General features: G+C 69.8%; 95 protein-coding genes, 3 tRNA genes and 1 pseudogene (2 of these 99 running past the window's edge). 54 read left to right on the top strand and 45 right to left on the bottom strand.

The window, feature by feature from the left end; translation table 11 throughout:
- Window positions 1-3535, top strand: partial view of a calcium-binding protein gene (locus ACQPZZ_RS36095; RefSeq protein WP_432926509.1) — the end only. 5894 nt of this gene lie to the left of the window's left edge; 3535 of the gene's 9429 nt are visible here — the last part of the coding sequence; its start codon lies off the left edge, out of view; its stop codon occupies window positions 3533-3535.
- A 13-nt stretch (window positions 3536-3548) separates the two neighbouring features.
- On the top strand, window positions 3549-5798 hold the full coding sequence (locus ACQPZZ_RS36090) for a hypothetical protein (protein WP_432926507.1): 2250 nt from the start codon (window positions 3549-3551) through the stop codon (window positions 5796-5798).
- Between the two features lie 82 nt (window positions 5799-5880).
- On the opposite strand, the gene ACQPZZ_RS36085 is transcribed toward ACQPZZ_RS36090, so the two are convergent.
- The 4 genes from ACQPZZ_RS36085 to ACQPZZ_RS36070 all read right to left on the bottom strand — a co-directional run bounded on the left by ACQPZZ_RS36085 (window position 5881) and on the right by ACQPZZ_RS36070 (window position 12612).
- Window positions 5881-6891, bottom strand: coding sequence for a hypothetical protein (locus ACQPZZ_RS36085; RefSeq protein WP_432926505.1), 1011 nt, complete (start codon window positions 6889-6891; stop codon window positions 5881-5883).
- A gap of 292 nt (window positions 6892-7183) precedes the next feature.
- Window positions 7184-8218: a hypothetical protein gene (locus ACQPZZ_RS36080; protein ID WP_432926503.1), complete on the bottom strand. Its 1035-nt coding sequence runs from the start codon at window positions 8216-8218 to the stop codon at window positions 7184-7186.
- A gap of 591 nt (window positions 8219-8809) precedes the next feature.
- Window positions 8810-10312, bottom strand: coding sequence for an endo-1,4-beta-xylanase (locus ACQPZZ_RS36075; protein WP_432926501.1), 1503 nt, complete (start codon window positions 10310-10312; stop codon window positions 8810-8812).
- A gap of 899 nt (window positions 10313-11211) precedes the next feature.
- Window positions 11212-12612 (bottom strand): cellulase family glycosylhydrolase, encoded by a 1401-nt coding sequence (locus ACQPZZ_RS36070; RefSeq protein WP_432926499.1) that lies wholly within the window; start codon window positions 12610-12612, stop codon window positions 11212-11214.
- 352 nt (window positions 12613-12964) lie between these two features.
- Between ACQPZZ_RS36070 and ACQPZZ_RS36065 the strand changes: the two genes are divergently transcribed.
- The 4 genes from ACQPZZ_RS36065 to ACQPZZ_RS36050 all read left to right on the top strand — a co-directional run bounded on the left by ACQPZZ_RS36065 (window position 12965) and on the right by ACQPZZ_RS36050 (window position 16423).
- Window positions 12965-13402, top strand: coding sequence for a hypothetical protein (locus ACQPZZ_RS36065; protein WP_432926497.1), 438 nt, complete (start codon window positions 12965-12967; stop codon window positions 13400-13402).
- Window positions 13399-13554 (top strand): hypothetical protein, encoded by a 156-nt coding sequence (locus ACQPZZ_RS36060; protein WP_432926495.1) that lies wholly within the window; start codon window positions 13399-13401, stop codon window positions 13552-13554. Before ACQPZZ_RS36065 ends, ACQPZZ_RS36060 begins: the two co-directional genes overlap by 4 nt.
- 576 nt (window positions 13555-14130) lie before the next feature.
- Complete coding sequence (locus tag ACQPZZ_RS36055) at window positions 14131-15612, top strand: non-reducing end alpha-L-arabinofuranosidase family hydrolase (RefSeq protein WP_432926493.1); 1482 nt, start codon at window positions 14131-14133, stop codon at window positions 15610-15612.
- A gap of 343 nt (window positions 15613-15955) precedes the next feature.
- Window positions 15956-16423, top strand: a complete 468-nt coding sequence (locus tag ACQPZZ_RS36050; RefSeq protein ID WP_432926491.1) for a hypothetical protein — start codon at window positions 15956-15958, stop codon at window positions 16421-16423.
- Window positions 16424-17427: 1004 nt separating this feature from the next.
- Here the strand turns inward: ACQPZZ_RS36050 and ACQPZZ_RS36045 are convergent.
- Both ACQPZZ_RS36045 and ACQPZZ_RS36040 read right to left on the bottom strand, forming a co-directional pair.
- Window positions 17428-19188 carry an ATP-binding protein gene (locus tag ACQPZZ_RS36045; protein ID WP_432926489.1) on the bottom strand — a complete coding sequence of 587 codons (1761 nt, stop codon included), beginning with the start codon at window positions 19186-19188 and terminating at the stop codon, window positions 17428-17430.
- A 202-nt stretch (window positions 19189-19390) separates the two neighbouring features.
- Window positions 19391-19463, bottom strand: a tRNA-Arg gene (locus ACQPZZ_RS36040).
- Window positions 19464-20364: 901 nt separating this feature from the next.
- On the opposite strand from ACQPZZ_RS36040, the gene ACQPZZ_RS36035 reads away from it, so the two are divergent.
- Window positions 20365-21495, top strand: a complete 1131-nt coding sequence (locus ACQPZZ_RS36035; protein WP_432926487.1) for a D-alanyl-D-alanine carboxypeptidase family protein — start codon at window positions 20365-20367, stop codon at window positions 21493-21495.
- A gap of 109 nt (window positions 21496-21604) precedes the next feature.
- Here the strand turns inward: ACQPZZ_RS36035 and ACQPZZ_RS36030 are convergent, their stop codons facing one another.
- Entirely contained in the window at window positions 21605-21955 is a 351-nt protein-coding gene (locus ACQPZZ_RS36030; RefSeq protein WP_432926485.1) for a DUF1801 domain-containing protein, read from the bottom strand.
- A 14-nt stretch (window positions 21956-21969) separates the two neighbouring features.
- Window positions 21970-22362: a VOC family protein gene (locus ACQPZZ_RS36025; RefSeq protein WP_432926483.1), complete on the bottom strand. Its 393-nt coding sequence runs from the start codon at window positions 22360-22362 to the stop codon at window positions 21970-21972.
- A gap of 101 nt (window positions 22363-22463) precedes the next feature.
- On the opposite strand from ACQPZZ_RS36025, the gene ACQPZZ_RS36020 reads away from it, so the two are divergent.
- Entirely contained in the window at window positions 22464-22916 is a 453-nt protein-coding gene (locus tag ACQPZZ_RS36020) for a MarR family winged helix-turn-helix transcriptional regulator (RefSeq protein WP_432926481.1), read from the top strand.
- Window positions 22917-23052: 136 nt separating this feature from the next.
- Here the strand turns inward: ACQPZZ_RS36020 and ACQPZZ_RS36015 are convergent, their stop codons facing one another.
- Both ACQPZZ_RS36015 and ACQPZZ_RS36010 read right to left on the bottom strand, forming a co-directional pair.
- On the bottom strand, window positions 23053-23736 hold the full coding sequence (locus ACQPZZ_RS36015; protein ID WP_432926479.1) for an SAF domain-containing protein: 684 nt from the start codon (window positions 23734-23736) through the stop codon (window positions 23053-23055).
- Window positions 23737-23782: 46 nt separating this feature from the next.
- Complete coding sequence (locus tag ACQPZZ_RS36010) at window positions 23783-24589, bottom strand: S-methyl-5'-thioadenosine phosphorylase (protein WP_432926477.1); 807 nt, start codon at window positions 24587-24589, stop codon at window positions 23783-23785.
- Window positions 24590-24664: 75 nt separating this feature from the next.
- Between ACQPZZ_RS36010 and ACQPZZ_RS36005 the strand changes: the two genes are divergently transcribed.
- The gene (locus ACQPZZ_RS36005; protein ID WP_432934707.1) at window positions 24665-24820 is read left to right on the top strand and encodes a hypothetical protein; all 156 of its coding nucleotides are present in this window, start codon (window positions 24665-24667) and stop codon (window positions 24818-24820) included.
- A 62-nt stretch (window positions 24821-24882) separates the two neighbouring features.
- Here ACQPZZ_RS36005 and ACQPZZ_RS36000 read toward each other — a convergent pair.
- From ACQPZZ_RS36000 to ACQPZZ_RS35990, 3 genes and pseudogenes are all read right to left on the bottom strand, one after another.
- Window positions 24883-24975, bottom strand: a pseudogene (locus ACQPZZ_RS36000) (FmdB family zinc ribbon protein); the annotation flags it as partial.
- Between the two features lie 217 nt (window positions 24976-25192).
- The gene (locus ACQPZZ_RS35995; protein WP_432926475.1) at window positions 25193-26689 is read right to left on the bottom strand and encodes a potassium/proton antiporter; all 1497 of its coding nucleotides are present in this window, start codon (window positions 26687-26689) and stop codon (window positions 25193-25195) included.
- Window positions 26690-26721: 32 nt separating this feature from the next.
- The gene (locus tag ACQPZZ_RS35990) at window positions 26722-27288 is read right to left on the bottom strand and encodes a 5-formyltetrahydrofolate cyclo-ligase (RefSeq protein WP_432934660.1); all 567 of its coding nucleotides are present in this window, start codon (window positions 27286-27288) and stop codon (window positions 26722-26724) included.
- A 33-nt stretch (window positions 27289-27321) separates the two neighbouring features.
- On the opposite strand from ACQPZZ_RS35990, the gene galU reads away from it, so the two are divergent.
- The 13 genes from galU (at window position 27322) to ACQPZZ_RS35925 (ending at window position 39563) form a co-directional block, all read left to right on the top strand.
- On the top strand, window positions 27322-28227 hold the full coding sequence (gene galU / locus ACQPZZ_RS35985; protein WP_432926473.1) for a UTP--glucose-1-phosphate uridylyltransferase GalU: 906 nt from the start codon (window positions 27322-27324) through the stop codon (window positions 28225-28227).
- Window positions 28228-28231: 4 nt separating this feature from the next.
- Entirely contained in the window at window positions 28232-29416 is a 1185-nt protein-coding gene (gene glp / locus ACQPZZ_RS35980; protein WP_432926471.1) for a molybdotransferase-like divisome protein Glp, read from the top strand.
- Window positions 29413-29889 (top strand): cyclic pyranopterin monophosphate synthase MoaC, encoded by a 477-nt coding sequence (gene moaC, locus ACQPZZ_RS35975; RefSeq protein WP_432926469.1) that lies wholly within the window; start codon window positions 29413-29415, stop codon window positions 29887-29889. The genes glp and moaC overlap by 4 nt, the downstream gene beginning before the upstream one ends.
- Before the next feature lie 3 nt (window positions 29890-29892).
- Window positions 29893-30369 carry a MogA/MoaB family molybdenum cofactor biosynthesis protein gene (locus tag ACQPZZ_RS35970; RefSeq protein WP_432926467.1) on the top strand — a complete coding sequence of 159 codons (477 nt, stop codon included), beginning with the start codon at window positions 29893-29895 and terminating at the stop codon, window positions 30367-30369.
- Between the two features lie 76 nt (window positions 30370-30445).
- Window positions 30446-31087, top strand: coding sequence for a GNAT family N-acetyltransferase (locus ACQPZZ_RS35965; protein ID WP_363643725.1), 642 nt, complete (start codon window positions 30446-30448; stop codon window positions 31085-31087).
- A 204-nt stretch (window positions 31088-31291) separates the two neighbouring features.
- A complete protein-coding gene (locus ACQPZZ_RS35960) occupies window positions 31292-31861 on the top strand; it encodes a hypothetical protein (RefSeq protein ID WP_432926464.1) in 570 nt (189 codons plus the stop codon).
- 168 nt (window positions 31862-32029) lie between these two features.
- Entirely contained in the window at window positions 32030-32599 is a 570-nt protein-coding gene (locus ACQPZZ_RS35955; RefSeq protein ID WP_432926462.1) for a hypothetical protein, read from the top strand.
- A gap of 351 nt (window positions 32600-32950) precedes the next feature.
- Window positions 32951-33670 carry a divisome protein SepX/GlpR gene (sepX, locus tag ACQPZZ_RS35950; RefSeq protein ID WP_363643731.1) on the top strand — a complete coding sequence of 240 codons (720 nt, stop codon included), beginning with the start codon at window positions 32951-32953 and terminating at the stop codon, window positions 33668-33670.
- Window positions 33671-33720: 50 nt separating this feature from the next.
- Window positions 33721-33797: transfer RNA gene (locus ACQPZZ_RS35945), tRNA-Ala, on the top strand.
- Window positions 33798-34248: 451 nt separating this feature from the next.
- Entirely contained in the window at window positions 34249-36702 is a 2454-nt protein-coding gene (locus ACQPZZ_RS35940) for a tetratricopeptide repeat protein (protein ID WP_432926459.1), read from the top strand.
- Window positions 36703-37022: 320 nt separating this feature from the next.
- Window positions 37023-38309, top strand: a complete 1287-nt coding sequence (gene aspS, locus ACQPZZ_RS35935; protein WP_432926457.1) for an aspartate--tRNA(Asn) ligase — start codon at window positions 37023-37025, stop codon at window positions 38307-38309.
- A 244-nt stretch (window positions 38310-38553) separates the two neighbouring features.
- Window positions 38554-39192: a TetR/AcrR family transcriptional regulator gene (locus tag ACQPZZ_RS35930; RefSeq protein ID WP_432926455.1), complete on the top strand. Its 639-nt coding sequence runs from the start codon at window positions 38554-38556 to the stop codon at window positions 39190-39192.
- Window positions 39189-39563, top strand: a complete 375-nt coding sequence (locus tag ACQPZZ_RS35925) for a VOC family protein (RefSeq protein ID WP_363643741.1) — start codon at window positions 39189-39191, stop codon at window positions 39561-39563. Before ACQPZZ_RS35930 ends, ACQPZZ_RS35925 begins: the two co-directional genes overlap by 4 nt.
- On the opposite strand, the gene ACQPZZ_RS35920 is transcribed toward ACQPZZ_RS35925, so the two are convergent.
- Window positions 39539-40285, bottom strand: a complete 747-nt coding sequence (locus tag ACQPZZ_RS35920; protein ID WP_432926452.1) for a class I SAM-dependent methyltransferase — start codon at window positions 40283-40285, stop codon at window positions 39539-39541. The genes ACQPZZ_RS35925 and ACQPZZ_RS35920 overlap by 25 nt on opposite strands.
- A 129-nt stretch (window positions 40286-40414) precedes the next feature.
- The gene (locus ACQPZZ_RS35915) at window positions 40415-41377 is read right to left on the bottom strand and encodes a helix-turn-helix transcriptional regulator (RefSeq protein WP_432926450.1); all 963 of its coding nucleotides are present in this window, start codon (window positions 41375-41377) and stop codon (window positions 40415-40417) included.
- 93 nt (window positions 41378-41470) lie between these two features.
- On the opposite strand from ACQPZZ_RS35915, the gene ACQPZZ_RS35910 reads away from it, so the two are divergent.
- Window positions 41471-41881 (top strand): VOC family protein, encoded by a 411-nt coding sequence (locus ACQPZZ_RS35910; RefSeq protein WP_432926448.1) that lies wholly within the window; start codon window positions 41471-41473, stop codon window positions 41879-41881.
- A 63-nt stretch (window positions 41882-41944) separates the two neighbouring features.
- Here ACQPZZ_RS35910 and ACQPZZ_RS35905 read toward each other — a convergent pair whose 3' ends face one another.
- Both ACQPZZ_RS35905 and ACQPZZ_RS35900 read right to left on the bottom strand, forming a co-directional pair.
- A complete protein-coding gene (locus ACQPZZ_RS35905; RefSeq protein ID WP_432926446.1) occupies window positions 41945-43351 on the bottom strand; it encodes a hypothetical protein in 1407 nt (468 codons plus the stop codon).
- Window positions 43352-43535: 184 nt separating this feature from the next.
- Entirely contained in the window at window positions 43536-45143 is a 1608-nt protein-coding gene (locus tag ACQPZZ_RS35900) for a dolichyl-phosphate-mannose--protein mannosyltransferase (protein WP_432926445.1), read from the bottom strand.
- Window positions 45144-45249: 106 nt separating this feature from the next.
- Between ACQPZZ_RS35900 and rsmI the strand changes: the two genes are divergently transcribed.
- The gene (gene rsmI / locus ACQPZZ_RS35895; RefSeq protein ID WP_432926443.1) at window positions 45250-46080 is read left to right on the top strand and encodes a 16S rRNA (cytidine(1402)-2'-O)-methyltransferase; all 831 of its coding nucleotides are present in this window, start codon (window positions 45250-45252) and stop codon (window positions 46078-46080) included.
- A 37-nt stretch (window positions 46081-46117) separates the two neighbouring features.
- On the opposite strand, the gene ACQPZZ_RS35890 is transcribed toward rsmI, so the two are convergent.
- Entirely contained in the window at window positions 46118-47554 is a 1437-nt protein-coding gene (locus ACQPZZ_RS35890) for a hypothetical protein (protein WP_432926441.1), read from the bottom strand.
- A gap of 384 nt (window positions 47555-47938) precedes the next feature.
- Between ACQPZZ_RS35890 and ACQPZZ_RS35885 the strand changes: the two genes are divergently transcribed.
- Genes ACQPZZ_RS35885 through rsmA form a run of 4 tightly spaced genes read left to right on the top strand, consistent with a single transcriptional unit; the run spans window position 47939 to window position 52533 of the window.
- Window positions 47939-49156 carry a glycosyltransferase family 2 protein gene (locus tag ACQPZZ_RS35885; protein ID WP_363643755.1) on the top strand — a complete coding sequence of 406 codons (1218 nt, stop codon included), beginning with the start codon at window positions 47939-47941 and terminating at the stop codon, window positions 49154-49156.
- Window positions 49157-49212: 56 nt separating this feature from the next.
- Complete coding sequence (gene metG, locus ACQPZZ_RS35880) at window positions 49213-50799, top strand: methionine--tRNA ligase (RefSeq protein WP_432926438.1); 1587 nt, start codon at window positions 49213-49215, stop codon at window positions 50797-50799.
- A gap of 2 nt (window positions 50800-50801) precedes the next feature.
- Window positions 50802-51659 carry a TatD family hydrolase gene (locus tag ACQPZZ_RS35875; RefSeq protein WP_363643759.1) on the top strand — a complete coding sequence of 286 codons (858 nt, stop codon included), beginning with the start codon at window positions 50802-50804 and terminating at the stop codon, window positions 51657-51659.
- A gap of 19 nt (window positions 51660-51678) precedes the next feature.
- Window positions 51679-52533, top strand: coding sequence for a 16S rRNA (adenine(1518)-N(6)/adenine(1519)-N(6))-dimethyltransferase RsmA (gene rsmA, locus ACQPZZ_RS35870; protein ID WP_432926436.1), 855 nt, complete (start codon window positions 51679-51681; stop codon window positions 52531-52533).
- A gap of 126 nt (window positions 52534-52659) precedes the next feature.
- On the opposite strand, the gene ACQPZZ_RS35865 is transcribed toward rsmA, so the two are convergent.
- Entirely contained in the window at window positions 52660-53259 is a 600-nt protein-coding gene (locus tag ACQPZZ_RS35865; RefSeq protein WP_432926434.1) for a TIGR03086 family metal-binding protein, read from the bottom strand.
- A gap of 94 nt (window positions 53260-53353) precedes the next feature.
- On the opposite strand from ACQPZZ_RS35865, the gene ACQPZZ_RS35860 reads away from it, so the two are divergent.
- The 4 genes from ACQPZZ_RS35860 to ACQPZZ_RS35845 all read left to right on the top strand — a co-directional run bounded on the left by ACQPZZ_RS35860 (window position 53354) and on the right by ACQPZZ_RS35845 (window position 58806).
- A complete protein-coding gene (locus ACQPZZ_RS35860) occupies window positions 53354-54007 on the top strand; it encodes a TetR/AcrR family transcriptional regulator (RefSeq protein ID WP_432926432.1) in 654 nt (217 codons plus the stop codon).
- 344 nt (window positions 54008-54351) lie between these two features.
- On the top strand, window positions 54352-55809 hold the full coding sequence (locus ACQPZZ_RS35855; protein WP_432926430.1) for a trypsin-like serine peptidase: 1458 nt from the start codon (window positions 54352-54354) through the stop codon (window positions 55807-55809).
- Window positions 55810-56007: 198 nt separating this feature from the next.
- The gene (locus ACQPZZ_RS35850) at window positions 56008-56946 is read left to right on the top strand and encodes a 4-(cytidine 5'-diphospho)-2-C-methyl-D-erythritol kinase (protein ID WP_363643794.1); all 939 of its coding nucleotides are present in this window, start codon (window positions 56008-56010) and stop codon (window positions 56944-56946) included.
- Window positions 56947-56958: 12 nt separating this feature from the next.
- Window positions 56959-58806, top strand: a complete 1848-nt coding sequence (locus tag ACQPZZ_RS35845) for an ABC-F family ATP-binding cassette domain-containing protein (RefSeq protein ID WP_432926428.1) — start codon at window positions 56959-56961, stop codon at window positions 58804-58806.
- 97 nt (window positions 58807-58903) lie between these two features.
- Here ACQPZZ_RS35845 and ACQPZZ_RS35840 read toward each other — a convergent pair whose 3' ends face one another.
- The 6 genes from ACQPZZ_RS35840 to ACQPZZ_RS35815 all read right to left on the bottom strand — a co-directional run bounded on the left by ACQPZZ_RS35840 (window position 58904) and on the right by ACQPZZ_RS35815 (window position 70752).
- Window positions 58904-60358 (bottom strand): trypsin-like serine peptidase, encoded by a 1455-nt coding sequence (locus tag ACQPZZ_RS35840; RefSeq protein ID WP_432926425.1) that lies wholly within the window; start codon window positions 60356-60358, stop codon window positions 58904-58906.
- Window positions 60359-60921: 563 nt separating this feature from the next.
- Window positions 60922-62412: a trypsin-like serine peptidase gene (locus tag ACQPZZ_RS35835; RefSeq protein ID WP_432926423.1), complete on the bottom strand. Its 1491-nt coding sequence runs from the start codon at window positions 62410-62412 to the stop codon at window positions 60922-60924.
- A gap of 495 nt (window positions 62413-62907) precedes the next feature.
- Window positions 62908-64263, bottom strand: coding sequence for a trypsin-like serine peptidase (locus ACQPZZ_RS35830; RefSeq protein WP_432926421.1), 1356 nt, complete (start codon window positions 64261-64263; stop codon window positions 62908-62910).
- A gap of 617 nt (window positions 64264-64880) precedes the next feature.
- The gene (locus ACQPZZ_RS35825; RefSeq protein WP_432926419.1) at window positions 64881-66506 is read right to left on the bottom strand and encodes a hypothetical protein; all 1626 of its coding nucleotides are present in this window, start codon (window positions 66504-66506) and stop codon (window positions 64881-64883) included.
- Between the two features lie 511 nt (window positions 66507-67017).
- Window positions 67018-68403, bottom strand: coding sequence for a trypsin-like serine peptidase (locus tag ACQPZZ_RS35820; protein ID WP_432926417.1), 1386 nt, complete (start codon window positions 68401-68403; stop codon window positions 67018-67020).
- A gap of 747 nt (window positions 68404-69150) precedes the next feature.
- Complete coding sequence (locus ACQPZZ_RS35815) at window positions 69151-70752, bottom strand: trypsin-like serine peptidase (RefSeq protein ID WP_432926415.1); 1602 nt, start codon at window positions 70750-70752, stop codon at window positions 69151-69153.
- 1553 nt (window positions 70753-72305) lie between these two features.
- Here ACQPZZ_RS35815 and ACQPZZ_RS35810 point away from each other — a divergent pair.
- A complete protein-coding gene (locus tag ACQPZZ_RS35810) occupies window positions 72306-73937 on the top strand; it encodes an ISL3 family transposase (RefSeq protein ID WP_432926413.1) in 1632 nt (543 codons plus the stop codon).
- A 311-nt stretch (window positions 73938-74248) separates the two neighbouring features.
- Here ACQPZZ_RS35810 and ACQPZZ_RS35805 read toward each other — a convergent pair whose 3' ends face one another.
- Window positions 74249-76033, bottom strand: a complete 1785-nt coding sequence (locus ACQPZZ_RS35805; protein ID WP_432926411.1) for a trypsin-like serine peptidase — start codon at window positions 76031-76033, stop codon at window positions 74249-74251.
- Window positions 76034-76512: 479 nt separating this feature from the next.
- On the bottom strand, window positions 76513-77037 hold the full coding sequence (locus ACQPZZ_RS35800) for a MarR family winged helix-turn-helix transcriptional regulator (protein ID WP_363644924.1): 525 nt from the start codon (window positions 77035-77037) through the stop codon (window positions 76513-76515).
- Window positions 77038-77119: 82 nt separating this feature from the next.
- Here ACQPZZ_RS35800 and ACQPZZ_RS35795 point away from each other — a divergent pair, with 82 nt between their 5' ends.
- Together ACQPZZ_RS35795 and ACQPZZ_RS35790 are read left to right on the top strand one after the other, a co-directional pair.
- On the top strand, window positions 77120-77878 hold the full coding sequence (locus ACQPZZ_RS35795; RefSeq protein ID WP_432926408.1) for a trans-aconitate 2-methyltransferase: 759 nt from the start codon (window positions 77120-77122) through the stop codon (window positions 77876-77878).
- 57 nt (window positions 77879-77935) lie between these two features.
- Window positions 77936-79408, top strand: coding sequence for a CHAD domain-containing protein (locus tag ACQPZZ_RS35790; RefSeq protein WP_432926406.1), 1473 nt, complete (start codon window positions 77936-77938; stop codon window positions 79406-79408).
- 34 nt (window positions 79409-79442) lie between these two features.
- Here the strand turns inward: ACQPZZ_RS35790 and ACQPZZ_RS35785 are convergent, their stop codons facing one another.
- From ACQPZZ_RS35785 to ACQPZZ_RS35765, 5 genes are all read right to left on the bottom strand, one after another.
- Window positions 79443-80345, bottom strand: coding sequence for an NUDIX hydrolase (locus ACQPZZ_RS35785; protein ID WP_432926404.1), 903 nt, complete (start codon window positions 80343-80345; stop codon window positions 79443-79445).
- The gene (locus ACQPZZ_RS35780) at window positions 80345-82441 is read right to left on the bottom strand and encodes an RNA degradosome polyphosphate kinase (RefSeq protein ID WP_432926402.1); all 2097 of its coding nucleotides are present in this window, start codon (window positions 82439-82441) and stop codon (window positions 80345-80347) included. The genes ACQPZZ_RS35785 and ACQPZZ_RS35780 overlap by 1 nt, the downstream gene beginning before the upstream one ends.
- Before the next feature lie 35 nt (window positions 82442-82476).
- Window positions 82477-82680: a hypothetical protein gene (locus ACQPZZ_RS35775; protein ID WP_432926400.1), complete on the bottom strand. Its 204-nt coding sequence runs from the start codon at window positions 82678-82680 to the stop codon at window positions 82477-82479.
- A gap of 18 nt (window positions 82681-82698) precedes the next feature.
- Window positions 82699-83715 carry a TetR family transcriptional regulator gene (locus ACQPZZ_RS35770; RefSeq protein ID WP_432934658.1) on the bottom strand — a complete coding sequence of 339 codons (1017 nt, stop codon included), beginning with the start codon at window positions 83713-83715 and terminating at the stop codon, window positions 82699-82701.
- A gap of 277 nt (window positions 83716-83992) precedes the next feature.
- Complete coding sequence (locus ACQPZZ_RS35765; protein WP_432926398.1) at window positions 83993-84931, bottom strand: acyl-CoA desaturase; 939 nt, start codon at window positions 84929-84931, stop codon at window positions 83993-83995.
- 736 nt (window positions 84932-85667) lie between these two features.
- Between ACQPZZ_RS35765 and ACQPZZ_RS35760 the strand changes: the two genes are divergently transcribed.
- The 3 genes from ACQPZZ_RS35760 to ACQPZZ_RS35750 all read left to right on the top strand — a co-directional run bounded on the left by ACQPZZ_RS35760 (window position 85668) and on the right by ACQPZZ_RS35750 (window position 88633).
- A tRNA-Gln gene (locus ACQPZZ_RS35760) sits at window positions 85668-85738 on the top strand.
- A gap of 178 nt (window positions 85739-85916) precedes the next feature.
- On the top strand, window positions 85917-87386 hold the full coding sequence (gene glmU / locus ACQPZZ_RS35755; RefSeq protein WP_432926396.1) for a bifunctional UDP-N-acetylglucosamine diphosphorylase/glucosamine-1-phosphate N-acetyltransferase GlmU: 1470 nt from the start codon (window positions 85917-85919) through the stop codon (window positions 87384-87386).
- 269 nt (window positions 87387-87655) lie between these two features.
- Window positions 87656-88633, top strand: a complete 978-nt coding sequence (locus ACQPZZ_RS35750) for a ribose-phosphate diphosphokinase (protein WP_363644904.1) — start codon at window positions 87656-87658, stop codon at window positions 88631-88633.
- A 47-nt stretch (window positions 88634-88680) separates the two neighbouring features.
- Here ACQPZZ_RS35750 and trpS read toward each other — a convergent pair whose 3' ends face one another.
- Window positions 88681-89772, bottom strand: coding sequence for a tryptophan--tRNA ligase (gene trpS, locus ACQPZZ_RS35745; RefSeq protein WP_432926394.1), 1092 nt, complete (start codon window positions 89770-89772; stop codon window positions 88681-88683).
- Between the two features lie 397 nt (window positions 89773-90169).
- Here trpS and ACQPZZ_RS35740 point away from each other — a divergent pair, with 397 nt between their 5' ends.
- The gene (locus ACQPZZ_RS35740; protein ID WP_432926392.1) at window positions 90170-90766 is read left to right on the top strand and encodes a 50S ribosomal protein L25/general stress protein Ctc; all 597 of its coding nucleotides are present in this window, start codon (window positions 90170-90172) and stop codon (window positions 90764-90766) included.
- Window positions 90767-90842: 76 nt separating this feature from the next.
- Entirely contained in the window at window positions 90843-91454 is a 612-nt protein-coding gene (pth, locus tag ACQPZZ_RS35735; RefSeq protein WP_432926390.1) for an aminoacyl-tRNA hydrolase, read from the top strand.
- Here the strand turns inward: pth and ACQPZZ_RS35730 are convergent.
- Both ACQPZZ_RS35730 and ACQPZZ_RS35725 read right to left on the bottom strand, forming a co-directional pair.
- Entirely contained in the window at window positions 91429-92124 is a 696-nt protein-coding gene (locus tag ACQPZZ_RS35730; protein WP_432926388.1) for an exonuclease, read from the bottom strand. The two genes, pth and ACQPZZ_RS35730, sit on opposite strands and share 26 nt — an antisense overlap.
- Window positions 92125-92462: 338 nt before the next feature.
- Window positions 92463-94013: an Ig-like domain-containing protein gene (locus ACQPZZ_RS35725; RefSeq protein WP_432926386.1), complete on the bottom strand. Its 1551-nt coding sequence runs from the start codon at window positions 94011-94013 to the stop codon at window positions 92463-92465.
- Window positions 94014-94346: 333 nt separating this feature from the next.
- Here ACQPZZ_RS35725 and ACQPZZ_RS35720 point away from each other — a divergent pair, with 333 nt between their 5' ends.
- From ACQPZZ_RS35720 to cysN, 4 genes are read left to right on the top strand one after another with little or no spacing between them, the layout of a single operon-like run.
- Window positions 94347-95744 (top strand): sugar transferase, encoded by a 1398-nt coding sequence (locus ACQPZZ_RS35720; RefSeq protein ID WP_432934656.1) that lies wholly within the window; start codon window positions 94347-94349, stop codon window positions 95742-95744.
- Window positions 95745-95747: 3 nt separating this feature from the next.
- The gene (locus ACQPZZ_RS35715; protein WP_432926384.1) at window positions 95748-96521 is read left to right on the top strand and encodes a 3'(2'),5'-bisphosphate nucleotidase CysQ; all 774 of its coding nucleotides are present in this window, start codon (window positions 95748-95750) and stop codon (window positions 96519-96521) included.
- Window positions 96522-96532: 11 nt separating this feature from the next.
- Window positions 96533-97447 (top strand): sulfate adenylyltransferase subunit CysD, encoded by a 915-nt coding sequence (gene cysD, locus ACQPZZ_RS35710; protein ID WP_432926383.1) that lies wholly within the window; start codon window positions 96533-96535, stop codon window positions 97445-97447.
- Window positions 97447-98709 carry a sulfate adenylyltransferase subunit CysN gene (gene cysN, locus ACQPZZ_RS35705; protein ID WP_432926380.1) on the top strand — a complete coding sequence of 421 codons (1263 nt, stop codon included), beginning with the start codon at window positions 97447-97449 and terminating at the stop codon, window positions 98707-98709. Before cysD ends, cysN begins: the two co-directional genes overlap by 1 nt.
- A 134-nt stretch (window positions 98710-98843) precedes the next feature.
- Here cysN and ACQPZZ_RS35700 read toward each other — a convergent pair whose 3' ends face one another.
- From ACQPZZ_RS35700 to ACQPZZ_RS35685, 4 genes are read right to left on the bottom strand one after another with little or no spacing between them, the layout of a single operon-like run.
- Window positions 98844-100061: an NAD(P)/FAD-dependent oxidoreductase gene (locus ACQPZZ_RS35700; protein ID WP_432926378.1), complete on the bottom strand. Its 1218-nt coding sequence runs from the start codon at window positions 100059-100061 to the stop codon at window positions 98844-98846.
- Between the two features lie 32 nt (window positions 100062-100093).
- Entirely contained in the window at window positions 100094-100693 is a 600-nt protein-coding gene (gene folE, locus ACQPZZ_RS35695) for a GTP cyclohydrolase I FolE (RefSeq protein ID WP_363644884.1), read from the bottom strand.
- 1 nt (window position 100694) lies between these two features.
- On the bottom strand, window positions 100695-101123 hold the full coding sequence (locus ACQPZZ_RS35690; protein ID WP_432926376.1) for a hypothetical protein: 429 nt from the start codon (window positions 101121-101123) through the stop codon (window positions 100695-100697).
- 33 nt (window positions 101124-101156) lie between these two features.
- Complete coding sequence (locus ACQPZZ_RS35685; protein WP_363644880.1) at window positions 101157-101666, bottom strand: DUF2231 domain-containing protein; 510 nt, start codon at window positions 101664-101666, stop codon at window positions 101157-101159.
- 127 nt (window positions 101667-101793) lie between these two features.
- Here ACQPZZ_RS35685 and ACQPZZ_RS35680 point away from each other — a divergent pair, with 127 nt between their 5' ends.
- The 4 genes from ACQPZZ_RS35680 (at window position 101794) to ACQPZZ_RS35665 (ending at window position 105408) form a co-directional block, all read left to right on the top strand.
- Window positions 101794-102483, top strand: coding sequence for a helix-turn-helix transcriptional regulator (locus tag ACQPZZ_RS35680; protein ID WP_432926375.1), 690 nt, complete (start codon window positions 101794-101796; stop codon window positions 102481-102483).
- Window positions 102484-102635: 152 nt separating this feature from the next.
- Entirely contained in the window at window positions 102636-103559 is a 924-nt protein-coding gene (locus tag ACQPZZ_RS35675) for a sulfotransferase family protein (protein ID WP_432926374.1), read from the top strand.
- Window positions 103556-104551 (top strand): glycosyltransferase family 2 protein, encoded by a 996-nt coding sequence (locus tag ACQPZZ_RS35670; RefSeq protein WP_432926372.1) that lies wholly within the window; start codon window positions 103556-103558, stop codon window positions 104549-104551. The genes ACQPZZ_RS35675 and ACQPZZ_RS35670 overlap by 4 nt, the downstream gene beginning before the upstream one ends.
- Window positions 104552-104658: 107 nt before the next feature.
- Window positions 104659-105408 carry a WecB/TagA/CpsF family glycosyltransferase gene (locus ACQPZZ_RS35665; RefSeq protein ID WP_432926370.1) on the top strand — a complete coding sequence of 250 codons (750 nt, stop codon included), beginning with the start codon at window positions 104659-104661 and terminating at the stop codon, window positions 105406-105408.
- Here the strand turns inward: ACQPZZ_RS35665 and ACQPZZ_RS35660 are convergent.
- Complete coding sequence (locus ACQPZZ_RS35660; protein WP_432926368.1) at window positions 105405-105779, bottom strand: DoxX family protein; 375 nt, start codon at window positions 105777-105779, stop codon at window positions 105405-105407. The genes ACQPZZ_RS35665 and ACQPZZ_RS35660 overlap by 4 nt on opposite strands.
- 188 nt (window positions 105780-105967) lie before the next feature.
- Between ACQPZZ_RS35660 and ACQPZZ_RS35655 the strand changes: the two genes are divergently transcribed.
- From ACQPZZ_RS35655 to ACQPZZ_RS35640, 4 genes are all read left to right on the top strand, one after another.
- Complete coding sequence (locus ACQPZZ_RS35655) at window positions 105968-106348, top strand: hypothetical protein (RefSeq protein WP_432926366.1); 381 nt, start codon at window positions 105968-105970, stop codon at window positions 106346-106348.
- A 22-nt stretch (window positions 106349-106370) separates the two neighbouring features.
- Entirely contained in the window at window positions 106371-106694 is a 324-nt protein-coding gene (locus ACQPZZ_RS35650; RefSeq protein WP_363644866.1) for a YciI family protein, read from the top strand.
- A complete protein-coding gene (locus ACQPZZ_RS35645; protein ID WP_432926364.1) occupies window positions 106691-107929 on the top strand; it encodes an RNA polymerase sigma factor in 1239 nt (412 codons plus the stop codon). Before ACQPZZ_RS35650 ends, ACQPZZ_RS35645 begins: the two co-directional genes overlap by 4 nt.
- A 96-nt stretch (window positions 107930-108025) precedes the next feature.
- Window positions 108026-108376 (top strand): hypothetical protein, encoded by a 351-nt coding sequence (locus ACQPZZ_RS35640; protein ID WP_432926362.1) that lies wholly within the window; start codon window positions 108026-108028, stop codon window positions 108374-108376.
- Between the two features lie 34 nt (window positions 108377-108410).
- Here ACQPZZ_RS35640 and ACQPZZ_RS35635 read toward each other — a convergent pair whose 3' ends face one another.
- From ACQPZZ_RS35635 to ACQPZZ_RS35625, 3 genes are all read right to left on the bottom strand, one after another.
- Window positions 108411-109256 (bottom strand): bifunctional 5,10-methylenetetrahydrofolate dehydrogenase/5,10-methenyltetrahydrofolate cyclohydrolase, encoded by an 846-nt coding sequence (locus ACQPZZ_RS35635; RefSeq protein ID WP_432926360.1) that lies wholly within the window; start codon window positions 109254-109256, stop codon window positions 108411-108413.
- Window positions 109253-109873 (bottom strand): cyclodeaminase/cyclohydrolase family protein, encoded by a 621-nt coding sequence (locus ACQPZZ_RS35630; RefSeq protein WP_432926358.1) that lies wholly within the window; start codon window positions 109871-109873, stop codon window positions 109253-109255. Before ACQPZZ_RS35630 ends, ACQPZZ_RS35635 begins: the two co-directional genes overlap by 4 nt.
- A gap of 114 nt (window positions 109874-109987) precedes the next feature.
- Complete coding sequence (locus tag ACQPZZ_RS35625; RefSeq protein WP_363644853.1) at window positions 109988-110929, bottom strand: EamA family transporter; 942 nt, start codon at window positions 110927-110929, stop codon at window positions 109988-109990.
- Window positions 110930-111026: 97 nt separating this feature from the next.
- Between ACQPZZ_RS35625 and ACQPZZ_RS35620 the strand changes: the two genes are divergently transcribed.
- Window positions 111027-111527: a MarR family winged helix-turn-helix transcriptional regulator gene (locus tag ACQPZZ_RS35620; RefSeq protein ID WP_432926355.1), complete on the top strand. Its 501-nt coding sequence runs from the start codon at window positions 111027-111029 to the stop codon at window positions 111525-111527.
- A 294-nt stretch (window positions 111528-111821) separates the two neighbouring features.
- Window positions 111822-113039: an alpha/beta hydrolase gene (locus ACQPZZ_RS35615; protein ID WP_432926353.1), complete on the top strand. Its 1218-nt coding sequence runs from the start codon at window positions 111822-111824 to the stop codon at window positions 113037-113039.
- A 204-nt stretch (window positions 113040-113243) separates the two neighbouring features.
- Here the strand turns inward: ACQPZZ_RS35615 and ACQPZZ_RS35610 are convergent, their stop codons facing one another.
- Complete coding sequence (locus tag ACQPZZ_RS35610) at window positions 113244-113861, bottom strand: hypothetical protein (RefSeq protein WP_432926351.1); 618 nt, start codon at window positions 113859-113861, stop codon at window positions 113244-113246.
- 197 nt (window positions 113862-114058) lie between these two features.
- Window positions 114059-114855, bottom strand: the 3' portion of a protein-coding gene (locus ACQPZZ_RS35605) for a sulfotransferase (RefSeq protein ID WP_432926349.1). Its footprint extends 181 nt past the window's final position; only the last 797 of its 978 coding nucleotides appear in the window; the start codon falls outside the window, past its right edge; the stop codon is at window positions 114059-114061.

The following is a 114855-nucleotide window of genomic DNA, read 5'->3' as shown; positions in this document are numbered from 1 at the left end:
GATCGGCGGCGCGGGCGGCTGGGTGGCCGGTGACGGCCACCTCACCCCCGCCACCCGGAAGGTCGGCACGGCCGAGGTGGCCGACTGGACGGCCGACGGTCTGCCCGGAGCGCCGGCCGACGGGCCGGACGACGGCGACGACCGGATCACCGCCGGGCTCGGCGAGAACCGGCTGTACGGCAACGGGGGGAACGACACCATCGGCGTCGCCTCCGACAGTCCCCTCGCCGCGACCGACCCGTCGCCCCGTTACCGCGCCCAGCCGAGCCTGCTGGTCGGCGGGCCCGGCGCCGACACCCTCACCGGGGGATCGGCCGCCGACGAGATCCACACCGGTCCGCGGGAGGAGTTCGGGCCCGACGCGTCGGGCCCGGCCGACTCGGGGCCGAACTACGTCGACACCGGCGCGGGCGCCGACAGGGTGTACGGCGGTCAGGCCGTCGACCTGGTCGCCGGGCACTCCCGCCCAGGAGAGACCGCACGGATCCTCGGCGGCGGCGGTGAGGACGTCCTCGCGGGCGGCCACGGCAAGGACGAGATCTTCGGCGGCCCCGGCGACGACTGGGTGATCGCCGAGCCGTCCGACGTGAGCGAGGCCGAGGGCCGCGACGACTACGGCCCGGCCAGGCGGGTGAGGCACCTGCCGCTGCCCGCGGGCGTGCAGCCCTCGGCCAAGCTGCTGGTCGGCGGCGACGGCGACGACCACATCGTGGGCGGCGACGGCGGCGCCACGATCTTCGGCGACAAACTGCGCGACGAGCCCTGCGCGGATGCCGGCGCGGACGGCGACGGCCGTGACCTCGTCCTCGGCGGCGCCGGCACGGAGACCGTCTCGGCCGGCGGGAAAGCCGACCGGGTCGAGGCGGGCGGCGGCAAGGACCGCGTCTGCGGCGAGAAGGGCGACGACGTCCTGTACGGCGGCGCGGGCGACGACGACGTCAGCGGCGGTTCCGGCGACGACATCGCCTACGGCGACGACGGAGCCGACGAGGTGACCGGCGGGCCGGGCGACGACACCCTGTACGGCGGGGCCCAGGACGACGTGGTCGTCGGCGAGGCCGGCGAGGACACCGCGTTCGGCGGCGACGGCGACGACCTGCTCGTCGGCGGCAGCCGTACGGCGGGCGGCGACGACGCGGGCGACACGCTCTACGGCGACACCGGGGCCGACCGCCTCGTGGGTGACAACGGAGATGCCGACGGCTCCTTCGACCTGGACGGGACGCCGGAGGAGGCCGGCGGGCCCGACGTGATCCACGGCGGCGACGGCGTCGACACCGCCTTCGGCGGCATCGGGGCCGACGAGGTGCACGGCGACGCCGGTGACGACCACCTGGAGGGCGGCAACGGCGCCGACCGGGTCTTCGGCGAGGCCGGGGAGGACGAGCTCGTCGGCGGCGGCTCCGGGCCGCACCCCGACGCGGGCGACACCCTGCTCGGCGGGGACGGACCGGACGTGATCGCCGGTGACAACGCCGTGCTGAGCACGACCGGCACGGCCACCCCCGTCGCCGTACGGCCCGGCCAGGCGCACACCCACCGGGTGGAGCCGCTCGCGGGCGGCTCCGGCGCGGACGTCGCCGACGGCGGCACGGGCAACGACGCGATCTTCGGCCAGGGCGGCGCCGACCGGCTCCGCGGCCAGGAGGGGAACGACTACGCCGAGGGCGGCGCGGGCGTCGACTGGGTCGAGGGCGACCAGGGCGACGACGACATCGTGGGCGGCTCGCACGTCGCGGCGGACGACGCCGCCGACGCGTTGTTCGGCGGCCCCGGCGACGACGTCGTCGCGGGCGACAACGCCGTGGTGACACTGGCGGGCACGCCCACGCGGGCCACGGTCCGCCTCGGTTCGGCCGGTGCGCCGATGACCCCGCGGGCGGTCGAGCTCCTCGGCGAAGGCTCGGGCGACGACCGCGTCTCCGGCGGTTCGGGCGTCGACGTGCTGTGGGGACAGGACGGCGACGACTACATCTCCGGCGGCGGCCAGGGCGACTACGCCGAGGGCGGCGGCGGCGCGGACCAGATCCGCGGCGACCTCCCGCTGTCGGCCGAGTCCACCCAGACCGAGAGCAAGCCGCTCGCCGACCCCGGCTGGAAGGGCGTCGCCAGCACGCCCGCCGAACTGGAGGGCGACGACGCCACTCCCGGCCAGGACGACCTGATCGGCGGGTCGGCAAAGCCGGGCGCGGCCGACAAGGGCGACGCCATCGAGGGCGGCGGCGCGGCCGACGTGCTGCTCGGCGACAACGGCTCGCTCGTCCGCACGCTGACCGGGAACGCCGAGCGCGTCTACACCGAGCGCTACCCGGCGGGCCAGGCGCCCGCGGACGCGACGCGCAGCCGTGCGCACGACCCGGCCCTGCCCGGCGACTCCACCCGGTTCTGCACGCAGGCCCAGCCGACGTGCGAGCCTGAGGGCTCATTCGGCGCCGATCGCCTGTACGGCGACGCGGGCGACGACGGGCTGTGGGGACAGGACGGCGACGACCGTCTGTACGGCGGCGCGGGCGACGACGACATGTTCGGCGAGCTCGGCGACGACGAGATGGACGGCGGCGCGGGCGAGGACGCCATGCTGGGCGACCGGGGTGGCGTGGTGAACGAGCGCATCGACGCGGGCGACGCCCAGCGGCTCGGCTTCACCGTCAGCCTCAACGCCCCGCCGAAGGAGACCTACCGGGGCTTCCCGGCCGGCTCCTACGACCGCCGTACCGACCTGCTGCACGACGCGGACGGCGACACCTGGGTCACCTCGGCGATGGCGCACGACGGTTTCGCCAAGGGCGGCGACGACCGCATGCGCGGCGGGCCGGGCCGCGACAGCATGCACGGCGGCGCGGGCGACGACCTGATCAACGGCGACAGCGGCGGCGACGAGGTATTCGGCGACGACGGCGCGGACGTCATCTGGGGCGGCAAGGGCTGCGACCCCGTCCTGGACGCGGCGACCGCCGACTGCCTCGGCGGCGGCGCGTTCGACCCGGCCGCCCGGGGCACCGGTGACCGCTTCGTCGACCACGTCTTCGGCGGCGCCGGAGCGGACCTGCTCGACTACAACCCGCGTGGTTCCTACCCCGGCGACTGTGCCCCCGGCCGCATGCCCGAGGGCACGCTCACCACCGTCGTCGACCCGTGCCTGTGGTTCCGGATGACGGACAAGGACAACGCGTCCGCCGCCGACGACCAGCACCACCAGGGCGTCGACTGGCAGTACGGCGGTGCGGACCGCGACGTACTGCAGGGCGACCGCACCGCGAACGGGCCCAACCCGGGCGACAAGATGATCGACTGGAACGGCTCGTTCAACCTCTACACCCACTGCGGTCCGGCCAACGGCGGGCACAACATCGTCCGCCAGCACTCGCCCGCGATGCTCGACTTCCTGGCCAAGGTGGCCTGGGGCGCCGGCGCGGGCCGCGCGCTGAACGACCCCTCGGCCCAGCGCGAGCTGGCGATCCCCACCGGCGACAGCGGCTCGCCCTACCCCACCTCACCCGGACACTTCGACTCGCCCGTCGCCTGCGCGGGCTGATCAGGAGAAATGGATGTTACGCCGACTGGCGGCGGCCGCCCTGGCCGCCGCAGGACTGGCCGCGGCGGGACTCGCCGCGGCCCCGGCCCACGCGGCCCCCGCGAAGCCGCCCTCGTGCGATCCGGGGTACTGCTTCACCGTCGACGTGAAGCTCGACCGCGCCCCGGCCGTGGGACAGACCGCGACGCTCACGGTGGAGGTCACCGCGAAGGAGGACCTGCCGGACGCCACGACGATCATCGAGTTGCCGGAGACGCTGCGCTGGGTGCGCCCGCCCGCCGGGCTTTCCCACGCCGCGGCGGCGATCGGCCGCAGTCCCGTGGACCGCGCGAGCCGTACGGAACGTGCCCGGCGCGGCAGGCCGGTCCGGTACGAGGGCGTGGTCACCGCGGTCGCCCCCGGGCCCGCCTCGATCCGCGTCCAGGCGCGGGACGGACGGCCCGGCCCGGGCAGTGAGGGGCTCGCCTACCTCACGATCGGGGAGCGGTCGTCCGTGTTCGGCCGGACGCGCGACGACCGGCAGCCGCTCCCGCGGCCGCAGGCGCCCCTGACCGCCCTCGCCGGCGACACCTGCGTGCACGGGCGCGTCACGCACGTCAAGGCGGAGGACGGCGCCGTCAGGGGCGTGCCCAAAGTCACCGTGGAGGCGTGGGACAAGGACTCCGAAAGGAGCAACCTGCTCGGGCAGGTCCTGACCGACGACGCGGGGGACTACAAGGTGTGCTTCCCCGGGACCGACGAAGACGGCGGCGCGCAGGACGTCTATCTCCAGGTGCACACCGTCAGCCCGCTGTGGAAGGTGGTGGAGCCGGGCGCCGGCGACGATCTGTTCTACTTCGACTACAGCACCGTGGTGAACGACGTGCCCAAGGGCACCGACACCACGACCATCGACTACGCGGCCAAGCCCGGCGACGAGATGGAGGGCGCGTTACGGATCCTCACCGCCGCCTACGACACGTGGAAGGCGTACACCCGATGGCTGAACCAGCCGGGTGACGACTGCTGGAAGCCGGGCGAGGCCGCCTGCCGGCAGGTGGTCGTGAAGTGGGCCCCCGACCAGGTCCTCGCGCACTCGTACTACTGCCCGGCCGTCATCACCGGTGATTGCGACGCCCGTTTCCAGATCCACCTGAGCGCCTCGGCCCACCTGCAGAAGATGACGGTCGCCCACGAGCTCGGGCACTTCATCATGGACTACACCCACGGCCGCATGCCGCCCTACGGCTCCTCCTGCAACGACCACTACCTCAAGACCTCGGAGACCCCGGCCTGCGCCTGGTCCGAGGGGTGGGCCGACTGGGTCGCCGTTCAGACGTACGACGACACGCACTACCGGTGGGGCCCTACCGACACCCCGGTCGACGTCGAGAGCCCGACCTGGTTCACCGCGGGCTGGGACAACGGGTCCGACGTCGAGGGACGTGTGGCCGGCGCCCTCCTCGACCTGGCCGACTCCGGCACCCGAGACGAGAAGTACTGGGACGTCGCGGGGATCGGCCCCGCGGGGGTCGTGGCCGCCTTCAGGAAGGCGCCCGCCGACGACATCGACCAGTTCCTGAAGGGGCTGAGCCCCCAGGACCAGGCTCTCGCGGAGCCCGTGCTGTTCCAGAACACCATCCGCGACAAGCGCTACGAGGACGTCTTCGACCGGAAGACGGCGCACTTCCCCGCCAACGTCCCGCTGGTGCCGGTCTTCCCCGCCACGACCGGCAAGTGGTCCGTGGTGGCGGCCGTCTCCGCCGCGGGCGGCGCGAACGTCGACCTCGACGTCTATCCCGTCGGCGGCGGCGGCCAGGCCGTCTCCAGTTCGGACGCGACCGCGGCGAACCCGGACTTCGTCGTCGTGCAGGCCGCCTCGTACGACGACGCCTACGTGGCGAGCGTCCCCTCGGACGTCGACTCCCAGGAGTACGCGCTGGAGGTGGCCGAGGCGCCCGACGGCGACCTCGTGAAGGGCACTCCCCAGGAAATCACGATGGCCGCCGACCGGCTGGCCGAGATCCGTACGGCCCGGATCGAGCAGGGCGCGCCCGCGACGTTCACCGTCACGCCCCGCAACGGGCAGGACGTCGACCTGTTCGTGCTGACGCCGAACTCCGGCGCGTGGGGCCTTTCGCGTGCGAAGGCCGCCCGTTCCATCGGCGGAGGGCCGGGCAAGGCGGAACGTGTGACCATCGCGGACCCGAAGGTCTCCGGCGTCTACGCGGTCGTCGTCGTCAGGAAGAGCGGCGCGGGAAACCTCACCCTCGCCCGCACCTGACCGGCCGCACACCCGCGGCGGCGGCCTTCCCGGTATGGTCCGGGAAGGCCGCCGAGACGTCGTACACGTGCCCGTGCGGCCGTCACAGAGGCGAGAGCCGATCGAGCAGTTCCTCGACGCGGTCCCAGCCGGCGACGGCATCGCGCGCCGGAACGCTCGGATAGGCCGTGGTGAGAGTCTTCGGGGTGAGGGCCCGCAGGGACGCGAGGCAGGACGCGGCCAGCGACTCGTGACCCCGATGCCGCATGGGGTCGAGGTTGAAGCAGAGGACCGCGTCCAACGGGTAGAGCTGCACTATCCGCAGGCCGCTCTGGCTCAGGACACGGACACCGCTCGGTGCGTTCTGCAGCGTACGTCCCTGCTGCCGCGCCCACTGTTCGAGCCGTTCCCACAGCGCGCGGACATGGTCGTCGGCGTTCTGCCGCATTTCCTGAAGGTTGGGCCGCTGCGGGGTGGTCTTCACGGATGCGGCGGCGGTGCGTCCGTAAACGACCGGAACAAGCGTCTTTCCCGGGTAGCCCTCCGCGAGGTACTGCTTGACCTCCACCGCGAGTACCTCCGCGGGATTCATCTGCTCGTTGAGGAATTCCACGATCCGGCGAAGCTCGTCGGGGATGACGTCGGCGACGAAAACCATGCGTATCCGGCCGGTGCGCAGATTCTCCGCGACCTTGGTGAAGAACTCCTCCACAGTGATCATCGCGTCGCCGCAGAGCCGGCTGATGGCGTCCTGCGGGTCCTGGCCGACGTCGCGCTGCGTCTGCTCGAAGTGCACGCGTAGGTCCTGCAAGGGCCAGTACCGCACTCCGTTGGCGGCGTAGTCGAGCATCTGGCCGACGACTTCACGGCGCACCCGGGTGTCGCTCGACCGCTTCACCTCGACCAGAGTGGGAACGCCGTCCTGGTCGACGAAAAGATGGTCCACACTCCAGCGGCCGGCGCCGCCGTCGCGGTCGGGAACGCCGAACTCGCGCCGTACCAGCAGCCAGCGGCGAGGAACATCGGGTGTCATCTGCCCACCGGCGAGCAGGTCGGGGTGGGTGGCGAGTAACTCCTGCAGCACATCTTCGGCTTCGTACGGCGCTACGCGCATCGCAACAAGGCCGTTCTTCTCGTCGATTTGGAAAAGCCCGTCGCTACTGATTTCCCTCTCCCGTCAGAGATTTCCGTCGCATCGCTGACCATGCTAGGGACCGCCGGTGACGGCTCGACGGATTCGCGGGTGATTCGTACGGCCGCAGCGGGACGGCGAACCGATCAGCGGACGCCCCGGGACCGCACCGGGCACGCCGCCGCCGGACGTGACGAAGCGGGCCGTGTGACCGTCCGTTCGGGAACAGCGACAGGCCGGCCCTCGCCGAGAGGTGAGGGCCGGCCGGGGCGGATCAGGAATTGGGAGCCGGGGTCGGTGTGTCCGTGGGCGTCGGCGACGGCTCGGGAACGGGAGCCGTGGTCTCGGTCGGGGGCGTGGTCTCGGTGGGGGGCGTGGTCGGAACGGATGTCTCGGCCGGCGGCTCGGTGGGGGTGAGCGTCGGCGTCGGACAGGGCTCGGGGGTGCGCCAGGCGGGCTTGCCCGAGCGCCACTTCAGGGTGTGCGGAGCGCTCTTGCCGAAGTACCACAGCCGCTTGCTCGGCCGCGAGAGGTCGAAGACGTAGGCGGCCGTCGCCGTCTCCCCCTGAGGGGCGGCGGGCGTCGTCTCCTCGGTCTGCGGCAGGCCGGAGTTCGTTCCGCCCGGCGACGCGGGGGCCGTCGAGGCCTCGCCGGGAACAGGGGTGCCTTCGGGAGTCGTGGGTGTGCTTTCGGTGGGCGTGCCCTCGGGTGTGCCCGAGGAAGGAGCCGGAACGCCTGTGGGCGTCGGCGTGGTTTCGGGAGTCGTGCCGGTCGGGAGCGGGGCGGGGATCTGCGGCGTGGGGCTCTGCGGGACGGGACTCTCCGGGCTCTGCGGGGTGGGGGTCGCCGTGCCGGGCTGAGCGGCCGCGATCACCGAGACCCAGGCGTCCTGCCGGACCTCGCCACCGCGACGGGCGGTGAACACCTTGGAGTCGCCGATCGCGTACGACCGCTCGAAGCCGTCCTGGCTGCGGACGGTGATCGAGCCCTCCGCCACGGCGACGGCCTGCCCGGTCTGGGTGAACACCGTGACGGTGCCGCACCCGTCCTTGGCCGGCACGACCACTTCGCCGTGCAGCGCGCCGAGGAACGGACCCACCAGGGGCACCTCCTCGGCGGCGGGAGCGGAGGTGGGCGTCGGCGTGGGGAAGCCGGTGGCGGTCTCCGCCGGGCCGGCCGTCGGCGTGATCGTCACCGTGGCCGTCACGACAGGGTCCGAAGTCTCGGCCGGCGGGGTGACGGGGGTGGCGGCGGAGGCCGCCGTCGCTCCGGCACCGCCGGTGAGCACGAACGCGGTCGCGAGGATCATGGGATGGGAGATGCGCCGGCGTGGCCCACCCGCTCCGGACGACAGTCCTTTCCGCGGGCGGTGGGGGTTGGTCGGCATCACCGTTCCTCCGTATCGTTCGGTCCTATGGTCTCCGCCGAACACGGCGGCGGTCGTACCGGAGCGGTCTGCCCCGGTGCCCGGCTGAAGCGACTGGCCAATTTGTTGCCAAACCGTGTCACTTCCGAGGGATTGTGGAGACCTTCCCCATATAGGCCGAGTCCATGCGTAGCGAATCTGCCGCCGCGTCCGATCCGGCCGCCTTTCGGCAGGTCGCAAGGGATGAACTGATTTCAGATTCGGTGACCATCTGAGGCGTCGGCCCGGTGGGCGCCGTGGGGCCCCTGACGGCCGACGCGGGCCGGACACCAGGATCGACGCGGAGTCTCGGCAGGCGGTGGCGCTGAGGGAGTCGGACGGCGGGACGCGCAGACGGCGACGGCCTCCGGTGTGGCGGATCGCGCCACACCGGAGGCCGGTGAGAATCAGAGCGTGAGGTTGATCCGGAGCGGTGGGGTCATCCGCCGCTCCGGCGGGACCGGCGCCGGGTGAGGGGCGCCGGCCGGGACCGGGTTACCTCGACCAGGTCCACTTCTGGTTGTTGCCGCCGTGGCAGGAGTAGAGCTGGAGCTGGGTGCCGTTGCCGGTGCCCTGTCCGACGGCGTCGAGGCACAGCCCCGACTGGACGCCCTGGATGCTGCCGTCGGAGTTGACGCGCCACTTCTGGTTGTCGCCGCCCCAGCAGGAGTAGATCTGGATCTTGGCGCCGTTGCCGGTGCCGGCCGCGTCGAGGCACTTGTTGCCGTACACGCGGATCTCGCCGGCAGAGGTGGAGCTCCAGGTCTGGTTGCTCTGGCCGTTGCAGTCATAGAGCTGGATCGCGGTGCCGTCCGCGGTGCTCGCGTTGGGCACGTCCAGGCACCGCCCGGAGCCGACACCCTTGATGGGCCCGCTACCGTTCCCACCACCGGGGGAGGGGGAGGTGCCCGGGCTGGGCGAGGTGCCGGGGCTGGGCGAGGTGCCGGGGCTGGGCGAGGTGTTCGGCGTGGCGGAGTTGAGGGCGTTCAGCACCGAGTTGTAAGCGGCCTTCTTGTTGCCGTTGCTGTCGAACAGCAGCGGGGTGGTGTTCGCACCGAGCCAGGAGTCGCTGTCGCGCACGCCCCACACGGTGATGCCGATGCAGCGGGGGACGGCCAGGCAGTCGTTGACCACGTTGGCGTAGGTCTGGGCCGAGCCGCCCTGGATGTCCAGCTCGGTGATGGCGACGTCCACGCCGAGGGCGGCGAACTGGGAGATGGTGGTGCGGTAGTTGCTGTTGTACGCGCTCTGGCTGTTGAAGTGCGACTGCAGGCCGACGCAGTCGATCGGCACGCCACGGGCCTTGAAGTCCTTGACCATGTTGTAGACGCCCTGCGTCTTGGCCCAGGTCCAGTTGTCGATGTTGTAGTCGTTGTAGCACAGCTTGGCGGACGGGTCGGCCGCGCGCGCGGTGCGGAAGGCGACCTCGATCCAGTCGTTGCCGGTGGCCTGGAGGTTGGACTGGCGGCGTCCGCCGTTGTTGTCGTCGTAGGCCTCGTTGACCACGTCCCAGTAGGGGATCTTGCCCTTGTAGTGGGACAGAACGCCGTTGATGTGGTTGATCATCGCCTGGCGCAGCGCGCTGCCGGACAGGTTCCGCATCCAGTTGGGCTGCTGGTTGTGCCAGGCCAGGGTGTGGCCGCGCATCCTCTTGCCGTTCTGCGTCGCCCAGTTGTAGATGCGGTCACCGGAGCTGAAGTTGAACTGGTTCTGGTTCGGCTCGGTGGCGTCGATCTTCATTTCGTTCTCGGCCGTGATCATGTCGAACTCACGGTTCGCGATGCCGGTGTAGGTCCCGTCACCAAGCTTGCCGCTCGCGATGGCGGTGCCGAAGTAGCGGCCGCTCTGCTGGGCCGCGGCGGCCAAGGTGCTGCCCGCGGCGTCGGCGGGGATCGACACCGCCACCAGCGCCGAGGCCGCGCCGAGTACGCCGAGGGCGCCGGCGACCAGGGCCCGGCGCAGCCGGGTTCCGGACGGGGGTAAGGCGTTTGCGCCCATGCCTGAGCCTCCATAAAGGAACGTACGGAAAGGGGGGAAGACACGGGGAAATCCCGTGGAACCGACGCCGCGCCCCATGTTGGGAACGCACACCACGAAGGCGTCGTAAACGGCGGCCCCTGCAAGTGCACCACCACCGGGCAGGGGACCGCCTTGGGGACTCAGTGTGGGAACCACGCCGAAATGTGTCAAGAGTGTTTTGAAAAGTTTCGGCTTCCCTGGGTCCCGAGCTCGTCTCACGCATGGTGTCGTAGCTCGAAACATTGCGGTGATGACGTTGGGCGATAGCGTGACGAGGGTTGTGGCGACGCCGAATGAGGCGGCAGATGATGAAAATTTCACGCAATGTGCCGGGTGTCGAGGTGCGCCGGCCTGAACGGCCCAGATGGCGCGCTTCGCCTCACGTGGGCCGGCCCGGCGGGCAACGCGGCCATTGACAGCGTGTCCCGGCCTCGTGTTTGCTCCGCCCACCACCACCTCCACCTGGCGATGGAGAGGCGATAGTGATCGGCAGTGCACTTGTGAGCGTTAACAACCGCGGCCCGACTCGTGTGCCGTCGGCGACCGGGGTGCCGTACGGCCAGGGGACAGACACCGCGTCCGCATGGTCCCGCCCACTCGGTCGCCGATCTCTCGACGGGTGATCCTCTGGACGTGAGTGCGCCGGGTCCCATCCGTGTGCACGGTCGTCGCCGTGCCGGGCTGCGGGGCAGGATTCGCGATCAGGCATCCGGTCGCAGATCCTGCCGGTGCCGTCCGGGCCATGCTGCCGGTCATGACGATGGGCGGTACCTGCCGGGCATGCCCGGCAGGTACCGCCCGCACACGGTGATCGCGGTTGTCAGCTCAGATCTGATGGCGGCGACGAGCTGGTCGGCGCCTTACTTCACGTCGGCGCCTTACTTCATGTTGGCGACGACGAACGGTGCGTGGCCGTGCAGGTAGTTGTTCCAACCGCCGGTGACCGGCGCGCCGGGGGAGAGGATGTTGGTGGAGTCGGTGCCTACGTCGAGCTTCCAGGCGGCCCAGGAGATGCCGTTCGCCTTCATCCAGTTGATCCAGGTCTGAGCCTCGTCGAGGCATACCCTGCCGTCGAGGCCGCCGTCGGCGTTGCTCGCGCCCCACTCGGTGACGAACAGCGGCAGCCCGGCCCTGATCGCGGCGTCGCCCTTGGCGCGCAGGGAGGCGCCGTGCGTGCACGAGTAGAAGTGCAGCGTGTACATCAGGTTTGTGCCGGAGACGGGGCTGGACGCGGCGGAGTCCACGTCCTGCGACCAGGTCGGGGTGCCCAGCACGATGATGTTGTCCGGGTCGTTGGCGCGGATCGCGGACACGACGGCCTGGTGGTACGGCTTCAGCACGCCGGTCCAGCTGAGCTGCAGCGGCTCGTTCCAGTCCTCCCAGATGACGTTGGGCAGGTGACCGTAGCGCTTGGCCAGGTCGGAGAAGAACGCCACCGCCTGCGACTGCTCCTTGTAGGCCTCATGCGCGTGGAAGTCGACGATCACATACACCCCGGCGGCGACGGCGTTGTTGATGATCGTTTCCACCTGTGAGCGCGCCTTGTTCGGGTCGCTCAGATAGGCGCCGGCCGGTTCCACGCCCATCGCGGCCCGGATCACCTGCAGGTTCCAGTTGTCCCGCATCCACTTCAGCGCGGACAGGTTCTCGGCGTACGGCGCGGTCTCCCAGTTGAGCCACATGCTGCTCACGCCGCGCAACTGGACCTTCGCGTTGTTCTTGTCGCACATCGTGGTGCCGCAGACGTGCAGCTGACCGTGCCGTTCGACCGGGGTGCCGGTGCTCGGGGTGGTGCTGGGGCTCGGCGATGGCGAAGGGGAGGAAGCCGGGCTGGGGGACGCGGAGGTCACGCCGCCGGTGCAGGTCACGCCGTTCAGGGCGAAACTGGACGGCACCGGGTTGGAGCCGTTCCAGCTGCCGTTGAACCCGAAGCTCGTGCTGCCGCCGCTGGGGATGCCGGCGTTGTAGGAGGCGTCGGTCACCGTGACCTGGGAGCCGGACTGGGTGTGGGTGCCGTTCCACAGCTGGGTGATGGTCTGCCCGGCGGGGAACGACCAGGTCAGCTTCCAGCCGTTGATCGGGTCACCGAGGTTGCGGATGCTGACGTCCGCGCCGAAGCCGCCTTGCCACTGGTTGGTGACGCGATAACTGACCTGGCACCCGGCCGTGGCCGCCGAGGCGGCGTGCGTACCGGCCACGGCGGTGCCTGCGGTCAGCAGCGCGGCGACCGCGGCGGCCGGCAGCCTCAACCGCCGGCGCACAGAGTCGACATGTCGCATAGAAATTTTCCACTCTCCGAGATGTGACGTTTCCAGGGCGACGAACAACGCCCTGGTAAGAAACCGTTCGAGGATTTGGCGATGGCGCGACGTGGTGTCGTTGTGCCGACGTTTCGGGACGCCGATGTCCACGGACGGTGCTCTGCCGCGGCGAGCCAATCCCGGCGAGGACGGGTGAGTCAACGAGGTGAGGCTCCCGCTGTTCTCACCTCCGCCACGTGGAATCCCTTTCGAACAGGCGCTTCGCGAGTGCATGGGGAAGACCGGCCGTCCGGACGGCGGTGAATGTTTCACGCCATCTGCTCGTCAGGCCGCCTTGACGTCAGGCTGACCTGACGTGATACTCGGTCGTATGGGCAATCCTGACGATCTTGAGCGTCGGTTCACGCTGCTGACCGCGGCTGCGCGCTATGACACGCTGCGCACTCGTGAGGCCCTCGCCCCACCGGAGGAGGAGGACGAGGCCGGATCCCCGTCGATCGACCAGGACGCGAAGCCTCTGACCCGGGAGGAGGCACTGGAACTTCTCGCGCTGGGTGAGGTGATCGCACGGAAGGCGAGCTACGGCCGTCAGCTCACGGTGCGATCGGCCCGCAGGGCCGGAGCTTCGTGGTCGCAGATCGGTGCCGCGCTGGGAACCACCAAGCAGGCCGCCTGGGAAGCGCACCAGCGGTGGATCGACGAACAGGCCCGGCATCAGAGCGAAGGCCACTGGGGTTGGGACGGCGACGAGGTCACGGCCGCACGCGCACTCGCCGGCGAGCCCGAAGAGCGGGAAGCCGTCGAGTGAGCGGACGCGGCGAGGGGGACATCCCGCGCGGCCCGGCCCACCCTGTCCGGCGGCTCACCCAGCGGGCCACCACCATCGTCCACGGGTTGAAGTTCGATCGAGACGGACATCTCGCCGTGATGGAGGAACCGGTGAGCGCGCACGATCGATGAAGCGCGCGGGTGATCGGCGTCGACGGGTGCGCGTCGTACGGTCGGCGGTCCTGCTGCTTGGTTGAAAGTTTCATCACGAGCCGTCTCGCACGTGGTGCAGGACGGGGTCGGTAATGCCAGGTGGGCGCGTTCCCGGAGGGCGAAGCGCTACCGAGCTCTTGATCTTTCCCTTGACGCAACCCGGCGAGTCCTAGTTTGCTCCGGCTTCAACACCGGTATCGAGGCCGGTGGGCGCGACTTCTCGCGCTACGGACGAAATGTTAGCGCTAACACGTCACGATCCCGGGAAGGAGGTTTCCATGATCGGCAGCGGCTCCCGGCTGCGCGCCACTGTGGAGACGTCCCGGGCGTGGCCGGCATCGGGAGGGGGCGTCCTGAGCGCCCCGGGCCCGGGACCGGCCGTAGGACACCGGAGCCTAAGGGCCGGCGCGTCGCCGGTCACCCGCACCGAGGATCTCCAGGCGGCGACGAGTGGTTCGCCCGCTGCATCGAGCACCTCGGAAGGGTAGCGAGTGGCTCAGCCGGACCCACCAGCTCCTGTCGTATGACCCACGTACCCACCCCCCAGGAGTAGACATGCATTCACCACCCCCCATCCGTTCGCTCGCCGGCCGGTGGCGTTCGCCCATCACCGTGGCGGTGCGTCTGACCGCCGCGCTGGTGACGGTGCTGGCGGCGGCGCTGGTATCGGCGGCGCCCGCGTCGGCGGCGGCGGCGCCGCTGGTGGGCACCGGGTCGGGCCGCTGCCTCGACGTGGCGGGCAACACCGACGCGCTGGGCACGGCGCTGCAGATCTGGGACTGCAGTGGTGGGGCCAACCAGGCGTTCGAGTTCACCTCGGCCGGTGAGCTGCGGACCTTCAACGGCACCCGGTGCGTGGACGCCTACAACATGGGCACCACGAACGGCACCAAGGTCGTCATCTGGTCCTGCAACGGCCAGACCAACCAGAAGTGGCAGCAGAACGCCGACGGCTCCATCAAGGGAGTGCAGTCGGGCCTGTGCCTGGACGTGACCGGAATGGGCACGGCCAACGGGACCGCCATCCAGCTGTACACCTGCAACGGCCAGACCAACCAGAAGTGGAGCATCCGCGGCGGCGGCGGCCCGAGCACGACGCCGTCCCCGACGGTGACGCCGACCGGCGGCACGTGCGATCTCCCGTCGTCGTACCGCTGGACGTCGACCGGTTCGCTGGCGAACCCGAAGTCGGGCTGGGTCTCGCTCAAGGACTTCACCAACGTCGTCTACAACGGCAAGCACCTCGTCTACGCGACGACGCACAACACGGGATCGAGCTGGGGGTCGATGAACTTCGGCCTCTTCACGAACTGGTCCGACATGGCCTCGGCCAGCCAGAACACGATGAACTTCTCCGCTGTCGCGCCCACGCTGTTCTACTTCGCGCCGAAGAACATCTGGGTGCTGGCCTACCAGTGGGGCGGGACCGCCTTCTCCTACCGGACCTCCAGCGACCCCACCAACCCGAACGGCTGGTCGGCGCAGCAGACTCTGTCCACCGCGAGCATCTCCGGCTCCGGCACCGGTCCCATCGACCAGACGCTGATCGGTGACGGCCAGAACATGTACCTGTTCTTCGCCGGCGACAACGGCAAGATCTACCGGCAGAGCATGCCCATCGGCAACTTCCCCAGCAGCTTCGGCTCCAACTACACGCAGATCATGAGCGACTCGACCAACAACCTGTTCGAGGCGGTCGAGGTCTACAAGCTCCAGGGCCTGAACAAGTACCTCATGCTCGTCGAGTCGATCGGCTCCCAGGGCCGCTACTTCCGCTCCTACACGGCCACCAGCCTGAGCGGTTCGTGGACCCCGCAGGCCACCAGCGAGAGCGCCCCGTTCGCCGGCAAGGCCAACAGCGGCGCGACCTGGACCAACGACATCAGCCACGGCGACCTGGTGCGCAACAACCCCGACCAGACCAAGACCGTCGACGCCTGCAACCTGCAGCTGCTCTACCAGGGCCGCAGCCCCAGCTCCGGCGGCGACTACGGTCTCCTGCCCTACCGGCCGGGCGTGCTGACCCTGCAGCGCTGACGGTGTGACACGGTCCGGCTCGGATGTCCCCGGCGTTCACGGTGACGGCGTACGCCGAAGCGGGTGAGCGTCGACACGGAACGCGATCAGGGCCGGGTGGAGTGTGAAACGGCGGGCTCGGCGTAAGGCCGGGCCCGCCGCGGTCGTGTGGAAAGCGCAAGCGGTGCGCGTATGTTCCCCTACACGCGCTCTGGCGACTGCGCCGGCGCCTTCCCGGAGGGCCTCGGGCTATCTCCCGAGGCCCTTCCGCTTTCTGCGGCGGCCGCTGAACGCTCTGCTGGGGTTGTCGTACCCGCCTGCTTGCATGCCGTGAGAAAGGCTCCGAGCGTGAGATGGGTATGGCGTGGCCGAATGCCTGGGGAGTCTCGTATATGAGCTCAACGACCTCTACGGAAACATCAACATCGTCGACGGGGACAGCGGCGCTCCCCTGGCCGCGTCGCTCGGGACAGGAGCTGCGGAGGATCACTGGTGGATCGAGACCGATGAGGAATTCCTGCTTCGCGGCTCAGACAGGGAAATCAGCGCCTACGTGCGGTTCGAATTGTGGAGCGGCCCGCCCCCGGTCGCCGACTCCTCCTGGGGACGCTCGTGGAGCGGCCGGCTGCACGTGCCCTCGGGCAAGGTGCAGGCGCGCGAGAACTTCGACAGCGAAGATCAGAAGTCGTTCGACCTGGGATGCGCTGATGTCGAATGGTCGATGCAGGTGCACGCGAAGACGCTGAGGAACTCTTCGGACCTGGACTTCCCGTCAGACATCTTCCGCGTAGACCTGTTCAAGCTGCGCTTCTGGCGGTTCGACCACCGATGAGGGCCATGTCGTTGTCTGCTGACCGGGTGCGAGCACGCTCTCGCATAGGCCGATCAATCAGGGGATCCTGATTCTGAGCGCGACCGTGATCTCCTCCACGAGCACATCAAGGCGTACGGCGTCGCCAAGGACGGCCGGCTGTTCCGCACCCTACGGGCGGCTCCTACTCCGGCTCGGCCTACTCCTATGTCTTGGCAGGAGGCCCGCAAATCGGGCGGGTATTACTCCCTCAGGGGCAGTCGCAGTCGACCCATTTGTCGCCACAGATACTGCATGTGATCTCGGCCGTCCTCGGGCATACAACATGCTGGTACCGTTCGTACCGCCCCGAGCTGTAGGTCTCAATCTGTTGGCCGGGCTCGATCGGGTCATCGCAGCGGGCGCAGTTGCCACCGTACTTCGCCTCGAAACTCACTTCGACGTCCTTTCGCGGCGTCCGGAGGAACGATCTCGCCCTCGATAGTGCGCACGAGCTGTCGACCTTCGACGCTGTCATCCTCCCGCGTAGCATAAAGGGACGCGACAAAGTCGCGTGTTCATGCAGCGTGAAGCAGCTTTGGGTTCCGCTGTTGCTCCCCGCTTCCTTGAAGATGCCCTTCGCTTCTCCGAGTTGCGCCCTATCCTCTGGTCGGATGGCTTGGGCCCAAATCTACGAGAGCGGCTCTCTTAATCTCTTCGGCGGCATCTGCCTGTGCTCTACGTGTGCCCGCGGGAGCACTCTCAGGTTCATCCCGCACATAGCCCGTAACCGCTGACGCACGTCCGCCCACGACGACACCCGGCTACACATGATCGCTGAGAGGGGTCACGCTAAAGGCCCCAGATGAGGGGCCGTGTTGGCTGATCAAAAAGTGCCCCCGGCCAGGCACGCCGCGGATCTTCAGCGCTGCCATCTGCGGCTTCCCGCAGTCGCCTTGTCGTGGAGGTGCGAATTGTGGAAGCCAGTGAACGATTCGGACGCCGATCGAGCGCATGATCACGCCATGGACCGGTGCCGACTCTCACTACTGAGGATCGGCCGGCGGAAAAAGAGAGCCCTGACGCGTCTGGCGGTACCGGGCGGTTGAGCTGCGGGGAGAACTACCGACCAGTTCCACCGTGCCTTCCTCCCGCATGATCGAGAGCCAGCGGCGTACCGTCTGATCCGTGAGCCCGGTGCGTCGGGCCAGCTCGGCTCTTGAGAGAGTCTCGTCGCCGAGCGTGTCCAGCAACTGCGGACGCCGGTCGGCCCGCGTGGAAGCCGAGGTCCCAGCAGAGGTACGGCCGCGCAGCCGTTGGGACAGTTCATAACGGGCCCACCGCCGGGTTCCTGTCTGAAGCACGAGCTCGCGCGCCACGAGATCCTGCAGCTCGGCCGTGGCGACCCGCGAGTCCACACCGGCTGTGCTGCGGTAGGAGCGGTTGTCCAGGATTTCCCCGTCCCGAAGCATCGCCAGTGCGATGCACTGGCTGTCGGTGAGTCCCCTCTCTCCGAGGCTCTCGATCCATCTCACGATCTTCTCGCTCAGCAACGCGTGGTTGGGGATGGTGACGGTGAACGAGGAGATCCGGTCATCGAACTGCGGCGGGCTCATCCCGGCTGCTCGGAGCGCGGCGACCATGGTGCGGATTCCGGAACCCCGGTTCTCGCAGACCGTTCGTGTCTCACCCGGGATGGGAACGTCTTCGAGGATTCTCATCAAGGTCGCGTTGCGCGTGGAAGAGATCCCCTCGTCGGCGAGGTTGTCGATGGTGACCGGGCCGAACAGGCCGCCCGGGCTCCGGACGGTCAGCTTGTCGGGGTACATCTCGATCTGGATCTGCGTGCCACGGGCAGCGCTGGAGAGGTCCCTGTGTACGAGCGCGTTGGCTACAGCCTCTCGGATAGCGGTTTCGGGGTATTCCCACACGTCCTGTCGGCCGGCTCCTCCGATGACGGCCCTTCTGGACATGTTCCGCCGGACGGCCGCCAGCGCGTCGCGGACCATGACAGGGATGGGGCCCTCGATGGTGACATTGTCCAGGAAGCGCGTCCCCGCCGCCGATGCGTCGCCGGTGGGCGGCGGATAGTGGACGAAGCTGATCATCAGCTGCGGGAAGTGCTCCTGAGGATAGGAACCGAGCGCGATCAGTGCCGCAAGGGAGAGACTGTCCGCGCCGTCATCCCCGGGCACCAGTATCCTGGCCCGTCTGAGCAGCGCATCGTGGTCAAGATCTTTGAAGGCGTACGGCCTACTGGTGCGGACCCGCGCGACGAACGCCTCCAGCATGACCGGATCGAGGAGATCAAGGCCGGTCCCCGGGACGCTCTGCTCGTCCTCGCGAGGCTGACCTCGTGAAGACAGCATGATCTGGACTTCGTAACTCGACAGACGCCGGTCACCGTCACCGACGCGGACGAAACTGCCCTTGGTCATCCCGGCGCCTCGGTAGAAGCACGGCCGCTGGGCCGGCTCGAGTTCAGGAATCTCCGCGACGACGAGCTTCGCGCCTTCGAAATCATGGACATGGATCAGTGGTCGCAAGGCGGGCTCCATGTCGGTGGAGCAGAGCGAGGCCAGATCGTTGGAGAGCTTCAGGGCATCGTGCACGCCGGTCGCCGCGAACCCCCTGGTCTCGTCCAGACCGAGGATGAGCACCCCACCGCCGGTGTTGGCGAAGGCCGAGAGGGTCTCCCGGACGGTCTTCGGCAACTCGCGCTGGGATTTTTTCACCTCCACATCGGAGACGTCTCCGCCCAGCGATCGAAGGTTCCCGATGATCTCGGCTAGCTCCTCGTCCTGCATCGTTCTCTCCCCGCCAGCCGGTACGGACGGCACATGCTAACCGGCATGCTAACGAGCATGCTAACGAGCATGCTGTGTCGATATGGAGGACGCAGCCACTGGAGATCAACCGGAAGATCAGAGGTAGACGGCCGACGATCGAGCCTGATCGATGTATTGCAGGGCGAGGAGAGGTGGCATGTCCACCTTTAGTGGCGGTAAGTGCCCCCGGCAGGATTCGAACCTGCGGCACCCGCTTTAGGAGAGCGGTGCTCTATCCCCTGAGCTACGGAGGCGTGATGTGCACCAGTAAGCCTAGCGAAAGGTTGGCCCCGCTCGCGCCTCCACTGGGGGTGTCGTTTCGGGCTCGCCGGTCACCGGCGGGCTGACCTGCGGTAAAGGCAGGGCAAGTCGCCGTACCTCGTGGTGGCGAGGCTGGTTACCGTCGCTGACCGTGACCGTAACGCGACGTGGCTCCGCACGGGGGCTGCGATCGGTGGTGCTCGTCGCCGCGCTGATCGCACCGGTGATCCTGGCCTCGGGCATGCTCATGGCCGATTTCATCGGCTACGGGGATCGGGCGCGGGGTGTTCTCTCCCGAGGCGCGGCCGTACGCGCGGAATCGGGCGGCGGACGCGCCGCAGTGCCCCCCGGACCCGTCGGCGGGACCGGGGACGGCGGGGCCGCCGCCGGGACGTCCGGCACGCGGCCGGCCGTGCCGCCGGCGGGGAGCACCCCGGGTGTGGCTGCGAATGGCCGGCAGGCCGTGCGAATCGCCGTGGTCCCGATGGCGGGAGCGGTGAGGGAGCCCCTGCTGAATCCGACGCCGGTGCCCGAGCCGTCCGGTCCAGCGCGTCTCTACGAGGGGCTCGTACGGGTTCTTCCAATCGTCCGATCCGTCCGGAATGTCGTCCCCGGGGACGCCCCGAAGGAGGTGCGGCGGCCGGCGGACGAAAAGCCGGAACCTCACGAGGAGACGACCTTCACGTGTGCGCCGGAGTGGCGGGACACGTGGCTGTGGGAGCTCTGCCGCGAACGTGAGAGTCGGTCCGACGGCGAGTGATTGAGCTGGAAACGCGCAAATGCGACGTGACCGGTCGATAGCGCTTGCGCGAACCGGGGCTCGGGCACACAGGACGCTGTAGTAACGTGCCTCCCTGACCCAGGTCACGAGTTCGCAAAACGGGGGAGTCGATCGTGCCATCTCCTCGATCAGCCACGCTGATCGCGGTCGTCACGGCAATGACTTCGCTGGCCGTTTCCGCGCCGTACGGCACGGCCGCGGCGGCCTCGGCCGACGTCACGACCGCGGAGGCTCGCACGGAAGCCGCAGGGGGAAGCGCCCGGACCGGCGAGCTCGGCAAGGAGCCTGCCACGCTGACGGAGCTGCGGCGGGAGGCCCAGAAGGCCTACAAGTCCATCGAGGACGCGAACAGAGCGCTGGTGGCGCGCCAGAAGAAGTTCGGCGCCGTGGAAAAGGAGCTGGCGACCAAGCTCGAAGGTCTCCAGAAGGCCACGGCGGAGCTCAACGAACTGCGCAAACCGCTGTCCGACCTCGTCTCATCCACATACCAGGACCCTTCGCTCGACGGGCTCAGCCCGTTCTTCAGGGCGGGAGGCGGCACGAGCACCCTCCGGAGGATCGCCGACCTCGACCACCTGGTCGCCGGACGTAACAACGTGCTCGGCGGTGCGATCAAGCTGCTGGAGCGGCAGCAGCAGCTCGCCCAGGAGGCTCAGGAGCTCCGCGCGGCGAGCCTCCTGCAGGAGGCGCAGCTGAGCGCCCAGGTCACCGCTTTGCGCAAGCGCTCATCCACGCTGGTCCGGTCGCTGACCAGGGCGCTGATCAAGCTCGGCGTGAAGATCGGCGAAGGGACGCAGGGGGCGGGGGGCTGCGACCCCACCAGGATCACCCAGGCGGAGGAGTACCCGAACGGCCTGCTGCCCAAGAACATCCTGTGCCCCCTGCCGCAGGCCGGAGAGACACTGCGGGCGGACGCGGCCATCGCCTTCGCCGATCTCAACATCGCCTACAAGAAGCGGTTCGGCACCTCGATGTGCATCTCCGACAGCTACCGCAACCTCAGCGAGCAGCAGTCCATCTACTACCGGCGGCCCGGCTTCGCGGCCACTCCCGGCAAGAGCAACCACGGGCTGGGACTCGCCGTCGACCTGTGCGGTGGTGTGCAGAACTTCCGCTCCGTCCAGTTCAACTGGCTTGAGGCCAACAGCAAGCGGTACGGCTGGATGCACCCGGACTGGGCCTATCACAGCCCCTTCGAGCCCTGGCACTGGGAGTACGACCCCAAGCTCGGCTCACTCCTGTGACGGGCCTGCCCATGGAGCCGGTGGGGGCCCGTCCAGGAGTGGCTCGCGACTGTCCCTGAGCGAGGGACACATCGCAGGGTCCCGCATGCGACGCGTCGTTCTGACGGAGTCAGCCGGCGTCGAGACGGACGGCCTGGTCGATGTAGTCGCGTAGTGCGGCCTCGTTCATCCCGTCCAGCGTCTTGATCTTGACGTGGCGGGTCTTCTTGCCGACTCCTTCGAGGAGGCCGTGCGGGTCGGACATCTCCGCGCCCCGCTCGAAGGCGAAGGTGAGATGAGTTTTGCTCTGGCTGATGACGGCGAGGATCTTGTTGCCCCGCCAGGCCGGCGAGCCGTACGTGAGGCATTCGACGGCCCCGGGGGCCTGTTCGGCCACGAGGGCGCGCAGGGCCGCGACGATCTCGCGGTACTTCGGGTCGAGCTTGGTCTCGACGTAGGTGTCGACCTCGCTGGTGGTCATCGTCGTGGCTCTCCTCACTGGGCCGCGGTGAAGTCCATGTGCGTGGCCTCCCAGAGGTGGCCGTCGGGGTCGGTGAACGCCCGGGTGTAGGCGAAGCCGAGGTCCTTCGTCTCGCCGGACAGAGCGCCGCCGTTGGCCGCGGCGGCCTCGGCGAGCTCGTCGACGCGCTGCCGGCTCTCCACGCCTAAGGCGAAGATGGCCTCCGTCACCTCGCCGGTGTCGGCGATCTTCTTGTCGGTGTAGGTCGCGAAGTATTCCTCGGTCAGCAACATTGCGAAGGTGTCCGGACCGATGATCATCGCCTCCATCTTCTCGTCGGCGAACTGGTCGTTGAAGGCGAATCCGAGCGCGGTGAAGAACCGCCGGGAGGTCGCGAGGTCCTTGACCGGCAAATTGATGAACAGCATTTGATCTCCTGGGGTGGTGTGGTGCGTGTTCTGGTGCCAGCGTATAATCAAGCTCGTTGACAGTCAATGATCGTGACTAAATTGCGGAAAGACGGTGGACTGTGAGGGTCCCTGACATCGGCGTGCTGGCCGGCCAGTTGATGCGTGCTCTTCAGGACGAGCTGTTCGAGACTCTCGCCGAGCAGGGGCATCCCGACGTGCGCCCGCGGCACGGGACGGTTCTGGCGTTCCTCGATGGAAAGGGTGTGCGCGCGACGGACCTCGCGGCGCGGTCCGGCCAGCACAAGCAGATCGTCGGCACGATCCTCGACGAACTCGTCAAGCTCGGCTATGTCACCCGCGAACCCGATCCCGCCGATCGCCGGGCCAAGCTCGTCGTCCCCACCGAGCGCGGCATCGACGAGATCACCAAAGCGCGCGCCATCCTCGCCGCCATCGAGGAGCGGCACGAACGGATTCTCGGTGCCGAGCGCTACGCCGGGTTCAAGGAGATGCTCCAGCGGGTCACGCGTGACCAGCGGGCCTGGCGGCAGGCCGGCACGGGCACCGACTGACCACCGTTCCCTCGCCTCTGCGGATGGCTTGGTACGGGTACCGCCTGACCACCCCCTCGTCCCTCCGGTCGGGTCGGCTCCGGCACCGACTGACCACTGCCCGCCTCACCCGCCCATGGTTTGCGGGTGTGGCTCGTCAGTGAGGGTGGATGGTCACGGAGAGCCTGCCCTGTGCCTGGGCCTGGGCGAGCTGGGCGGCCTGCCCGGGAGTCGTGGCGAGCACGAGCAGCGCGCCGCCGTCCGTACGGCTCGGTGGCCGGGCGATCACCCGCACCTCCTCGGCGACGGTCCGGGCCTGGAAAGGGCCCTCGGCGAAGGCCGCCATGACGTCGATGACGTCCCCCGGGGACAGCAGGCGGGCGGCGTCGGGGTCGGCGATCCGGACCGGCGTCGCGACCGTCCCCATCCCCGTCCCCGTCCCCATCCCCGTCCCCGTCTCCGTCGCCTGGTCTCCCGTTGCCCGAGGACTCGCCACCTGCCCGCCGGGTCCCTGCCCCTCAAGAGCCTGGCGGAACAGGCCCGGGCCGAGCAGTCGCGCGTCGGTGAGGGGCTCGCCGCGACGCAGCGGACCCGTGAGCACGCGGCCCGCGACCTGGGTGCCGGGGGCGTACACCCCGGCGGGTACGGCGTCGGGCGGGAGCCGTACGACCACGACGTCGGAGGCGGCCAACCGGCCCCCGGGAAGGTCGCGGGCGGCGGCGAGGACCTCCACCCCGCCGGGGGCACGGACGGCCAGCAGCACGCAGGCCACCGCGAGACCGGCGAGCACGGCGGCGATCGGACGGCGACGACGCGCCGACAGCCGTTTCAGGGCACGCATGACCACCTCGGTGCGAATCGCGCCCCTCGCCGGGCACGCGTCGGTGTCAGGGGAGCTCGATCGGCAACTTGATGCCGTCGAGGGCGTTGCCGCAGGGGCAGGGACGCTCCTCCGGAAGGGCCTCGACGACCTGCGCGACCAGAGTGCGCATCCGCTCGACGTTGGCCGCGAAGAAGGCCAGGACCTCCTCGTGGGTGACCCCCTCACCGGCCTCCACACCGGCGTCGTGGTCGGTCACGAGGGCGAGCGTCGTGTAACAGAGGGCGAGCTCGCGGGCGAGCACGGCCTCGGGGTGCCCGGTCATGCCGATGATCGACCAGCCCGCGTTCGCGAACCACTTCGACTCGGCCCGCGTGGAGAAGCGGGGCCCCTCGACCACGACCAGGGTGCCGCCGTCGACCGTGTCCCAGCCCGTCTCGCGTGCCGTGGTCACGGCGGCCGCGCGTCCGGAGGGACAGTAGGGGTCGGAGAACGACACGTGAACGGCGCCGCCCGTGTCGTAGTAGGTCTGCTCGCGCCCCTGTGTGCGGTCCACGAGCTGGTCGGGGATCACGAGGGCGCCCGGGCCGATCTCCGGGCGGAGGGACCCGACCGCGCTGGGCGCGAGCACCTGGCGGACGCCGAGGGACCGCAGGGCCCACATGTTCGCCCTATAGGGGATGCGGTGGGGAGGGAAGGTGTGGCCGCGGCCGTGCCGGGGGACGAACGCGACGGTCCGCTCGCCGATGCGGCCCACGGTGATCGAGTCACTGGGCGGGCCGTACGGCGTCGTCACGTCGATCTCTTCGGCGTCCTCCAGCAGAGAGTAGAACCCCGAACCGCCGATGACCCCGATGTCTGCGCGATTGACCATGGGCCGACCCTAGCGAACGGCGCCGCACACCCGCCGCGACTCGTCGGCCCCTGTGGATAACCTCAGGCGGCGGCGGTGGAGCCGGAGGACGACGTGCTCGACGAGGAGGTGCTCGACGAACTCGTGGAGGCGGTCTCCTTCTTGCCCGAGTCGCCGGACGGCTTCGAGGACGACGGCGTCGTGCTGGACGTGGTCGTCGACGAGCCCGACGAACGGTTGTCGGTCCGGTAGAAGCCGGAGCCCTTGAACACGATGCCAACGGCGGAGAAGACCTTGCGCAGCTTGCCCTGGCAGGCCGGGCACTCCGTGAGCGGGTCGTCAGAGAACTTCTGGACGGCCTCCAGCTGCTCACCGCAAGCGGTACAGGCGTACTGGTAGGTAGGCACTCGCTCCTCCTGAGACTGGCACTCGACCGGGTCGATTGCTAATGGTAAGCAGTCAACAAGCCCAAACGCCACTCCAGCCCGGTTTATTGCCCCACGGCGTCCCGTTCGCCACCCCCCGGTCCGCCCGCGAAACCGCCAGTCCGCGGACCCCGCGCGATCTCCGCGATCGGACCCGGGCGATCCCGCGATCAGACCCGCGCGAACCGGGCGACGATGGTCAGCCGCCGCGCTCGCCGTACCAGCCGGCGAGCTTGCCGCGGCGGCTCACGGCGCGCAGGCGGCGTTCGACCGTCTCCCGCTGGGCTCCCGTGGTGACCACGAGAAGCTGGTCCCCGGCCAGCAGCCGGGTCGTATTCGTGGGTACGAACGACTGCCCCTTCCGCACGACGAGCGTGACCATGGTGTTCGCGGGCAGCCGGAGCTCGAAGATCTCCACGCCGTGCATGAGCGAACCCGACGGGATGCGGACCTGCAGCAGGTCGGCGTTCAGTTCCTCCAGGGGCGCGGCCTCCACGTCGAGGTCACGGGCCTCGCCCTCGGCGGACAGGCGGAGCCTGCGGGCGAGGTGCGGCAGCAGCGGCCCTTGGAGGAACGTGAACACGATGACGATGACGAACACGTCGTCGAACAGGTTCTTCGCCCCCGGCACCCCGGCCGCCCAGGGGATCGTGGCGAGCACGATCGGCACCGCGCCGCGCAGCCCTGCCCACGACAGGAACACCTGCTCCCGCCAGGAGATCGCGCCGATCCGCAGCACCCGCGTCAGCAGGGCGGACACCACGACCGACGCGGGCCGGGCGACCAGGACGAGCAGCACCCCGGAGACCAGGGCGGGGACGAACACGGCGGGCAGCTCGCCGGGGTCGGCCAGCAGGCCGAGCATGACGAACAGCCCGATCTGGGCGAGCCAGGCGGCGCCCTCCGCGAAGCCGCGCGTCGCGGCGCGGTGGGGGAGGCGGGCGTTGCCGAGGATCACCGTGGCGATGTACACGGCGAGGAACCCGCTGCCGTGCACCAGCGTGGCCCCGCTGTAGGTGGCCAGCGCCAGCGCCATGACCGCGATCGGGTACAGGCCGGAGGCCGGCAGCGCGACCCGGCGCAACGCGTAGACCCCCGCGGGCCCGACGGCGAGGCCGATGGTCGCGCCGACGGCCAGTTCGAGCACGGTCTCCAGCAGGGTGGTCGACAGCGAGAGCGTCAGCGTGGGAGCCGCGCTGAGCGCCATCACGAGGATGACGGTGGGAGCGTCGTTGAAGCCCGACTCGGCTTCCAGGACGCCCGCGAGCCGGGGCGGCAGCGGCAGCCGCCGCAGCACGGAGAAGACGGCCGCCGCATCGGTCGAGGCCAGGATGGCGCCCAGCAGCAGCGCCGTCCGCCAGTCCATGCCGAGCAGCAGCCAGACGGCCAGTGCGAGCACGATCACGCTGACCGCGACGCCGACCGTGGCCAGCACCAGCGCGGCCGGCACGGCGTTGCGTACGTGGCTCCAGTTGGTGGTCAGGCCGCCTTCGGCCAGGATCACGGCGAGTGCGACGAGCCCGAGGTGCTGGGCGTTCTGGGCGTTGTCGAAGTGGATGCCGCTCTCGCCGAGGAGCAGGCCGAGGCCGAGGTAGATGAGCAGGGTGGGAAGGCCGGTGCGGTGCGCGATCCGTACGGACGCGACGCACGCGATGACGACGGCGGCGGACAGGAGCAGCCAGACGTTCAGACCCACCGCTCCCTTCGCCGTCCCTTACGACAATCTTGTCATATCTGTATCAAACGGGTGATTCCGCTCGGGAGGGCGGCGAAGCGCACCCGCTGGTCGTGGGGCTCCGTGGGCACCCCCTCCACCAGCTCGCCCTCGTGCAGGAGGGCAACGGTCGGCACGTTCGGCCCGACGCGGGCCAGCGCCCGGTCGTAGAACCCGCCGCCGCGGCCGAGCCGTACGCCGGTGACCCGGTCCACGGCCAGGGCCGGCGCGATGACCAGCGCGGCGGTGCGGATCGCGTCGACGCCGCGCCGGACGTCCACCGGCTCCATGATCCCGTTCGGGCCGGGCGCCAGCGAGTCCGGGCCGTCGTACACCGCCCAGTCGAGGTCGCCGTCCGGGCGCTGCACCGGCAGGATCACCGTGGCGCCGTGCTTCCACAGGGCCAGGATCAGTCCCTGGGTGGACGGCTCGGTGCCGGTCGACCAGTAGCAGGCCACCAGCCCCGCCATCTGCACCCACGGCTGGTCGAGGAGTAACTCCCTGATCGCCGCCGACGACTCGCGCAGCGTCCCGGGATCGAGTTCCGACCGGCCGCAGAGGATACGCCGACGCAGGTTCATCTTGTCCAAAGACCGCTCCGTTAGTGTCTACTCATGGCTGACTTCGCTCCCGTGACCAAAGCCGTCGTGCCCGCCGCGGGTCTCGGCACCCGCTTCCTTCCCGCGACGAAGGCGACCCCCAAGGAGATGCTGCCCATCGTCGACAAGCCGGCCATCCAGTACGTCGTGGAGGAGGCCGTCTCCGCCGGGCTGCTCGACGTCCTCATGGTGACCGGCCGCAACAAGCGCTCGATCGAGGACCACTTCGACGTAGCGTACGAGTTGGAGGACGCTCTTCGCGCCAAGGGCGACGAGGAGCGGCTCAACCAGGTGAAGGAGCCCGTCGACCTCGCCACCATGCACTACGTGCGGCAGGGTGAGCCCAAGGGCCTCGGCCACGCCGTCCTGTGCGCCAAGCAGCACGTCGGCCACGAGCCGTTCGCCTGCCTGCTCGGCGACGACCTCATCGACCCGCGCGACCCGCTGCTCAAGCGCATGATCGAGGTGCGCGCGACCTACGGCGGCAGCGTCGTCGCGCTGATGGAGGTGCCGCGCGAGCACGTCTCCCTGTACGGCGCCGCCGCCATCGAGCCGACCGACGAGGACGACGTCGTCCGCGTCACCGACCTCGTGGAGAAGCCCCCGGCCGACGAGGCGCCCTCCAACTGGGCCATCATCGGCCGCTACGTGATCGACCCCGCCGTGTTCGACGTGCTGGAGCGCACCCCGCCCGGGCGCGGCGGCGAGATCCAGCTCACCGACGCCCTGCGTACGCTGGCCTCGACGAGCTCGGACGAGGGTGGTCCGGTGCACGGCGTGCTGTTCCGCGGCCGTCGTTACGACACCGGCAACAAGCTGGAGTATCTGCAGACCGTGGTGCAGTTCGCCGCGAACCGGGACGACCTCGCCCCCGAGTTCCTGCCGTGGCTGCGGGAGTTCCTCGACAAGTCCGGACAGTGAGCCGATGAAGCCCGTCGACCGCCATCTCGCCGACATCCTCGCGGCGGTGCGTCCGCTCGCACCGCTCGAGGTCGAGATCGACGCCGCCCTCGGCGCCGTGCTGGCCGAGGACGTCGCCTCGCCCGTCCCGCTGCCGCCGTTCGACAACTCGGCGATGGACGGCTACGCCGTACGGGCCGAGGACGTGGCCGCCGCGCCCGTCACACTGCCCGTGATCGGAGACGTGGCGGCGGGGGACGGCGGGCTGAACGCCCTCGGTCCCGGCCTGGTCACCCGCATCATGACCGGGGCGCCCCTGCCCACCGGCGCCGACGCCGTCGTCCCGGTGGAGTGGACCGACGGCGGCACCGTCCGCGTACGGATCGACAGGCCGGCCCCGCTCGGCAACGCGATCCGGCGGGCGGGGGAGGACGTGCGCGCGGGCGACGTGGTGCTCCGCGAGGGCGCCAGGATCGGGCCCGCGCAGATCGGGATACTCGCCGGGGTCGGCCGCCGCCGCGTGCGGGTGCGGCCCCGGCCGAGGGTGGTCGTGCTGTCCACGGGTGCCGAGCTCGCCGAGCCCGGCACCCCGCTGGGCGCGGGCCGCATCTGGGAGTCCAACAGCTTCATGCTTGCCGCCGCCGTGCGCGAGGCGGGAGCGGAGGGGTACCGCGCCGGGTCGGTGACCGACGACCCCAAGGAGTTCATGGACACGCTGGACGCCCAGCTCGTACGGGCCGACGCCGTGATCACCAGCGGCGGCGTCTCGATGGGGGCGTACGAGCCGGTCAAGGAGGCACTGTCCCCACTGGGCACGGTGACGTTCGAGAAGGTCGCCATGCAGCCGGGCATGCCGCAGGGCTTCGGCGTCGTGGGGCCGGACCAGGTGCCGATCTTCACGCTGCCGGGCAACCCGGTCTCGTCGTTCGTGTCGTTCGTGCTCTTCGTCAAGCCGGCCCTGCGGGTCATGCAGGGGCTCCCGGCCGGACCACCGGCGACGGTCCGCGCGACCGTCACCGCGCCGCTGCGCTCTCCCGAGGGGAAACGGTCGTACCTGCGGGCCGTGCTGTCCGGCGAGACAGTCGAGCCGGTGACCAGGCAGGGCTCGCACCAGCTCGCGGCGCTGGCCGGGGCGAACGCGCTGATCGTGGTGCCCGAAGACGTGACCTCGCTGCCCGAGGGCGCCGAGGTGGAGGTGATCCCACTGTGAGACTGACGCATGTCGATGAGACCGGGGCCGCCCGGATGGTGGACGTCTCCGAGAAGGATGTGAGCGCGCGCACCTCGATCGCGACCGGGCGCGTGCTGCTGTCGCCCGAGGCGGTGGCCGTGCTGCGCGCCGGGGACGTGCCGAAGGGCGACGCGCTCGGCGTGGCGCGGATCGCCGGGATCATGGGCGCCAAGCGCACCCCCGACCTCGTGCCGCTGTGCCACCCGATCGCCCTGACCGGCGTGAAGGTCGACCTGGCCGTCGTGGACGAGGGTGTGGAGATCACCGCCCGGGTCCGTACGGCCGACAGGACGGGCGTCGAGATGGAGGCGCTGACGGCCGTCACCGTCGCCGCGCTCGCCCTGGTGGACATGGTCAAGGCGGTGGACCCGGCGGCGGTCATCACCGACGTCCGGGTGGAGGAGAAGACGGGCGGGAAGACCGGCCGCTGGACGCGTTCCGGACAGGAGTAAGCCGTGCGCGGGTTGGTGGTGACGGTGTCCAACAGGGCGTCGGCGGGCGTCTACGAGGACCGCTCCGGGCCGCTGCTGGCCTCCCTGCTGCGGGAGGCGGGCTGCCACGAGGTGGACGGGCCCCGCGTGGTCCCCGACGGTGACGCCGTCGAGGCCGCGCTGCGGGACGGCGTCGCCGCGGGCTACGACGTGATCGTCACGACGGGCGGAACCGGGGTGACGCCCCTCGACCTCACCCCTGAGATGACCGCGCGCGTGCTGGACCGGGAGATCCCCGGCATCGCCGAGGCGATACGCCAGGTCAACCGGGAGAAGGTGCCGACGTCGATCCTGTCGCGCGGCCTCGCCGGGCAGGCCGGGAAGACGCTGGTGGTCAATCTGCCCGGGTCCTCCGGAGGCGTACGGGACGGCATGGCCGTGCTGACCCCGATCCTGGGCCATGTCGTCGACCAGATCCACGGCGGCGACCATGCCGGTTGAGGAGCCCGCTGAGCCCGCTGAGGATGAGGCGCGTCCCGCGTGGCGCGTTGACCGTGTTCCGGTGGATGATTGACGAATGGATCGACTTCGCGGCTGGCCGGCGTCCATGGCCGAGGGACCCGTCGGGCTGCGGCCGCTGCGCCTGCGCGACGTGCGGGACTGGCGCGACACGCGCCTGCGCAACGCCGAATGGCTCCGTCCCTGGGAGCCCAGCAACCCCGAGACCCCGCTGTTCCGCACCGGTCTCGGGCCGTACGTCTCGATGGTCGGCACGCTGCGCCGCGAGGCACGCCAGGGGATGGCCATGCCCTGGGTCGTCACGTACGAGGGACGGTTCGCCGGGCAGCTCACCGTGGGGGCGATCGTGTGGGGCTCGGCCCGCTCCGCCCAGGTGGGCTACTGGATCGACGGCGCGCTGGCCGGTCGGGGCATCACTCCGACCGCGCTCGCCATGGCTGTCGACCACTGCTTCTTCACGACCGGTTTACACCGGCTGGAGGCCAACATCCGGCCGGAGAACCACGCCAGTCGCAGGGTCGTGGAGAAGCTCGGGTTCCGTGAGGAGGGCATCCGCCGGCGGCAACTGCACATCGACGGCGCGTGGCGCGACCACATCTGCTACGCGCTGACCGTCGAGGACGTGCCGCGCGGGCTGCTCGTCCAATGGCGCCGCACCATGAACTCGGCCGCCCGCCGCAGCGAGTCAAGCCCCGGATAGCCACGAAAGCTGTCCTGCCGCCGTTGCAACCGAGTCACAAGCGGATCGTCAGAGCGTTCTGCCGACAGATCCGTGCGCCTCGAGACGCGGGTCCGGGCGGTGCACGCCCTCGCCGCCGCCGCAACCGACGTACAAGTGGATCACCAGTGGGCCCCGTGATGCTTCGTGGCCGTAAGCGAAACCGCATCACGGGGAGACACCCACATGAGGAAAAAGGCGTTATCCATCGCAGCGGCCGCTCTGGCCGCGTCGGCGGCCGCGACCACGGTGGCACCCGCACCCGCGTCCGCCGCGGCGGTGAAGATCGAGATCGTCCCCGCCCACACCGAGACCGTGATCGAGTGGCTGAACCCCATCACGTGCCCGACGAACATGGTGCTCACCGGCCGCTCGCACCACGGCGACGAGATGCAGGACACCACCTATACCTGCAGCTTCATCCTCATCAACGGGGAGCAGGCCCGGGTGTACATCGGCGACTGGGGCACCCGCCAGAAGGAGAGCAAGGCCGACTACAGCGCCCCCGACCACCAGGCCGTCGTCGGCAGGTGGCACGAAGGCGACGAGAACGGCTACACGAGGTACCGCTCCGCCACCATCTTCTGGCAGGGACGGCAGGTGCTGCTGGCCAACGGGGACATCAGCGGCGAGTACAAAGAGAGCAACCACGACTGGCAGGCGCAGGGGAACACGGTCATGACCGGCCGTAAGCACAACGGGGACGAGAACGGCAAGACCTGGTACCGGTTCGCCACCGTGACCGTCGCGGGCTGACCCCGCCACTGCCGCTCACGTCGTAGGGGCGGCGACCGACCATCGCGCCGGCGGCGCAACCGGCCGAACCTGACCATTCCCGTGTGCATCGGCACCCGGGAATACCCGGCCGGACTCTCTTCGATCTTCGCCGCCGTGCGCATCACTCCACTAGTTAAGGAACAGACGATGATGAGGACGTACGGCAAGGCTCTGTCCGTCGTCGCCGTGGCCGCCGCTCTGTCGGCCGCCACCATGGCCGCACCCGCTTCGGCGGCGGTGACGATCAAGGTGGAACAGGTCTCGACCCGGCCGGTGTGGGAATCGACCGGCATCCAGGTCACCTGTCCGCCGAACCAGGTGCTCACCGGCCGCTCGCACTCCGGCGACGAGAGGGGGCAGACCATCTACTACTGCAGCCGGATCCTGATCAACGGTGAGCAGGTCGAGGTGCACTCCGGAGACTGGACGACTCCGCAGAGGGAGAGCAGGTCCGACTACAGCGCCCCCAACAACCAGGTGATCGTCGGCAGGTGGCACCAGGGCGACGAGAACGGTGACACGAGGTACCGCACCGCCGCGCTGTACTGGCAGGGGCGGCAGGTGACGCTGATCGACGGGGACACGAGCGCTGAGTACACGGAGAGCAGCCACAACTGGCAGGCGAAGCCCGGCAAGGTCATGACCGGTCGTATGCACTACGGGGACGAGAACGGCAAGACCTGGTACCGGTTCGCCACGGTGTATTTCGAGGGCTGATCTCCCGCAGCACATCGGCCGGCCGACCGCCCGGGCCCGGATCGTTCGACCCTGGTGGCCGGGCCCTGATTGCGTGGGCCCTGATCGTGCGGGCCGGACTACCCGGGAAGGCCGCGAGACCCGGCCGGTCGAGCCCGTGAGCCGCGTGGTCCGTGAGGACCACGCGGAATCCTCGGGATCGAATTACACGAAGAGCTTTGACGATCTCGCGACACACCGGACTGAATACTCGTCATTCAGCGACACGCAGTCCTACCGTGCGTGACGTGAACACCTCTCCGCCGACACAGGTCCACGGACGTGTTCACCATGCCCGCAGACGTGTCCGTACGGCGGTGCGGGGGTGGGCGCATGGGTAGCGCCCTGCTCTATCTCGCCATCGTCGTCATGTGGCTCAGCGTCCTGCTGCCCATGTGGCTGCGCCGTGATCGGCACACCGACGACGATCTCTTCGAGGAGCAGCCCGGCGAGGCGTTCACGCTGACCGAGCCGCCCGCCGCCGACGACGCGGAAACCGGCTCCGACGATGCCGCCGAGAGCCTCGACGGCGCCGGTGACGCGGACGGGGGCGATGCCGACACCGTCATCACGCCCCCGGCCACGTCCGCGGAATCCGCCGATCCCGCTCCGTCTTCCACGGCGGTCCGCGGCGCCGAGGCCGGCGCCGCGGACCAGGTCGCGGCGGAGCGGCACGCACGGGCCCGCCGTGTCGCCGCCCACCGGCGTGCCCGGATCCTCGCCCGGCGCCGGCGGCGGCTCCTGTGGAGCATCCTGCTCGTGCTGGCCTCCGTGGTCACCGCGGCCGTCCGCGTGATGCCCTGGTGGGCGGTCGCGCCCTCGGGTGTGCTCCTCGTCGGTTATCTCATCGTGCTGCGTGTGGCCGTACGCGTTGACAGGGAGCAGCGGGAGAGGGCCGCCCTGGCGCGGGCCGAGCACCTGCGCCGCCGGCGGGAACGCCGCCGCGCCCTGGCCGCGGCAGCCCGCGAGGCGGAGATCATCAAGTTCGAGGCGCGCAAGCGCGTCCAGGTCTTCGACCAGTACGCCGACGGACGACGCGCGGCCGGAGACTGATGCGGTGGCGCGAACACCCCGCAGAGTTTGCTAATCTAGTCGAGGTCGTTGGGGCTATAGCGCAGTCCGGTAGCGCACTTCGTTCGCATCGAAGGGGTCTGGGGTTCAAATCCCCATAGCTCCACCACGACGAAGGCCCGTCAGGTGATCCACCTGACGGGCCTTTTCGCTGCTCATGGCCGTGCCGCCACGTGCCCGGGCCGTTCCCCGCCAAGGTTCGCCGGTTCGGCTACCGCCTCGTTCCTGCTGCTGAGAGCAGTCAGGGGTCAGGTGTCATGACCGCCTACCTGCCGTGGTTCTCGCTGCTCAGGGGCATGCGGCCGGTCGGCCCCGGGTCGTGATCTTCTTGCGTCTCCGGCGTTCGGCTCCGAAGTGATCGCGTGAGCCGAGGTTCGCAGGTGGCTGGAGCCCCGCAGGTACGACCGTGCGAGCCACGCGACAGACCGGGAGGAGATGGTTTAAAAAAGGACTGGCGCGGTCGTGTGAATTGCGTTTTCCTGTGATTTATCGGGGTCTGACATTAAGAAGATCGCGAGGGCCGGAGGCGCGGGATGAGGCAGGGCCGAATCGCCGCATTCATGAGGCTGGCGCAGCATGGCGACGAGCAGCGGTTCACGGTTGCCGACGGCTTGCTGACGCTCGAATCGGGCCGGGTGCCGAAGGTGCGCCAGGTGCGTGACCCGCTGGCATTGGGCGTCCATCCTTGCGCTGCGGCTGCGGTGGCAGGCTCGCAGCCGGAACGGGTGCCGGTCTATGTACGGCGCGATGTCGATGCCGAGCTCCGTGATTGTCTCGGCAGGGGCGGGTTCGTGCTCCTGATCGGGGACTCTACGGCGGGTAAATCGCGGACGGCTTTTGAAGCCGTGCAGGCCCGGCTTTCCGGTCATGAATTTTTTGTGCCGGGCGACAAGAACATCGGCAAGGACGTGATGGCCGCGATCGTCGACCGGATCGCTCGATCCCGGCGCGCGGTTCTGTGGCTGGACGACCTGGAGCGTTTTCTCCGCTCAGGCGCGATCACACCCGTGCAGATCGCCCGCATCGTGGGTGGCAGGGGGCACAAGGCGATCGTTGCCACGCTGCGCAGCGCCGAGGAGGATCAGCTCGCGCAGGTGCCCGCCGACGCCGACGCCGGCCAGAGGGAGTTGCGTGAACAGGCCGGCCAGGTGCTGGAGCAAGCGCAGCGAATCCGCCTCGAGCGGCTGTTCAGCCCTGCGGAGCTGGAGAGAGCCCGATCACAGGTGGCCGACGAGCGGATCGCCGATGCGCTGGATCACGCGAGCGAGTACGGCATCGCCGAGTTCTTGACGGCGGGGCCGGATTCGCAGGATGCCTATGACGAACCCTGGGCGGACGACCGTAACCCTCGCGGTGTGGCTCTGGTGGCGGCCGCTGTCGACTGTCTTCGCGCCGGCTACCCGTCTCCCCTTCCGAAGGCGTTGCTGGAGGAGCTGCATCAGGACCATCTCGACCGACGCGGCGGACAGCGGCTCCGGCCGGAACCGCTGGAGCAGGCCTGGGCATGGGCGACCCGGCAGCGCGGGTCCGCCACCGCCCTCCTTCAACCGGTAGCCGGCGATGAGGCGAAGGTGGAGGTGTCCGGCTACCTGGCCGACCGCTGTCAGCGACAGATCGCACTCACCACGCAGGTGCCCGACCACATCGTCCGGGTCATCATCGGCCATGCCGATGCACCAGGTCTCAAAGCCGTGGCCAGTCGACTGTGGGACCAGGGACGCTACCCCCTGGCCGCCGAAGGGTTCCTGCAGGAGATGTATGTCCGCTGGGCCGACGATGGTGCGGAGCACCCGGACACGCTGGTCAGCTGGAAGAACTGGGCGGGTGCGCTGGCAACGTCGGGGCGGTTGGAGGAGGCCGAGGCCGAGCAACGGGCGGTGCTGGAGGTGCAGCGGCGGGTGCTGGGTGAGGAGCACCCGGACACGCTGGAGGGTCGGGGCAACCTGGCGAACGTGCTGCGGGGGCTGGGGCGGTTGGAGGAGGCCGAGGCCGAGTACCGGGCGGTGCTGGAGGCGCAGCGGCGGGTGCTGGGTGAGGAGCACCTGTCCACTATGACCTGCCGGAACAACCTGGCGAACGTGCTCAAGGCGCTGGGGCGGTTGGAGGAGGCCGAGGCCGAGCAACGGGCGGCGCTGGAGATGCAGCGGCGGGTGCTGGGTGAGGAGCACCTGTCCACTCTGGTCTGCCGCAGCAACCTGGTGAGCGTGCTGGAGGCGCTGGGGCGGTTGACGGAGGCCGAGGCCGAGGCCGAGCGCCGGGCGGTGCTGGAGATACAGCGGCGGGTGGTGGGTGAGGAGCACCCCTCCACTCTGATCAGCCGGCACAACCTCGCGTACACGATGAAGGAGTCGGGGCGGCTGGAGGAGGCCGCGGCCGAGTACCGGGCGGTGCTGGAGGCGCGGCGGCGGGTGCTGGGTGACGAGCACGGGAACACGCTCCTCAGCTGGAACGAGTTGGCGGGCGTGCTGGTGGCGCTGGGGCGGTTGGAGGAGGCGGCGGCCGAGTACCGGGCGGTGCTGGAGATCAGCCGCCGGGTCTCGGGTGAGGAGCACAAGGACACGCTGATCTGCCGGAACGAGTTGGCGGGCGTGTTGGCGGCGTTGGGGCGGTTGGAGGAGGCGGCGGCCGAGTACCGGGCGGTGCTGGAGATCAGCCGCCGGGTCTCGGGTGAGGAGCACAAGGACACGCTGGTCAGCCGGAACAACCTGGCGATCGTGCTGGAGGCGCTGGACCGGCTGCCGGAGGCCGAGGCCGAGTTCCGCGCCGTGCTGGAGGTACGGCGGAGGGCGCTGGGTGAGGAACACCCGGACACGCTGATCACCCGAAGCCGCCGGGCGGGCGCGCTGGAGGCGTTGGGGCGGTTGGAGGAGGCGGCGGCCGAGTACCGGGCGGTGCTGGAGATCTGCCTGCGGGTGTGGGGGAAGGAGCACCCGTCCACTCTGGTCAGCCGGAACAACCTGGCGATCGTGCTGCGGGCGTTGGGGCGATCGGAGGAAGCCGAAGAGTTGGAGTGACCTCGCCGCCGTGAAAATGCGTGCCGGCCCCTGGTGATCATCGTAGGATGAGGCGCAACGCGATGACGGAGACGAGTAGTTCCGGGATCACGCGAGTCAGAGAGCCGCCGGAAGCTGCGAAGGCGGTCTCGCGTCCCGGCGACGAAGACCCTCCCGAGTGCGGGGAGGAACGGCGAGACCGCCCAATGCCCCGCCGGCCGGCCCCCGTGACCGGGCCAGGATGAGGCCGCCGCCGAGGCGGCGGCGAAAGTGCGGTGGCACCGGGAGTCCCCTTCTCCCCCGCACTCCCAAGGGATCGCTCATATTCCTCAAGGAACGTGATGATCTCTCGTACGCTCGCCGCCGACCTGCCCGCGCAGGTCGGCCACCGTGTCCGCCTCGCCGGCTGGCTTCACCGCCGCCGCGAGCTCAAGTCCGTGTCCTTCCTCGTGATCAGGGACCGCTCCGGACTCGCCCAGATCGTGCTGCGCGAACCGGTCCACCTGGCCGAGGAAACCGTCGTCGAGGTCACCGGGACCGTCGCCGCCAGCCCGCAGGCCCCCGGCGGGGCCGAACTGGTCGACCCGGTCATCGACGTGCTGTCCACGCCGGTCGGGTCACCGCCGTTCGACCTGTACCGGCCCGTTGTCGCCGGTGCGCTGCCCACGATCCTCGACCACGCGTCCGTGACGTTGCGGCATCCCCGGCTGCGGGCATCGTTCGACATCGCCGCCGCGGGGGTCGCCGGATTCCGGGCCGCCCTGGACGGGCTCGGGTTCGTCGAGACGTTCACGCCGAAGATCGTGGCCTCGGCGACCGAGTCCGGCGCCAACGTGTTCGGCATCGACTATTTCGGCAAGCCCGCTTTCCTGGCCCAGTCTCCGCAGTTCTTCAAGCAGACGTTGGTCGGGGTGTTCGAGCGGGTCTACGAGGTCGGGCCGGTGTTCCGGGCCGAACCGCACGACACCGCCAGGCACCTGGCGCAGTACACGAGCCTCGACGCGGAGCTGGGCTTCATCACGGACCACCGCGACGTCATGGCGGTGCTCACGCGGGCCCTGCGCGGCATGCACGCGGCCGTCGCCGAGCGCGCCGGGGCCGCCGTCTGTCTTCTGGGAATCCACGTGCCGAAGGTGCCGGAGGAGATCCCGTCGATTCACTTCACCGACGCGCAGGAACTCCTCGCCCGGCACACCGGCGAGGACCCGCGGGGCGAACCAGACCTGGCTCCCGCGCACGAACGCTGGCTCGGGGAGTGGGCACTGCGCGAACACGGATCGGAGTTCCTGTTCGTCACGGGCTACCCGATGGTCAAGCGTCCCTTCTACACCCATCCCGACCCGGGCAGGCCGGAGTGTTCGCGCAGCTTCGACCTGCTCTTCCGAGGACTGGAGCTGGTGACGGGAGGCCAGCGGCTGCATCGTCACGCCGACTATCTGGCCGCGCTCGCAGGCCGGGGCGAGGACCCGGAGGCGTACCGGGGGTATCTCGCCGCGTTCGCCCACGGGCTGCCACCCCACGGTGGCTTCGCCATCGGCCTGGAACGCTGGACCGCCCGCCTGACGGGCGCCGCCAACGTCCGCCAGACCACCCTCTTCCCGCGCGACCTGCACCGTCTCAGCCCGTGAATCCGTACGGGGTTCACGCCGTGAGCCACGTCCCGATACCCGTATGAGCACGCGTGGTGCGAGGGCGTGAATCCCGTAGCCCAACCACGGCGCAGGCCCGTCAGGTGTCCACCTGGCGGGCCTCTTTCCGATGTCCAAGGAGCACTTCCCGATGGCCGAGGAGCAGAGGTGGCTTCGCGTCATACATGTACGGGAGTTGGAATGCCATTGACGGAGTGAGTGCTCACTCCGTAATCTTGAGGGCATGGCAGACACGACATCCCGCCGGCGAGCGCCGGCGATGAGCACCGAGCAGCGCAGGGCGATGATCGTCGCCGCGGCGCTTCCGCTGGTCGCCGAGCACGGCGCCGCGGTCACCACAAGTCAGATCGCCCAGGCCGCCGGCATCGGTGAGGGCACCGTCTTCCGAGCCTTCGCCGACAAGGACGAACTGCTCGACGCGTGCCTGACCGAGGCGATGAATCCCAGTCACGTGCTGCGCGAGCTGACCTCCATCTCCCTCGACGAACCGCTTGCCGACCGGCTGACACAGGCGGCCGAGGCCCTGCACGCCCACCTGGGACGGATGGGGACGGTGATCGGAGCCCTGCACGGCACCGGCCACCGTCGCGGGCGCGGCCTCGGAGAACGGCAGACCGCCGACGAGCGGCCGCCCTCGGGCGGCAGGGAGGCCTCGACGAAGGCGACCCACGAGGCGATCGTCGAGCTGATCGAACCCGATCGGGCGGCGCTGCGCCTGGAGCCCGAGAAGGTCGCCTCGGTCTTCCTGGGCATGCTCTTCACCCGTCCCCGCTCCGCGTTCGGTGGCGCGGAACCCACGTCGGAGGAGCTCGTCGACATCCTTCTGCACGGCGCTTTCGGACGCCCGGAGGGCCCGGCATGACCATCACGCTGAACCACACCATCGTCCCGGCCGTCGACAACCGTGAGGCGGCCCGGTTCTTCGCCTCGATCATGGGGCTGGAGGTGCTGCCGCCCGCCGGCCGGAACGGCCACTTCGCGCCCGTACGGGTGAACGACACGCTGACCCTGGACTTCATGACCGTGGAGAACCCCGCCGGCGTACATCTGGCCTTCCAGGTCGATCCGGCCACGTTCGACCGGATCCTGGGCCGCCTGCGGGAGGAGGCAGTGCCCTACGGCAGCGATCCGGCCCATCCCGACAACGGCCGCATCGATCACCCGTTGTGCCCGCGCGGGCTGTTCTTCGTCGACGCGGCGCGCAACCTCTACGAGGTGATGTCTCCCGAATGAGCGCGGGTCGCCGCGACCATGGACGTCTTGAGGTAGGGCCCGCCGTACCAGAACCGCCAGCCGAGGTCGTACACGTGGACGTCGGCGGCCCCGCACTCGCGGAGCACCTCGGCATAGCGGTGGGCGTTCCTGATGTCGGCCAGGCGCAGCCTGCCGCCCGGCTTCAGCACGCGCAACGCCTCGCGTACGGCACTGGCGCGCCCCTCGGCGTCGGTGATGTTGTGCACGACGAGGCTCGACACCACCAGGTCGAACGTGGCGTCAGGGAAGGGCAGGCCGCGAACGTCGGCGGTGACCAGCGCGACCCGGTCCGCGACGCCTTCGGCGCGGGCGTTGGCCAGGGTGGCCTCGCCGCTGTTGCCCGACTGATCGTGCGTCCACAGGTCCACCCCGGTCGCGGCGCCGCCGGGAACCCGCGCCGCCGCCTTGAGCAGGACGAGCCCGCGGCCGCAGCCCAGGTCGAGGACGCGTTCGTCACCGGACAGGCCGAGCCGGTCGAGTTCCGCGTCCCACACGCGGAACTTGCCGCGCAGGGTGGTGTGCGCGAACAGCGCCGCGCCGATGATCAGCACGCCGCCGCCGATCAGCAGCACCACCGCCGGGACGACCCAGCCGATGGCGAAGAGCCAGACGGCCAGCGCAGTCTCCAGGACCCCGCCCACCGTCAGCCCGGTCAGCACGGCCGGAGCGTCCACACCGTAGTTCCCACGCGGCTTCGTCACGATCACTTTGTACCGCCGGCAAGTCCGTCTCGTACAGGCCGAAGATCCTTCCGTGTCGTCGTGGCAGGCCCGGCCTCCGCCGGAGCGCGCCGACGCTCCGGACGGCGGGATGCCGGGTCCGGCGTGGCCTTAGACGCCGTCCGCCGCCGCGGCCCGGTAGCGATCGGCGAGCGTACGCAGGTGAGCGCGTAGTTCGGGCGGATCGAGCACGGTGAAGGGCACGTCGAGCGAGGTGAGGAAGGTCGCGAGGTCGTGCGGTGAGTCGCCGCCGGTCTCCAGCACGCAGGCGTCCTCCCCGTCGGCGCGCAGCAGCCCGGCCGCGGCGGTGAGCCGCGCGCCCATGACCGCTACGGGGGCGTGCAGCCGCACGACGGCCCTGTGCCTCCAGGCGGACGAGCCCGCTCCGCGTACGACGTGGGCGGCGGCGTCTCCCTCGGGCGGTTCCCGCGGGGTGAAGCGGGGGCCGTTCGGGGAGCGCGGCCGCACGCGGTCGGCGCGGAAGGTCCGCCAGTCGCGGCGGTCGACGTCCCAGGCCAGCAGATACCAGCGTCGCCCGGTGAACACGAGCCGGTGCGGCTCCGCCGTGCGGCGCCTCTCGGTTCCCCGGTGGTCGAGGTAGTCGAACCGCAGCGTCTCGCGGTCGCGGATGGTGGCGGCGATCGAGGTCAGCGTGTCCGGATCCACGGTGGGGCCGTGTCCCGGCACCGCGACCGTGGCGGCGCGCACGGCCTCGATCCGGTGACGCAGCCGGGACGGCAGCATCCGCTGGAGCTTGGTGAGCGCGCGCAGCGAGGTCTCCTCGATGCCGGTCACGGTGCTGCCCGCGGCGGCCTGCAGGCTGACGACCACCGCGACGACCTCCTCGTCGTCGAGCAGCAGCGGGGGCAGGGCCGACCCCGCGCCCAGGCGGTATCCGCCGGCCGTGCCGGTGGCCGAGTGGATCTCGTAGCCCAGGACGCGCAGCCGCTCGACGTCGTTGCGTACGGTCCTGGTGGTCACGCCGAGCCGGTTCGCCAGGTCGGCGCCGGACCAGCCGGGTCGCGCCTGGAGCAGGGCCAGCAACCGCAGCAGCCGTACGGAGGTCTCCAGCATGACGACAGTCTCCCGTTCATTGAGGAACCGTATGTTCCGCAATGCCTTCTAGCGTTCCCCCATCGACGAGAGATCGACGAAAGGGGACGACCGATGCTGCGTGGACTGACGACCGTGACCTTCTGGGCCGACGACGTCGAGGAGGCGACGCGCTGGTACGCGGAGGTGCTCGGCGCCGAGGCGTACTTCGAGAGGAAGGGCCCGGACGGCCGGGTCGCCTACGCGGAGTTCCGCCTCGGCGACCACCAGCACGAACTCGGCTTCGCCGACCGGCGCTACGCGCCGCACCCGACGACGGAACCGACGGGGGCCGTCGTCTACTGGCACGTCGACGACCTCACGGCGGCGCTCGGCAGGCTGCTGTCGATGGGCGCCACGCAGCACGAGGCGCCGACGGAGCGCGGCCCCGGCTTCGTCACCGCCTCGGTGGCCGACCCGTTCGGCAACATCCTGGGGATGATGTACAACGCCCACTACCTGGAGGTCCTCGAAGGCCGCGCCTGAAAGTCGCAGCGCCGCGGGCCGCCCCATCTGCGCCTACAGCCGGCCGGGAGGACCCCGCCGGGGTCAGCCGAGACCGGCGTACTGGCGGGGGCGCAGGGCCTGGGCGCGCAGCGCGGCCAGCGCGGCCCGGCGCCCGGCGGTCGTGAGCCGCCACGGCCCGCTGCCCGGGGCATGCGTCACGGGCGCCCGGCCCGCGGCCTCCGGCGTTCCGGACGTGGTCCCGGGCGCTCCGGCCGTAGTCCGGCGATCGCGGCCCAACGCCCCGGGCTCCCGCGACGAGGCCTCCAGGCCGAGGGCGTCGAGGCGGTGGCGGAGCCGGGCGAGCGGTCCGGTGAGGTCCGCCCCGCCGACGCGGTCGCCGTCCGTCGTGCGCCAGCCCTCGCCGTTGACCACCTCGGCGACCCGGTCGCGCAGGTCGCCGTCCCGCACCACATCGGCGTCGGCCAGGATCATCAGCGCCGACTCACGGATGGAGACCTCGTAATCGTGCTCCCCGGGGGCGGGAACGAGCAGCGTGGGCGTGGCCGCCTCCCACATGGCGGCGCGGTCGTCGAGCAGGTTCCTGCCCGTGGTGGTGAGCACCAGCCTCCGGCCGCTGCGCCGCAGCGCCCCGAGATCGTGCAGGGCGATCTGCCGCAGTTCGGTGAGGGCCGGCACGTCGTTCTCCCCGCGTACGGCCCCGGACCTCGCCCGATTGGCCCAGCCGAACCGGTCGGCCGCCTCGACGGCCACGGCACGCCCGACGTTGAGCCGCTCGGTCAGGCGGACCCCGGTGCGGGCCAGGCCGAGCAGCCAGCGCAGCGGTTCCAGATGCGGCTCGTCCGGAACCGCGATCGGCGCGTGCAGCCGCACCTCGAAGGGCTGGGCGAGCTCCCGCCGGGCGTTGCCCCGTCCGAGCACCCAGCGGTTCAGCCGTTCGCCGTGGACCCGGTGCAGCCAGCAGTCGCCGCCCAGCTCCGCGCGGGGCGTGGTGAGCCAGCGGCGGGTCAGCTCCTCCCTGTCCACCGGGTCGCCGGCGACGATGGCGAGCTCCAGGGCGGCCGCGCAGGCGACGTGCGCCCCCAGCTCCTCCGGTCCCATGATCGAGCTCCACGACAGCTCGGCGATGTCCGGGGGCAGCACCCCGGTGGCCTCCAGCTCCCGGTGGTAGGCCGCGGCCCCGGCCTCCTCGCCCTCCCTGGCGTACGTCTGCAGGATCCGGGCGGTGGCGGGGGAGTCGCACAGGGCGGCGTAACGCTCCATGCCCGCGAGTCTGAGCAGCTCGCCGAGGGCACGCGCGATCGTCGCCTGGTCGCCCGGCACCTTGATCGGCAGCGTGTACCAGAGGAACTCGCACACGTCGAACTGGCTGATGGTCTCCAGCGCCTCGCCGCCGGCGAGCCACTCGACCGCGACGCGGGCGGACTCGGCGATGTCCGGCTCGGAGCGCTCCAGCTGGGCGAGGAGCGCGGCGACGTCAGGTGCGGGCATGACCCGAAGTCTGCCGTATCGACCCCATCGTTGACGACGACCCGGCATCACTCGCGACCCCCCCTCTCGGTGCACCTGACGGTATGCGCCCAACGATACGGGGGTAAGGAGCCGTCGGCGCTTGAGGGTGCGTGCGCGTGCATGCCTTGCCTCGCCGTGCGCGTTCAGCCCTCGAGAGCCGGCATCAGATCCATGAGTCGAACAGCATCCTCGCGTGCCAGGAGTCGTACGGGATGACCTCGGCGGCGATCACGGGATAGAGCCAGCCGAAGTTGACCAGCGCCAGGAGCACGAACGCGCCCACCACGGCCGTGCCGGCCACCCGCCGGTTGGGCCGGGCCGGATCCTCCCTGCCCATGATCAGCCCGCAGCCCAGCACGATCGCCAGGATCATGAACGGCACCAGCGGCATGGCGTAGAACATGAACATCGTCCGGTTGTCCGCCACGGCGAAGTAGAACCAGGGCAGCCACCCGGCGGCGTAGCCGAGCAGCACCGCGCCCGCGCGCCAGTCGCGGGTCGCGACATACCAGGCGATCATGGCGATCAGTGCGATGAGGCCGGCGAACCAGATGATCGGGGTGCCGGTGCCGAGGATCGCCCAGGAGCAGGAGGCGGTGCCGCAGGTCTTCGGCGACTCGTAGAAGAACGCGACCGGGCGCAGCAGCAGCGGCCACTGCCAGGGCTCCGACTGGTACGTGTGGCTCTGTTCCAGGCCGGTGTGGAAGGTCAGCACCTGCTTCTGGTAGTCGAACCACGAGCGGAGCGAGTCGATGACGAAGTAGACCGGGCCGTTCGAGGTGGCCTGGTCCCAGTTGCGGCCGTACCCCTTGTCGGTGACGAACCACCCGGTGAACGACAGCAGGTAGGTGAAGACCGGGACGACGGCCATCCACGCCGCGGCGAGCGGCAGGTCGCGGCGGACGACCGAGCCGTACGGCCGGGGCTGTCCGGCGGCCCGCCGGGCGCCCGCGTCCCACAGCAACGTCATGATCACGAAGGCGACGATGTAGAAGCCGCCGGTCCACTTGGTGGCCGTGGCCAGGCCGAGGCACACCCCGGCGGCCAGGCGCCAGGGCCGCAGGCCCAGCCGTGGTCCCTCCGCGGGCGACCCCGCCTCGTGCCAGTCGGCGAACCGGGTGCGGACCCGGTCACGGTCGACGACCAGGCAGGCGAACCCGGCGAGCACCCAGAACATCAGGAAGATGTCCAGCAGGGCCGTACGGGACAGCACGAAGTGGAGGGCGTCGAGAGACAGCAGCAGGCCGGCCGCGCAGCCGAGCAGCGTCGAGCGGGTCATCCTGCGGGCCGTGCGGGCGAGGATCAGGATGGACAGCGTGCCGAGCACCGCGGCGGTGAAACGCCAGCCGAAAGGGTTCGCCCCGAAGATCAGCTCGCCGAGGCCGATCAGCCACTTGCCCGCCGGCGGGTGCACCACGTAGGAGGCGCACTCGCCCACCGAGCCGCACTGTTTGAAGATGTGCTCGTTGCCGGCGAGCAGGAGCTTGTCCGCGCCTTCCACGAACTGCCGTTCGACGCCGTACTTGACGGTGGCGAAGGCGTCCTTGGCGTAGTACGTCTCGTCGAAGACGACCGAGTGCGGTGTGCCCAGCCGGTAGAACCGGAGGAACCCGCCGAAGGCGGCCACCAGGATGGGGCCGAGCCAGCCCCACATGGCGCTGCCGGGCATGGGCGGCACGAGCCGGTCGCGCAGGGAGACCGCGGGAGTCTTGTCCCGGGGCCCCTCTTCCGGCTGCTCGAACGCCTTGTGAGAATAGTCGGTCACGGCCACGCCGACAGATTACTGGTGAGTCCCCGCCGAGGACACGGCTCGCGTATGGATTGGGTCATCCGGCCGTTCGGCGATGAATGTTTCACGCCGGCCATAGGCTGGACGGGTGCTCGTTCTTGCCGCAGCCCCCATCGGCCAGCCCAAAGACGCGTCCCCACGGCTGCGCGAGGTGCTCGCCGCGGCCGACGTGATCGCGGCGGAGGACACCCGCCGGCTGCGACGGCTCGCGGCCGACCTGGAGATCGTCATCGGGGGCCGCGTGGTGTCCTACTACGACGCCAACGAGAGCGCGCGGGCCGCCGAGTTGCTCGAGGCGCTGCGCGAGGGGCGGACCGTGGTGGTGATCACGGACGCCGGCATGCCGGGCGTCTCCGACCCCGGATACCGGCTCACCCGCCTCGCGGTCGAGGCCGGTCTGCCTGTGACGGCGCTGCCCGGCCCGTCGGCGGTGACGACCGCGCTCGCCGTCTCCGGCCTGCCGAGCGACCGGTTCTGCTTCGAGGGGTTCCCGCCGCGGAAGCAGGGGGAGCGGGCCAGGCGGCTGGCGGCGCTGGCGGCCGAGGAGCGCACGATGGTGTTCTTCGAGGCGCCGCACCGCCTGCACGCCACCTTGGATGCGATGGCGGAGGCCTTCGGCGCGCAGCGGCCCGCCGCCGTCTGCCGGGAGCTCACCAAGACCTACGAGGAGGTGCGGCGCGGCGGTCTCGGCGAGCTGGCCGAGTGGGCCGCCGGCGAGGTCAGGGGCGAGATCACGCTGGTGGTGGCGGGACGGACCGCCGGGGAGGCCGCGCCGGGCATCGAGGAGCTGGTCGAGGAGGTGGCCAGGCGCGAGAGCGCGGGCGTGCCGCGCAAGCAGGCCATCACCGAGGTGGCCAGGTCCGCCGGCGTCCCCAAGCGCGACCTCTACAACGCCGTCCACGCCACTCCGTCGCCGTGATCCCGCACTGCGGGATCACGGCCAAGGGCGGACCAGGTCAGCGGCCACTTCTGCGACCGGCTGCACGATCACGCGCGGTGAGGGCGGCGGCGAGGCAGGCGAGCGGCACCGCGGGCAGCAGGTAGCGGTAGTCGAACTCGGCGGTCGCCGCCGGGGCCAGGATCAGGCCCACCGCACCCAGCCAGGGCAGCAGCGCGGGCCCGCCGAGCTCGCGCCAGCGCCGCGCCACGCCGTACAGGCCGAACAACAGCAGCGCGCCCAGCACGAGGCCGGGCAGCCGTACGACCTTCTGATAGCCGATCATGATGTCCGACCACGGCGAGACCACGTGCGTCGCGGCCGGCCCGTTCTCGTACGCCTCCGCGTCCTTGTCGGTCGTGCTGTGGTAGGAGCTCCACCTGGGCAGCTTGCGCGTGTACTCGTTGTCGAACTCGTACTGCAGGAAGGTTTTGGCATCCGGGAACCGCGGACGGCCCCACTGGAAGGCGCGGAAGAAGTCCTTGGCCACCGCGGCCAGATAGTCGCCCGGCTGCGACAGGATCGCCCTCTTCGCGAACGCGCTCGCGTTCGCGTTGATCTCCGGGGTGAACTTCATGCCCGAGCCGAACACATGGAGCTGGTTCTGGTCGTCCCACCACAGGTACGCCTGCGCGGACAGGCCGCGGTCCTTGGGCGGGACGTTGATGCACAGCAGCGCCAGCTCCAGCTCACGGCGCTCGTCGATGTCCATCTTGTGGCAGTCGGCGAACAGCGACGTCCTCATGTAGAGGATCACTCCGTCGCTGTTGGTCATCGCGAACTGGCCGTTCACCGCCTTGAACCAGCCCATGTACGCGAGCACGGGCAGCGCGCACGCGGTGACCATGGCGGCGATCGGCTTCCAGCCGGCCCGCTTGATCACCAGGTATGCCACCACCAGGGCGAGGATGGGCAGGCCGATGCTCCGGGTCAGCGCGGTCAGCGCGAGCAGCAGCCCGACCACGGTCCCGCCGCGCCAGGTCATCCGCTCCCGCCACAGCACGAGCGTCACCACGCCCACCACGAGCAGGATGAACATGGTGTCCGACATGATCAGCTGTTCGAGCTGGATCTGGTAGGCGTCGAACAGCACGGGGGCGGCCGCGAGCGTCGCACCCCAGCCTGGAACCCCAAATCTTCTGGTCAGCAGCGCATAGATAAGGACCGCCGCAGCCAGGCCCATAAGGTGCTGGGTCAACACCACGAGCGAGAAACTGTGGAACGGCTTGAGCAGCAGCAGCCAGAAGCTGTACCCGTCCGGGCGGATCGGGTGCGGACGCGGCCGGAGCGCCACCGACACGTAGTCGTAGGAGTCGTTGAACCACATCGCCGGGCCGAAGCCCAGCATCGTGACGATCCGCAGCACGAAGGCGACGCCGAGCGTGACCGCGAAGACCCGGTGCCGGCGCAGCAGGGCGACCGGACGGCCCCAGCGGCCGGCCGGGGTGGTGTCCACCGAGGGAGGATCCGCGATCGCGACCATTCACAGTCGCGCGGAGAGCACCGCCTGCTTCGGCCGGCGGCGGACGACTCCGCGCTCCCTCCCCTCGGATTTCGCCGGTGCCTTCCAACGGACGCCCACGGGCATGTCGCGAAAAAGAACTGCGAGTGCCTCACCTGCGGGTATACCGCGCACGCCGGCAGGGCCGGCGTGCTGAGAATTCTCCGGGCCGGGCTCGTCCTCTGCGTCGCCGCTCGGCCGGCGACGCGGGAAGCCCGCCGCTCCAGCGGTGGGTGGAGTCACTGTTACAGAATGCCAGCCGTTTCGCGGACTTGACTCGGACGCTACTGGGAAGCGGGCATCATTGGTGTCCTGCCGTCATATGCGAGGAGTTGCGACGTGGAACTTACCGTTGTCATGCCATGCCTCAATGAGGCCGAGACCGTGGAGATCTGTGTTCGCAAGGCTCTCACCTGCATGCGCGAGAACGGAATCGACGGCGAGGTGGTCATCGCCGACAACGGCAGCACCGACGGCTCGCAACAACTGGCCCGTGACGCGGGCGCCCGGGTTGTCCATATTGACGAGAAGGGCTACGGCAATGCCCTGATCGGCGGCATCCGTGCCGCCCGCGGCAAGTACGTCATCATGGGCGACGCCGACGACTCCTACGACTTCACCAACCTGATGCCCTTCGTCGAGCAGCTCCGGGACGGCGCCGAGCTGGTCATGGGCAACCGGTTCCGCGGGGGCATCGCCCCGGGAGCCATGCCCCCGCTCCACCGCTACCTGGGCAACCCGGTCCTGTCGTTCATCGGCCGGCTGTTCTTCCCCAGCGCGATCGGCGACTTCCACTGCGGCCTGCGCGGCTTCCGCCGCGACTCGATCCTGCGGCTGGGCCTGCAGACCGGCGGCATGGAGTTCGCCTCCGAGATGGTCGTGAAGGCGACCCTGCAGGGGCTCGACGTCCGCGAGGTGCCGACCACCCTGTCGCCCGACGGCCGCTCCCGCCCGCCGCACCTGCGCTCCTGGCGGGACGGCTGGCGTCACCTGCGCTTCCTGCTGCTCTACAGCCCCCGCTGGCTGTTCTTCATCCCGGGCCTGGTGCTGATGAGCCTCGGTCTCGTCGCCGGGGCCGCGCTGTCGTTCGGCCCGGTCTACATCGGCAAGCTCGCCTTCGACGTCGACACGCTGGTCGGCGCGTCCGCGATGGTGATCAGCGGATTCCAGGCCGTGCTGTTCGCGCTGTTCACCAAGGTGTACGCCGCCGAGGAGGGCTTCCTCCCCGAGGACCGGCGGATCCGCAGGCTGGTGGACGTCGTCACGCTGGAGAAGGGCCTGCTCGCGGGCGGCGCCCTGGCCGTGGCCGGCCTGGTCGGCCTGGTGGCCTCGCTCGCCCACTGGGGCGGCCGCGGCTTCGGCGAGCTGATCCCGGCCGAGTCGCTGCGCCTCGTCGTGCCGTCGGCGACCGCGTTCGTCATGAGCTTCCAGACGATCTTCGCGTCGCTGTTCATCAGCATCCTCGGCATCCGCCGTACGCGGGAGAACCCGGTCGACATCGCGGCGTCCGCCGCCGAGGAGGCCGCCGAGGCCGTCAGCCGCGAGTCCGTGGCCTGACGCCACCGGCGTTTTATCCCGGGGAGTCATCTCCCCGGGGCCGATAGGATTCGCACATGGCGGCTACAGGAACGACTGCATCCGGGGAGTCGGCGTTCTACGTGACGACGCCGATCTACTACGTCAACGACGCCCCGCACCTGGGCCACGCCTACACGACCGTCGCGGGCGACGTGCTCACCCGCTGGCACCGCCAGCGCGGCGAGAAGGTGTGGTACCTCACCGGCACGGACGAGCACGGTCAGAAGATCATGCGAACGGCCGAGGCGAACGGTGTGACGCCCCAGGAGTGGTGCGACAAGCTCGTCGAGGACGCCTGGAAGCCGCTCTGGGAGCACCTCCAGATCGCCAACGACGACTTCATCCGCACCACCGAGCCGCGCCACACCGACCGCGTCCAGGAGTTCGTGCAGGACCTGTACGACAAGGGCGAGATCTACAAGGGCGGGTACGAAGGGCCCTACTGCGTCGGCTGTGAGGAGTACAAGTCGCCCGGCGACCTGCTGGAGGGCGACCTGTGCCCGATCCACAAGCGCCCGGTGGAGTGGCTGAAGGAGGAGAACTACTTCTTCAGGCTCTCGGCGTACGGCCCGCGCCTGCTGGAGTTCTACGAGCAGAACCCGGACTTCGTCCAGCCCGCCTCGGCGCGCAACGAGGTCGTGCAGTTCGTGAAGCAGGGCCTGCAGGACCTGTCGATCTCGCGGTCGACGTTCGACTGGGGCGTCCCGATCCCCTGGGACACCAAGCACGTCATCTACGTGTGGATCGACGCGCTGCTCAACTACGCCACGGCCGTCGGCTACGGCTCCGACCAGGCGAAGTTCGACGCCACCTGGCCGGCGAACGTGCACCTGGTCGGCAAGGACATCCTCCGGTTCCACGCGATCATCTGGCCCGCCATGCTGATGGCGAACGACCTGCCGCTGCCGGGACGCGTGTTCGCCAACGGCTGGCTCATGGTCGGCGGCGAGAAGATGAGCAAGTCCAACCTCACCGGCATCTCGCCCCGCGACCTGACGAGCCACTTCGGCGTCGACGCCTACCGCTACTACTTCCTGCGGGCGATCCCGTTCGGCCAGGACGGCTCGTTCTCCTGGGAGGACTTCTCCGCCCGCTACACCTCCGAGCTCGCCAACGACTTCGGCAACCTGGCGTCCCGGGTCGCCGCGATGATCGGCAAGTACTTCGACGGAGCGCTGCCCGGGGCCGAGGACGCCGGTCCGGCCGAGCAGGCGATCGCGGACGGCCTCGCGGCGGCCGTGGCCCAGGCGGACACCATGATCGGTGACAACCTGGACTTCGCCGGCGGCATCGGCGCGATCTTCGACTTCGTCAAGCAGGTCAACGGCTACCTGAGCGACCAGGCGCCGTGGAAGGTGGCCAAGGACGACTCGCCCGAGGGGCAGGCGCGGCTCGCGACGATCCTCTACACGGCGGCCGAGTCGCTGCGCGCGATCGCGGTCCTGCTCCACCCGATCATGCCGGCCACCGCCGAGAAGCTGTGGGCGTCTCTCGGGGCGGAGGAGCACCTGGGCGCGCTCGCCGACCAGCGGATCGCCGACACCGCGACCTGGGGCAGGCTGCCCGCCGGGGCGCGGGTCGTCAAGGGCGAAATCCTCTTCCCGAGGCTGGAGAACGCCTGACCATGTCGCGAGAGCGTCCCGCACCGCCCGAGGCGTTGCCGGCGGAGGTGTTCGACAGCCACTGCCACCTGGACATCATGGTCGGCAACCGGCAGGCGTCCTCGGGCGACCCGGTCGCCCTCGCCGCGCAGGCGGCCGGGGCGAGCATCGAGTCGATCCTCGCCGAGGCGAAGTCGGTCGGCGTGACGCGCCTGGTGACGGTCGGATACGACCTGCCGTCCTCGCGGTGGAACGCCGCGGTGGCCGGTGCGCATCGGGACGTGTACGCGGCGGTGGCCATCCATCCGAACGAGGCGCACGCCGCCACGCCCGAGGTCCTCGCCGAGATCGAGGACCTCGCCCGGCTGCCGCACGTGCGGGCGGTGGGGGAGACCGGCCTCGACTACTTCCGCGACTGGGCGTCCAAGGACGACCAGCACGCCAGTTTCCGCGCGCACATCGAGATCGCCAAGCGGACCGGCAAGGCCCTGGTCATCCACGACCGCGACGCGCACGACGACGTGCTCGACGTGCTGGCCGACCAGGGCGCCCCCGATGTGGTGGTCTTCCACAGCTACTCCGGTGACGCCGAGATGGCCAAGCGGTGCGTTGACGCCGGTTATCACATGTCGTTCTCCGGCCCGGTGACGTACAAGAACGCCGGATATCTGCGTGAGGCGGCGGCGGTGGCCCCGCCCGAGCTGATCCTGGTCGAGACCGACGCGCCCTACCTGCCGCCGACGCCGCACCGGGGCAAGCCCAACGCGCCCTACCTGATCCCGCTCACGCTCCGCTGCCTCGCGGAGGTCAAGGGCATGGACGTCGCCGACCTCGCCGCCCGGATCACGGCCAACGGCGAGACCGTCTTCGGTGCCTGGTAGCGCGGGAGACACTGGACGCATGAGTCTGCTCGGGCCGGTCGAAGTGCGTGCGCTCGCGGAGAAGCTGAACATCCGGCCGACGAAGAAGCTGGGGCAGAACTTCGTGATCGACGGCGGCACCGTCCGCCGGATCGTCCGGCTCGCCGAGGTCACGCCGGGGGACGTGGCGATCGAGGTCGGGCCGGGGCTCGGGTCGCTCACCCTCGCCCTGCTCCCCGAGGTCGCCGAGGTCGTCGCCGTGGAGATCGACCCGGTGCTGGCGGAGCAGCTGCCTCTGACGGTCGCCGAGCGGGCCCCCGAGGTTGCCGGCCGGCTGACCGTGGTGCACGCCGACGCGCTCAAGGTCGGGCCCGCCGAGCTCGGGGCCGAGCCGACCGTGCTGGTCGCCAACCTGCCGTACAACGTGTCCGTGCCGGTCGTGCTGCACCTGCTGGAGGTGCTGCCGTCGCTGCGGCGCGGGCTGGTGATGGTGCAGTCGGAGGTCGCCGACCGGCTCGCGGCGGCGCCGGGGTCGCGCATCTACGGCGTTCCCTCGGTGAAGGCCGCCTGGTACGCCGACGTGCGCCGGGCCGGGCCGGTCGGGCGCAACGTCTTCTGGCCCGCGCCGAACGTCGACTCCGGCCTGGTCTCGCTCGTACGGCGGGAGCCGCCGACGACGACGGCGACCCGCGAGGAGGTCTTCGCCGCCGTCGACGCGGCCTTCGCGCAGCGCCGCAAAACGCTGCGCGCCGCTCTCGCCTCCTGGGCCGGTACGGCCGCCGCCGCCGAGGAGGCGCTGGTCAAGGCCGGGATCGCCCCCTCGGCGCGCGGGGAGCAGTTGCGGGTCGAGGACTTCGCCCGCATCGCCGAGCAGCGGGCCGCCGCAATCTCCTAGGTCACACGGCCTCCTACGCCGCACGTGCGCGGCCTCCCGGGTCGCGCGGCTTCCTGGGGTGCACGGCCTCCTGGGTCGCGCGGCAGGGGTCGCGGCCGGTCGCGGGCGGATCAGGACACGGCCGGATCAGAACACGGGGACCGGCCGGCGGCCGAGGTAGGCGAGCAGCCTGGCCACGTCGCCGGCCTCCTCGCCGGGCTCGAGAGCGGGAGCGTACGCGCCGTAGGCCCGCAGCGGTTCGACGATCCGGGTGGCGACCTCCATCAGCGGCCGGGCCATCTCGGGGGTGAGCGGCGAGGGCCGCCCTGTGGCCACGGCGATGTCCCAGGCGTGCACCGCGGCGTCGAGCGCGCACGCGCCGGCCGCGAGCCAGGCGGGCAGGGGACCCTGCGGAAGCGGCACCGGCACCTGCTCGGCGGCGTCGTCCACGGTCGCCCACGCGCCGGCCGAGGCGTCGAGCGCCGCGGCGAGATACGCCCCGGGGTCGCCCTCGATGCGGCCGGAGGGGGAGAAGGGGTCCTCCGACGGCCACGGCCCGCCCGTGATCGCGGCGGCGTAGGCGATCTGGTCGCCGGTCGCGTGCTGGAGCACCTGGGTGACCGACCACTTCTCGCACGGCGTCGCGGCGTCCCATGCCTCGGCCTCGAGGCCCGCGACGGCGTCGCGCAACGCGTCGTGAGCCTGGGTCAGCAGGGTCCGCCAGCTCGCCGTCGTGGTCTCGTTCATCCGCGCTTCCTCTCCACTGGAGAACGGAATGTTCCGTTCCGTGAATCTCACTCTATCAGAACGGAATGCTCTGTTCCACTGCTACGGTGACCCCATGCCGAAGCAGACGAACGACCAGGGCTCCGCCGGTCTGGCCGGACGGCGGAGCCAGGCCGCGCGCAACGACGCCGCCATCCTCGACGCCGCAAGGGAGGTCTTCCTTGCCGATCCCAAGGCGCCGGTCTCGGCCGTCGCGGAACGGGCCGGGGTCGGCATGAGCGCGCTCTATCGGAGATATCCGGGCAAGGAGACCCTGCTGTGCACGCTGTGCCATGACGGGCTGCGCCGCTGGATCGAGGAGGCGGAGGCCGTCGAGGCGGAGCCGGACGCCGGGAAGGCCCTTGTCGTCTTCCTCGAGCGGATCGTCGACGCCGACGTGCACTCGCTCACGGTCCACCTCGCCGGCACGTTCACGCCGACCGAGGAGATGGGACGTGACGCGCGGCGGGCCGCGGAGCTGATGGGCCGGCTGGTGGAGCGGGCCCACGCGGCCGGACGGTTGCGCCGGGATGTGGTCGCCGACGACATCGGCCTCGTGCTGGAGGGGTGCGCCGCCGTCCGGATGCCCGACCCGGAGCGTACGCGGGAGCTGCGGCGGCGCTTCCTGTCGATGGTGCTCGGCGGCTTGACCGGGCCCGATGCGGCCGCCCTCCCCGGCCCGGCTCCGGAGCCCGGCGAGCTGAACTGGCGGTGGCGGCAGTCGGGGTAGACGGGCCCGGCGCTGCTCCCCCGGCGTGACGTGAAGGGGTGACTTTGACGTGATCGCCAGATGATCCGTTCCATCGGTTGAATGTGATTTGGGTCACATGAAGAAAGCGTGTCGATCTGTTGCGCTCTGTCACGGATCGGCATCGGCGAAACCTGTGATCAGCGAAAACGTGGTGATCGGTCGCAGGGTGCCGATGACGGCGAGGGTCGCGATCTTGACATCAAGATCGGACTAACGGCCACTGAAGTGGTCACAACTCCCGAAATCTCAGATAGCTTTTAGCCGTCCTTTACTGACGGATGGGGCGCGAGTGGCGCCCGACGATCAGACCAGGGAGTAGTAAGTTGAAGCGCACCCTCACCCTCGGTGGCATCGCGGTCGGCCTGCTGGCATCCGCGGCCGTCGCCGCCCCCGCCCACGCGGACTCCGTTCCGCACGACACCCTGGCCAGCACCAACTTCGCCGCCAAGCAGGTCGCCGCGTTCTGGTACGGCCAGAACAAGGCCAACCTGGTCAACGCCACGCCGTACGCGGTGGAGACCACCCTTCCCACCAAGCACGTCTCCTCGGGCGGCGCCTCGGCGGACAGCAAGGCCGGCGTCGTCGGCTCCAGCGGTGACAAGAAGGCCACCAGCGGCACGTCCAAGAACGTCAACCTGCCGAAGACGACCGGCAAGGTCTTCTTCATCGGCGCCGACAAGAAGCCGCACTGGTGCTCGGCGACCGCCGTGCAGAGCCAGTACAAGAACCTCGTCGCCACGGCCGGTCACTGCGTCTACGACACCGAGAGCAACAAGGCCACCCTCGACAAGTGGGTCTTCGTCCCGGGTTACTACCAGGGCAAGACCCCGTGGGGCATCTACGTCGGCAAGACGGCCTACACGCACTACGACTTCGACGTGTATGAGGACGGCGACCGCGACTACGCGTTCGTGACCGTCTACAACGGCGTGCTGCCCACCAGCGCCTCCGGCAAGAGCTATGACCGCACCTACGAGACCTCCCGCGAGGCTCGCTGGGCCAAGGCGAAGCTCGAGAAGGACAAGGCCTACTCCAACGTGGAGATCCGGCCCGTGGTCGACACCGAGCACGTGGTCAAGGAAGGCACCCGCGACTCCGAGAAGGTCTACGTCAAGCGGGACGAGTGGAAGAAGCTCAACCCCGAGGGCACCGCCGCGGACGGACCCTTCAAGGAGGGCACCGGCGTCACGGACAAGGAGTACCGCTTCAAGCCTCGCGGCTGGGAAGAGGGCAAGCAGTCCCGCGACGGCAAGGCCTTCTACATGAAGAAGGGCGACAAGTACGTCGTCCGCACCTACTGGATCAACTACGACGTCGACTACCGCCTGTCCGGCCGCGCGCTGTCGATCGGCCTCAAGGACGTCGGCACCCTCGGCTCGAACGTCGGTGGTCAGGGCCTGGCCTACAACCAGAAGGTCGGCGCGGGCATCTTCGTCTTCGGTTACCCGAGCGGGTCGCACCCGGACGGCAACCACGCCTTCAGCGGCAAGACCCTCAAGTGGAGCTACGGCAAGACCTTCAAGGCGGCCGCCCCGTCGATGAAGGCCGAGGAGCTCGTGGGCATCAAGTCCTCCTTCACCGGTGAGGGCGCCATCGGCTCGTCCTGGCTCTACCGCTACAGCAGCACGAAGCGGCTGGGTTACCTCAACGGTGTGACCATCGCGGTCTCCGACACCGACGGCAACAACCGCATCGACACCAGTGTCTCCCCGTACTTCGACGGTGAGACCCTGGCCGTCTACAAGACCGCCGCGAAGAACTGGTCCGGCAAGATCGTCTGATCCGCAGGCACGACGTGAAGGGGGCCCGGCACCACGCCGGGCCCTTTTCTCATGCCCGGACATGGACGACCCGCCCCCGTCCGTGGACGCCCGCTGAATATCCGGAGGGGCGAGTGACGCTAAGCTCGGGTCTCATGCCGAGGCACAGCGATCACGGCACGGTGACGAGTGACGACGACGCGAGGCGGTGAGCGGGCGATGAGCGCGATCACGGTGCGGGTGCCGGCGAAGGTCAACCTCCAGCTCGCGGTCGGCCCGCTCCGCGGGGACGGCTATCACGACCTGGTGAACGTCTTCCACGCGGTCTCGTTGTTCGACGAGGTCACCGCCGCCGAGCCGGCCGAGGGGGACGCCTGCGCCCCCCCGCTGCGGGTCAGGGTCGAGGGAGACCTCACCGGTCAGGTGCCGGTGAGCGACGACAACCTCGCCGTGCGGGCCGCCAGGGCGCTGGCCGACCGGGCGGGCCGTTCCTACCGGGCCGACCTGCTGATCCGCAAGTCGATTCCCGTGGCGGGCGGCATGGCCGGGGGGAGCGCCGACGCCGCCGCGGCCCTGGTCGCCTGCAACGAGCTGTGGGGCCTCGGCCTGCCGGTCGAAGACCTGATGGAGATCGCCGCCGACATCGGCAGCGACGTGCCGTTCGCGCTGCTCGGCGGCACCGCCGTGGGCACCGGACGCGGCGAGCGGCTCGCCCCGCTGGAGACCGGCGGGGTCTTCCACTGGGTCTTCGCACTCGCCGACGGGGGGCTGTCGACCCCGCGGGTGTACGGCGAGTGCGACCGTCTGCGTGAAGAGGCGGGGATGGCCGCGCCCCACCCCGCGGTGAGCGAGGAACTGCTCACCGCTCTGCGCGAGGGCGACGCCGAGACGCTGGGCCGGGCGCTGTCCAACGACCTCCAGCCCGCGGCGCTGGCGCTGCGTCCCTCGCTCGCGGGCACGCTCGCCGCCGGTCGCGAGCACGGCGCGCTCGGCGCCCTCGTCTCCGGATCCGGCCCCACCTGCGCCTTCCTCGCCGAGTCGGCGGAGCGGGCGGAGGAGCTCGCCGCCCTTGTCAAGGACGTCGACGGCTGCCGCTCCGTCGTCACCGCGCACGGCCCGGTTCCCGGGGCGACCGTTGCCGGTGCGGGGGCCGGATAAGCTTTACCAGCGATGAACCTGGTCAATCTGGAGTCCGTCTCCCACGCCTTCGGGCCCAAGCCACTGCTCGCCGACGTCTCCCTCGGCCTGGAACAGGGCGACAGGATCGGCGTCGTCGGCCGCAACGGCGGTGGCAAGACCACGCTCATCTCGATCGTGGCCGGGACGTTGAAGCCCGACAGCGGCCGGGTCACCCACACCCGTGGCCTGCGCGTCGGCACGCTCTCCCAGCGTGACCAGTTCGACCCGGACGCCGCCGTGCAGGACATCGTCCTGGGCGGCCGGGCCGAGCACGAGTGGGCGGGCGACCCCGCGATCAGAGAGATCCTGGCCAATCTGCTCGGCGACATCGACCTGTCCGGCGCCGCGGGCGCGCTGTCGGGCGGCGAGCGGCGCCGTACGGCACTGGCCCGGCTGCTGGTCGAGGAGCACGACCTGCTGATCCTCGACGAGCCGACGAACCACCTCGACATCGAGGCCATCGCCTGGCTCGCCGGGCATCTCGTCCAGCGCAAGTCCGCGCTGCTCGTCGTCACCCACGATCGCTGGTTCCTCGACGCCGTCTCCACCCGGACGTGGGAGGTCGTGGACGGCTCCGTCGAGCGGTACGAGGGCGGTTACGCGGCGTACGTGCTGGCCAAGGCCGAGCGGGCGCGGATCGCGCAGGCCGCGGAGGAACGCCGGCAGAACCTGATGCGCAAGGAGATCGCGTGGCTGCGGCGCGGACCGCCGGCCCGGACCTCCAAGCCGAAGTTCCGGATCAACGCCGCCGAGGCGCTGATCGCGAACGAGCCGCCGCCGCGGGAGACCGTCGAGCTGCTCGACTTCGCCTCGGCGCGGCTCGGCAAGACCGTCTTCGACCTGGAGGACGTGACGCTCCACGCGGGCGGCCCCGGTGACGGACAGGGCGCCGGGCCGCTGGTGCTCGACCACTGCACGTACCAGTTCGGCCCGGGGGACCGGATCGGGCTGATCGGGGTCAACGGCTCGGGCAAGTCGTCGGTGCTGCGCCTGCTGTCCGGCACGGTCGCGGCCGACTCCGGCCGCGTCGTGCGCGGCAGGACCGTACGGCTCGCGCACCTGTCGCAGGAGCTCGGTGAGCTCGACCCCACGCGCCGGGTGCTGGAGACGGTCGAGGAGATCCGCAAGTACGTCCAGGTCGGCAAGAAGGAATGGTCGGCCTCCCAGCTGCTGGAGCGCCTCGGGTTCCGGGGCGAGGCCCAGTGGAAGGTCGTCGGCGACCTGTCGGGCGGCGAACGGCGGCGGCTGCAGTTCCTCCGGCTCATCATGGACGAGCCGAACGTGCTGCTGCTCGACGAGCCGACCAACGACCTCGACATCGAGACGCTCACCGAGCTGGAGGACCTGCTCGACGGCTGGCCGGGCACGCTGGTGGTGGTGAGCCACGACCGCTACTTCCTCGAGCGGGTGGCCGACCGCTGCCTCGCGCTTCTCGGGGACGGCAGGCTGTCGATGCTGCCGGGCGGTGTGGACGAGTATCTCGACCGGCGCGCCCGCGGCGCGGCCGTGTCGGCCCGTGCGGCGACCGCGGCCAAGGCGGCCCCGGCATCCTCCACGGCACCCTCCGCGGGGCCTTCGCCCGACGGCGGTGCGGCCGCGCCGAAGGCTGGACTGTCGGCCAAGGAGCTGCGGGAGCTGCAGAAGGAGCTGAGCCGGCTGGAACGGCAGATCGATCGGCTCGGCGAGCGGGAGGCGCAGCTGCACGGCGAGATGGCGGAGGCGGCGACCGACTTCGAACGGCTGGCGAAGCTCGACGCCGAGTTGCGCGAGGTCGTCGCGCAGAAGGAGTCGGTCGAGCTCGAGTGGATGACGGTGGCGGAGCGCCTCGAGGAGCAGTAGGCCACGTCACGTCGCCCGGCCGTGTCCCGGTGCCGGTGACGCGAACGGAAAGGGGGCCCGGCGTGACGCCGGGCCCCCTTCGCGTGGTGCCGGTGGATCAGACGATCTTGCCGGACCAGTTGTTCGCGGCGGTCTTGTAGACAGCCAGCGTCTCGCCGTCGAAGTACGGCGACACGTTGGTGTCGATCCGCTTGTTGCCGTCGGTGTCGGAGACCGAGATGGTCACACCGTTCAGGTAACCGAGCCGCTTGGCGCTGCTGTAGCGGTACAGCCACGGCGAGCCGATGGCGCCCTCACCGGTGAAGGAGGACTTGATGGCCACGAGCTCCTCGGCCTTCATCGACGGGGCGGCCGCCTTGAAGGTCTTGCCGTACGCCCACTTGAGCGTGGTGCCGCTGTAGGCGTGGTTGCCGTCCGGGTGCGACCCGCTCGGGTAGCCGAACTCGAAGACGGCGGTGCCGATCTTCTGGTTGTAGGCCAGGCCCTGACCACCGACGTTGGACCCCAGAGCGCCGACGTCCTTGAGGCCGATCGACAGCGCGCGGCCGGTCAGGCGGTAGTCGACGTCGTAGTTGATCCAGTAGGTGCGGACGACGTACTTGTCGCCCTTCTTCATGTAGAAGGCCTTGCCGTCGCGGGACTGCTTGCCCTCTTCCCAGCCGCGGGGCTTGAAGCGGAACTCCCGGTCGGTGACGCCGGTGCCCTCCTTGAAGGGTCCGTTCGCGTCGGTGCCCTCGGGGTTGAGCTTCTTCCACTCGTCCCGCTTGACGTAGACCTTCTCGGAGTCGCGGGTGCCTTCCTTGACCACGTGCCGGGTGTCGACCACGGGCCGGATGCTCAGGTGGGAGTAGGCGCTGTCCTTGTCGAGCTTCGCCTTGGCCCACTTCGCCTCGCGGGAGGTCTCGTAGGTGCGCTCGTAGCTCTTGCCGGAGGCGCTGGTGGGCAGCACGCCGTTGTAGACGGTCACGAACGCGTAGTCGCGGTCGCCGTCCTCGTAGACGTCGAAGTCGTAGTGCGTGTACGCGGTCTTGCCGACGTAGATGCCCCACGGGGTCTTGCCCTGGTAGTAACCCGGGACGAAGACCCACTTGTCGAGGGTGGCCTTGTTGCTCTTGGTGTCGTACACGCAATGGCCGGCGGTCGCCACCAGGTTCTTGTACTTCGACTGGACCGCCGTGGCGGAGCACCAGTGCGGCTTCTTGTCGGCGCCGATGAAGAAGACCTTGCCGGTCGTCTTCGGCAGGTTGACGTTCTTCGTGCTGGTTGTGGCCTTCTTGTCACCGCTGGAGCCGACGACGCCGGCCTTGCTGTCCGCAGACGCTCCGCCGGTCGAGACGTGCTTGGCGGAGACCGTGGTCTCCACGTTGTACGGCTTGGCGTTGCGGAGGTTGGCCGCACGCTCGCCGAGCCAGAAGGCGGCGACCTGCTTGGCGGCGAAGTTGGTGCTGGCCAGGGTGTCGTGCGGAACGGAGTCCGCGTGCGCGGGGGCGGCGACGGCCGCGGACGCCAGCAGGCCGACCGCGATGCCACCGAGGGTGAGGGTGCGCTTCAAGGGTTGTTCTCCTTGGTCTGTCGGGGGCACAAAGTACGCCCACACGTCAGTAAAGGGACGGTAAGAAAGTTATCGGAGGAGTCAGGCGGAAAGTAGCGCTGAGAACCAGACCGTCTGCATGCCGGTAATGATCAAGGGCGGATCCGAGCCGGAACGCTTGCCGCGTTTCCGCTGATGAGGTGCTGATTTTGAGAGCTCGCGATCACGCGGAGTAACTGATCGTTTAGCGGCAAAATGTGATGTAAATCACAGTAGCCGGATGGAACCGAGCGCCCAAGTGATCACGTCTGATTTCGCCCGTACAGGTGCCGATCGAGGCCCGGGAGACGATCCTCGGCGGGGTGCGAAGCGCGGAGAGATCCCGCACGGTGGCCCTCCAGACGCGGAGAGCCGGCAGCACGAGGAGAGCCGGCAACACGGGGAGCGGGAGAACGGGGAGGGCCGGAGACGGGGGATCGGGAAGGGAGGCGGGGAGCGCCGAAAACGGGAGAAGGGCCCGGCCGCACGCGGCCGGGCCCTTGCTCAGTGGTGCCTCACGAAGCGTCAGACGACGCCGAACGCTGTCAGACGATGTTGGCCGAGGGTGTGGCGGCCGCGGTCTTGTAGACGGCCAGGGTCTCACCGTCGAAGTACGGGGAGACGCTGGTGTCGTACCGGTTGTTGCCGTCGGTGTCGGAGACACCGATGGTGATGCCGTTGAGGTAGCCGAACCGGGTCGCGTTGTTGTACTTGAACAGCCACGCGGAACCGGACGCGCCCTCGCCGGTGAACGACGACTTGATGCCCTGGAGGGCATCGCCCTTCAGCGCCGAAGCCGTGGCGGGGAAGGTCTTGCCGTAGGTGTACTTGAGGGTCTTGCCGGTGAAGGCGTAGTTGCCGTCCGGGTGCGACCCGCTCGGGTAGCCGAACACGTAGGTCGGCTGGCCGACCTTCTGGTTGTAGGCCAGACCCTGACCGCCGACGTTGTCCCCGAGCTTGCCGACGTCCTTCAGGCCGATGGTCAGCTTCAGGCCGACGACCTGGTAGCCCTTGAAAACATTCGCCTTGAACGTCCGGCTGAAGTACTTGTAGTGGTTGTTCTCCTTCACCCGCCAGAACAGGGTCTTCCCGTCCTGGCTGATGTAGGAGTCCTTGTTCGACCTGTACTCGTCCGGCCTGACGCGGTCATTGATCTTGTCCGCGGACGTCAGGGGAGCCCACTTGCCGTCGGGGTCCGTCAGGTCCTTGCCCTTGTTCCAGGACTGGAAGTCGGCGACGGTGACCGGAACCTCCCGGGCGCGACGCGAGAGCGTGTTGACCTCCACGACCTCGAGGTTCGAGAGAGCGGTGGTCTTGTCCTTCGCGAGCTGGTCTTTGGCCTTGTAGGCGTCCCACTTGTTGCTGTAGAGCCGGGACTCGTACTTGCCGCCGCTGGTGCCGCCGTCCGTCGGGAGGACGCCGTTGTAGACGGCGACGAAGGCGTAGTCGAAGTCACCGTCGCCGTAGGTGGTGAAGTCGAAGTGGGTGAACGCCATCTTGCCGACGTAGATGCCGTACGGCGTCTTGCCGTTGTAGTAACCGGGGACGAAGACCCACTTGTCCATCAGGTCCTTGTCCTTCACCGTGTCGTAGACACAGTGACCGGCCGTGGCCACGATGTTCTTGTGCTGCGACTGCAGGGCGGTCGCCGTGCACCAGTGGGGCTTGTGGTCGGCGCCGATGAAGAACACCTTGCCGGTGGTCCGCGGCAGGTTGACGTTCTTCGACGTGCCGGTGGTCTTCTTCTCGCCGCTCGACGAGACGACGCCGGGCTTGGTGTCGGTGATCTCTTTGGGCATCGTCGACACGTGCTTCACGGAGACCTTGGTCTCGGTCCCGTACGGCGTGGCGTTGACCAGGTTCGCCATCTTCTGCCCGAACCAGAACGCGGCCACCTGCTTGGCGGCGAAGTTGGTCTCGGCCAGAGGCTTGGAGTGGGGCTTGCCGTGGCCACGGTCGGCGTGCGCCGGAGAGGCGATCAGGGCGGAGGCCAGCAGGCCGGCCGTGACGCCGCCGATCATGAGGGTGCGCTTCAAGTGCTCTCCATGGTCTGTCGTGAGGCGCGACTTTGCCTCAAGCGTCAGTAAAGGGTGTGCAAAAACTACCGGACCGATAGCTGAGGGCGTAAGAGAGGTGCGCCAATGGGTATCACCTCGTGATCTTCAATGTGATATGCCAATGCACACCTCCGCCGCCGGACGCTTTCACCGTGAATTGCGGTGCGCCGGCGGCGGTCTTCCATGGAGGCCGTGGGGGGGCGGACGGGCCGCGCCCGGCTGTGGCGGAGAGGGCTCCTCGCCCTGGCTGGACGGGGGAAACGGCACTGCGACCGCCCCGGGAACGGTCCTGGAACGGTCCGGGAAGGTCTGAACGCGGTTCGGAACGAAAGAGGGGCAGGATGAATTGACGGCGCCGTTCCTTTTTCCGCCGCCGACCTCGCCGCGATCCTCGCCGTGATCCTGAGAAATGCCAAAGAAAAGGACCCGACTGGAGGCCGGGTCCTTTTCCTTGTGTCAAAGACCGGGAAAAGATCAGACGATCTTGCCGGACCAGTTGGCCTGGGCGGTCTTGTAGACGGCCAGGGTCTCACCGTCGAAGTACGGGGAGACGCTGGTGTCGATGCGGCCGTTGCCGTCGGTGTCGGAGACCGCGATGGTCACACCGTTCAGGTAGCCGAGCCGCTTGGTGCTGCTGTAGCGGTACAGCCAGGACGAGCCGATGGCGCCCTCACCGGTGAAGGAGGACTTGATGCCCACGAGCTCCTCGGCCTTCATCGACGCGGCGCTCGCCTTGAAGGTCTTGCCGTAGGCCCACTTGAGGGTCTTGCCGGTGAAGGCGTAGTTGCCGTCGGGGTGCGACCCGCTCGGGTAACCGAACTCGAAGACGGCGGTGCCGACCTTCTGGTTGTAGGCCAGGCCCTGACCACCGACGTTGGACCCGAGGGTGCCGACGTCCTTGAGACCGATCGCCAGCTTCGCGCCGACGACCTTGTAGCCGACGATGGTCTTGCCCCAGTTGTTGCCACGGCCACGGTCGTCGCTGCGGTGGTCACCACGGTTGTCGCCGCGGTGGTCACCACGGTTGTCGCCGCGGTGGTCACCACGGTGGTCGCCGTGGTCGTCGCCCTTGCCGGACTGCGCGTAGACGGGCTCGACCGCGAGCTTCGACCAGCCCGTGGTCTTGTCGGCCTCGAGCTTGGCCTTGTAGGCGTAGGCGTCCTTCTTGCTCTTGAAGAACTTCGAGACGAGCCTGCCGTTGGTGCCGCCGTCGGTGGGGATGACGCCGTTGTAGACGGTCACGAACGCGTAGTCGCGGTCGCCGTCCTCGTACACGCTGTAGTCGTAGTGCGTGTAAGCGGTCTTGCCGACGTAGATGCCCCAGGGGGTCTTGCCCTGGTAGTAGCCGGGGACGAAGACCCAGTTGTCCAGCGTGGTCGCGTTCGACTTGGTGTCGTACACGCAGTGACCCGCGGTCGCCACGACGTTCTTGTACTGCGACTGCAGGGCGGTCGCCGAGCACCAGTGCGGCTTGCCGTCGGCGCCGGTGAAGAACACCTTGCCGGTGGTCTTCGGCAGGTTCACGTTCTTCGACGTGCCGGTGGTGGCCTTCTTGTCACCGCTGGAGCCGACGACGCCGGCCTTGTCGTCGGCGGAAGCCCCGCCGGTCGACACGTGCTTGGCGGAGACCGTGGTCTCGGCCGTGTACGGCGTGGCGTTGACCAGGTTGGCCTTGGCCTGGCCGAGCCAGTACTGGGCAACCTGCTGGGCGGCGAGGTTGGTGTTGGCCAGGTTCACGCTCGGAACGGAGTCGGCGTGAGCCGGGGCGGCGATGGCCGCGGAGGCCAGCAGGCCGGCCGCGATGCCACCGAATGCGAGGGTGCGCTTCAACTTTCTCTCCCTGGTCTGTCGTGGGGCGACTCCTGCACCCCATACGTCAGTAAAGGAACGGTCAGAAAGTTATAGGAGAACTTGGTGTGGTGTAAGTGGAACCGTGACGCATGCCCGCCGCCCCCGGCTCGCGTGATTCGTGGTGATTTGGAGGTCTCTGCGGGCATCTCCGCTGATCACGTACGGTGCCGGACGTCCGTTGTCGCGGCGGATGAGCACCCGAGGTTGGGGTGCGTATGTGATGCAAATCACATTGAACGGATGAAACCGAGAGCGGGGGTTCAACGTCAAAAGGAGCCCTCGGCGGGACGGCGAGAGGTCCTCGGTGGCTCGTTTCCGGCCGCCCGAAAGACGCTGGATCGGTGGGGCCGCAGGCGGTCCTTCGGAGGTGTCCCGGGCCGTTCGTGTCCGCCTAGAGGATCACTGAAGCCGGGGGCGGCGCCTGGGCCGGAATGAGCCGGCGGTGGCGGAGCGGGAGAGGGGCGGAGTGGTGGCCGCGCGCTCGATCCCCCTGGAACGCACCACGGCGTGAGGCCGGTGAGGCGGTTTCGGGCAACAGAAAAGGGCCCGGCTGGGTGCCGGGCCCTTTCCTTGACTCTGCTTTACCGGGGGGAAGATCAGACGATCTTGCCGGACCAGTTGGCGGCAGCCTGCTTGTAGACGGCCAGCGTCTCACCGTCGAAGTACGGGGACACGTTGGTGTCGATGCGGTTGTTGCCGTCGGTGTCGGAGACCGCGATGGTCACACCGTTGAGGTAGCCGAGCCGCTTGGTGTTGCTGTAGCGGTACAGCCACGCGGAACCGATGGAGCCCTCGCCGGTGAAGGAGGACTTGATGCCCACGAGCTCCTCGGCCTTCATGGACGGGGCGGCCGCCTTGAAGGTCTTGCCGTAGGCCCACTTCTGGGTCTTGCCGGTGAAGGCGTAGTTGCCGTCCGGGTGCGACCCGCTCGGGTAGCCGAACTCGAAGATGCCCGTGCCGATCTTCTGGTTGTAGGCCAGACCCTGACCGCCGACGTTGGACCCGAGGGTGCCGACGTCCTTGAGACCGATCGACAGCTTGAAGCCGACAACCTGGAAGCCCTTGACAACCTTCGCCGAGAACGTCCGGCTGAAGTACTTGTACTCAGGACCCTGGGGACCCTTCGGGCCTTCCGGACCCTTCGGACCCTCGGGACCCTTCGGACCCTGGGGGCCCTGGGGGCCCTTCGGACCCTGCGGGCCCTGCGGACCCTTCGAACCCTCGGGGTTGTTGGGCGCGAAGCTGGGCTTGTTGCCGCCCTGCTCCTTCACCCGCCAGTACAGGGTCTTCCCGTCCTGGCTGACGTAGGAGTCCTTGTCCTGCGTGTAGTCCTTCTTCTCGACGTTGGCAGGCGCGGTGGCGAAGGTGCCCCAGGTCCACTTGCCGTTCGGGTCGGTCAGGTTCTTGCCCTTGTTCCAGGCCTGGAACTCGGCGACGGTGACCGGAACCGGCTTGGCGAAGCGCGAGAGCTTGTTGACCGGCACGATCTGGAGCTTCGAGAGCGCGGTGGTCTTGTCGGCCTCGAGCTTCCGCTTGGCCTTCCAGGCCTCGAGCTTGGTCGGGTAGACCTGCGACTCGTACTTGCCGCCGCTGGTGCCGCCCTCGGTGGGGATGACGCCGTTGTAGACGGTCACGAACGCGTAGTCGCGGTCGCCGTCCTCGTACACGCTGTAGTCGTAGTGCGTGTACGCGGTCTTACCGACGTAGATGCCCCACGGGGTCTTGCCCTCGTAGTAGCCGGGGATGAAGACCCACTTGTCCAGGGTCGTGGCGTTGGACTCGGTGTCGTAGACGCAGTGACCGGCCGTGGCGACGAGGTTCTTGTACTGGCCCTGGACCGAGGTGGCCGAGCACCAGTGGGGCTTGTGGTCGGCGCCGATGAAGAAGACCTTGCCGGTGGTCTTCGGGAGGTTGACGTTCTTGAGGTTGCCAGTGGCGGCCTTCTGGTCGCCGCTGGAGCCAACCACACCAGCCTTGTCGCTGGCCGACACGCCGCCGGTCGACACGTGCTTGGTGGGGACCTGGGTCTCCACCGCGTACGGCGTGGCGTTGATCAGGTTGGCCTTGGCCTGGCCGAACCAGAACGCCGCGACCTGCTGGGCCGCGAGGTTGGTGTTGGCCAGGTTCACGCTCGGAATCGAGTCCGCGTGAGCCGGGGCAGCGATCGCCGCGGAGGCCAGCAGGCCGGCCGCGACACCACCCAGGGCGAGAGTGCGCTTCATGGATTTCTCCTGGTCTGTCGTGAGGCGCCACTTGCGCCCCATGCGTCAGTGAGGAACGAGGAGAAAGCTATATGAGGAAAAGGGGTGACGTAAGTGGGTTTGTGGCCATGTCTTAAGGGGGAGTGGGCACGCGAATGACCCGAGCCGGAGAGTTGTTGATCATTTTGGCTGATCAACAATGGTGCCAAGGGGCCTCCGTTACGCTCCGCGTTGGACCGATGCAACGCCAGATGTGATGTAAATCACAGCTGTGGAGGAAACCGAAGAGGTGTGCAATCACGTCGCGGCGAGCGGGGTGAGGGCCGTCGGCCCGTGTGGACGCGTTTCACAGAATCGGACAAGCGGTGCTATTTGCGACCATTAGCCGTCAGGTCGGGCAGGGGAGAGCGCGCACCAGCCGACCAGTGGACGACTCCGGACAAGGAGTGAGAATTAGGCGGTTTCGGGCAACAGAAAAGGGCCCGGCTGGGTGCCGGGCCCTTTCCTTGACTCTGCTTTACCGGGGGGAAGATCAGACGATCTTGCCGGACCAGTTGGCGGCAGCCTGCTTGTAGACGGCCAGCGTCTCACCGTCGAAGTACGGCGAAACGTTGGTGTCGATGCGGTTGTTGCCGTCGGTGTCGGAGACCGCGATGGTCACACCGTTGAGGTAGCCGAGCCGCTTGGTGTTGCTGTAGCGGTACAGCCACGCGGAACCGATGGAGCCCTCGCCGGTGAAGGAGGACTTGATGCCCACGAGCTCCTCGGCCTTCATGGACGGGGCGGCCGCCTTGAAGGTCTTGCCGTAGGCCCACTTCTGGGTCTTGCCGGTGAAGGCGTAGTTGCCGTCCGGGTGCGACCCGCTCGGGTAGCCGAACTCGAAGATGCCCGTGCCGATCTTCTGGTTGTAGGCCAGGCCCTGACCGCCGACGTTGGACCCGAGGGTGCCGACGTCCTTGAGGCCGATCGACAGCTTGAAGCCGACGACGCGCCAGCCCAGGAACCGCTTGCCCTGGGGAACCGTGATCCCCTCGGGAGCCTTCAGCTCCTGCGGGGCCGCGGCCTTGTTGTCGCCGGGCTTGTGGTCCCAGTCGCCGGGCTTGTGGTCGCCGGGCTTGTGGTCCCAGTCGCCGGGCTTGTGGTCGCCGGGCTTGCCGGGCTTCCAGTCGCCGAAGACCGGCTCGACCGCGAGCTTGGACCAGCCCGTGGTCTTGTCGGCCTCAAGCTTGGCCTTGTACTTGAGGGCGTCCCACTTGCTGGCGAAGGTCTTCGACACGAAGCGGCCGTGAGTGCCGTTCTCCGTGGGGATGACGCCGTTGTAAACCGTGACGAACGCGTAGTCGCGGTCGCCGTCCTCGTACACGCTGTAGTCGTAGTGCGTGTAAGCGGTCTTACCGACGTAGATGCCCCAGGGGGTCTTGCCCTCGTAGTAGCCGGGGATGAAGACCCACTTGTCCAGCGTGGTGGCGTTGGACTCGGTGTCGTAGACGCAGTGACCCGCGGTCGCCACCAGGTTCTTGTACTGGCCCTGGACCGAGGTGGCCGAGCACCAGTGCGGCTTCTTGTCAGCGCCGATGAAGAACACCTTGCCGGTGGTCTTCGGCAGGTTGACGTTCTTCAGGTTGCCGGAGGCAGCCTTCTGGTCGCCGCTGGAACCCACAACGCCGGCCTTGTCGTCGGCGGAAACGCCGCCGGTCGACACGTGCTTGGTGGGGACCGTGGTCTCCACCGCGTACGGGGTCGCGTTGATCAGGTTGGCCTTGGCCTGACCGAACCAGAACGCCGCGACCTGCTGGGCCGCGAGGTTGGTGTTGGCCAGGTTCACGCTCGGGATCGAGTCGGCCTGAGCCGGGGCAGCGATCGCAGCGGAGGCCAGCAGGCCGGCCGCGATCCCGCCCAGAGCGAGAGTGCGCTTCATAACATTTCTCCTGGTCTGTCGTGAGGCGTCACTTGCGCCCCATCCGTCAGTGAGGAACGAGGAGAAAGCTATAGGACGAAAAGAGGGGGCGTAAGAGGGTTCGTGACCGTCTCATGACGGGAGGCGTTGCGGGCGGAAGCGGTCGATCGGGGGATGGCGAACCATTTTGGCTGATCATCAAAGGTGTCCAAGGGGCCTCCGTTACGCTCCGCGTTGGACCGCTATAACGATTACTGTGACCTAAATCACAGTTTCGAGGGAAACCGAAGAGGTGTGAGATCACGTCAAAGCCCTCACACGCGGGGTGATCCGGTGGCTTCCAGCAGCCGCGACAAACCCCGAAAATGGGACGAACGGCACTATTTGTGACCATCGGTAAGAGAGTCGAGCTGGGTTGGTCCAGACCCGTCGGCCCGTCGGGCGCTGATCCCGACAGCACGGCAATCGGCGGGTGCGCGAGAGCGGATCGTCGGCAGCGAGCGATCGGCGGCCGGCACGGGAAGAGGCCGCCCTGGCGGTGGGGGGCATTCCTGCTTCGGCTCTGGTGGAAGCATCCCGAGCGATCGCGATCGGTTCAGGCGTCGTGCGGAGGAGTGCGGCGCCGTCGTGGTCGGAAGCGGCCTGCTGGAGAGCACTCGATCGGCCTCGTCGACAAAGGCGCAGTACGTCGAACTTTGTGCGGAAACGGGAAAAGGGCCCGGCTGGGTGCCGGGCCCTTTCCTTGACTCTGCTTTACCGGGGGGAAGATCAGACGATCTTGCCGGACCAGTTGGCGGCAGCCTGCTTGTAGACGGCCAGCGTCTCACCGTCGAAGTACGGCGACACGTTGGTGTCGATGCGGCTGTTGCCGTCGGTGTCGGAGACCGCGATGGTCACACCGTTGAGGTAGCCGAGCCGCTTGGTGTTGCTGTAGCGGTACAGCCACGCGGAACCGATGGAGCCCTCGCCGGTGAAGGAGGACTTGATGCCCACGAGCTCCTCGGCCTTCAGCGAAGCAGCGCTCGCCTTGAAGGTCTTGCCGTAGGCCCACTTCTGGGTCTTGCCGGTGAAGGCGTAGTTGCCGTCCGGGTGCGACCCGCTCGGGTAACCGAACTCGAAGATGCCCGTCCCGATCTTCTGGTTGTAGGCCAGACCCTGACCACCGACGTTGGACCCGAGGGTGCCGACGTCCTTGAGGCCGATCGAGAACTTCTTGCCCACGACCTGGTAGCCCTTGACAACCTTCGCCGTGAACGTCCGGCTGAAGTAGTTGTACTCGACGGGGCCCTGGTTGCCGGGCTTCCAGTCGCCGGGCTTGTGGTCGCCGGGCTTCCAGTCACCGGGCTTGTGGTCGCCGGGCTTCCAGTCACCGGGCTTGTGGTCGCCGGGCTTCCAGTCGCCAGGCTTGTTGTCCTTCCGCACCCGCCAGAACAGGGTCTTCCCGTCCTCGCTGATGTAGGAGTCCTTGTCCTGCTTGTAGTCCTTCTTCTGAACCACAGCAGGCTCGGAGGCGGAGGTGCCCCAGGCCCACGGGCCCTTGCCGGTCAGGTCCTTGCCCTTGTTCCAGGCCTGGAACTCGGCGACGGTGACCGGGGACGGCTGACCGAACCGCGAGAGCTTGCTGGCCTCGACGATACGGAGCCTCGAGCCGACGGTGCTCTTGTCGCCCTCGAGCTTCCGCTTGGCCTTCCAAGCCTCGAGCTTGGTCGGGTAGACCTCGGACGCGTACTCGCCGGCGCTGGTGCCGCCCTCGGTGGGCAGAACGCCGTTGTAGACCGTGACGAACGCGTAGTCGCGGTCGCCGTCCTCGTACACGCTGTAGTCGTAGTGCGTGTACGCGGTCTTACCGACGTAGATGCCCCACGGGGTCTTGCCCTCGTAGTAGCCGGGGATGAAGACCCACTTGTCGAGGGTGGCCGCGTTCGACTCGGTGTCGTACACGCAGTGACCCGCGGTCGCCACCAGGTTCTTGTACTGGCCCTGGACCGAGGTGGCCGAGCACCAGTGCGGCTTGTGGTCGGCACCGATGAAGAACACCTTGCCGGTGGTCTTCGGCAGGTTGACGTTCTTCAGGTTGCCGGTGGCGGCCTTCTGGTCGCCGCTGGAGCCAACCGTGCCGGCCTTGTCGCTGGCCGACACGCCGCCGGTCGACACGTGCTTGGTGGGGACCGTGGTCTCCACCGCGTACGGCGTGGCGTTGATCAGGTTCGCCTTGGCCTCGCCGAACCAGAACGCCGCGACCTGCTGGGCCGCGAAGTTGGTGTTGGCCAGGTTCACGCTCGGAATCTGGTCGGCCTGAGCCGGGGCGGCGATCGCCGCGGAGGCCAGCAGGCCGGCCGCGACACCACCCAGAGCGAGAGTGCGCTTCATGGATTTCTCCTGGTCTGTCGTGAGGCGTCACTTGCGCCCCATCCGTCAGTGAGGAACGGGATGAAAGCTATAGGACCGATTGGAGTGGCGTAAGGGGAATTGGTTGATTCGCCTAATGCCTTCACCCGTGATGCCGACAATCGCTTCCTGAGAGGTAGCTGAATATCTGCTGATCATGGCCTGTATGGAGCGGCTTCTGTCACGGTGTGTCGCGGATCGGTCACGCACTAATGTGACCTAAATCACAGGTTTAGATGAAACCGGGAGCCCAGGGGATTGCGTCGGAGTGTGCCCTTTCGCCTGGACCGTGGTTCGGGTGACCGGGCCTGAGGCTCACGCGAAGTGATCAAGGAATGGCGCAAAGCAGCACGTCGATCCCACTCGCCGGTTGCGGCGCGACCACACCCGGCCCGGCGCGCGTCGCCTCGGAGCTCTCCGTGCCCGCCCCGTCCCGCGAGGGGGAGGCGCGTGAGACCGGTGTCCCGACGATGGCACCCGGAGCCCTGCCGGCCGCTGCCGAGCCCTCCTGTGGAGGGGATGCCATGGGGAAAGCACTCTGATCCGATCGGTGAACCTCGCCGTGCCCTGAGCGGCGATCGGGAGAATGGCGCGCAGGTAGCAGGCGGCGCCGGATGTGAATTCGCCGTAACGCTCGCCCAGGAGGTTTCGGGACGGCGAAACGGGCGTTCGGCAGGGGTGCGGGTCGGCGGTTGAGAAGAACGCTTTCGGGCGCCGGCCGCTGGTGCGCGCTTGTCGCAGAGAACTCGCAACGGCAGAGGCCGAGCATGCTCGGCGGGCGTCCCCGCGTCGCAGCGCGTCCAGATATCCGCAGGTCACATCGGTTATGAGGTAGCGCTCGGCTTCATGGAGCCGGTCGTTTTGCAACGGTCCCACGGTCGCACGTCGCGTGATGGGAGAAGCATGGCGCGGGTGGTTGCTATATCGTTCAGCCGGTTTTCCCTGCTATCGGAACAGGTGAGGGTGGCAATTTCGGGAACGCGTATCGCTCCTCGTCGCCCACCGATCAAAACGCTTCGCTTCTCTTTTCTTTGCGCGACATCGGACTCGGTCGTCCGGCATTGTCCGCAGATCTCGTTTCAGTAAATCTGGTTTCCGTTGACTTCCTCACTCGCGGCCGCACCGGGTTTTCTTCAGATATTTCCCGGGGTGCCGCGACAGGCGATCCCTGTCGCGCTGACGATGCCATCCCGACACGATCTGTAAGTGTGCGCGCGTATTCGTACGCCGTACAAGTAAATTGCCGGGGATACGCGTGATGTGGTGTCCGCGGTGTGGTGCCCACGGGCGGGTGAGGCCGGTGCACACGTGCCACCGTGCCGCCCCGAAGACTTCCGCGTGAGGGAGAGCGCCTCAGGATGGCGCTGAACGCCTCCACGAGCGGCGTTGCCCGCGGCGAGAAACATCCGGCGTGCGTCGCCGCCCGTCGATCGTTGACGGCGGCGCTCCAATACTGGATCAGGCACACTTTCCGTGATCGGACCCCGGCTGAGCTGATCACGGTTCAGGCGTTCTAGCCAGTAGGTCGCCCGTCGATGGCGACGATCTGCGGCGTGTTGATCAGTGAGACGGTCGGGGCGTTGTTCCCTCACCTGGCCCGCGTGTGCATTGACCAGGTGTTGCGTGCGGGAAGGACGGTGCGGATCCGGGCCAGGACCGGCACCGTGGAGGCGGCGTGCCCGGACTGCGGGGTTCGGTCGGGGCGCAGGCACAGTCACTACGAACGGCGGTTGTCCGACACCGCAGTCGGCGGCCAGGAACTGCTCATCCACCTGCGGGTACACCGATTCTTCTGCCGTAATACCGCCTGCGCGAGAGCGACGTTCGCCGAGCAGATTCCCGGCCTGACGGTGCGATACGGCCGCCGCAGCATCCCAGCGGGCAGGGTGTTGGCGGCGATTGCGCTGGCGCTGGGCGGTCGCGCCGGGGCCCGCCTCACCCAGCGCCTGGCCACCTCAGTCAGCCGGACGACCCTAATCCGATTGATCCGCGGCCTGCCCGAGCCGCCCCTCGCGGCGGGCCCGCGAGTGCTCGGCGTGGACGACTTCGCCTACCGGCGGGGCCACTCCTACGGCACCATCCTGATCGACATCTCCACCAGCAGGGTGGTCGACGTGCTACCTGACCGGACGGCCGAGACCCTCGCGGCCTGGCTGCAGGCTCACCCCGGCGTCGAGATCGTGTGCCGGGACCGGGCCAGCGCCTATGCCGAGGGCGTGGCCCGCGGCGCACCGCAGGCGATCCAGGTGGCAGACCGCTGGCACCTGTGGAGGAACCTCGGCGAGGCCGCCGAACGCACCCTCACCCGGCACCGCCATCACCTGCCGTCCCTGGTCCCCGCGCTCAACGCTCAGCCCACACCTGCTCCGCCTGCGCAGGCGTCCACCCCGCCTCGGATACCCGCCGACCGCGACGACCGGATCGCTGTTCGCACCCGGGAACGGCATGCCGTCGTTCACGCTCTGCTGAAGCAAGGCCACGGCGTCCGGGAGATCGCCCGGCGGTTGAACCTCGGTCGCAACACCGTCCGGCGCTTCGCCCGCGCCGGCAACCCTAAAGACCTGCTCGTCCACGCCGGTACCGGCCAACGCCCCAAGGCGTTGGACGCCTATGACGGCTACCTGCGCACGCGGTGGGCGGAGGGATGCACCAACGCCGAACTCCTCTGCCGTGAACTGCGCAATCTCGGTTACCGCGGCAGCAGCACCGCCGTCCGCCAATACGTCCGCCCCTGGCGAGCCGGCCTACCACCCACCCCGGCTTCGCTCCGCCCGCCCACGGTCCGGCAGGCCACCGGCTGGTTCCTGCGCAACCCCGCCCGCCTCGAACCCGGCGAGCAACACCACCTCGACACACTCACCGCCTTATCTCCCCAGCTGGCAGCCCTCCGGGTTCACGTGCGTGAGTTCGCCGACATGATGATGAACCGCCGCGGCCGGGACCTGGAGGCATGGATCAACGCGGTACTCCGCGACGACCTGCCTGACCTGCGCTCCTTCGTCACCGGGGTACGCCGCGACCAAGACGCCGTCACCGCCGGCCTCACCCTGCCCTACAGCTCCGGACCCGTCGAAGGGCACGTCAACCGGACCAAGATGCTCAAGCGGCAGATGTACGGCCGCGCTAACCCCGACCTCCTACGCAAACGCCTCCTGCTGGCCGACTGACCAGGGTCCGATCACGGAAAGTGCGCCTGATCCCACATTCGAGCGACGTTGACAATCGTCTCGGCGTACAGCGAATGGGCAAGGCGGGAGGTAAGGGAGTGGTGCCGGCATCGTCCTCGGCGCGGCCCGTGGAGACGGCTTGAGCTCGCGGGACACAGACGACTCGCGAGACAGACGACTCGCGGGACAGACGACTCGCGGGACAGAAGCGAAAGGGCCCCGCTGCGGACAGCGGGGCCCATCCTCATGCCAACGGAAAAGGCCCGGCTGTGGAACAGCCGGGCCCCATCCTCACGTCAGGAGTCGGAGACTCAGACGATCTTGCCAGACCAGTTGGCGGCAGCCTGCTTGTAGACGGCCAGGGTCTCACCGTCGAAGTACGGGGAGACGCTGGTGTCGATGCGGCCGTTGCCGTCGGTGTCGGCGAGGCCGATGGTCACACCGTTGAGGTAGCCGAGCCGCTTGGTGCTGCTGTAGCGGTACAGCCAGGACGAGCCGATGGCGCCCTCACCGGTGAAGGAGGACTTGAGGCCCACCAGCTCCTCGCCCTTGATGGCCGCGGAGCTCGCCTTGAAGGTCTTGCCGTACGCCCACTTGAGGGTCTGGCCGGTGAAGGCGTAGTTGCCGTCCGGGTGCGACCCGCTCGGGTAGCCGAACTGGAAGACGGCGGTGCCGATCTTCTGGTTGTAGGCCAGGCCCTGACCACCGACGTTGGACCCGAGGGTGCCGACGTCCTTCAGGGTGATCTTCAGCGTGCCGTGGGGCCTGTGGTCGTCGTGGCGAACCGACTTCGCCCAGAACGTCCGGGCGTAGTACTTGTACTTGGGCCGGTGGCCGTTGTCGTCGCAACGGTCGTGGCCACGCGAGAACCTGTCGCCGTGGTCGTCGCACCAGTCGTGCCCGCGGTCGTCGTGACGCTTGCCGAACTCGGGGTTCGGCGCGCTGGTCTGCGCGGCGAAAGCCTCGGTGCTCGGCGAGGCCGAGGGGCTGGCGGAGGGAGAGCTGCTCGGCTCGGCCAGAGGCGCGAGCTTCCTGTCGTCGTCGCCCTTGCCGTAGCCGCCGTGGCCGTAGCCGCCGTGGCCGTGACCACCGTTGCCGGGACGGCCCGGGCCGTGGTGCTCGTCGTCGCCGCCCCAGACCTTCTTACGGAAGTACAGGGTCTTGCCGTCGCGGCTGACGTACGAGTCCGAGTTGCTGCGGTAGGCCCGCTCGTTGATCTCGTTGGTCTCGGCTCCGGTGCCCTTGGCCCAGGGGCCGTTGCCGGTGAGGTCCCTGCCCCTGTTCAGGGCCTGGAACTCGCGCACGGAGACGTTCCGCACGAACGAGCGACGGTCGTCGTGGTCGCGGCCACCGCGGTACCTGCCGTCGTGGTCACGTCCGTCGTACTTGTCGTGGCGGCCGTGGTCGTAGCGGTCGTCGTAGCGGCCGTGCTCGTAGCGACCGTGCTCGTAGCGGCCGCGCCGGTCGTAGCTGACGTCCGTGACCTGGACGCCGTTGTAGACCGTGACGAACGCGTAGTCGCGGTCGCCGTCCTCGTACACGCTGTAGTCGTAGTGCGTGTAAGCGGTCTTACCGACGTAGATGCCCCACGGGGTCTTGCCCTGGTAGTAACCGGGGATGAAGACCCACTTGTCGAGGGTGGTCGCGTTCGACTCGGTGTCGTAGACGCAGTGGCCCGCGGTCGCGACCAGGTTCTTGTACTGGCTCTGGACCGAGGTGGCCGAGCACCAGTGCGGCTGGTGGTCGGCGCCGATGAAGAAGACCTTGCCGGTGGTCTTCGGCAGGTTGACGTTCTTCGTGTTGCCGGTGGCGGCCTTCTGGTCGCCGCTGGACCCGACCGTGCCGGCCTTGTCGTCGGCGGAAACCCCACCGGTCGACACGTGCTTGGCGGAGATCTTGGTCTCCACGCCGTACGGCGTGGCCTTGATCAGGTTGGCCCGCGCCTCGCCGTACCAGAACGCCGCGATCTCCTTCGCGGCGAAGTTCGTCTTGGCGAGGTTGATGGACGGGATTTGGTCGGCATGAGCCGGGGCGGCGATCGCCGCGGAGGCCAGGAGGCCGGCCGCGACCCCGCCGAGAGCGAGAGTGCGCTTCAAGTGGATCTCCCTGGTCTGTCGTGGGGCGTCACTTGCGCCCCATGCGTCAGTGAAGGAACGGTGGGAAGTTATAACGAGAAAGCCTCTGAAAACAGAAATTTCAGAGTTTCCTCTCCGCACCCGCAGAGTCTTCGCCGCGTGGCGGTGGCGGTGCCGCCGCGGTGGCGAACGTCCCGTCTTCGCTGATCACGGAGCATCCGCACGCCCCCGGCCGGGACCGGAGCTGGAGCGATCCAAGGGATGGGTGTGACAAAAATCACACCTATGGGGAGATATCTGGACCAGCCGGAAGTGAGTCAACGCCCGGCTGACCGGTGGTGCGATTCAGTGTCGAAAGCACCAAAAGCGACAAATGTAAGAGATTGTCATCTCTCGGCCCTGACGAGGGCGTTTCTCTGCCTTCAATTTTGCCGTTTTTGTCGGCTTTTGCCGTTATTGTGATGCTGACGGGTCGTGCCTCCCGGGCGAACCCCGCCGGATCAGTGAGCGGCCGAGTCGGAGGCGTCGAAAGGGACCAGAAGCGTGCGCAGCAGGCCGGCTAGCGCCTGTTGTTCGTGTTGTTCCAGGCCGGCCAGCAGTTCGCGTTCGCGGCGCAGCAGGTCGGCGAAGGCGGCGTCCACGCGCTGCATCCCGGCGGGAGTCAGCCGCACCAGCACCCCGCGCCGGTCCTCGGGGTCGGGCCGCCGGACGACCAGCCCGGCGGCCGCGAGCCTGTCGATGCGGTTCGTCATCGTGCCCGAGGTCACCAGGGTGGCCCGCAGCAGCGCCCCCGGGCTCAGTTCGTACGGCTCGCCCGCGCGGCGCAGGGCCGTCAGCACGTCGAATTCCCACGACTCGATGTCATGGGACGCGAAGGCCGCACGGCGCTCGCGCTCCAGGTGCCGGCTCAGCCGGGAGACCCGGCTCAGCACCTCGAGAGGCGTCACGTCCAGGTCCGGGCGCTCCTGCTTCCAGGCGGCGACCAGCCGGTCCACCTCGTCCTCGACGGGCCTCGAGAAGGTCATGCGCCGAGTCTAGCTTCTCTTGACGTCGAGATATCTTCCGCGATATCGATGAAATCTCGACATCAAGATAGTGAGGGTGGACATGAGCGCGGACATATGGGACCCGGAGGTCTACGAGCGCTACGCGGCCGAGCGCGGCCGTCCTTTTCACGAGCTCATCGCCCGTGTGGGCGCACGGTCGCCCGAGTATGTGGTCGATCTGGGGTGCGGCACCGGAGAGCTCACGGCGACCCTGCGTGACCGCTGGCCGGGGGCCCGCGTCCACGGCGTCGACTCGTCGCCCGCGATGATCGCCAAAGCGCCGCCCGGGCCGACGTTCGAGGTGGCCGACGTCCGCGACTGGCGTCCGCCGCGCCCGGCCGACGTGATCGTCTCGAACGCGCTCCTGCAGTGGATCCCGGAGCACCCCGACCTGCTGCGCCGGTGGAGGAACCACCTCACCGAGGGCGGCTGGCTCGCCTTCCAGGTGCCGGGCAACTTCAACGCGCCGAGTCACGCCGTCGTGCGCGAGCTGTGCCGTACGACCTGGCGGGACGAGCTGGGCGACGTCCCGCGGGGCGTGCCGGTCGGGGATCCGGCCGACTACGTGGACCTGCTCGCCGGGATCGGCTTCACGGTGGACGCGTGGGAGACGACCTACGTGCACGTCCTGCCGGGGGAGGACCCGGTGCTCGGCTGGATCAAGGGCACGGCCCTGCGGCCCATGCTCGACCGGCTGCCGCCCGGGCGCCACGCCGACTTCCTCGCCGACTGCGCGCGTGTCCTGCGCGAGGCCTACCCGCCCAGGCCGTACGGCACCCCGTTTCCGTTCCGGCGGATCTTCGTGGCCGCACATCTGTGAGGTTTGTTCACCTTCGCGTGGCAGTATGACCGCAAACCGGGACACGCAGGGGGAACGGTGGCGCTGGAAATCGAGGACAAGTTCGACGTTCCGGAGGGCTTCGCTCTGCCCGATCTCGGCGGCGTGCCCGGGTGCGAGCGGGTGGCCGAGCCGCTCTCCCACCGGCTGACCGCCGTCTATTTCGACACCCCCGACCTGCGTCTGGCGGCCCGCGGTGTCACCCTGCGCCGGCGGCGCGGCGGGGACGACGAGGGCTGGCACCTCAAGCTGCCCAAGGTCAAGGGCGCCCGCCAGGAGATCACTCGGCCGCTCACCCGCAGCGCCAAGGTGGTGCCCGCCGAGCTGGCGAGTCTCGTCCTCGCGTACACACGGGGCGCCCCGCTCGCCCCGGTGGCCCAGCTGGAGACCCGGCGCGGGGTCACCCGGCTGCTCGGCCCGGGCGACACGGTGCTCGTGGAGATCGCCGATGACCGGGTCAAGGGCACGGTGCTGGGAGACGAGCCGGTGGTGCGGCGCTGGCGCGAGGTCGAGGCCGAGCTCAAGGAGGGCGGACGCGACCTCCTCAAGAAGGTGGCCAAGCGCCTGCGCAAGGCGGGCGCCGCTCCCGCGGACAGCGCGAGCAAACTCGTCAGGCTTCTGGGAGACAGGGTTCCGGGTGACCGCATCCCCGGGCCGCGGCCCACGACCCGGCCCGAGCCCGGTTCGGCCGGAGAGGTCGTCGTCGCCTACCTCCGTGCCCACGCGGACGCGCTGATCGCACAGGACCCGCACGTACGGCTGGCCGAGGAGGGCGCCGTCCACAAGGCCAGGGTCGCCTGCCGCCGTCTGCGCAGCGCGCTGAAGGCGTTCAAGCGGATCGTGGCCGGCACCGAACGCCTCCAGGAGGAGCTCAAGTGGCTCGGCGAGGTGCTGGGCGAGTCCCGTGACCTGGAGGTGATCCGGGCCCGCTTCGCCGCCCGCCTCGACGGGCTCGACCCCCGCTTCGTCACGGGGGACGTGCGCCGCCGACTGGGTGACGACCTGTCGGCCAGGGAGCACGACGCGTACGGGCGCATCCGGGCCGCGCTCGGCGGGGAGCGTTACTTCGCGCTGCTCGACGCCCTCGACGCGCTGGCCGCCGACCCGCCGCTGACGGCGAAGGCGGCCAAGGACGCGGACAAGGCGCTGTCGAAGATCGTGGACAGGAACTGGCGACGGGTGATCGACGCCTACGACGTGGCCCGCGGCATGGAGGAGGGCGAGGAGCGAGAGACGGCCATGCACGAGGTGCGCAAGGCCGCCAAGCGCGCCCGATACACGGCGGAGACCGCCGGCATGTCCGGCGTGGCCGAGCGCGCCGAGCAGGTGCAGGAGGTGCTCGGACGGCACCAGGACGGCGTCGTCGCCCAGGGCGTGCTGCTGGAGGAGGCGGAAAGGGCCAGGCAGGCCGGGGAGGACACCTTCACCTATGGCGTGCTCGCGGGCATCGAGAGCGCCGAGGCTGCCCGGGCCCACGAGGAGTTCCCCTCCGTCTGGTCCCGCCTCGCCTGACCGCGCCTCGCTCAGGTCGCGTACCGCTCCTCGCTCAGGTCGCGTACCGCTCCATGCTCACGACGCGTTCGCCGGCCCCGGCAGCGCCGCGGTGGAGTACGGCGAAGCCGCCCTTGGCGATGTTGCGGTCGCCCATGCCGTACGGCGCACGATGGGCCATGCCCAGCAGCTCGGGCAGGACCTTGCCGTGGCTGCACAACACCGCCGCCCCGGGCTCGGCGAGCAGATCACGCACGATGCGTTCCGCCTCGCGCGCGTCGTAGCCGCTCTCCGACAGCGCCGTCTCCTCGCGCACCTCCAGCCCGTGCCGTTCGGCGTACGGCTCGAGCGTCTGCGTGCAGCGATCACTGTGCGAGCTGACCAGGACGGCCGGGCGGTAGGCCCCGAGCACCGTGGCCAGGATCTCGGCCTGGGCGCGGCCGCGCTCGTCCAGCGGGCGCCGGTCGTCGTCGCCCTTCCACTCCTGGCGGGAGCCGGCCAGCGCGTGCCGCAGCAGGATCAGCGGCGTGGTCACGAGGGGAGCGGCGCCGACGGCCCGCAGCAGGCCGCGGTCCCACGCGTGGGTCAGGCGCCGCCGCGCCTCCTCGATCGGCAGCCAGGCGATCTCGTCGACCTCGTCGCCGTCGGCCGCGGCCTCGTCGTCATCGAGAGCGCGGGCGAGCCAGTAGTCCACCCGCTTGAGCCGGTCGTCGTGCCTGTAGTGCACGGGCGGGAGCGCGCGGCCGAGCACGACCCGAAGGCCGGTCTCCTCCCGCACCTCACGCAGGGCCGCCGCGACGACGTGCTCGCCGCGCTTGAGCTTCCCCTTGGGCAGGCTCCAGTCGCCGTACGCCGGCCGGTGCACGAGGGCGACCTCCGGGGCGTCCTCGTCCCCCCGCCACACGACCGCCCCGGTCGCTCTCACCATGCCAGTCGTCGTCATGTCGGCCGTCGCCATCACTCCGTTCCGTCGTCCACGGCCCGCCAGCGGCGGCTCGCGATGAGGTGGTGCTGGAGGTCGACCTCGCCCCGGTGCCGCAGCCACTTGCCGTCCGAGTGCAGCGTCCACGTGGTGGTGGTGTCCTCGAACGCCATGTCGAGCAGACGGGACAGATATCGGCGGTGCTCGGGGCTGACGACCTTGACCAGCGCCTCGACCCGCCGGTCCAGGTTGCGCCGCATCAGGTCCGCGCTGCCGATCCAGATCTCCGGCCGCCGCCCCCCGCCGAACTCGTATATCCGGGAGTGTTCGAGGAAGCGGCCGAGCACACTGCGTACGCGGATGGTCTCGGACAGGCCCGGTACACCCGGGCGGAGGGTGCAGATGCCGCGTACCCACAGGTCCACCGGCACCCCCGCCTGCGACGCGCGGTACAGCGCGTCGATGACGGGCTCGTCCACCATCGAGTTGGTCTTGATCCGGATCCGGGCCGGGCGGCCCGCCACCCGGTGCGCGATCTCCTGCTCGATCCGGGCGAGCAGGCCCTGGCGCAGCGAGTCGGGCGCGACCAGCAGCCGGCGATACTCCGACTGGTGGGAGTAGCCGGTCAGGTGGATGAACAGGTCGGTGACGTCCTCGCCCACCTGCGGATCGGCGGTGAGCAGGCCGAAGTCCTCATACTGCCGGGCCGTCTTGGGGTTGTAATTGCCGGTGCCGATGTGGCAGTAGCGCCGCAGCTCGCCGCCCGCCTCCTGCCGGACCACCATCGACAGTTTGCAGTGGGTCTTGAGGCCGAGCACGCCGTACACGACGTGGCACCCGGCCGTCTCCAGCTTGCGCGCCCAGGAGATGTTCGCGTGCTCGTCGAACCTCGCCTTGATCTCCACCACGACCACGACCTGCTTGCCCGCCTCCGCCGCGTCGATCAGCGCGTCCACGATCGGCGAGTCGCCACTGGTCCGGTAGAGGGTCTGCTTGATCGCCAGTACGTCCGGGTCGGCCGCCGCCTCCTCCACGAACCGCTGCACGCTCGTCGCGAACGAGTCGTACGGGTGGTGGATGAGGATGTCCCGCTCGCGCAGGGTGGCGAACAGGTCGTCCTCGGCGCTGATCGCCTCCGCCGGGACGAACGGCCGGTAGTGGAGCTCCGGGCGGTCGAGGTCGGCGATGGCGTGCAGCCCGGTCAGGTCGAGCGGCCCGGGTAAGCGGTAGATCTCGTTGTCCGCCACGCCCAGCTCGTCCACGAGCAGTTCGAGCACCTCGGGGGTGATGGTGTCCTCGACCTCCAGCCGCACCGGCGGCCCGAACCGGCGGCGCAGCAGCTCTCGCTCCAGCGCCTTCATCAGGTTCTCCGTGACGTCCTCGTCGATCTCCAGGTCCTCGTTCCTGGTGACCCGGAAGACGTGGTGCTGCACGATCTGCATGCCCTTGAACAGCTCGCCCAGATGCGCCGCGATCACGTCCTCCAGCGGGACGAACCTGCTCGGCGAGGCGGTCACGAACCGGGGGAGCTGCGAGGGGACCTTCACCCGCGCGAACACCGTGTGGCCGTTCGCCGGGTTCCGCACCATCACGGCCAGGTTCAGGGACAGACCCGAGATGTACGGGAAAGGGTGGGCGGGATCGACGGCCAGCGGCGTCAGGACCGGCCGGATCCGCTCACGGAAGAGTTTGCGCAGCGCCGTCCGCTCGTCCCTGGCGAGGTCGTCCCAGCGGACGATCGCGATGCCCTTCTCCGAGAGCGCGGGGCAGAGGCGCTCGTGGAAGACCGCCGCGTGCCTGCGGGCGAGCTCGTCGGCGACCGTCGCGCTCCGCGACAGCGCCTCGCTCGGCTTGAGCCCGCCCGTCGTCCGCAGCAGCAGGCCGGTCGCCATTCGCCGTTTCAGCCCGGCCACCCGTACGCGGAAGAACTCGTCCAGATTGCTCGCGAAGATGGCGAGGAACCGGACGCGTTCGAGCAGCGGAAGCGAGGAGTCCTCCGCCAGCTCCAGGACGCGCTCGTTGAACTGGAGCCAGCTCTCCTCCCGGTTGAGGAACCGATCGCTGGGCAGAGCGGCATGCGCGGGGAGGTCGGCCTCCTCCGGCTCACGGGCGGGGGGGCTTTGGGCGGACATATGACGAAATATGCCCTCAAATGTTGAACGTAACGTTAACGCCGTAGCAACGAAAGCCTCAGGTCGGTTCCCCCGAACACGTCCCGCGCGTCGACCTGCCCGCCGTCCCGCGCAACGCCGGCGACCGGCCCGGACCACGGCCGTACGGGCGCCCTGCTCGCCATGACCGCCCACGGGCCGCCGGTCGGAACCTCGGCCGTACGGGCGCCCTGCTCGCCCTGCTCGCCATGACCGCCCATGAGCCGCCGGCCGGGAGGTCAGATCTCCCCGTGGTGCTGCCGATCGAGTCCCTTGCCCCGCTCGCGCGCCAGGCGTTCCAGTTCCCTGGTCCGCTCGCGTTGGCGGCGTTCGAGTTCCTTGGCGCGTTCGCGCTGCTCACGCTCGCGTGCCTTCTCCTGCTCGCGGCGGAGCTTGTCCTGCTCCTTCATCTGCCGTTCGAGCTCCTTGGCGCGTTCGCGCTGCTCGCGTTCCTTGGCCTTCTCCAGCTCGCGCTGCTGGCGTTCGAGCTGCTTGGCGCGTTCGCGCTGCTCACGCTCGCGTGCCTTCTCCTGCTCGCGGCGGAGCTTGTCCTGCTCTTTCGACTCGCGTTCGGCGGGTCTCGACACACGGGTGTCCACGGTGGGGGACAGGACCAGGCCACGCGTCGCGCCGGTGAGCACGGGATTGGCGTCCAGGCCCGTCAGGCCGTTCCACGACAGGTTCACCAGATGGGCGGCGACCTCCTCGCGGCGCGGTTTGCGCACGTCGAGCCACCACTGTCCGGTGAGGGCGGTCATCCCCACGAGCATCTGGGCGTACATCGGCGCGAGCTTGGGGTCGTAGCCGCGTTCCTTGAACTCGTCCGCCAGCACGTCCTCCACCTGGCTGGCGATGTCGCTGATCAGGCTGGCGAAGGTGCCCGTCCCCGAGGCGGCGTGGGAGTCGCGGACCAGGATGCGGAAGCCCTCGCTGCTCTCCTCGATGTACTGCAGGAGGGCGAGCGCGGCCCGCTCCAGCTTGACGCGGGCGTGCGAGGCCGACAGGGCCTGGGTGACCAGGCTGAGCAGGCGCTGCATCTCCCGGTCGATGACGACGGCGTAGATGCCCTCCTTGCCGCCGAAGTGCTCGTACACGACGGGCTTGGACACCTTGGCGCTGGCCGCGATCTCCTCGACCGACGTGCCGTCGAAGCCCTTGTCCGCGAACAGGGCACGGCCGACCTGGATCAGCTGCTCGCGCCGCTCCGCGCCGGTCATGCGTCTGCGGGATCGGGAGGACTCGCTCACGGGTTCCATCATGGCGGGTGCGGCGGCCCGAACCCGGTTCGGGCCGGTCTCCGTTCTTTTCGAAGGAGTCGCCGTTTTCTTGGAAGGAGCCGCCGGACGCGCCGGTACGGCCACCGCGGAGGCGGGGGCCGTACGAGTGCCGGTGCCGGCCGGTGCCGGGGGTACGGAGGACGCCGGCGTTGAAGCGGGCGCCGCTCTGAGGGATCCCGGTGTTAGAGATGCCGGTGTGAGGGACAGGGCCGCCGCGTTCAGCGGAGCGGCCCTGCCGTCAGCGCTGACAGAGTCGTCAGGCAATTCGCTTCGCCGCCAGCCGCTCGGGCGTCGGCCAGCGCACGTCGTGGGCCCATCCGGCCTTCTCGAACCAGCGGATGAGACCCGCGCTGAGGTCGATCTGGCCCTTGAGCGCGCCGTGCCGGGCGCAGGTCGGGTCGGAGTGGTGCAGGTTGTGCCACGACTCGCCGAACGACGGGATGGCCAGCCACCAGACGTTGCGGGACTTGTCGCGCGACTCGAACACCTCTTCGCCGAACACATGGCAGATGGAGTTGATCGACCAGGTGACGTGGTGCAGGAGCCCGATCCGCATCAGCGTGCCCCAGAAGAACGCGGTCAGCGCGCCCTGCCAGGACCAGGTGATCAGACCGCCGAGGACCGGCGGGAGCAGCAGGGAGGTGATCGCCAGCGTGGGGAACCACCGGTGCAGCTTCATGATGTCCGGGTCCTTCAGCAGGTCCGGGGCGTACTTGGCGCGGTTGACGCGCTCGACCTCGAAGAGCCAGCCCACGTGCGCGTACAGCAGGCCCTTGCACATCGACTTGAAGCCGGGCCCGAACCGCCACGGCGAGTGCGGGTCGCCCTCCTTGTCGGAGAACTTGTGGTGCTTGCGGTGGGCGGCCACCCAGTCCAGCACCGACATCTCCAGCGAGAGGCTGCCGGCGATCCCGAGCGCGATCTTCAGAGGTCGGTTGGCCTTGAACGAGCCGTGCGTGAAGTAGCGGTGGAACCCGACCGTGACCCCCAAGCCGGACACGATGTAGAAGACGCCGGCGATCGCCACGTCCGTCCAGCCCAGGCCCCATCCCCAGGCGAACGGCACCGCGACGATGACCGCGAGGATCGGAAGGCCGACGACGAGTGCGAAGACGACCAGATCGGCTTTGCTCTTGCCTTCAGGTTCAAAGTCCGGCTTCGGCTGTGGGGAGGGACGGTCGGTCAGGACGGTCATGGGCTACCTCACGAGATGGGAAGAATTTCTGGCTACGCAACCGTAACCTACGCCATCGTAAGTTAGGAATTCCTAAGAGCGAATGTGTGGAAGGTGACGCTCCGGGACGCATCTGGTGGCGAATCCACGCCTTGCACCAACGGTCGGCCATCTGGTAACGCCTCATGCTCGCTTCCGGCCGCGCCGTCGATGCCGCGGCGTCCACCGCGACTTGCCCGCAATGTCCTCTCCGTAACATCCAAAATCGCCGCACTTTGCGCTATGCAGCAGCGACCTGCCGCTGATCGTCACGCATGGCCGGCCGGGCTCGGTCGCGGAGTTCCCGCGGGTCATCGGCCCGCTCGCCGACCCGGCGGCGCACGGCGGCGATCCGGCCGAGGCCTTCCACGTCGTCGCCCCGTCGACCCCCGGGTTCGGCTTCTCCGGCCCCACCACGGAGACCGGCCGGGACCTGCGGCGGGTCGCGCGGGCGTGGGCGGAGCCGATGGACCGGACGGGCCCGGCCCGCGAGCTGCCCGAGGACGCGGTGGACCTCGACCGGATGCTCACCGATGTGAGCATCTGCTGGTCCACCAGGGCCGCCGGGCGGCGGCGTCGTCGAGGTGGCATTGGCGGGTGCGGACGGGCGCGGACGGGCGCTGACTTTTTGGGGGCGCGCGGCGAGGGGCCGGCTTGTATCCTGAGTGCGCGGATTCCGGCGACGGCTGAAATCCGACAAAACGGGACGTTTCGTCCTTCCCGGGTCGTCTAGGGGCAAGACTACAGATTTTGGTTCTGTCAACGGAGGTTCGAATCCTCCCCCGGGAGCCTGTTCATCCGTCCGTTCGCGCCCCAGGGGGGCTGGTTCCCTCCTGGGGGACGGCAGGTAAGCTCACCTTGTCGAGCGGGTGACCGTGCGGTTCCTGGGTAGTGGACGCGTGGAAGCCCCAGATTCGTGTCACCACGATCCGTGTAGTAAGCCGCGACGCCGAGGGAGCCTCAGTCCGTGAGTGTGCCGCGCCCGGCAGCCGTGATCGTCCTCGCCGCGGGCGAGGGCACCCGGATGAAATCGAAAACCCCCAAGGTCCTCCACGAGGTCTGCGGCCGAGCGCTCGTCGACCACATGCTGGCCGCCGCGCGCGGCCTGTCGCCCGAGCGGCTGCTCGTGGTCATCGGGCATGCGCGTGAGCAGGTAGGCGCCCACCTGGCGACAACCGCGCCGGACGCGCGTACGGTCGTGCAGGACAAGCAGAACGGCACCGGCCACGCCGTGCGCACCGCGCTCGAAGCCGAGGGTCCGTTCGACGGCACCGTCCTGGTGACGTACGGCGACACGCCGCTGCTGCGCACGCAGACCCTGGCGGCGTTGCTCGACCGGCACGCCGCCGACGGCAACGCCGTCACGGTGCTGACCGCCGTCGTGCCCGACCCGACCGGCTACGGCCGCATCGTGCGCGACGAGGACGGCGCGGTGCTGGAGATCGTCGAGGAGAAGGACGCGACCCCCGAGCAGCGCGCGATCAGCGAGATGAACTCGGGTGTGTACGCCTTCGACGGCGCGCTGCTGGCCGACGGCCTGAAGCGGATCGGCGCCGCCAACGCCCAGGGCGAGGAGTATCTGACCGACGTGCTGGCCATCCTCCGCGAGGACGGCCACCGGGTGGGCGCGCACGTGGCCGCCGACCACGCCGAGGTCGAGGGCGTCAACGACCGGGTCCAGCTCGCCTTCGTCCGGCGCGTGCTCAACGACCGCATCCTGGAGGCGCACATGCGCGCCGGGGTGACCGTCGTCGACCCTGCCAGCACGTGGGTCGACGCCGATGTCGTCATGGAACCCGACGCCGTGATCCACCCCGGCACCCAGCTCAAGGGAGCCACGAAAATCGGGGCGGGAGCAGAGGTGGGGCCGGGCGCCACGCTGACCGACACGGTCGTCGGCGAGGAGGCCGTCGTGCGCAACACCGTCGCCGACGGCGCGGAGATCGGTCCCGGCGCCGCCGTGGGCCCCTTCGCCTACCTGCGCCCCGGCACCGTGCTCGGGCTCAAGGGCAAGATCGGCGCGTTCGTCGAGACCAAGAACGCGCGGATCGGCGAGGGCTCCAAGGTCCCGCACCTGACGTACGTCGGCGACGCGACGATCGGGACCGGCTCGAACATCGGCGCCGCGTGCGTCTTCGTCAACTACGACGGCGTCGCCAAGCACCACACCGTCGTGGGCGACCACGTACGCGTGGGCAGCGACAACATGCTCGTCGCACCGGTCACGATCGGGGACGGCGCCTACACGGCCGCCGGATCCGTGATCACGTCCGACGTGCCGCCCGGGGCGATGGCGGTCGCCCGCGGCAAGCAGCGCAACATCGAGGGCTGGGTGACGCGCCGCCGCGCCGGCACCCGGTCCGCGGAGGCGGCCCTGCGGGCGATCGAGGCCCGCGACGCGGCCGCGGCGGACGGCGGCGACCCCGCCGGTGACTAGAGCCCGTGACTAGGGCCGGCGACTAGGGCCGGCGAGCAGGACCACCTGCGGCCCGCCTCCCCGCGGGCCGTACGGGGACAGGAAAGAGTACGAGGCGCGGTTCGACCGCGTAGCGCCGAAGGGCCAGGCCAGGAGGACACCGTGACCGACCACATCGACCGGGCGAAGGGGTTATCCGGCCCCTGGCGAGGCGAGGGAACGGCGCCACGGCCGGTCCGGCCGCACCAGGCCCGATACGGCGAACAGGCTCGACACGCGAGGAGCGCGGCATGAGCGGCAAGAAGACGACCGGCGAGCGGAATCTGATGTTCTTCTCCGGCCGGTCCCACCCCGAACTGGCCGACGAGGTCGCGAACGAACTCGGCGTCGAGATCACCCCGACCGCACTGCGTGACTTCGCCAACGGCGAGATCTACGTGCGATACCTGGAGTCGGTGCGCGGCTGCGACGCCTTCGTCATGCAGAGCCACACCGCGCCGATCAACCAGTGGATCATGGAGCAGCTGATCATGGTGGACGCCCTCAAGCGGGCCTCCGCCAAGCGGATCACAGTGATCATGCCGTTCTACGGCTACAGCCGGCAGGACAAGAAGGGCCGCGGCCGCGAGCCGATCACCGCCAGGTTGATGGCCGACCTGTTCAAGCAGGCGGGCGCCGACCGGATGATGTCCATCGACCTGCACACCTCGCAGATCCAGGGCTTCTTCGACGGCCCGGTGGACCACCTGTTCGCCCTGCCGGTGCTGATCAACTACCTGCGCGGCAAGCTCGACCCGGCGACCACCACGATCGTCTCCCCCGACACCGGCCGCGTACGGCTGGCCGAGCGCTGGTCCGACAGCCTGGGCACGCCGGTGGCGTTCATTCACAAGCGGCGCGACCTCGACGTGGCCAACCAGGTGAAGGTGCACGAGGTCGTCGGCAAGGTGCGCGGCCGGACCTGTGTGCTGATCGACGACATGATCGACACGGGCGGCTCGATCTGCAAGGCGGCCGACGCGTTGTACGAGCACGGCGCGACGGACGTCATCGTGGCCGCCACGCACGCCATCTTCTCCGACCCGGCCGTGGACCGGCTCAAGAACTCCCGCATCTCCGAGGTGGTCGTGACCAACACGCTGCCCATCCCGGAGGAGAAGAGGTTCGACAGCCTCACGGTCCTGTCGATCGCCCCGCTGATCGCCCGGGCGATCACCGAGGTCTTCACCGACGGCTCCGTCACCAGCCTCTTCGAGGGCGACAGCTGAACCGCGCCCCGGGCCCGGGCCGCATCCGGGGGCCCGGGGGCCGGTAGTCAGTAGTAGACGCCGTTCATCGCCGCACGCACTTCGCCGAGCGTGGCGTCGGCGACGGCGGCGGCGCGCTCGTTGCCGTCGCGGAGCACCCGCCGGATGTGGGTGCGGTCCCGGGTCAGCTCGGCGCGCCGAGCCCTGATGGGCGCGAAGTAGCCGTTGACCGCGTCGGTGACGACGGACTTGAGCACGGCCGCGCCCCTGCCGCCGATCTCCTCGGCCACTTCGTGCGGGTCGCGGCCGAGGCACAGCGCGGCCAGGAGGACCAGGCTGGAGACCTCGGGCCGGTCCGCCGGGTCGTACGTGATGTGGCGTTCCGCGTCGGTCTTCGCGCCGCGGATCAGCCTGGCGGTCTCGTCGGCGGTCGCGGCCAGGGTGATGGCGTTGCCCCGGCTCTTGCTCATCTTGGCGCCGTCGGTCCCGAGCAGCAGCGGCGCCGCGGACAGCAGGGCCTCGGGCTCGGGGAACACGGGCTCCGAGGCGGCGCCGTAGCGCTTGTTGAAGCGGCGCGCGACGGTGCGGGCGACCTCCAGGTGGGGCAGCTGGTCCTGCCCCACGGGGACGAGGCCGGCCTTGCAGAACAGGATGTCGGCCGCCTGGTGAACCGGATAGGTGAACATCAGCCCGCTGACCGCCGACTGGCGCGAGTGCGTGATCTCGTCCTTGACCGTGGGGTTGCGGCTCAGCTCCGCGACCGAGACCAGGCTGAGGAACGGCAGGAGCAGCTGGTTGAGGGCCGGGATCGCGCTGTGCGTGAAGATCGTGGCCCGGCGGGGGTCGATGCCGATGGCCAGGTAGTCGAGCACCAGGTCCTCCACGCGCTCGGCGAGCCGGTCGGCGACGTCGCGATCGGTCAGCACCTGGTAGTCCGCGACGAGCACCATCATGTCCACGCCCAGGTTCTGAAGGCGGACGCGGTTGTGCAGGGTGCCGAAGTAGTGCCCCAGGTGCAGCCGGCCGGTGGGGCGGTCCCCGGTCAGTGCCCGGAACCGTCCCGGCCGCTCACGGATCTGTCTCTCCAGTTCGGCGCTGCGCCGTTGCGCGGCCGGTACGCCGAGATCGTCGGAGGGGGTGGTGTCGAGGCTCGCGATCATGTGGTCTCTCCCTTGGCAGGTGGTCCGCCGTCCGCGATGGCGACCCCTCGTCCAGGGAGCACGAAAAAGGGCCGTCCATCCGAACGGCCCGGTCGTACGCGTGTGAGATGGCCGCTCCTATGTGGAGCGCCACCAGCCCTGACACGACGTACGAATCACGCGGCCAGTGTAGCCACCCGTCACGGGCCGGCGGGAGCCCCCGGGCCACGCGGGCGGTGTCCCTGCCGCGTCCCCTGCGGGTGTGAGCGCCTCGACGAGCGACGCGGGGCTTGCTCATGGCGCGCCTCCGGCACGACAACCGGTAGGCTGTGAGGGTTGCGCTCGTAACGCCTTCCGCTAGGGCGGGTGAGGGGGAGCGCGCAAATCCGCCGATCGACTCATCCCTAGGAGATGTGCCGTGTCCGAAGTACTCATCGCCGCCGAGCTTCGCAACGAGTTCGGCAAGGGCGCCGCCCGCAAGATCCGCCGGGCGAACAAGGTCCCCGCTGTCCTGTACGGCCACGGCACCGACCCCAAGCACCTGACTCTCCCCGGCCACGACCTGCTGCTCGCGCTGCGCACGCCGAACGTGCTCATCCGCCTGCGGGGCGAGGGCGTCGACGAGATCGCGCTGCCGAAGGGCGTCCAGCGCGACCCGATCAAGGGCTTCCTCGAGCACGTCGACCTGCTGCTGGTCAAGCGCGGCGAGAAGGTCACCGTCGAGATCCCGGTCACCGTGACCGGCGACCCGATCGGCAGCGCCATCGTCGAGCAGCAGCTCGTCACGATCTCGGTCGAGACCGAGGCGACCCACATCCCGACCGGTGTCGAGGTCGACGTGGACGGCAAGGACGCGGGCTTCGCGGTGCACGCGAGCGACCTGAAGCTGCCGGAGGGCACCACGCTGGCCGGCGACCCCGAGGCCCTGGTGCTGCAGGTGATCGGCGCCCCGGTCGCCGAGCTGCCCGAGGAGGGCGCGGCCGCCGAGGGCGAGAGCGCCGAGGCCGCCGAGTAGGACCTGTTCGTGAGAGAGTCCTCCACAGGGTGTCCTGTGGAGGACTCTTCCGTGTGAGGCGACAGAGGAGACAGCGATGTCCGACGCGGCCACGCAGCGGTGGCTGGTCGTGGGCCTGGGCAACCCCGGGCCGGAGTACGCCGGGAACCGGCACAACGTGGGCTTCATGGTGCTCGACGAACTGGCGGCCCGGGTGGGCGGGCGGTTCAAGGCGCACAAATCGCGGGCCGAGGTGGTCGAGGGCCGCCTGGCCGCGCTCCCTGTGGTGCTGGCGAAGCCGCTGTCGTTCATGAACCTGTCGGGCGGCCCGGTCAAGGCGCTGGCCGACTTCTACAAGGTCGTCCCCGACCGGGTGATCGTGGTCCACGACGAGCTCGACATTCCGTACGGCGCGTTGCGCGCGAAGACCGGTGGCGGGGACAACGGCCACAACGGCCTGAAGTCGATCACGAAGTCGCTGGGCACGCGCGACTATCCGCGCATCCGGTTCGGCATCGGCCGACCGCCGGGCCGCATGGACCCGGCGACGTTCGTGCTGCGCGACTTCGCCACGGCCGAGCGCAAGGACCTGCCGTTCCTGGTGGACCGGGCGTCCGACATGGTGGAGTCGTTGATGACCGCCGGTTTGGAGGCGACGCAGAACCGCTTCCACGCCGCCGACCTCAATCCGGCGAAGCCGCCCCGCTGAGGCCCGGTGAGCTCGTCCCACTGCGATCCGGCGAAGCCGCCCCGCTGAGATCCCGCGGAGTCGCCCCGCCGCCGTCGCTCGCGTCGCGCTGCCGGACGGCGCCGGGCCACAGCATGAGGTTCTGCAGCAGCTCCGCCTGCTCGATGGCGTCGTCGAGCGCGTTGTGCGTGTGCGGGCGCTTCGCGCGCACCTCGCGCGGCATCTGCCGCTTGGTCGCCCAGGCCACCGGCACCACGGCCTTGGCCGCGTACAGCGTCTTGATGTCGATGCACCGCGAGTGCCCGAAGGGCGACTCCCCGGTGAAGCGCAGGAAGTACCAGTACATCCACATCCAGTCGTACGACAGCGGGAAGGCCGCGAGCACCGGAAGGTCGTCGCCGCACACCTCACGCACCCAGGCCGCCGCCGCCGTCATCGCCTCGGCCGGGTCGCGTCCCTCGCGCAGCAGGGTCGTCCGGTCGAGGCCGCTCACCGCCAGCGCCTCCGCCACGTAGTCGTCGCTTATCGGCCGTAACTCGGCGTAGAACGTCAGGGACTCCGGGTCGGTCCGCTCGAACCGCCGCCCGGTCATCCGGCCGGCCACGGTCATGCCGAAGCTGACCATCGAGTACGGCCCCGGAATCGGGCCGTCCGCCTCGACATCAACCGATATATACGTTTCGGCTTTCAATGATCTCCAGCCAGGAACCCCGGCCGTTCTGGCCGGGAGGAACGGCGTCCCTCCACTGCGCCCGGACGATGGTCCGGACGTTTCCGCTTGGCAATGTACCCCTTGGCGATCGCTGGACAGCGCCTGGAGGCGCCGGCGGGCGCCCCGGCGGCGGGGGCGGCCGGCCCGGCGTCCCCCCGGTCCGACCCCCTTGCGGGCAGGGTGCGGGCGGGGTGCGGGCGGGGCGCCGGAGCCCTGCCCGCACCGCACGTCAGGCGATCACTGCGCGCGGAGGTCGCCGACGGGAAAGATGCCGAATGGATCCAGAGGCGCAGGCCGCGCACGTCCTTCGGGCCGTCCTAACTTCCCCAGCGGCCTCTGACGGTCACCCGGATCCGGGCGCTGTTCGACAACATCCGCGCCCCACGGCCGCCCGCGCGCACTACGTATGTCGCTATGGCGGCCCGGCCGGTGAAGCGCGGGGTGGGAGTGAAGACGACCTTTCCGGAAGCGTCGGTCGTGAACGTCCCGCCGAGCACGGTGACGCTCGTCTGACGTCCCTCGGTCTCCGGGTCGAGGTCGATCGACTCCGGATCGATGAAGCTGTCGTAGGCGATGTCGTTGGCGGTGACGTCGATCGTGACCGCCGTCTCTGAGGTCGTGGTGGCCGTGTCGTCGTCGGCTACCGGCTCGAAGGTCGCCGGTGTGTAGCCGCGCATCTGGAAGCCGGCGTTCCCCATCGTGAGACAGACCGGGCTGGGGCAGTTGACGGTGTAGCCGTCGCCGTCGGGCAGGATGCGACCGGAGATCTCCTCGTTGATCTGCCAGAAGGCGAAGCCCGCGCCGCCGCCGATCCTGAACGCATCCGTCCAGGCTTTGTATGTGGGATTGCGCACGGCCCTGTTCAGCAGGCCGAAGGCGCTGAGCACCACCGGCTTGCCGATTTCGCGGCTGTCGGTGAGGTGTCTGGTGATCCAGGTCGTGCCCCAGGCGGCGTCTTTGCCCCACTTATCCGGAAAGAGCTGCAGGGACATCAGGTCGATCTCCGGCAGCCCGGCCAGAGCGAGTGTGTCGACGCCCTTACCGCAGTTGTCCGTCGGGTCGGGGCCACCGGGGTCTGTGCAGTAGAAGCCCTCGTCACCCGCGCTCAGCAGATGTCTGCCATCCACCGACTTGATGTGCCGGGACATCTCGTCCGCCCAGGCGGTGATCGTGGCCGCGGTGCAGTCGGGCGAGGTGGGCAAGCCGTCCGTTCCCTCGCACCGCGGCGCGTCGGCCAATTCCCACGCCATGATCGTGGGGTCGTCTTTGTAGGCGACGCCGGTCAGTGTGTTGACCCGGTTGAGCAGGTGGCTGGACCAGTCCTTGAACCAGTCCTTGATCGTCGTGTTCGTGTAGAACTCGTCGTGGTACTGCCCGCCGGCCCAGCGGACGTACTGGTCCATGCCGCCGTAGCCCGTCCAGTTGTTGACGAGCGGGATGATCACCCTGGCCTGGGATATCGCGGCCCTCCACAGCACGTAGTCGAGCTGCCGCAGACCGTTTTCTCCGTCGTTGTAGGCGGGGCCGGTCCCGCCCCAGTACTGGAAGTAACTATCGGAGGTGCCGTCCTCTTCGCCGATCTCCTTCGAGCCGGCGACGCGGATTACCCTCAGGCTTTCCGTCTCCGCGCGGTTGAAGACGCTGTCCACCACCTCGTGGCCCCCCTGGATGAGGAGGTGATCGTTGGCCCCGGCGAAGCGCCATGGCTTGCCGGTGTCGTCGATCATGAGCTGAGTGCCCACGCGCGTGACGAAGGTGGTGCCCCAGGGGCTGTCCGCCGTGGCGGCGCTCGCTGTGACGGGGGCCGCCACCAGCCCGGTGAGCACGGCGAGCGCGGTAACCGCTGTCGCCGTCCGTAATCGTCTCATCGACGCTCCTTCATAGGGGGAGGCCCAGGCCCATCAGACGCGTGCAGGCCCGGCTCATCCTGGTTATCACAGGCGCGATCTTGATAAAAGCGCATTTCACGGGTTACGGGCGATCGCCTGCTCCGGCGCCGTGGCGTGAACCGTCTACTAGATCGACGCTGAAAAGCGTCGCTCGAAGCCGGAAGTTGCTGGGAATCTCCCTGTGCCGCCGGGCCGGGCGGCTAGCATTCCCTCACGCTCGGTAGTCGTTGAAACCGCGGGGGGGCGACAGTGCTGGACGGTGACACGTCCTCGGTCGCCGTCGGCACGGCACGGGAGACGCGTGCCCATCCGATGTCCCGGCCGCCCGCGTGGGCCGTCCGATATCGGCGCACCGCGGCCGCGTGCGACATCGTGAGTGCTCTGTCCGCGGGGGTCGCCGGCGTGGTGATCCGGTTCGGCGAGGTCGCCCCGTACGTGATGCCGTATGTGATGGCGAGCGCCGCGCTGCCCGCCGTCTGGGCGCTGATCCTCATCCTCAACCGCGCGTACGAGCCGCGGCTGATCGGCGTGGGTGCGGAGGAGTTCCGCCGGATCGCGCGGGGCGGCTTCATGCTGGTCGCGGGCGTCGCGATCGGCGCGTACGCGTCGAAGACCGACATCGCCCGCGGCTGGGTCCTGATCGCGCTGCCGCTCGCCGCCGCGTTCACCCTCGGCGCCAGGTACGGCCTGCGGCGGCGGCTGCACCGCAGGCGGGCCAGGGGAGAGGGCTGCATGCGCAGGGTGGTGGCGGTGGGCCACCGGGCGGCGATCGCCGAACTGGTCGGCACCTTCAGGCGCGAGCGCTACCACGGGATGGAGGTGGTGGCCGGCTGCGTCCCCGCCGGTGCCACGGGCCGGGTCGCGGACGTGCCGGTGCTGGGCGACTTCACCGATGTGCCGCTGGTGGTGGAGCAGGTCCGGGCGGACACGGTGGCGGTGCTCGCCTGCCCCGAACTGGACGGCACGGCGCTGCGCAGGCTGGCTTGGCGGCTGGAGCGCACGCGCACCGATCTCGTGGTGGCGCCCGCGCTGATGGAGGTCGCCGGCCCCCGGACCGCGATCCGGCCCGTCGCCGGGCTTGCGCTGCTGCACGTGGAGCATCCGGAGCTGGCAGGAGGGCGCCGGCTGGTCAAGGACGTGTTCGACCGGCTGGTCGCCGCCACGGTGCTGGTCGTGCTCGCCCCGCTGCTGGCCGCCGTCGCCGTGGCCGTACGGGCGACCAGCCCGGGACCCGCACTGTTCCGCCAGCGGCGGGTCGGCAGGGACGGCGCGGAGTTCACGATCCTCAAGTTCCGCACCATGCGGCGCGACGCGGAGGCCCGCAAGGTCGAGCTGGCCAGCGACGCCGACGGCGTGCTGTTCAAGGTGCGCAGGGATCCCCGGGTGACCCCGCTGGGCGCCGCGCTGCGGCGTTACTCACTCGACGAGCTGCCGCAGCTGATCAACGTGCTGCGCGGCGACATGTCGCTGGTCGGGCCGCGCCCGCCGCTGCCCGAGGAGGTCGCGCGGTACGGCGACGACGTGCGCCGCAGGCTCGTGGTGCGGCCGGGGCTGACCGGGCTGTGGCAGGTCAATGGCCGGTCTGACCTTTCATGGGAGGAATCGGTACGGTTGGACCTACGTTATGTCGAGAACTGGTCTCTCATGCTGGATCTGCAGATCTTATGGAAGACGTGGTCCGCGGTGGCGCGCGGGGCGGGAGCGTACTGAGAAATGACGAAGCGGGACGACCATTCCCTCGCCGGGGAGCTGGCGACGGAGGCGGGGGAGCGGCTGTCGCAGCTGCGCGCCCGTCTCGGGTTCGCGGACGCCCGGGCGTTGAAGGACGCCGGAGACCAGGCCTCGCACCGGTTCCTGATGGACGCGCTGGCGCGGCTGCGGCCGGACGACGCGGTGCTGTCGGAGGAGGCGACCCGCGAGGAGCGGATGGACCCCCGGCGGCTGTCGGCCGAGCGCGTGTGGATCGTCGACCCCCTCGACGGCACCCGCGAGTTCTCCGAGCAGGGCCGCGCCGACTGGGCCGTGCACGTGGCCCTGTGGGAACGCGGTTCTCTCACGGCCGGTGCGGTCGCCCTGCCCGCCCAAGGTCGCACGCTCACGACGGCGGCGCCGCCCGAGCTGCCGGAGAAGGTGCGCGAGCCGATCCGCATCGCGGTCAGCCGCACCCGGCCGCCCGAGTTCGTCCGTGAGCTGGCCGCCCGCCTCGGCGGGGAACTCGTCCCCATCGGCTCGGCCGGTGCCAAGATCGCCGCGGTCCTCACCGGAGAGGTCGAGGCGTACGTGCACGCCGGGGGACAGTACGAGTGGGATTCGGCCGCGCCGGTCGCGGTGGCGGTCGCGGCGGGAGCCCACGCGAGCAGGATCGACGGCTCACCCCTGACCTACAACCAGGGGGACCCCTCACTGCCGGATATCCTGGTCTCCCTACCGGATCTGGCGCCAACGTTGCTCGCCGGAATCCGTGACCTGCATCGCCAGACTCCGTGAAGGAAGTCCCCATGCTTCAGCGTGACTACACCACGTCGCAGCTCGACGTGCTCGAGGCCGAGGCGATCCACATCATGCGTGAGGTCGCGGCCGAGTTCGAGCGCCCCTGTCTGCTCTTCTCCGGCGGCAAGGACTCCATCGTCATGCTGCGGGTCGCCGAGAAGGCCTTCTGGCCGGCGCCGATCCCCTTCCCCCTCATGCACGTCGACACCGGGCACAACTTCCCCGAGGTCATCGAGTTCCGCGACCGGCGGGTCGCCGAGCTGGGCGCGCGGCTGGTGGTCGCCTCGGTCCAGGCGTCGATCGACGCCGGACGGGTGGTCGAGCAGACCGGGCGGCGGGCCTCCCGCAACCGGCTGCAGACCACGACGCTGCTCGACGCCATCGAGGAGCACGAGTTCGACGCGGTGTTCGGCGGGGCCCGGCGCGACGAGGAGAAGGCCCGGGCCAAGGAGCGGGTGTTCTCCTTCCGCGACGAGTTCGGCCAGTGGGACCCGAAGAACCAGCGCCCCGAGCTGTGGAACCTCTACAACACCAAGATCAGCAGGGGTGAGCACATCCGTGTGTTCCCGCTGTCGAACTGGACCGAGCTCGACGTGTGGCACTACATCCGGCGTGAGGGCATCGAGATCCCGTCGATCTACTTCTCCCACAGCCGGACGGTCTTCGAGCGCGACGGCATGCTGCTGTCCGACTCCGAGGTGGTCCAGCGGGGCGACGACGAGCCCACGTTCGAGGCCGTCGTGCGCTACCGCACGGTCGGCGACATGACCTGCACCGGCGCGGTCGCCTCGACCGCCACCACGATCGACCAGATCATCGACGAGATCGCCGCCACCCGGATCACCGAGCGTGGCGCGACCCGTGCCGACGACCGGGCCTCTGAGGCCGCCATGGAAGATCGCAAGAAGGAAGGCTACTTCTGATGGACATCCTTCGATTCGCGACGGCGGGCAGCGTCGACGACGGCAAGTCGACGCTGATCGGGCGGCTGCTGTTCGACTCCAAGGCGATCTTCGAGGACCAGCTCGAAGCGGTCGAGCGCACCTCCCGCGACCGGGGCACGGAATACACCGACCTGTCGCTGCTGACCGACGGCCTGCGGGCCGAGCGCGAGCAGGGCATCACGATCGACGTGGCCTACCGCTACTTCGCCACGCCCAAGCGGAAGTTCATCATCGCCGACACTCCGGGGCACATCCAGTACACCCGGAACATGGTCACCGGCGCCTCCACCGCCGACCTGGCGATCATCCTGATCGACGCGCGCAAGGGCGTGCTGGAGCAGTCGCGGCGGCACGCCTTCCTGACCACGCTGCTGCGGGTGCCCCACCTGGTGCTGGCGGTCAACAAGATGGACCTCGTCGACTACTCCGAGGCCCGGTTCGAGGAGATCCGCGAGGAGTTCACCGCGTTCGCCAGCAAGCTGAACGCGACCGACCTCACCTTCATCCCGATCTCCGCGCTGCACGGCGACAACGTGGTCTCCCGCTCGGAGAACATGCCGTGGTATGAGGGCTCCTCGCTGCTGCACCACCTGGAGAACGTGCACATCGCCTCCGACCGCAACCTGGTCGACGTGCGCTTCCCCGTGCAGTACGTCATCCGCCCGCACAACGCGACCAGCCAGGACCTGCACGACTACCGGGGCTACGCCGGGCAGGTCGCGGGCGGCGTGCTCAAGCCGGGCGACGAGGTGCTGCACCTGCCCTCCGGCCTGACCACGACGATCACCGCGATCGACACCTTCGACGGTCCGGTGCAGGAGGCGTTCGCGCCGATGTCGGTCACGCTGCGCCTGGGTGACGACATCGACATCTCCCGGGGCGACATGATCTGCCGGCCGAACAACCAGCCGCAGGCCGCCCAGGAGATCGACGCGATGGTCTGCTGGATGGCCGACGGGCTGAAGCTCCAGCCCCGGTCCAAGCTGATCATCAAGCACACGACCCGTACGGCCCGGGCCCTCGTGCGGGACCTGCACTACCGGCTCGACGTCAACACCCTGCACCGGGACGAGTCGGCCGCCGCTCTCGGCCTGAACGAGATCGGCCGGGTGTCGCTGCGGACGACCCAGCCGTTGTTCGTGGACGACTACGCCCGCAACCGCCTCACCGGCGGCTTCATCCTGATCGACGAGGCCACCAACGGCACCGTCGCCGCCGGGATGATCGTCGACGCGCACTGACCGGGGCTTCCCACCGAAGAACCCGGGAGGTCCCGCTCGGACGGTCCGCGAGGGCGGGGCACGGCGTTCCAGCGCTGCCCGTGCCCGCCTTCCGGACCTCCGCGTGGACCGCCGGCAGGACGTCCGATCGAGGTCTACGGGACGGCGAGGGTCTCCAGCGGCCGGCCGGGATCGGCCAGCGTTTGGGGCGTGACGGGTGTTCCGGTGCGTATCAACGTCTTGATCGGCTCGACGACGTCCCAGACGTTGACGTTCATGCCGGCCAGGACGCGATCGCCGCTGAGCCAGAAGGCGATGAACTCCCGTGCCGCGACGTCGCCCCGGAAGACGACCTGGTCGTAGCCGCCGGGCTCGACGTGGCCGACGTACTCCATGCCGAGGTCGTACTGGTCGGTGTAGAAGTACGGCAGATCCTCGTAGGCCGCGTCCCGGCCCAGCATGGTGGCGGCGGCGACTGTGGGCTGTTTGAGGGCGTTGGCCCAGTGTTCGACCCGTACGTGCGTGCCCAGCAGCGGGTGGTAGGCGTTGGCGACGTCCCCTGCGGCGACGATGTCCGGGTCGCCGGTCCGCAGGGTCGCGTCCACCACGACCCCGTTGTCCACGTGCAGCCCGGCGCGCAGGGCGAGCCGTACGTCGGGTTCGGCGCCGACGCCGACGAGGACGGCGTCGGCGGTGATCTCGCCGCCGTCGCCCAGCCGTACGCCGGAGGGCGTGATCTCGCTGACGGTGACCCCGAGCCGGAGATCGACGCCGTGGTCGCGGTGCAGGTCGGCGAAGACCTGGGCGGCCTCGGGCCCGAGCGCGCGCAGCAGGGGCAGCCGCGCCGTCTCCAGCACCGTGACCGCGACGCCGGCCTGCCGGGCGGCGGCGGTGACCTCCAGCCCGATCCAGCCGGCCCCGATCACCGCGAGCCGGGACACGCCCCCGAGGACGTCCCTGAGCGACTCGCAGTCGTCGAGCCCGCGCAGGTAGCGCACGTGGGGTGCGTCGGCGCCGGGGATCGGCGGCCTTCGCGGGCGGGCCCCGGTGGCCAGCAGCAGTCTGTCGTATTCGATCGCGCTGCCGTCCGCCAGTTCGACGCGGTGGGCGCCGCGGTCGAGGCCGGCCGCGGCGACGCCGAGCCGCAGCTCGATGTCGTGGTCGGCGTACCAGCCTTCCTGATGGACGAAGACGCCGGTGCGGTCGGTCTTGCCCGTCAGGTAGCCCTTGGACAGCGGGGGCCGCTCATAGGGGCGGTGCGGTTCGGCGCCGATCAGCGTGATCCGTCCGTCGAATCCCTGCTCCCGCAGGGCTTCGGCGGCCTTGGCGCCGGCCAGACCGGCTCCGACGATCACGAACCTCTGCTGTGTCACGGCGATGGTCTCCTTGTGCTGATGGGCGAGGTTCAGGTGCGGGTGCCGGTGAGGGCGAAGAACTCCTGACGGGATCGGGCGTCCTCCCGCAGGATGCCCAGCAGCGTCGAGGTGACGGTGGTCGAGCCGACGGCCCGTACTCCCCGCAGGGTCATGCAGGTGTGCTCGGCCTCGATCACGACGCCGACCCCCGCGGGTCGCAACCGGTCGGCGAGCCAGTCGGCCACCTGTTTGGTGAGCCTTTCCTGGACCTGCGGCCGGCGGGCGAAGTGCTCGACGACGCGGGCCAGCTTGGACAGCCCGAGGATGCGGTCGCCGGGGAGGTAGCCGACATGGGCGACTCCGGCGAAGGGCAGCAGGTGATGCTCGCAGACCGAGCGGACGGGGATCGCCCGCGCCAGCACGAGCTCGTCGTAGCCCTCCTCGTTGGGGAAGGTGGTCAGGTCGAACGGGCGTGGCGTGAACAGCTCGGCATACGCCTTGGCCATCCGCGCCGGAGTCTCCCGCAGGCTCTCGGAATCCGTCGAGATGCCCAGCGCCTCCAGGAACTGGCCGGCCGCGCGCTCGGCGGCGGCCAGGTCCACACCGTCGCGCGGCTCGGCGATCACCCGCAGGGCGCTACCGGTACGCATCTCAGCTCCCGCTCATGCCGAGCGCGGTCAGCAGCACCAGCACCACGGTGGCCACCGCCAGCAGACCGTGTCCGGTCACGACCGCGACCGGGAAGTGCCGCTCGGGCGGTCCCGCCGTGCCGGTGGCGCCGGGCCCGCCGGCCGGCGCCGTACGGCCGCGGTAGGCGGGAATCCACCGGGCGAACATCGTGAAGCCCAGCAGCGCGACCGGGACCAGCAGGACCAGCGCGACCCACGCCAGGGTGGCGATGCCGGCGAACAGGTACACGATCCACACGACCAGCCCGGCGGCGGCCAGTGCGAAGTGACCGAAGATCAGCCCTGGTGAGAAGCGGCTCGTACGCCGGCCGCCTCTGGCGATCCAGATGCCCAGCATCACGAAGCCGCCCACTGCGGTGAGCAACCAGGTGACCAGTGCCGCGATACCCATGGTGCGTTCTCCTTTGCGATGGTGGGGTGAGGGTCAGCGCCGGAAACCGTCGGCCTGGGTGGCCTCGTCGGCCACGCGCACGCCGTAGCGGTAGGCGAGCTTGCCGCCCAGATAGCCGGAGACCACGAGCAGCGCCAGGCTGCCCGCCGACAGCAGCAGCGGGCCGGGCTTCACCGGGCCGGCCGGCGTTCCGGCCTGACGCCACAGGAAGCCGGCGGCGTACGCGGCGGTGATCACGAGGTTCAGCCCCATGTGGAGCAGACCCGTGCGGAACACCGGGGTGCCCGCCGGGATGGCGAACAGGTCGAGGAACCCGGCCATCGCCGCGGCCAGCGCGCCGAGCACGCCGATGGCGATCAGCCACTTCGAGCCCTCGGCCAGGAACCCCGGATCGGGAGCGAACCTGGACGCCAGGTCGAAGACCATGCTCGCCACCCATGCGCCGATGGGCACGGCGACCAGCATCGGGTGGAACGGATGGCCGTACGGCCCGGCCAGCACCGCGCTCACCGGTCGTTTCGCCTCGTGTAGCTCAGCGGTCATCGGGACCTCCGCGTGCGATCTATTACGCCAATGAATGTTGGTCTTATTCGGCCGGGTGGTCAAGGTATTCGCGTATATCGACAGGGCCATGGTTTTCGTCAGCGGAGGCGGGCGTTATCGTGGCAGGGTGACGACGGATCCCGCGATCAGTGCGGTGGCCGCGCTGGACGACGTGCTGCGGCAGGGGATGTACGCCTACATCCGTGGGGCGCGCCGCCCGGTGACCCGGGACGAGGCCGCGGCCTCGGTCGGGATCTCCCGCAAGCTGGCCGCCTTCCATCTGGACAAACTGGTCGACGCCGGTCTGTTGCGCGCCCGCTACGAGGCGGTCGGCGGCATCCGCAAAGTCGGCCGCACCCCGAAGGTCTACGAACCCACCGAGACCGACATCCGCGTCACGATCCCCGAACGCCGGCACGAGGTGCTGGCCGACATCCTCATGGACGCCGTTCTCGGGGAGAGCGAAGGGGAAAGTGCCCGCCAGGCGGCGGTCCGGGTGGCCGGTCGGCGCGGCGAGGAGATCGGCGCCGCGGAACGCGCCCGGGCCAAGCCCGGCCGGCTCGGCGCCGAGCGCGCCCTCACTCTGCTCGAGGGCCTCCTCGCGCGGCACGGCTTCGAGCCCGGCCGTGAGTCTCCCACCTGCGTGCGACTGCGTAACTGCCCCTTCCATCCACTGGCGGCGCGAGCCCCCGAACTGGTCTGCGGGGTCAACCACGCCTTCCTCGACGGCATGCTCACCGGTCTGGAAGCCGCGAGGGTGCGGGCCGTTCTGGTGCCGCGGCCGGGAGAGTGTTGCGTCGAACTGCGCTCCTCCTGAGGTTCTCGGGGCGGGCGAAGACACGTCGGGCCGGGCAGACCTTCCCGTTCTGTCGCGGGCGGCGGGCTCGTAGATCCTTTGGAGATCACCCGTCCCGTTGGTGACTCTCCGCGTTAGTGTCGTCACGTTTCGCGATCAGTCGTGGAGGATACGTGGCCGACGCTCAGCCGGTGATCTTCGTGGGCGGCCTGGGACGCAGCGGGAGCACCCTGCTCGAACGTCTCCTCGGAGAGGTGCCCGGCGTGGCGCCGCTCGGGGAGGTCGTGCACCTGTGGGACCGCGGCGTACGGGCCGACGAGCCCTGCGGCTGCGGGCAGCGGTTCTCCCAGTGCCCGTTCTGGACGAAGGTGGGCGTCCGCGCGTTCGGGCAGTGGCGGCAGAGCCAGGCGGGATGGCTGCCCGGCCTGCGCGCCCGGGTCGACCGGACCCGCCGCCTGCCCGTCCTCGCCCTCGGGCTGGCGAGCCGCGAGGCCGAACTGGCCGAGTACGTCCGCTCGTACTCCCGCATCTACGCGGCGGCGGGGGAGGTGGCCGACGCCCGGGTCGTCGTCGACTCCAGCAAGCACGCCTCCCTGGCGTACTGCCTCGCGACGATCATGGAGGTGCGGGTCGTGCACGTGGTGCGCGACCCGAGGGCGGTGGCCGCGTCGTGGCGGCGCAGGGTGCGCAGGCCCGAGGACGGGCGGCCGATGACCCGCTGGACACCCGCGCGCACCGCCGTCCACTGGCTGGCCCAGAACCTCGCCTTCGAGGTGCTGCGCCGGAAGGGCGTGAAGGTCGTCCGGGTGCGTCATGAAGACCTGGTGCGTGATCCGCGCTCGACCCTGGCTCGTCTGGCCGCGCGGCTCGGCCTCCCCGACGGCGGCCTCGCCTTCCTGCACGGCCGCGAAGCGCTGCTCGGCGTCGCGCACACCGTCTCCGGCAACCCGATGCGCTTCTCGGTGGGCACGATCGAGATACGCGACCGTCCGCCGTCCCTGCCGCGGTCTCAGCGGTGGCTGGTCACCGCGATCACCCTCCCGCTTCTCCTCCTTTACGGCTATCGCCTCGCCTACCGCCCGGGAGCCCGGCGGTGACGCCGTCCGTCGGCGTCGTCATCCCCACCCGGGGAGATCGGCCCGGTCCGCTGCCGGCCGCGCTGAGCGGCGTGCTCGCTCAGGAGTACGCCGGCCGGATCGACGTGGTGATCGTGGCCGACGGCGTCCCCGAGTTCTTCGTCGCCCGGCAGGTGTCCGGCGTCGCGGGTCCCGTGCCCGGTTCGGTGTCCGGTCCCGTGCCTGGTTTCGTGCCTGGTCTCGCGTCGGGCTTCGCGGCGGGATCGGGGGCCGGTGGCGCGGTCCGGAGCGTCCGCGTGCTGGGCAACCGGCGCGGCCCCGGCCTGCCGGGCGCGCGTAACACCGGGATCTCCGTGCTCGGCACGGATCTCGTCGCCTTCTGCGACGACGACGATCTCTGGCTGCCCGGGAAGCTGGCCGCCCAGGTCGCCGCGCTGACGGAGGAGCCCGACGCCGGCTTCGCGAGTTGCGCCGTCGAGGTCGAGTACGGCGAGCGCCGGGTGCCGCGGCTGGCGGGCACCGGCCGGGTGACCCACCGGCACCTCACCCGCTCGCGCATGATGATGGTGCACTCCTCGACGTTCCTGTTCCGCCGGGGCTGGGCGTGGGTGGACGAGAGCGCGCCCGCCGGTCAGAACGAGGACTGGGACCTCGCGCTGCGGGCCGCCCGGCGGCATCCGATCGTCCACGTCGACCGGCCACTCGTGCGGGTGCGCTGGGGGTCGTCGCACTACGTGGGGCGCTGGGCCGACCGGATCGCGGGGCTGGAGTGGATGCTCGCCCGGCACCCCGGGCTGGCCGCGGAACCGCGGGGCGCCGCCCGCGTCTACGGGCAGCTCGCCTTCTGCCACGCCGCTCTCGGCCGGCGTCGTGAGGCCGCCCGCTGGTCGCTGCGCGCGTTCTCCGCCCGGCCGGGCGAACCGCGGGCGGCGGTGGCGCTGGCGGTCGCCGGAGGGCTGGTCAGCCCGCGCGCGGTGCTGCACGCCCTCCACCTTCGCGGTCACGGCATCTGATGGCCGAGCCCACACCGGCGCGTACGGTGGCCGTGGACCCGGCGACGCCGGTGAGGCAATGGACACAGCAGGCCGGGCCACGGCCGGGTGGGGTTCGCGTTGGCGGAGTGCTGCTCGACCCGCTCACCGAGGAGCAGGTGGTCGGGCATGTCATGACCGCGCTTGAGCGCGGTGTGGGCGGCCACGTCGTCACGCCGAACGTGGACATCTGCCGTACCGCCGCCCGCGACGCCTCGCTGCGCGCGCTGATCGACGCGGCCGAGCTCGCCGTGGCCGACGGCATGCCACTGGTCTGGGCGTCGCGGCTGCTCGGGCATCCGTTGCCCGAACGGGTGACGGGAGCCGACCTGATCTGGTCGCTGACGGGGGCGGCCGCGGCCCGCGGCCTGCCCGTCTATCTCATCGGGGGGCCGCCCGGCGTCGCCGAGGCGGCGCGTGACGCACTGCGCGGGCGGCATCCGAATCTGGTGGTGACGGGCGTCCACGCCCCGCCGTACGGGTTCGAGACCAGCGCGGCGGCGATGGCGGAGTTACGGGGACGGCTCGTCGCCGCGCGGCCGTCCCTGGTCTTCGTGGGGCTCGGGTTCCCCCGGCAGGACCGGCTCATCGCGGCACTTCGGGCCGACCTGCCGGGCGCCTGGTTCGTGGGGTGCGGCGCGGCCATCGCGTTCGCCGCCGGGGCCGTGCGCCGCGCCCCGGAGTGGATGGGCGACCACGGGCTCGAATGGCTGTTCCGCCTGGTCGGCGAGCCGCAGCGGCTCGCCCGCCGTTACCTGGTCGAGGACCTTCCCTTCGCCCTCCGCCTGCTGTCGGTCGCCCTGCTGTGCAGGGCCTTCGGCTCGCGTGGCAGGGATTAGAAGGCGTACGGGCCGAAGCGGCCCCAGGCGATGACGGCGGCCAGCGCCAGGAGCACCAGGTTGACGGCGATGACCGGGGATTCCGCGCGGCGGGCGTGGACGACGACCGCTCCGGCCATGATCAGGGCGATGCCGAGCGCGGCGAGCGGAGTCAGCACCGGGGCGATCTTCGTGACGGCGGGCAGAACGAGGCCGAAGGCGGCCAGCACCTCAAGAGCGCCGATGCCCTTGACCACGCCGGGGGAGAAGTCCTCGGTCCAGGCCATGCCGGACACGGCCAGCCTGTCCTTCGGCTGGGCGAGCTTCACCACCCCGGCGACGAGGAAGGCGAGGGTGAGCAGGCCGGCGATGACCCACAGGACGATGTTCATGGAGAGTCCGTTCTTGCGACAGCAGAGCGAAATGTAGCGGATGGGCGATCCGCGGCCGTCGCCGTGGATCGGCACGGCTGTCATGGCCCCGCTCGTGAGTCGGGCGATCGTGTCCTTGGGGCGGTGGTGTTCGTAGCGGGGGTGAGGCCGCGCACAAGGGGCGGCACCAAGGCGGAGGAACCGCGATCATGAAGCTGACGACCATGACCCAGATCTCCGTCGATGGAGTGATGCAGAACAACGGCGCTCCCACGGGCGAGCACCCGAACGGGTTCGAGCGCGGCGGATGGGCCCTGGGGAAGGGCGACGACGAGACCAGGACGTTCATCACGCAGACCTACCAGCAGGCCGAGGCGTTCCTGTTCGGCCGGCGCACCTACGAGTTGTTCGCCGGCTCCTGGGGATCGATCGACCAGATGCGCGCACATCCCATCGGCGTGGCCTTGAACCCTGGTCGAGTCGCGCGTCGACTCCAAGGGCGTGACGATTCAGGTCTACCGGCCGGCCGGGCGCCCGCAGTATGCGCCGGCGATGTGAAGTCCCCGACCGTCAAACCCACGCTGTCGTGACACCACAGGAGATGATTTTCAGATGCGTTACCTGGTTTCCGTGATCGACGACAAGAGCGATCCCGGCAGCACGGACAGGCAGCCTGCCATCAGCGCGTTCAACGAACGACTGATCGCCGAGGGCTATTGGGTCTTCGCGGGGGGACTCGCGGACACCGACGCGGCCACGGTCGTCGACAACCGGGGTGGGGAGGCGATCGTCACCGACGGGCCCTTCCTGGAGTCGAAGGAGTACCTCGCCGGCGTCTGGGTGTGGGAGGCCCCCGATCTGGATGTGGCGCTCAAGCTCGCCACCGAGGCTTCGAAGATCTGCGATCGGAAGATCGAGGTGCGGCCGTTCCTGTGAACGACATCGACGTCCGCGAGGCGATCACCCAGGCCCACCATGAGGAGTGGGCTCGGGTGGTCGCCTCCCTGACCAGGCGCTTCGGTGACCTCGACATCGCCGAGGAGGCGGCGGCCGAGGCGTTCGCGACCGCCGTCCAGCGGTGGCCGGCCGACGGCGTTCCCCCCAACCCGGGCGCCTGGCTGACCACCACCGCCAACCGCCAGGCCATCGACCGGATCCGGCGCGAGAGCAAGCGCGACGACAAGCACAGGAAGGCTCAGATGGTCTACGACGACCCGCCCGAGCCCGTCGGCGCCATCGACGACGACCGGCTCCGGCTGATCTTCACCTGCTGTCATCCGGCACTGGCGATGGAGACCCGAGTGGCGCTGACGCTGCGCATGGTCGCCGGCCTGACCATGCCCGAGATCGCCCGCGCCTTCCTGGTGGCCGAGAGCGCCATGGGGCAGCGGATCACCCGCGCGAAGGCCAAGATCAAGGCGGCGCGCATCCCCTATCGGATGCCGTCCGCCGACGATCTCCCGGCACGCGTCTCCGGCGTCCTCGCCGTCCTCTACCTCGTCTTCAACGAGGGCTACCTGGCCACCGGCTCCGACACCGATCCCGTACGGCACGAGCTGACCGCCGAGGCGATCCGGCTCACTCGCCTGATCCGTGTCCTCCTGCCGGACGACGGTGAGGTGGCCGGGCTGCTGGCGCTGATGCTGCTGACCGAGGCCCGCCGCCCCGCCCGGGTCTCGGCCGGCGGCGAACTGGTCGCACTCGACGAGCAGGACCGCGGGGCCTGGGATACGGCGCTGATCGCCGAGGGACACCGGCTGGTGCGCGAGCGCCTGGCCGCCGCCGCCGCAGGGGTGGCTCCGGGTCGCTACCAGATCCTCGCCGCGATCAACGCGGTGCACACCTCCGCCCGCGACATCCGCGACACCGACTGGTCGCAGGTCCTCGCCCTCTACGACCAGCTCGTCCGCCTCGACCCCTCGCCGATCATCGCCCTCAACCGGGCCATCGCGGTCGCCGAGCTCGACGGCCCGGAGGTGGCACTGGCGGCCGTCGACCGTCTTGAGCCCAGGTTGGCCGGCTATCACGCCTACCACGCCACCCGCGCCGACCTGCTGCGCCGGCTGGGCCGAGGCCGGGAGTCGCGCGCGGCCTACGGCAAAGCCATCGACCTGGCCGGAAACACCGCCGAGACCGCCTACCTGATCCGCCGCCGCGACCAGCTGCGTTGACGCGCTCCCCGGCCTGAAGTGAAGGCCGGGGATTCAGCCCGTGCCGCGTCATGCGGCACCTCTGAGGCTTCCTGCTTCACCGGGCTGTGCCCCCTGGTGGGGTTGGCCCCCACGCCGCTCCTCGCGGTCGCCGGGTTCGCCCTCGCCGGACTCGGACTGGCGACACCGCTGCCGTTGATCTTCAGCGCGGCCGGCCATACGGGCGCGGAGGAGGGCGCCGCGGCGGCGACCGCCGCGGTCGCCCGGCTCACCACCATGACGTACTCCGCGATGCTGCTCGCTCCGGCGCTCGTCGGCCGGCTCGCGCAGTTCCTCGGACTGACCTGGACGCTGGCGCTGCTGGTGCCGCTGCTGGTGACCGTGGCGTGGAAGGTCCCGGCGGCGATGCGGACCGCGATCGGGCCCGCTGCTCCTGTGGCCGCCGAGAGCCCGGGCGGGTTCGCGTGACGCGCCGCCCCGCGTGACCGCAGGGGACCGCCGGTCAGGGACGCTCAGCGGCCTGCACGGTGTGCCGCAGCAGCAGCGCGGTGGTGACCGGGCCGACCCCGCCGGGCACGGGCGTGAGCGCCCCGGCCTTGTCCGCGACCCCGACCGCGTCGACGTCGCCGACCAGGCCGCCGTCCTCGGTGGGGTTGGTGCCGACGTCCACGACCACCGCCCCGGCCCGCACGTGCTCGGCCGTGATAAGCCCGGCGCGGCCGACCGCGGCCACGACCACGTCGGCCGCGGCGGTGACGGCGGGCAGCTCCCGGGTGCGGGAGTGGCAGACCGTCACGGTGGCGTTCCTGTCCAGCAGGAGATGGGCGGCGGGCTTGCCGACCACGGTGGACCGTCCGACCACGGCGACGTGGCTGCCGGCCAGATCGACCTCGTGGTGGTCGAGGATCGCCACCACGGCCTCGGCGGTCGCGGGAGCGAAGGCGGGCAGGCCCGCGGCCAGGCGGCCCAGCGACAGCGGGTTGGCGCCGTCGACGTCCTTCTCGAACGCGATCGCGCCGGCCAGGTCCTCCAGCTTCGCTCCCGCCGGCAGCGGGGTCTGGAGGATGATCCCGTGCACGGTGTCGTCGGCGCTCAGCGCCGCCAGCCTGTCGCGGATCAGCCCGGGGGCGGCGTCCGCACCGAGATCGACGATGTCGCACGTGATGCCGGCCTTCTCGGCGGCGCGGGCGATCGAGCGGACGTACCAGGCGCTGGACTCGTCCGCGGTGGCGACGACGACCGCGAGCTTCGGCGGCGTGCCCGCTCGCGCCAGTTCGGCGGCGGTGGCGGCGGCCTCGGCGCGGATCGAGGCGGCGAGTTCCTTGCCGGACAGGACGCGGGCGCTCACTTGGCGATCTCCTCACGGACGGCGGCGGTGACCCGTTCGGCCCGCGCCGCGATCTCGTCCACCCCTGCCGCCGCGGCGGCGAGCTCGGCGCGGGCCCGCTCGTTCTTGATCCCGCCGAGGTTGATCTCGATGTTCACCCGGCCGGTGGTCGCGGCGGCCCGGGCGGCCTCGGTGGCGGCGGCGATGTCGGAGACGACGTTGCGGTTGCCGATGGGCAGCAGTTCTTCGGCGATGCCGACGGCCTTCCCCGCGACGGCGACCACCTCGGCCGGGACCCTGCCCGCCCCCACCAGCGCCTCGGCGATGGCGGCGGAGCGGGCCGCCTTCGCCTCGTCGGTGTCCTTGGGCAGTTTGTACGCCTCGGTGACGGCCGTGAACGCCGCCGCGTCGTCCTCGGCCAGGCGCAGGGCGCTCGCCCGCAGTTCGTCGGTCTCGCCGACGATGCGTTCGATCACGGCCGCGTGCTCGGCGTACTTCTCGCCGGTGGTGTATCGCGCGACCATGCCCAGCAGCGCGGCGGCCTGGGCGGCGTGCAGGGCGGCCGCGGCGCCTCCTCCGGGCGCGGGCACCCGGTCGGCGAGCCGGGACAGGTAGTCGCTGATCGTCTCGTCGCGCATGGTGCCCGTCCTCCGATGGTGACAGCACGGCCGGTGACAGCAGGGCCGGTGACAGCACGGCCGGGAAAATCCTCCCACGTCCCGCCCGTCACTCCGCGTACGGGCTCCTTCGTGTCAGCGGGACGGGCGGGCCGTCTCGACCGCGGGCCGTACGGGCTCGGGCGGGGCCGCGGCACGCCGGGCCCCGGACGGCGTCTGGCCGAGCAGCGTGCCGCCGAGGGCGAGGGCCATGCCGAGCAACTGAAGCGGGCTGAGCGCCTGGCCGAGGGCGGCCCAGCCGATCACGGCGGCCGACAGCGGGCTGAGCAGGGCGAGGAAGGCGACGGACGTGGCGGGTAGCCGGCCGATGCCGCGGAACCAGATCCAGTACGCGCAGGCCGTGCCGACGCCTCCGAGGTAGACGTAGCCGAGGAGATTCCCGGTGCCGAGCGCGGGCGGCGCCCCCTCTATCAGCAGGGCGACCGGGACGAGCAGCAGCCCGCCCGCGGTGAGCTGCCAACCCGTGAAGGCGAGGGCGCCGACGCCCTCCGGACGGCCCCAGCGCTTGGTCAGCACGGTCCCGGCCGACATGGACGCGGCCCCCGCGAGCCCGGCGAGCACGCCGACCGTGTCCATCCGCGCCTCGGCGCGCAGCACGACCAGGGCTACGCCGGCGACTCCGACGACGCCGGCGAGCAGCTTCCGCCCGGTGGGCCGTTCGGCGAGCAACACGCGGGCGAAGACGAGCGCGAACAGCGGGCCCACCGCGCCCAGCACGGCCGCGACGCCGCCGGGCAGCCGGTAGGCCGCCAGGAACAGCAACGGGAAGAACGCCCCGATGTTCAACGTGCCGAGCGCCGCCGCGCGCCAGATCCACCGCCCGTGCGGCAGCACCCGGCCGATGACCAGCAGTATCAGTCCGGCGGGCAGCGCTCTCATCAACGCGGTGAACAGGGGACGGCCGGGCGGGAGGAGCTCCGTCGTCACGGCGTAGGTCGAGCCCCAGACCAGCGGGGTGAGCGAGGTGAGGGCGAGTGTGCCCAGGGCCGGAAGGGAGCCACGATCGACGATTCTCATGATTGCTCCTCATTGATAATCTCAGTGTTGAGATAACAGCACGCCGAACAGTTAAACGTCAAATAGATGAACGCTGAGAGACGTCGAGGGAGCCTGCATGGGCGACGCGGTGGACATGCTGCTGGACCAGTGGCGGCGGGAACGGCCGGACGTCGACCCCTGGCCGATGGGCGTCGTCGGCCGCGTCTCCAGGCTCGCGCGGCTGCTCGACCGGGAGCTGAAGGAGTTCTTCTCGGCCTATGACCTGGAGATCTGGGAGTTCGACGTGCTCGCGACGCTGCGCCGGTCGGGCCCGCCGTACGAGCTGACGGCGGGAGCTTTGAACAGGGCGGCGATGGTGACCTCCGGTGCGATCACCAACCGCATCGACCGGATGGCGGCCAGGGGACTGGTCGAGCGCATCCCGGACTCCGGCGACCGGCGGTCGATCCGGGTCCGGCTCACCGAACGCGGCCTCGCGCTGGTGGACGAGGTGCTGGAGCCGCACGTCGCGAACGAGGCGCGGCTGCTGGCGCCCCTGGCCCCCCGGGATCGGGACCACCTCACCGAGACCCTGCGCACCCTCCTCGCGTCCCTCGGCGACACCACCCTCGGTTAGTGCCGCGACCGACAAGGTTTGCCCGGACGGAGCGGTGTCCAGAGTGGTGCATCGCAAGGCGGAGGAGGAGGTCGTAGCGGAGCCTACGGCCGACGACGACAACGCAGCGAGGTGCCGCTCTGGGCGACGCGACGGGGCAAAGATTGGCGGGAGGGGCACTAGCTCCTGAGAGCTACGCGGGAACGTGGCTCCGCGGGGTGACGCGGGCGAGCCGGTCGCGGCGCGAAGGTTCGTAGGTGTCCCGGGAAGCGGCCACGCCGCTCCCTTTCCCCCCGAACCTTCGAGGAGAAGACCGTGCTCGCACAGCACTCCGCGCGTCCGGCCGGGGCGGCCTCGTCCGCTCGGCGGCTGGGGTGGCTCAGGTGGTTGGCGCTGACGCCCCTGGCCCTGCTCGCGTCCGTTCTGGCCTTTCTCACCGCGGCGATCATGCTGGGCGCCTACGTGCCCGCGATTCCCAAGATCGGGATGATCGGCCCGGTGCTCGGCGGCCAGTATCCGTTCCACATGGCGTTTCTCGCGTTGATCGGTGTCGCCCTGTCGGCGCTGGCCTGGCGCGGCGGCCTGGTCCGCTGGGGCAGAACGGTCGCCGCGATCACGGCGCTGTCGGCCGTCGCCGCCCTGGTCGTCTGCGGCGTCCAGTTCGCCGCGGCACGCCGGGCGGGGACGAGCGTGTCCCTCGGCGAGGTCTTCAGCCAGCTCGCCTATCCGGGCGTCACACCGGACACCACCCGGACCTACGCGGTCCGGGACGGCGAGTCCCTGAAGGCGGACGTCTACCTGCCCGGAGGCCAGCGGGCGGGCAAGGCTCCCGCCGTCGTTCTCGCGCACGCCGGGGGGTTCCACACCTTCGACAAGAGCGACCTGCGCGGCACCGGCCGCTGGCTGGCCGATCACGGCGTCGCCGTCTTCGCCGTCGACTACCGCCTCGCCACCCCCGAGCGGCCCACCTGGGACAAGGCTCCGCAGGACCTGCTGTCGGCCCTGCGCTGGGTGCAGGACCACGCGGACGGCTTCGGCCTCGATCCCGCGCGGATCTCCCTGGGCGGCATGTCCGCGGGCGGCACGCTGGCCCTGGACACGGCGTACCGCCTGAAGAACGGCGCCATCCGGGCCGCCGACGGGCGCACCCCGGAGCCCCCGGCGTCCGTGGTCGGCTTCTACCCCGGCACCGACGTCACGGAGATGTGGCGGGCGAACATGGACGGCAGCCGCGACGCCGCGGAGTGGTTCACCGGCGGTACCCCGCAGCAGTACCCGCAGCGCTATCGCGAGACCTCTCCCGTCGCACAGGTCCGGGCCGGCCTGCCGCCGACGCTGCTCGTGGTGGGCGACCGCGACCGCAGCGTCCGGCCACCGACGGTCAGGGCGTTCGGCGACGCGCTACGCCGCCACGGCGTCGACACCAGGATCGAGGAGCTGCCCTTCGCCGACCACGCCTTCGACGACGCCTACGGCAGCCTCACGTCCCAGACCAGCCGGCAGATCCTGCTCGGCTTCCTGACCGCTCACTGACGCCGCCGAAAGCCACCAGGCTCCGCACCCGGTCCTCAAAGCCGGTGCCGCGGGGCCTACCGCATCCGCCGTAACACCGTGCCGAGACCTGACGTCCCCGCCGTCTCTTACACGGGCGGGTGGCGACGGCAAGAGGCCGAGGCCGCGGCGGTCGGGCCGGACGTCTCAACTGGCTACCGTGATTACAAAGGACGCCATTCCGGTTCACGAAGGACGGCCGTCGTCTCCTCGAGCCAGCCACGTCAGCGCATCCTCGTTCTCCGCAGCCGTGCGATAGGGCTTGCCCACACTTCTTTGGACAACGTTCCGGAGAGACTGCACCCTATGAGGATTGGGAAGGACAGCGGTTCCGATGCAGTCCTGCCAAACTGTTCCTTGCACGAAGACCGAGCCATCCAGGGCTGACATCACGAAAGCAGGGCGTCCGTACGGCCCGCCGGTAATCCCAGCGGCAGCGCCTTTCCCCATGATGTCCCAATCCTCAAGCAACTCGACCAGGCCCCATACTGGCTCGACCATCTCGTTGCCCGGTGCAGTCTCCCCTTCATCCGAACCGATGGGCACGTTGATCGACAGCAAGAACTGACGCTTGGCCGAAAACAAACCGTACTCCGTTGCCAGCGCGTACCAGTCAGCGTTCGCCTTCGGGACCAGGGCCGGGTCGTCCAGCCCGACAGTCCGATCCCGTCGACCCTCGCCGGGATAGCACGATGTCACCATCCCGGCCGCGAAAGCAGGAATTCCGGTTGAATACCTGAAGCCCAGAAACCGCAGGCCACAGCCTTTCATCACCGGCGCAAGCAGGTCGACCTTCAGTGTCATCCCTCCAGGCCATACTTGGCACCTCTCGAAAATGTTCATGAGCTTACCGTAGAAATGCCCTGCACTCTTTATTTTCCCCTTCGGGCTCACCCATTTGCACCGGGTCCGGCACGGTGACGGTGAATGACTGGTGGCTCGGCTTATCGAAGGCTGCGCCGGTTGAGCTCCCGCTCCGCGTTGGTGAACAACCGGATCGTTCAGCCGGCCTGGGCTGGATCGATGGTCAGAGCTCGTACGCGGGCGGCGTCCTCGCGGGGGAGGGGCGGCGGGGTGAGCGCCCGGCGGGAGTCCATCGGGCGGAACGCGGTGCGGGACAGGCCCGTCCACGCGAACGCCTTCTCAACGGCTGCCGTACGGCGTCTCCGCCCGGGAAGGCAGGCGGCGGTGACGCGGCCGGCGGCGCGGGCGGTCCAGGGCAGGCCGCACCAGGCGTACAGGTCGCGGAAGCCGTCGAGCGGGGCCGCGCACAGGTCCTCGTAGCGGACGACCCTGATTCCCGCCGTACGGCCCGCCGCCGTGTCGGCGACCCGGCGAGCGGTCTTCCACAGCATGGCCGCGCCGGCTATCGCGTCGTGCGAACCGGCGAGGGCGGCCAGTTCCGCGACGTGGGGGTGGTCGCGGACCAGAAGCGGCTGGTCGAGCAGTTCGCCAGGGTCCACGCGCCAGCCGAGCCGCCGCCAGCTCGCCACGAACGACACCGGATCGCGGAGCAGCACGATCACCCGGCAGCCGAGCCGCTCGGCGAACCACTCGGCGGACAGCACCGCGAAGGGGTCGTCGAGCAGGGCCCGCCTGGCCAGCAGACGGCCGAGGGTGAAGGCCGTGCCGTACTTGGCCATGCGTGCCAGGTCGCCGGGCCGGTGGTTGCGGCGGACTTCGGCGGCCCAGTTGTAGCGCAGCGCGACGGTGCGGGAGAACGCCGCCAGCCAGGGCGTCTCGTTGTCCGGGCAGATGTATTGGAACCGGTGCGTCACGGACGCGTCGAGCACACCGG

This window comes from Microbispora sp. CA-135349, assembly GCF_050947365.1.
Taxonomy (GTDB): Bacteria; Actinomycetota; Actinomycetes; order Streptosporangiales; family Streptosporangiaceae; genus Microbispora.
This window is presented reverse-complemented; position numbering and strand designations above follow the sequence as displayed.

Excerpts from the sequence above, each read along its gene's own strand:
- ACQPZZ_RS36090 (WP_432926507.1), top strand. The coding sequence starts at position 3,549 with ATGTTACGCCGACTGGCGGCGGCCGCCCTGGCCGCCGCAGGACTGGCC.
- ACQPZZ_RS36085 (WP_432926505.1), bottom strand. The coding sequence starts at position 6,891 with ATGCGCGTAGCGCCGTACGAAGCCGAAGATGTGCTGCAGGAGTTACTC.
- ACQPZZ_RS36080 (WP_432926503.1), bottom strand. The coding sequence starts at position 8,218 with ATGATCCTCGCGACCGCGTTCGTGCTCACCGGCGGTGCCGGAGCGACG.
- ACQPZZ_RS36075 (WP_432926501.1), bottom strand. The coding sequence starts at position 10,312 with ATGGGCGCAAACGCCTTACCCCCGTCCGGAACCCGGCTGCGCCGGGCC.
- ACQPZZ_RS36070 (WP_432926499.1), bottom strand. The coding sequence starts at position 12,612 with ATGCGACATGTCGACTCTGTGCGCCGGCGGTTGAGGCTGCCGGCCGCC.
- ACQPZZ_RS36065 (WP_432926497.1), top strand. The coding sequence starts at position 12,965 with ATGGGCAATCCTGACGATCTTGAGCGTCGGTTCACGCTGCTGACCGCG.
- ACQPZZ_RS36055 (WP_432926493.1), top strand. The coding sequence starts at position 14,131 with ATGCATTCACCACCCCCCATCCGTTCGCTCGCCGGCCGGTGGCGTTCG.
- ACQPZZ_RS36045 (WP_432926489.1), bottom strand. The coding sequence starts at position 19,188 with ATGCAGGACGAGGAGCTAGCCGAGATCATCGGGAACCTTCGATCGCTG.
- ACQPZZ_RS36030 (WP_432926485.1), bottom strand. The coding sequence starts at position 21,955 with ATGACCACCAGCGAGGTCGACACCTACGTCGAGACCAAGCTCGACCCG.
- ACQPZZ_RS36025 (WP_432926483.1), bottom strand. The coding sequence starts at position 22,362 with ATGCTGTTCATCAATTTGCCGGTCAAGGACCTCGCGACCTCCCGGCGG.
- ACQPZZ_RS36015 (WP_432926479.1), bottom strand. The coding sequence starts at position 23,736 with ATGCGTGCCCTGAAACGGCTGTCGGCGCGTCGTCGCCGTCCGATCGCC.
- ACQPZZ_RS36010 (WP_432926477.1), bottom strand. The coding sequence starts at position 24,589 with ATGGTCAATCGCGCAGACATCGGGGTCATCGGCGGTTCGGGGTTCTAC.
- ACQPZZ_RS35990 (WP_432934660.1), bottom strand. The coding sequence starts at position 27,288 with ATGAACCTGCGTCGGCGTATCCTCTGCGGCCGGTCGGAACTCGATCCC.
- galU (WP_432926473.1), top strand. The coding sequence starts at position 27,322 with ATGGCTGACTTCGCTCCCGTGACCAAAGCCGTCGTGCCCGCCGCGGGT.
- glp (WP_432926471.1), top strand. The coding sequence starts at position 28,232 with ATGAAGCCCGTCGACCGCCATCTCGCCGACATCCTCGCGGCGGTGCGT.
- ACQPZZ_RS35965 (WP_363643725.1), top strand. The coding sequence starts at position 30,446 with ATGGATCGACTTCGCGGCTGGCCGGCGTCCATGGCCGAGGGACCCGTC.
- ACQPZZ_RS35960 (WP_432926464.1), top strand. The coding sequence starts at position 31,292 with ATGAGGAAAAAGGCGTTATCCATCGCAGCGGCCGCTCTGGCCGCGTCG.
- ACQPZZ_RS35955 (WP_432926462.1), top strand. The coding sequence starts at position 32,030 with ATGATGAGGACGTACGGCAAGGCTCTGTCCGTCGTCGCCGTGGCCGCC.
- sepX (WP_363643731.1), top strand. The coding sequence starts at position 32,951 with ATGGGTAGCGCCCTGCTCTATCTCGCCATCGTCGTCATGTGGCTCAGC.
- ACQPZZ_RS35940 (WP_432926459.1), top strand. The coding sequence starts at position 34,249 with ATGAGGCTGGCGCAGCATGGCGACGAGCAGCGGTTCACGGTTGCCGAC.
- aspS (WP_432926457.1), top strand. The coding sequence starts at position 37,023 with ATGATCTCTCGTACGCTCGCCGCCGACCTGCCCGCGCAGGTCGGCCAC.
- ACQPZZ_RS35930 (WP_432926455.1), top strand. The coding sequence starts at position 38,554 with ATGGCAGACACGACATCCCGCCGGCGAGCGCCGGCGATGAGCACCGAG.
- ACQPZZ_RS35925 (WP_363643741.1), top strand. The coding sequence starts at position 39,189 with ATGACCATCACGCTGAACCACACCATCGTCCCGGCCGTCGACAACCGT.
- ACQPZZ_RS35915 (WP_432926450.1), bottom strand. The coding sequence starts at position 41,377 with ATGCTGGAGACCTCCGTACGGCTGCTGCGGTTGCTGGCCCTGCTCCAG.
- ACQPZZ_RS35910 (WP_432926448.1), top strand. The coding sequence starts at position 41,471 with ATGCTGCGTGGACTGACGACCGTGACCTTCTGGGCCGACGACGTCGAG.
- ACQPZZ_RS35905 (WP_432926446.1), bottom strand. The coding sequence starts at position 43,351 with ATGCCCGCACCTGACGTCGCCGCGCTCCTCGCCCAGCTGGAGCGCTCC.
- metG (WP_432926438.1), top strand. The coding sequence starts at position 49,213 with ATGGCGGCTACAGGAACGACTGCATCCGGGGAGTCGGCGTTCTACGTG.
- ACQPZZ_RS35875 (WP_363643759.1), top strand. The coding sequence starts at position 50,802 with ATGTCGCGAGAGCGTCCCGCACCGCCCGAGGCGTTGCCGGCGGAGGTG.
- rsmA (WP_432926436.1), top strand. The coding sequence starts at position 51,679 with ATGAGTCTGCTCGGGCCGGTCGAAGTGCGTGCGCTCGCGGAGAAGCTG.
- ACQPZZ_RS35865 (WP_432926434.1), bottom strand. The coding sequence starts at position 53,259 with ATGAACGAGACCACGACGGCGAGCTGGCGGACCCTGCTGACCCAGGCT.
- ACQPZZ_RS35860 (WP_432926432.1), top strand. The coding sequence starts at position 53,354 with ATGCCGAAGCAGACGAACGACCAGGGCTCCGCCGGTCTGGCCGGACGG.
- ACQPZZ_RS35850 (WP_363643794.1), top strand. The coding sequence starts at position 56,008 with ATGAGCGCGATCACGGTGCGGGTGCCGGCGAAGGTCAACCTCCAGCTC.
- ACQPZZ_RS35845 (WP_432926428.1), top strand. The coding sequence starts at position 56,959 with ATGAACCTGGTCAATCTGGAGTCCGTCTCCCACGCCTTCGGGCCCAAG.
- ACQPZZ_RS35825 (WP_432926419.1), bottom strand. The coding sequence starts at position 66,506 with ATGAAGCGCACTCTCGCCCTGGGTGGTGTCGCGGCCGGCCTGCTGGCC.
- ACQPZZ_RS35820 (WP_432926417.1), bottom strand. The coding sequence starts at position 68,403 with ATGAAGCGCACTCTCGCTCTGGGCGGGATCGCGGCCGGCCTGCTGGCC.
- ACQPZZ_RS35815 (WP_432926415.1), bottom strand. The coding sequence starts at position 70,752 with ATGAAGCGCACTCTCGCTCTGGGTGGTGTCGCGGCCGGCCTGCTGGCC.
- ACQPZZ_RS35810 (WP_432926413.1), top strand. The coding sequence starts at position 72,306 with ATGGCGACGATCTGCGGCGTGTTGATCAGTGAGACGGTCGGGGCGTTG.
- ACQPZZ_RS35800 (WP_363644924.1), bottom strand. The coding sequence starts at position 77,037 with ATGACCTTCTCGAGGCCCGTCGAGGACGAGGTGGACCGGCTGGTCGCC.
- ACQPZZ_RS35795 (WP_432926408.1), top strand. The coding sequence starts at position 77,120 with ATGAGCGCGGACATATGGGACCCGGAGGTCTACGAGCGCTACGCGGCC.
- ACQPZZ_RS35785 (WP_432926404.1), bottom strand. The coding sequence starts at position 80,345 with ATGGCGACGGCCGACATGACGACGACTGGCATGGTGAGAGCGACCGGG.
- ACQPZZ_RS35780 (WP_432926402.1), bottom strand. The coding sequence starts at position 82,441 with ATGTCCGCCCAAAGCCCCCCCGCCCGTGAGCCGGAGGAGGCCGACCTC.
- ACQPZZ_RS35775 (WP_432926400.1), bottom strand. The coding sequence starts at position 82,680 with ATGGGCGGTCATGGCGAGCAGGGCGAGCAGGGCGCCCGTACGGCCGAG.
- ACQPZZ_RS35770 (WP_432934658.1), bottom strand. The coding sequence starts at position 83,715 with ATGGAACCCGTGAGCGAGTCCTCCCGATCCCGCAGACGCATGACCGGC.
- ACQPZZ_RS35765 (WP_432926398.1), bottom strand. The coding sequence starts at position 84,931 with ATGACCGTCCTGACCGACCGTCCCTCCCCACAGCCGAAGCCGGACTTT.
- ACQPZZ_RS35750 (WP_363644904.1), top strand. The coding sequence starts at position 87,656 with ATGAGCGGCAAGAAGACGACCGGCGAGCGGAATCTGATGTTCTTCTCC.
- trpS (WP_432926394.1), bottom strand. The coding sequence starts at position 89,772 with ATGATCGCGAGCCTCGACACCACCCCCTCCGACGATCTCGGCGTACCG.
- pth (WP_432926390.1), top strand. The coding sequence starts at position 90,843 with ATGTCCGACGCGGCCACGCAGCGGTGGCTGGTCGTGGGCCTGGGCAAC.
- ACQPZZ_RS35725 (WP_432926386.1), bottom strand. The coding sequence starts at position 94,013 with ATGAGACGATTACGGACGGCGACAGCGGTTACCGCGCTCGCCGTGCTC.
- ACQPZZ_RS35720 (WP_432934656.1), top strand. The coding sequence starts at position 94,347 with ATGTCCCGGCCGCCCGCGTGGGCCGTCCGATATCGGCGCACCGCGGCC.
- ACQPZZ_RS35715 (WP_432926384.1), top strand. The coding sequence starts at position 95,748 with ATGACGAAGCGGGACGACCATTCCCTCGCCGGGGAGCTGGCGACGGAG.
- cysD (WP_432926383.1), top strand. The coding sequence starts at position 96,533 with ATGCTTCAGCGTGACTACACCACGTCGCAGCTCGACGTGCTCGAGGCC.
- cysN (WP_432926380.1), top strand. The coding sequence starts at position 97,447 with ATGGACATCCTTCGATTCGCGACGGCGGGCAGCGTCGACGACGGCAAG.
- folE (WP_363644884.1), bottom strand. The coding sequence starts at position 100,693 with ATGCGTACCGGTAGCGCCCTGCGGGTGATCGCCGAGCCGCGCGACGGT.
- ACQPZZ_RS35690 (WP_432926376.1), bottom strand. The coding sequence starts at position 101,123 with ATGGGTATCGCGGCACTGGTCACCTGGTTGCTCACCGCAGTGGGCGGC.
- ACQPZZ_RS35685 (WP_363644880.1), bottom strand. The coding sequence starts at position 101,666 with ATGACCGCTGAGCTACACGAGGCGAAACGACCGGTGAGCGCGGTGCTG.
- ACQPZZ_RS35660 (WP_432926368.1), bottom strand. The coding sequence starts at position 105,779 with ATGAACATCGTCCTGTGGGTCATCGCCGGCCTGCTCACCCTCGCCTTC.
- ACQPZZ_RS35655 (WP_432926366.1), top strand. The coding sequence starts at position 105,968 with ATGAAGCTGACGACCATGACCCAGATCTCCGTCGATGGAGTGATGCAG.
- ACQPZZ_RS35650 (WP_363644866.1), top strand. The coding sequence starts at position 106,371 with ATGCGTTACCTGGTTTCCGTGATCGACGACAAGAGCGATCCCGGCAGC.
- ACQPZZ_RS35630 (WP_432926358.1), bottom strand. The coding sequence starts at position 109,873 with ATGCGCGACGAGACGATCAGCGACTACCTGTCCCGGCTCGCCGACCGG.
- ACQPZZ_RS35625 (WP_363644853.1), bottom strand. The coding sequence starts at position 110,929 with ATGAGAATCGTCGATCGTGGCTCCCTTCCGGCCCTGGGCACACTCGCC.
- ACQPZZ_RS35620 (WP_432926355.1), top strand. The coding sequence starts at position 111,027 with ATGGGCGACGCGGTGGACATGCTGCTGGACCAGTGGCGGCGGGAACGG.
- ACQPZZ_RS35610 (WP_432926351.1), bottom strand. The coding sequence starts at position 113,861 with ATGACACTGAAGGTCGACCTGCTTGCGCCGGTGATGAAAGGCTGTGGC.